The following is a 109,278-nucleotide window of genomic DNA, read 5'->3' on the forward strand; positions in this document are numbered from 1 at the left end:
GGCCGGTGAAGCCGTCGTTGCGGATCCCGTCGAGGACGGCCCGGCCCACGCCGCTGCCGTCGCGTCGCACTCCCACGACGGCGACGGAGCGAGGGCGCAAAAGTGGCGCCAGCGAGTGGGCCTCCGAGAGCCGCTCGCGCCGGTCTGCCGAGGCCACGGCCTCGGCGGTGGCCGCCGTGTCGAGCGTCATCATCACGGTCCCCGGCTCGCGCTGACGCTCGGCGGCGAAGCCGGTGTCGGCCAGCACCCGCAGCATCTGGACGTTCTCCGGAAGCACGTCCGCAGTGAAGCGCCGGATCCCTCGGTCCCGCGCGTGGGCGGCCAGGTGCTCCAGGAGCAGCGTGCCGGCCCCGAAGCCGTGCGCCGAGTCGGCGACGAGGAAGGAGATCTCGGCCGTGGCCGGCTCGGTCGGCTCAGCAGTGGCTACGCCGATGAGCTCATCGGCGACGAGCAGCAGCAGGACGATCGGGCGGTCGTCCTCGTGCGAGGACTCCGCCGTCATCAGGTGCTCCACGTAGTTGTGTCCAGCGGCGCGTCCCGCCGTGAAGAACCGGAACCGATAGCTGTCCTCGGACACGTGGTCGTGCAGGTCGAAGAGGGCATCGCGATCGCTGCTCATCAGCGGACGGACGGTGGCGACCCTGCCGTCGGAGAGCAGGACGTCCACGGCGCCGCGGACGGGTCGGCGCACGGCGGCGGACTGGTCGGTCATCAGTGCTTGCTCCTGGGGGACGTGTTCGTGGCCGGGCTGATGTCGGCCGTGCTGGTGTGGGTGGGGCTGATCTCGACGGGGCTGATCTCGACGGGGCTGATCTCGACGGGGCTGATCTCGACGGGGCTGATCTCAACGGGGCAGGCCGACTCGCGAAGGACACCGCGAGCCGTGCTCCCGAGGTGGACACCGGCGATCGTGTGCGTCGGGCGCTCGATCATCACCAGGTCGGCCCTGCTCGAGGCCTCCACCAGAGCGTCGGCCGCCTGGTCGTGACAGATCCGCAGCTCGGCGACCACCTGGGGATGGCGCTGCCGCCTCTGCTCGACCAACGGCTCGAGCTCGTCGAGTGTGTGGCGCCGCCACTGCTCCAGCCGCTCGGGCGAGTCCAGCAGGTCGTCGTACTCACCGGGCAGCCGCCAGGCATGGACGATCTCCAGGGTGGCGCCGCGCTCGGCTGCCACCGCGAACGCCCGGTCCAGCAGCGAGCTTCCCGGACCCGGCCCCTTCAGCCCGACCACGACACGGTCCCGGGTTGGGGCGCCGACCCAGTGAGACGGCACGCAGACCAGGGGCACCGGCGATCGCGCGGCCAGACCCAGCACCGTCGACCCGGCGCCCACCCGGCCACGCCGCGGATGCGGAGAGCTGCCGACCACGAGCAGTCGCGCGTGCTGGGCGGTGCGGCTCAGCTCCCCGACGGCCGAGCCGGGGATGACCTCCGCGTCGACGGGCTGCTCGGAGGTCGCCGCGGCAGCGTCGATGGCGTGCCTCAGTGCCTCGCGAGCCACCTCGTCGACGCGACCCTGACCGCCGGGGAGCAGAGCGCTGAGCAAGGGGTGATCAGGCGCGACGTGGACGATCCGGAGCGGAGCGCCCAGGCGCGTGGCCTCGGCGGCGGCATGACGGACGGCGGGAAGGCAGTCCGGGGAGCCATCCACCCCGACCAGGACCGGCGCGACCACGACACCCCCCAGTCGAGGGAGGTCCTGCTCTGGCATGGTCGTTCCTCTCGGGCTGGCGGCCGGGGTCTGGGGTCCGGGGTCTGGGCCCCCAGCCCAACAGGTCGATCGGCACGTGGCAAGGACCGTTGGGCCTCGCATCGGGCGCCGGCCGTCCCGCTCAGGGACGCTGGAGCAGGAAGGGCGTACCGCCGGCGCGGCGCAGCCCTGCGACGTCGACGAACGTCATGGCGACGAGGGAGCCGGCCGCGTCACAGCGCACCTCGTCGCGCACCCACCGCCAGGGGCGCGGCCCGTCGGCGGCATACGAGATGACAATGGCGGGGCGCTCGTCCACGAGCGACGTCCCCATCCGAGCGGTCATGGGCAGCGTCTCGACCAGCTGCCCGGCCGCTCCGTTCGACCGGGGACGCACCAGGTTGACGCCGGCCAGTGCCGCGCCGACGCCGGCTCCGTCGTCGGGACGGAAGCGCTTGCCCCACCAGCGAGGCAGGCCCACCAGGCCGAGCCCCACCGGCGCCACCCGGCGCAACGGCGGCAGGAAGTCGGCGCGGAGGTCACCCACCAGGTCGTCGAGCCCTGGAGCGGCCAGGCCCCTCCAGCTCCTGCGCAGCGCCAGCAGGCTGGCTGCCCGCTCACCGTCGGGTCGTGCATCGGTCGTCATGCACGTCACAGTAGAGCCGTTCCGAGCGCTGCTGCCTTCGCGCCACGCACTAGCCTGGAGCGGTGTCCGCCATCCAACGTCCCTTCCGCGTCGGCTTCGTCACCGGCGCAACCCCCGACAAGTGGGCCGGCACCTGGCGTCGCCGGCGGCGCGACGGTCTCGAGCTCGTGCCGGTCGAGCAGGGGGCGCAGGAGGACGGCGTGCGCGACGGCAGCCTCGACATGTGTCTGGTCCGGCTGCCTGTCGACCGCGACGGGCTGCACCTGATCCCGCTCTACCGCGAGCAGCCCGTCGTCGTCGTGGGCAAGGAGCACGTCGTCAGCGCCTTCGACGAGGTCGCCCTCGCCGACCTCGCCGACGAGCAGCTCGTCCAGCCCCCCGACGAGGTCGAGGGATGGAGCGAGGTGGCGCGGGCACAGCGACTGGACTGGCCGCCCATGAGCATCAAGGACGCGATCGAGGTCGTGGCCAGCGGCACCGGCATCGTGGTCGTGCCGATGTCCGTGGCCCGCCTGCACCAGCGCAAGGACGTCGTCCACGTGCCCGTCAGCGGCGTCCCCGAGACGCAGATCGGGCTCGCCTGGCTGGTGGACAACGAGGACGACCGGGTCCAGGAGTTCATCGGCATCGTGCGCGGCCGCACGGAGCGCAGCTCACGCGGCTGAGCCCCAGCCGCCTGCTCAGCCCAGCAGCTGCTCGAGCCGCTCACCCAGCACCCGGGCACTGGCGTCGACGAGGGACGGCCAGTCGAGTGCCCCCGCGTCGGCGTTGTCCGAGACGTGCTTGATCATCCGCACCGGCACGCCGACCTGGCGGCAGGCCCACGCCACGGCGTACCCCTCCATGTCGACGAGGTCGGCGATCGCGCCCAGCCGGGCCCGCACGGCCGGATCGCTCACGAACACGTCGCCGGTGGCCAGCACCGTGGCGTCACCGCCGATGCTCAGCCGGTCGTGTGGCTCGTGGCCGAGGGCGCGGATCGCGTCCGCGGCGATGTCGTGGTTGAGGACCGTCCCAGGCTCGAAGAGGCCGCCCAGGCCGTCGCGCAGCGCGCCCGCCGTGCCCAGGTTGACCACCAGGTCGACCGCGCCTGCCCGGGCGAGCAGCGCTTGGGTGGTCGCCACCGCCGCCTGGGTCTTCCCGATCCCGGTCACCACGAGGGCCACGCCGTCGGGCACGTGGGCGGCCTCCTCCTGCGTCGCCGCCACCACCAGGATCCGGTCCGCTCGCATCGTCAGCACGGGATCACGCTAGTGCGCCGAGGAGACCCCTCGGCCGACTGGGTGCTCAGAGCGCGCGGCCGAACATCTGGGCCGTGGCCCGGGCCGTGGGGGTCCCGGCGTCGAGGTCCGCGCCGTGAGCGAGCAGGGTGCTGACCACGTCGTCCTCGCCCTTGAAGACCGCTCCGGCCAGCGGCGACTGCCCACGGTCGTTGAGCCGGTTGACGTCCGCGCCGCGCTGCGCCAGTCCGGCGACGATGCTCGGGTGCCCGTTGTAGGCGGCCAGCATCAGCAGGGTGTTGCCGGACGGGTCGGCCAGGTCGACCGGCACGCCGGCGTCGACATAGGCCATCACGCGATCGGCCTGGCCTTCGCGCACCCAGTCGAACAGCTGGTGCGCGAGCGCGATCATCTCCTCGGTGGGCTCGCCTTCCGGGTCCCCCGTCGGGCCTGTGGTCTTGGCGACAGTGTTCTCGTCGGCCGTGGTCTCGTCTGTCGTGATGTCCTCAGCCATGCCCCGAGTCTGGCAGGGCGACGCGCATCGCTGCCCCCTAGGCTGGTCTGATGACCTTCGTCGAGCCCGGCGACCCCCGGGACCTGACCGCGGCCGTCCGGGCCGGCTTCCTCGAGCGGCACGGACGTGAGGCCGAGGTGGTCGCTCGGGCCCCAGGCCGCGTCAACGTGATCGGTGAGCACACCGACTACAACGCCGGCCTCTGCCTGCCGCTGGCCCTGGCCCACGCGACGTACGCCGCGGTGGCGCGCCGCACCGACGACCGGGTGCGGATCACCAGCGCCCAGGCAGAGGCGCCGTGGGAGGGCACTCTCGACACGTGCGGCCCCGGCGATGTCGCGGGTTGGGCGACCTATGTGGCAGGCGTGCTGTGGGCGCTGCGCGAGGACGGCGTGGCCGTCCCGGGGGTGGACGTGCACGTGGAGAGCACGGTGCCGGTCGGCGCCGGTCTCTCGAGCTCGGCCGCCCTGGAGTGCTCGGTGGCCGTCGCGGTGGTCGATCTGCTGGGGCTGCCGCTCGACAGGGGGATGCGCGACCGGCTCATCCGGGCCTGCACACGCGCGGAGTCGGAGGTCGCGGGTGCCCCCACGGGCGGCCTGGACCAGACCGTGTCACTGCTGGCTCGCGAGGGTGACGCGCTGCTGCTCGACTTCGAGGACGGCTCGACCCGCGACGTACCGCTGCTGCTCGACGACGCGGACCTCGCGCTGCTCGTCATCGACACCGGTGTCTCCCACGCGCTCGTCGACGGCGGATACGCCGCCCGCCGCAGTGACTGCGAGGAGGCCGCCCGGCGGCTCGGCGTCGCCACCCTGCGCAGCGCCTTCGAATCCGACCTCGACAGACTCGACGACGACCGGCTCGTGCGGCGCGTCCGGCATGTGATCACTGAGAACGCCCGGGTCGAGGCCTGCGTCGCTGCCCTGGAGCGGCACGACTGGCCGGCCGTGGGGCAAGCCCTGATGGCCTCGCACGTCTCCCTGCGTGACGACTTCGAGGTCTCCTGCCCGGAGCTCGACGTCGCCGTGGACACCGCTGTGCAGGCGGGGGCCCTGGGGGCGCGGATGACCGGCGGCGGCTTCGGGGGCTCCGCCGTGGCTCTGGTCCCCCAGGAGCGTCTGGCGGCAGCGGTCCGCGCTGTCGACACAGCCTTCGTGGCCCACGGCTGGGCCCGCCCCACCCATCTGCGGGCGATCCCGAGCAGCAGCGCCGCGCCTCGATGACCACACCCGACCACCAGGCCCGATGACTAGGTCGAGCTGACGCCGATCCGTCCTTCGCGGAAGGCCTCGACGAAGAGGGCGTGGTCGGTACGGACCTGGGCGGAGTAGGCGATGCCGAAGTCGACCACCCAGTCGGTGAACTCCCGGCGGCGACGGTCGACCGAGGCGGCGATCGCGTCCTCGACCTGGAAGTCGACGAGGTCCTGCTCGCTGTCCTCGTCGGAGGCGCAGTGGATCTTCGCGGTGGCGCGACCCAGCAGGTCCACGACGGCGGCCATGTCCCCCGGCTCGGTGATCGTCGTCCAGTCGAGGTCGAGCTCGTAGGGCGAGACCTCCGACACGACGTACCCCGTCCCGGCCAGGCGGGTGTAGCCCAAGAGGGGGTCGGTGTGGACCTGCAGCGCACGCTGGCTCACGACCGTGCGGTGCGCCTCGTGCTCGAAGTAGCGGTCGACGGCGGCCGTGTCGACGAAGCGGCTGACCGCCGGCACGTTGGCCTGCTTCATGGACAGCACCACGTCGTTGTCGAGGGCCTGGCTGTAGCCCTCGACCAGCAGGTTGTACGCCGGCAGCCCGGCGCTGCCGATCCCGAACCCGCTCTTGCCCACCACGTCGCGCAGCTCGTAGAACAGGGCGCGGTCGAAGCGCTTCGAGGCCGGGATGGTCTCCAGGTAGTCCTCGAACGCGCGGCGGACCGCCTCGTGCTCCGACGTCGGGAGCCGCCGTACCGTCGCGTCCTCCTGGAACGTCCGGCTGCCCTCGTGAAGCTCGGTCGTGGCGTCGAGGAAGTCCACGCGGCGCCGCAGCCGGGCCCGTCGCAACGCGTCCAGCACGGGCCCGTCGGTGTTGTCGAGGTGCAGGGCGAAGTCCTCGTCGTCCTCGGCGGCGCGGTAGTGGTCGACCTGGGCCAGGTAGGCGCGCACGAAGCGGGCGACCAGGGAGCGGATGTCGGTGTCCGGCAGCGCCTTCTGCCAGCCCACCAGCGCGAGCGACGCCGCGAAGCGCTGCAGGTCCCAGGTGAACCGGCCGATGTAGGCCTCGTCGAAGTCGTTGACGTCGAAGACCAACCGGCCGTCGGAGTTGAGGTAGGTCCCGAAGTTCTCGACATGCAGGTCGCCGTGGATCCAGATCCGCCCGCTGCGCTCGTCGGCGTAGGGATCGCCGGCCCACTTCCTGGCTCCCCCATGGCCGGTCACGTCCGCGTAGAACAGGCAGGCGGTCCCCCGCAGGAACGCATGGGGATCACGGGACATGGTCCGGAACTTCCCCCGGAAAGCCACCGGGTCGGCCTTCATCAGCGGTGCGAAGGCGTCGGTGATGACCTCGACGATCAGCTCGGTGCGCGCGGCGGTGCGGGTCATCTGGTCAGTCCTCTGTCTGCGACGCGGAGCCTGATCAGCTCTGCGCCTGGTGGTTGACGGTCGTCCTGCGGGTCGCCCCGGGGGGCCGCAGGCCATGGCTGCGAAGCTCGGCGGCGGCGAGGGCATCCAGCGCACGCGGGTCCCTGCGCCGCCAGGCATCGGCCGGATCGGGACCGAGGCTGGTGATCTCCCGCAACGGAAGTCGGGCCAGAGCCCGCAACGCCAGGAGGTCTCGGTCGTAGTGGACCGCCAGCAACCGGGACATGGCGCTGGCCTCACGGACGAAGCGCACCCGCCCCGGCAGATGGAACGGCACTGCCGCCATGACCGGGATCGCCACGACCGCCACCCCCAGCCAGATGCTGAGGTCCTCGACCGCCTCGACCTCCTGGCGCCCGGCCTCGGACAGCTTCGTGGAGGCGCCCGCAGCCTTCTCGAAGGTCTCCTCGATCCGGTCACCCACCAGGGGCACGCCGTCCAGCAGGCCGCCAGCGTCGCCGAGTCCGTCGGCGAGGCTGGCTCCTGCCGACTCGGCGTCGCGCCCCGGTCCGGCCAGGGCGAGCGTCTTGTCGTGGACGGCCACCCCGAACCACACCCAGCCCACGATCCAGAGGACGAACAGCAGGTCGGCCACGACCTGTCGGGTACGGCGGGCCCCCGTGTCGGCGTACAGCTTCATGGCGCCATCCGACCATCCCTGACCAAGTCCGTCGAGCGACGCCGGCTGGGTAGCGGTACTCAGGGCACTCGGGTAGGTGCACGGATCTGTCGTGGTCCGGGGCAGGACACGCTGGTGCACATGGACAACAACAAGCCCCCCGCCAAGAACACCAACGCCTTCTTCGCACAGGCCGCCATCGCCTTCGGTGCTGCCCTGCTGACCATGATCGTCGCCATTCTCTACCTGCCGGTCGACCCGTGGATCCGCTCCTTCCTCGGCCTCGGGACCCTGTTCCTCACGACCTCGTGCTTCACGCTCGCCAAGTGCGTGCGCGACTCGCAGGAGAACCAGTACGTCGTGGCGCGGCTCGACCAGGCGCGGGTCGACCGCATCCTGGCCGAGCACGATCCCTTCCGGGCCGTCTCCTGACCCGACTCGCACCTTTGGATGTGTAACTGCGTGTGACACACCCGACGTCCGCTGCGTGATTGGTGGAACCTGTTCTCGGGAACCGGACCGCTGAACGGCCGATATCGGGCCGTGCTTGAATCACAGCAAGGCACAGACCTACCGAAGGGATGTCACGTGGCGCGCAAGAACCCGCTCGGCAAGATCAAGGACGCAGCGTTCGGCACGATCAAGGATCCGGTGGGTGCGGCCGAGAAGGCCGTCGGCCAGGCGCGCGACACCGCAGCCTTCGGCGTGTCCGTCGCCGGCCAGGTCACCCGCACGGCGGCGAGCATCGCCGCTGACACCGTGACCCACCTGGCTCCCGGCCGCAAGCCCAAGCCCACTTCGGGAACGCCCAGCTCTGCGCCCCGACCCGCGTCGGGTGCAGCAGCCCCCGGGGCGCCCGCGGCCAAGTCGGCGCCGGTTCCCTCGGAGCCGCCGCGTCCGCACGGTGATGCGGTGGCGCCGACGGCCCCGGCCAGGAAGGCCCCGGCCCCGAAGAAGGCGCCCGCCAAGAAGGCTTCGGCTCCCAAGGCTTCGGCTGCCAAGGCTCCGGCCGCCAAGGCTCCGGCCGCCAAGAAGGCGCCCGCCAAGCGTCCGACGGTCACCAAGCCCCCCACCGAGCCCGACCTCGCCACCCCGCTGGCGAAGAAGGCCGCCAAGAAGCAGGCCACGAAGAAGTCGGCTGCTCCCTCCCCGGAGGTCGACGTCACCCCCGCCGACATCGCCAAGGTCGTGGAGCAGAAGCCCGCCGCCGAGAAGGCTGCCGCGACCAAGGCGGCTGCTCCCGCCAAGAAGGCTGCCAAGAAGCCCTCCGCTCCCGGGGCCAAGCTCCCGACCAAGAAGACCAGCGCAGCAGACGAGGCTGAGGCCAACGGGGTTCCGGCCAAGAAGACGGCAGCCAAGACGGCGGCGAAGAAGCAGGCTCCCGCCAAGAAGGCCGTCCGGCCGGTCCCGGACCCCGCGGTCCCCGCCGGCGGGGGCGAGATGCTCGAGGACATGGTCCCGGCCGAGGCCAAGAGCGTCACGACCCCGGTCGGCACGACGGGTGCGGACGTCGCGACCAACCCGAGCACGACCGACACGAGCCTCCAGCAGCCGGGCACCGAGCCGCTGGTGGACCCGAGCACGACCAAGGCGGTCCGCAGCGAGCAGGAGACGCTCTCCCGGGCGGCTGACCCGGACAAGGGCTGATTCAAGCAGCAGCACGACACAAGGGGGCGGCCACGCGAGATGCGTGGCCGCCCCCTTCGTCACTCTCGGTCCATGGCCCCGAGACGGACCGGGGGCCGGGCGGGGCCCCCGACCGGTATCAGCGGAGCTGGGCGCTGGTGAGGCCCAGGATCCGGCGAGCCACGATCAGCTGCTGGATCTGCTGGGTGCCCTCGAAGATGTCGAGGATCTTGGAGTCGCGCGACCACTTCTCCAGCAGTTCGTTCTCGCTGAAGCCGAGCGAGCCGCACAGCTCGACGCAGCCGAGGGTGATGTCGGAGCCGACCCGTCCGGCCTTGGCCTTGGCCATCGACGCCTCGAGCGAGTTCGGCTTGCGGTTGTCGGCCATCCACGCCGCCTGCAGCGTGAGCAGGTGTGCGGCCTCCCAGTCGGCCTCCATCTGCAGGAACCGAGCCGCGGCGGCCGACTGCACGAGAGCCGGTCGGTCGTAGTCGATGACCACACCGGCCTGCTCCAGCAGCTCTCGGGTCAGGTCCAGCGACGCCCGGGCGCAGCCGACCGCCATCGCCGCCACCAGGGGGCGGGTGTTGTCGAAGGTCGCCATCGCGCCGGCGAAGCCCTGCTTGGGGTCGATCTCCGGGCTGCCCAGGAGGTTCTCGGCCGGCACGCGACAGTCGTCGAAGATGATCGTCGCGGTGTCGGAGGAGCGGATCCCGAGCTTGTGCTCGAGGCGCTCGACGCGCATCCCCGGGGTGTCCTTGGGGACGACGAACGACTTGATCGCTGCTCGCCCCAGGTCCCGGTCCAGCGTCGCCCACACGACGACGGCGTCGCAGCGCCCACCGGCGGTCACGAAGATCTTCTCGCCGTTGATGACGTACTCGTCGCCGTCGAGCACGGCGGTGGTCTTGATGTTCGCCGAGTCCGATCCGGTCCCCGGCTCGGTGATCGCCATCCCCGCCCACACGTCGGCGAAGCGCGCGGCCTGCTCGTCGTTGGCGACGGAGGCGATGGCGGAGTTGCCCAGACCCTGGCGCGGCATGGAGAGCAGCAGACCCACGTCGCCCCAGCACATCTCCTGCACGGAGAGCACGGAGGCGAGGTTGGCGCCGTTCTTCACACCGGCGTCGGCGCCGGGCGACTCGTCGCGGCGTACGCCGGCAGCGCCCGCGCCCTCCGACGCACCGGACTCCGACAGCCCGTCGATCATCGCGGCGAGCATGTCGAGCTCCTTGGGATAGGCGTGCTCGGCCTGGTCGTACTTGCGCGAGATCGGGCGCAGCATGTTCATCGCGACCTGGTGGGCCTGGCCCACCAGCGGGCGGAACTTCTTGGGGTTCTCGAGACTGATCATGGTGTGGTCCCGGTCCTCAGACCAGGACACCTCCTTCCGCGAGGCCGATCGCACGCAGGTCGCGGTACCACCGCTCCACCGGGTGCTCCTTGACGAAGCCGTGGCCCCCGAGCAGCTGGACGCCGTCGAGGCCGATCTGCATGCCCTTGTCGGCACACAGGTTGCGGGCGAGAGCGACCTCGCGGGTGAAGTCCTTGCCCTGCGCGGCGCGCGAGGCGGCCTTCCAGGTGAGCAGGCGCATGGACTGCAGCTCGATCGCGATGTTGGCGACCATGAAGGCCACCGACTGCCGGTGGCTGATCGGCTCGCCGAAGGCCTCGCGCTCGTTGACGTACGGCGTGACGTAGTCGAGCACCGCCTGCCCGGTCCCGACCGCCAGCGCACACCAGGCGAGGCGCGAGAGCCGCACGCACTCCGCATACGTCGTGCCGTCCGCCGCGCCGAGCACGGCGTCAGCGGGCACGCGCACCCCGTCCAGGGTCACCCGGGCCAGCGACGCGGCCCGGAGCCCCATGGAGGGGTCGGCCTCGACGAGCAGCCCTGCTGCGGAGGACTCGACCAGGAAGAGCACCGGTCGGCCGTCGAGCTGCGCGCCGACGACCAGGAGCTCGGCGTCGGCGCCGCGCGGCACCATCGACTTCACGCCGTCGAGGACGTAGCCGTCACCGTCGCGGCGAGCCTTCGTGGTCGGGGACATCGCGTCGAAGAGCACGCTCGGCTCCGCCAGCGCGAGCGCCGCGGCGGGCACGTCGTCGCCGGTGAAGGCCGGCAGGTAGGTCTGCTGCTGGGCGTCGCTCCCCCACAGGCTGAGCGCGGTGGCCACGGCGCCCGGGGCGAGGGTGGCCACGGCCAGGCCCATGTCGCCGCGGGCCAGCGCCTCGGCGACCAGCGTCCCGGCCATCGCCGAGCGGGCCTCGGAGATGCCGCCCAGCGACTCCGGGACGCCGAGGATCGGCAGCCCGATCTCCAGGCTGGCCTTGAGCACGGACTCGGGCGCGGTGCACGCCTCGTCGGCCTCCGCCGCGAACGGCCGGACGACCTCGGCCGCGAACTCCCCCACCACGTCGACGAGCATCTGCTCGTCCTCGGTGGGCGTGAGGTCGAACACCCCCGGCCGGGGCGCAGCAGGGACCCGGACACCGTCGGCCCCCTTGCGGCCCTTGGTGGTGAACGTGCGGTTTGCTGCCCCGACCGTCTTGAAGCCGCCGCGGGTCGCGGTGAAGACGGCCTGCTCGGTCTGACGACGCAGGCCGAGACGGTCGATGAGGTCGCTCTGGGCGACCACGTTGAGCGCGGCGACGGCGTAGCCGATGGGATCGCGCTTCTCGCGGGACGCCAGGCCGTGCCTGCCGCCCGGCCTGAGGCTGTTGGTGAGGGACATGAGGAGACTGTAACTCCCAGTTACACTCTGCGCCACAGAAACGACGGTGGCTTCGCTCACGGGGCACAGTTCACCTAGGATCAGGCACCATGCCCCCCGAGCACGAGCCGTCCGTCCTGAGCCCTCACGGCCCCCTCCCCGACGGCGGCACGGTGCGCCCGATGACCCGCTGGGGCACCCCGGTGATGCACCGCCCGCAGGCCCGCGTCACGTCGTACGACGAGGAGCTGCGCACGCTCGTGGCGGACATGGTCGCCACGATGTACGCCGCCGACGGCGTGGGCCTGGCCGCCTGCCAGATCGGGGTGGACCTGGCGGTGTTCGTCTTCGACTGCCCCGACGACGACGGTCAGCGCACCGTCGGCGTGGTGTGCAACCCCGAGGTGACGCTGCCCGAGGGCAAGGACCGCCAGCTCGACGAGGACCTCGAGGGGTGTCTGTCCTACCCGGGCGCGTTCGTGACCTGCGCTCGACCCGACTTCGCCACCGTCACCGGGACCGGGGTCGACGGGCAGCCGGTGACCTTCTCCGGCTCCGGGTTGCTCGCCCGCTGCCTGCAGCACGAGACCGACCACACTCTCGGCACGGTCTTCGGCGACCGGCTGGCCACCAAGCAGCGCAAGAAGCTGGCCAAGCAGCACGACAAGTCCGTCGACGACTACCCGGAGAACTGGCCCGCATGAGCGCCCCCGCTCGCCGACGACGCGGCCCCTCGGGACCCGCGCAGCAGGTGCGCATCGTCCAGCTCCCCCTCGCCGCCCATCAGGCCCTCGCCGCGGGTGACCTGGCCGCCGCCCAAGAGAGCTCTCCCGTCGCCCTCACCGACTGGCTCGCCGGACCGGAGTGCGTGAGCGTGTGGCGCATCCGTGCCGCCCAGCTGCCTCAGCACCCCGAGGACGCGGACTGGGTCACCGGTGCGCTGGTGGACGCGGAGACGGACCAGGTCGTCGGTCGCGCCGGCTTCCACGCCGCCCCCGACCCGGCGGGCATGGTCGAGGTCGGCTATGGGGTCGACCCCGCCTTCCGCCGTCGGGGCTTCGCCCGCGCGGCGCTCGCGTCGCTGATCGAGCGGGCCCGTCGCGACCCCGCCGTACGACGCGTGCGGGCGTCGGTCTCCCCCGACAACGACGCCTCGTTGGCGCTGATCCGCGAGTTCGGGTTCTTCCCGATCGGGGAGCAGTGGGACGACGAGGACGGGCTCGAGCTGATCCTCGAGATCGACGTGGCCGGCGACGGGTCCTAGACAGCGTCATCGGCTCGCATGCGGCCGATGAACACGATGATCATCGTCGCGACCACCACGCCGTTCAGCAGGTGCCAGCCGAAGTGGCGTCGGTCCACGACATGCGATCACGTCGCGATCGGGGAGCCCTCCGACGCCTCGAGCCTCCCGACCGCCTCGTCGAAGGCGCGGCCCGCCGCCCGCCATGGACCTGAGGGTCCGCCGTCCTCCGCCAGCCCGAGCAGGTGCGGGGTGAGGTCGGCGCTGAACCCCTCGCTGGCCTCCCGCGGCAGCAGGGACGGCAGGTTGTCGATGGCGATCACCTCGAGCGGTGGGATCCCGTGCGCCGTGCTGCCACTGTGCAGTCGCCGGACCGGCGCCTGCCAGGTGGTGATCTCGGCGTTCACCGGGAGCATGTTGGTGGGGCCGGTGACGTCGCAGGTCACGTCGGCGAGGACCCTCAGCCGCCGCTCGTGCCCCAGGTCCGCCTGCTCCACGAACGGAGTCGTCGGGGTGTGCGTGACGACGCAGTTCACCAATAGGTCATGGCCGAGGAGCGCCTGCTTGTGCAGGTCTCGCGTCTCCTGACGGTCCCACGCCGTGGTCGGCACGCCGGCGGTCCTCAGAGCCTGCTGCGCTCCTCGGCCCGACCTCCCCCGCGCCCCGGTGACCAGCGCCAGCAGCTGGTCGGCGCCTGCCTTCCCGGCCTGCTCCAGGTCCGCGTCGAGCTCGTGCTTGGCCATCGGGGCGAGCGGTGCGCTCAGCCTGCCGGCCAGGTGCAGCACGCCCAGGGCGGCGCCCATGTAGCCGGCCCAGAAGCCGAACGCGACCACCCGCCTGCCGTCCGGGTCGGTGAGGTACTCGATGTCGAGGAGGCGGCCCCCGCCGCGGCGGAACCGCTCCAGGGTGCTCCGCGCGTCCTCCTGACCCTTGAACGCGTGCGCGAAGTAGATGTGCCGGTGGCGCAACGAGGTGGGCTCCTCGGGAAGCTCCTTGATCCCGACGACGTAGGCGTCGTCCGGCGCGTCCGTCCAGCTGCCGGCGTCCACGACGGACGCCCCGGCCGCGGCGTACTCCTCCGTGGCGAAGGCACGCTGGGACGAGTCCTCCACGGTCACCTCGAACCCGGCCTTCCGCAGGCGCGGGACATCGGCGGGCACGACCGGCGCACGCCGCTCGGTGGCGCGCGACTCGGCGCGGATCCAGACATGGACAGGCAGCATGCGGCAAGGATGCCACCCACGCGCCGAGCCGCGCGCGGGGGCCGGCGCGCGCCGCACACCGCATGTAACGCGGGGTTATCCGACCTACCACAGCGAAATGGCGCTGGGGTGGTCCGGATAACCCCGCGTTACATGGGGGATCCTCAGACGGTCACGACGATCTTGCCGCGCGTGTGGCCCTCCTCGGAGAGCCGGTGGGCGTCGGCCAGCCGCTCCAGGGGGAACGTCTCGGCGACATCGACCCGCAGCGACCCGGCGTCCACCAGGTCGCGCAGGGCGTCGAGGTGCGCGATCTCCGGACGCACGAACACATATCGCCCGCCCAGCCGCAGCACCGTCTCCCCGTCCACGACCGAGGCGATCCGGGTGGTGTCCTTGACCTGGCGCGGCGCGTCCTCGAGGGCGTCCCCTCCGATCAGGTCGACCACGGCGTCCACGGGAGCGCTGAGCTGCTCGCTGATCGGTCCCTGGCCATAGTCGAGGACCTCGCTGACGCCCAGCTCGCGGAGGAAGTCGTGGTTGCGCGCACTGGCTGTGCCGACCACCTCTGCACCTCGGGCCAGTGCGATCTGGACGGCGAACTGACCGACGCCACCCGCCGCGGCATGCACCAGCACCCGCTCGCCGGAGCGCACCTGCAGCGCCTCGTCGACGCACTGCCACGCGGTCAGCCCTGTCAGCGGCACCGCCCCGGCCTCCTCGAACGACAGTCCGGCCGGCTTGCGGGCGACCGTGCGCTGTGGTGCGGGCACCAGCTCGGCCGCGGTGCCGAACTTCACGTCGTCGCGCCGGACGTAGCCCCAGACCTCGTCGCCCACCTCGACACCGGTGACGACGGCAGGACCTACTGCCTCCACCACACCGGCGACGTCCCAGCCGGTGATGATCGGGAGGTGGTGGGGATAGGCGCCCTGCAGGTAGCCGGCGCGGATCTTCCAGTCGACGGGGTTCACGCTCGTCGCCCGAGTGCGCACCAGGACGGTGTCGGGTCCGACGGGCGGGTCGTCGACCTCCCGGACCTCCAGCACGGATGCGTCCCCGAACTGCTCATAGACCACTGCTCGCACGTCAGCCTCCGTTCACGGGGTCGGCACGGTGCCGGCCCCCTCGCGCCGTACCCGCGAGTCGGGCGTGTCACGCGTGATGGCGCGCCCCGCGGTCATCACCGCGCCTGCCGCGAAGACCAGCGCCAGCACGAACGGCACGGCGTACGCCGCGGTGGCGCGGTCGTCGACGAGCGTGGCGAAGAGCGCACCGGCCGCGGCGAGCGCGACCGCGATCGCGACGTACTCCATGATCTGGCCGGCAGAGGAGTTCGTGCCCTGCTCGGGTCCTTGGGAGTAGCGCAGCAGCAGGACCGACAGCCGCGGGTAGGACAGCCCCATGCCGGCACCGGCGAGGGTCCAGGTGACGATCGCCAGCGCAGGGTGCAGGTCGAGGACGACCACGACCAGGGCCGCCAGGACACCCGCCCCGATCAGGGCCGGACCGAGCCGCAGCACGAGTGCCTCCCGGGCGCCGTTCCCGAGGCGGGACTGCAGCCACGAGGCGCCCGACCAGGTGAGCGCCCCAGTGGTGAGCACCAGTCCCGCGACGCTGGGCGCCAGGTCGTAGCGCTCGGTGAGCACCAGCGGCAGGTAGACCTCGGCCGTGAAGTAGCTGGCCCCCAGCAGCCCGCGCATCGCCACGACCGCGGGCAGCCCGCGCGCCACCTGGAGGGTCCCCGAGGGCACCAGTCGGCGCAGCGCCAGCGGCAGCGCCACCACGGTGACGGCCACCGTGGTCACGACCAGCTGCCAGGAGTGGGTGGCTCCCTCGCCCGAGCCGACGTGCAGCACCAGAACTGCGGCACCCGCGACGACACCGGCGCCGATGCGCCGACCGCTCCAGGGGGCGGCGGCGCCTGCTCCCTGCGCGAGCCGTGGGTCGGCCAGGCCGGCGCGCAGCAACAGCACGGTGGGCAGGATCAGGGCGCCGACGCCGAGGAAGACCCAGCGCCAGCCCAGGTGCTCGGTGACCAGGCCGGCAGCCAGGGGGCCGACCAGCGACGGCACCACCCACGCGGCGGCGAAGGCCGCGAAGACGCGCGGGTGCAGCTCGGCGGGGTAGATCCGGGCGACGACCACGTAGAGCGCCACCACCATGCCCGCCCCGAACCCCTGCACGACCCGCCCCACCACGAGCACACCCATGGTCTGGGCGATCCCCGCGATCACAAGTCCCACCGTGAACAGCACCACCGTGGCGAGCAGCGGCGTCCGCGGGCCGCTGCGGTCGCACCACGAGCCCACGACCACCATCGCGAGCACACCGGTCGCCATCGGGCCGGCGAACGCGAGCGCATAGAGCCGCAGCCCGTCCAGCTCGTCGCTGATCGTGGGCATCGCGGTGGTCACCGCGAGCGCCTCGAAGGCGTTGAGGACGATCAGCACCACCATCCCCACGGTCAGCGCGCGGTACGGCGGGGCGAGGGGGCCCGGTGGTCGAGGCGTTCGGGCAGCGGAGCGGGTCACGGGACGGAACCTAGGACCTCACCCGCGGTCCTGGTCAAGCAGGTATCGGTCAGGGTGCTCAGCGTCGTGCGGTGACGTAGCAGGCGACGGCCGTGGCGGCGGCCACGTTGAGGGAGTCGATGCCCTCGCGCATCGGGATGATCGCCCGTCGGTCGGCCGTCTGCTCCCACCGGGACGAGAGGCCGGGCCCCTCCGAGCCGAGCACCAGCGCCACCTTGTCGACGCCCTTCACGGCCTCCTCGATCTCGGTCGCGTCCTCGGCCAGGGTGAGCGCCACCGTCGTGAAGCCGTACGACGCGAGCCGCGGCAGCGCGTCGTACCAGTCGTCGAGGCGGGTCCAGGGCACGGTGAACACCGCGCCCATCGCCACCTTGATCGCGCGCCGGTAGAGCGGGTCCGCGCAGCGCGGGGACAGCAGGACGGCGTCGAAGCCCAGCGCCGCCCCGGACCGGATGATGGCGCCGACGTTGGTGTGGTCGACGATGTCCTCGAGCACCAGCACCGAGCGGGCTCCCTCGAGCACCTCGTCGAGGCTCGGCAGCGGCCGGCGCTCGAGGGAGGCCAGCGCGCCGCGGTGCACGTGGAAGCCGGTGACCTGCTCGGCCATCGCCTCGGACAGCACGTAGCACGGGGCGTCGGTGGTCGCGAGGACGTCGGCGAGCCCCTCGAGCCACCGCTCGGCCATCAGGAACGAGCGCGGTGCGAAGCCGCCCTCGACGGCACGGCGGACGACCTTCTCACCCTCGGCGAGGAAGAGTCCGTGCTCGGCCTCGAGGTGCTTGCGCAGCGAGACGTCGCGCAGGTCGCGATAGTCGGCCAGGCGTGGGTCCTCGGCGTCCGTGATGGTGACGAGCTCAGCCACGGGGCACGAGTCCCGGCTGGCGGTCGGGATAGCGCTGGGGGCGCGCGACGGCGACCACGTCGCCCACCACGATGATCGCGGGCGGTCGCACCCGCTGGGCGACGATGTCGTCGGCGAGCTCGGCCAGGGTGGAGAGCACCGTGCGCTCCTCGGGCATCGTGCCCTCCATGATCACCGCGACCGGGGTCTGCGGGTCCCGTCCGCCCTCGACGAGGGTGGCGGCGATGACCGGGGCGTTCTGCACGGCCATCAGCAGCACCAGGGTGCCGCGCATCCGGGCCACGGCCGACCAGTCGACGAGCGACTCGTCGTGACCAGGTGGGAGATGGCCCGAGATCACCGTGAACTCGTGGGTGACACCGCGGTGGGTGACCGGGATCCCCGCACGGGCGGGCACCGAGATCGCGGACGACAGCCCGGGGATCACGCTCACCGGCACGCCGGCGGCCTCGCAGGCGATGATCTCCTCATAGCCGCGACCGAACACGAAGTTGTCGCCGCCCTTGAAGCGCACGACCCGCTTGCCCGCCAGCGCCCGGTCGACGATGACCCGGTTGATCTCCTCCTGGGCTGCCGAGCGTCCGCGCGGCAGCTTGGCCACGTCGATCAGCTCCACCTCCGGGGAGAGCTCGTCGAGCAGCTCACGTGGGGCCAGCCGGTCGGCGACGACGACGTCGGCGGAGGCCAGTGCGTGACGGGCCGCCACGGTCACGAGCTCGGGGTCGCCCGGGCCGCCACCGACCAGCACGACTCCCGCCGTACGGTCCTGGGCGTCCCGCGCGGTGATCCGGCCGTCGCCGAGCGCGGCCATGATCTCGTCACGCACGCTCGAGGACCTGCGCGGCTCGCGGTTGCCCAGCACGGCGACGGTCATCCCGCCGTGGCGGCCGACCGCGGGCGTCCAGGCGGTGGCCGCGCGGGCGTCGTCGGCGCGAACACAGAAGATCCGCCGCTCCTCGGCCGACGCCGCCACCGCAGCATTGACGTCGGGAGCGTCGGTGGCGGCGATGACGTACCAGCTCTCGTCGAGGTCGGCGGCCTCGAAGCGGCGCTGGTGCCAGGTGATCTCCGGGCCGAGCCCCTCCAGGGCGGGGGTGACCTCGGGGGACACCAGCACGACGTCCGCACCCGCAGCGATCAGCGCGGGCACGCGGCGCTGGGCGACGTGGCCGCCGCCGACCACGACCACGCGGCGGCCGCTGAGCCGCAGTCCGGCCGGGTACGGCGGGTGGTCGTCGAGGTCGGGAGCCGGGTGGCGGGGCTCCATCATTCCTCCTTGCGGGCCACACCCGCGGAGTCGAAGGTCGCCATCTCGTCGAGGATCAGGGCGGCCGCGCGCACCAGCGGGAACGCCAGCACCGCACCGCTTCCCTCGCCGAGGCGCAGGTCCAGGTCGACCAGCGGCCGCAGCCCCAGGGCCGCCAGTGCCGCGGAGTGCCCTGACTCGAGCGAGCGATGGCCGGCGAAGCAGTAGGCCGTCACGTGGGGCGCCATCGCCTGTGCGACGAGGGCCGCCGAGCCGGCGATGATCCCGTCCAGGATCACCGGCACCCCGGCAGCGGCCCCCCCGAGCACGAAGCCGGCGAGCGCGGCGTGCTCGAGGCCGCCGACCTCCGCCAGCACGTCGAGGGGGTCGGCGCCGGGGCTCAGCCGCGCGACCGCCGCCTCCACCACACGGGTCTTGAGAGCGAGCGTGGCGTCGTCGATGCCGGTGCCACGGCCGGTGGCGGTGGCCGCGTCGACGCCGCCGAGCGCGGCGACCAGGCAGGCGGAGGGCGTCGTGTTGCCGATCCCCATGTCGCCGGTGATCAGCAGGTCGTGGCCGGCGTCGACGAGCCGCTGGGCGATCTCGATGCCCGTCTGCACCGCCTGCTCGGCCTCGGCGCGCGTCATCGCGGGTCCGACCGCCAGGTCGGCGGTCCCCGGCCGGACCTTGCGCACCAGCACGGTGTCGTCGGCGGTGACCTCACCGGCGACGCCGACGTCGACGACGACGACCTCGGCGCCGACGCTGCGGGCCAGCACGTTGACCGCCGCGCCACCGGCGCGGAAGTTCTCCACCATGCCGAGGGTGACCTCCTGCGGCCAGGGCGAGACCCCCTGGGCCAGGACGCCGTGGTCACCGGCGAAGACCGCCACCGCGGGCTTCGACGGGACCGGTGGCGGGCAGCAGCGGCTGATCCCGGCCAGCTTCACCGAGACGTCCTCCAGCACCCCGAGAGCACCCGCCGGCTTGGTCAGCTGCGCCTGGCGCTCCTGCGCCTGCGCGATGGCGGAGGCATAGGGTGGCTTGATCCGGGCGATCGACTGCGAGATGAGGTGGCTGGTCACCCGGACATTCTCCCCGAGAGCCCTCGGCACCTCGCCACCCGTCCACTAACGTCGCAGCATGAGCATCGAGCGTCCTGTCTCCCCGAACCCCTACGATCTGCTTCCTGCGACCGCGTCGTTCACGGTGACCAGCACAGACGTCACCGACGGCCAGCCGCTCAAGGACGACCAGGTGGCCGACAAGGGCAACACCTCGCCCCAGCTGAGCTGGGAGGGAGCTCCCGCCGGCACGCGGTCCTACGTGGTCACCTGCTTCGACCCCGACGCCCCCACGCCGAGCGGCTTCTGGCACTGGGTGCTCGTGGATCTCCCGGCCGACGTGACCTCCCTCGACACCGGCGCCGCGGCCGGTGAGCTCCCCGAGGGCGCCTTCCACGTGCGCAACGACGGCGGCGACGCGGGCTTCATGGGGGCCGCTCCCCCGCCCAACGACCAGCCGCACCGCTACTTCTTCGTCGTCCACGCGGTCGGCGAGCAGTCGCTCGGCGTCACCCCCGACGTCTCCCCCGCCGTGGTCTCCTTCAACCTGGCCTTCAAGACCCTGGGCCGCGCTATCCTGCACGGCACCTACCAGCACTGACTCCACCCCAGCCCAGCCCCACACCACCGCGACCCGTCACTCGCTCGACCAGACACGCCGTACTCATCCGCGCGAGTGACGGGTCGACACGCGCGTGCGCCGACTGGAAGCTTCCAGGCCGGGTTGCGGAGGGTCACCGCCGTATCGCCGGGCTAGGCCCCCTGACCTCGAGGCTCCCTCAGCCGACCCGTCACTGACTCCGGCCAGATCGGCGTGTCTGGTCGAGGCAGTGACGGGTCGCGGTCAGCGGCGGTTCAGGAGCTGCTCGAAGGGGACGACGTCGGCGAAGGCGTCCTGCTCTGACGTTTGGGGCCCGCGGGTGCGGACGCCCACGATCTGGTCAGCCAGCTCACCGGCGGCACGTCGGACGCGGCCGGCGAGGTGGCCCTCGTCGGTGCTGCCGAAGTCCTCGCTGGCCGCGAAGACGCCGGTGGGTACGACGACCGCGCCGAGGTAGGCGAACAGCGGACGCAGCGCGTGCTCCAGCACGAGCGAGTGGCGCGCGGTTCCCGCCGTGGCGCCCATGAGCACCGGCACCCCGCGCAGCAGCTCCGGCTCCAGGACGTCGAAGAACGTCTTGAAGAGCCCGCTGTAGGACGCGGAGAAGACCGGCGTGACCGCGATCAGCGCATCTGCGCGCCGTACCTGCTCGACAGCCTCGGCGAGCGCACCCGAGGGGAAGTGGGTCAACAGGTTGTCGGCGAGGGCGTGGGCCAGCTCGCGCAGCTCCACCACCTCGACCGTGACGTCGGTGCCGCGCTCGTCGAGGGCAGCCACGGTCGCATCGGTCAATTGGTCGGCCAGCAGACGCGTCGACGACGGGACGCTCAGACCCGCCGTGACGACGACGATGTGGCGGCTCATGCGCTCTGCTCCTGCGGCGAGCGGCCCGTGACGTCATCGGCAGCCGCGTGCACGGTGGCGTCGTGCGCGCCTCCCGCCCGAGCGACGAGGCTGGCGTGGGTCGGCGCCTCCGGTACGTGCGCCGGACGCAGCGCGGCGAACTCCTTGCGCAGGACGGGGACGACCTCCTCGCCGAGCAGGTCGAGCTGCTCGAGCACCGTCTTGAGCGGCAGTCCCGCGTGGTCCATCAAGAACAGCTGGCGCTGGTAGTCGCCGACGTAGCCGCGGAAGCCGAGCGTCTTCTCGATGACCTCCTGCGGCGACCCGACCGTGAGCGGAGTCTGCGAGGTGAAGTCCTCCAGCGAGGGGCCGTGTCCGTAGACCGGAGCGTTGTCGAAGTAGGGACGGAACTCGCGCACCGCGTCCTGGCTGTTCTTGCGCATGAAGACCTGACCGCCGAGTCCGACGATCGCCTGGTCGGCGCTGCCGTGACCGTAGTGCTCGAAGCGACGGCGGTAGAGGTCGACCATCTGCTTGGTATGCGCCGCCGGCCAGAAGATGTGGTTGGAGAAGAAGCCGTCGCCGTAGTACGCCGCCTGCTCGGCGATCTCGGGGGTGCGGATCGAGCCGTGCCACACGAAGGGGGGTACGCCGTCGAGCGGGCGGGGCGTGGAGGTGAAGCCCTGCAGCGGCGTGCGGAAGCGACCCTCCCAGTCCACGACGTCCTCGCGCCAGAGACGGTGCAGCAGCGCGTAGTTCTCCACCGCGAGCGCGACGCCCTGACGGATGTCCTTGCCGAACCACGGGTACACGGGGCCGGTGTTGCCACGGCCCATCATCAGGTCCATCCGGCCGTCGGCCAGGTGCTGCAGGGTTGCGTAGTCCTCGGCGATCCGGACGGGATCGGTCGTCGTGATCAACGTCGTCGACGTGGAGAGGATGATCCGCTCCGTCTGCGCCGCGATGTAAGCCAGCGTCGTGGTGGGCGCCGAGGGGATGAACGGCGGGTTGTGGTGCTGCCCGGTCGCGAAGACGTCGAGGCCGACCTCCTCCGCCTTCTTGGCGATGGCGACCGTCGCCTTGATCCGCTCATGCTCCGTCGGCGTGCGCCCCGTCGTGGGATCGGCCGTGACGTCACCGACCGTGAAGATGCCGAACTGCATCGCTGCTCACCGCTTCCAGTGGTTGAAATGCTAACTATCTGCCTCAACCCGCGGCTGTGTCGACCTATTCCTCAGCTGTCCGCGCTATGAGTCGCCTGGACTGGCCAGCACGACGACGTTGCTCAGGTAGCGCGTGCCATCCCAGTCCTTGCACGTCACGAGCACGAGACGCCCGGGAGACTCCTGGCTGAACAGTCGAGTCGCGCGCGTCGCGAGGGCGCCCTTGGAGAACGTCTGGACGGTGGTCACCCGATAGTCTATGCGGCCCGCAGCGGTCTGGACCTCTATCAGGTCTCCCTGGCGCAGCTCCTCGAGGTCGTTCAGCGCCCCGTCACCGCCATTCACCGTGTGTCCGGCGAGGACCACGCTCCCTCGAGCAGCTCCCGGCGGTACGCCACCGGCCCACCAGCCGAGCGTCCCTGGGTCGCTGGGTGGCGTCAGCGTCCCCTGCGGCGCCTCCACGCCGACCACCGGGGCCTCCACGCTCAGCTTGGGGATCGCGATCCGGCGCGGCTCCCCGCGACGGGGCCCGGCGAGGACAGGGGCCGGAGGCGCCGGAGTCGTGCCTGCGCCACCCTGGCCAGACTCGGCGGAGCGCCCGTCGGAGGCGGCAGGGTCCTGGGACACCCACGCTGCCCAGCCGCCTGCGACGAGCAGCAACCCCAGGGCAAGGGCTGCCACACGCAGGAGCGTGGAGGCTCTCAGGACCAGCTCGTCTCGCGACGCTGGAGGGCGAAGGCCACGACGACCACCCCCGACCCCAGCAACATCAGGACACCTGCCCAGACCAACCCCTCCCAAGTGGTCTCGGGCGAGGGGAAGAGGCGGTCGGTCTTCGCCGCCAGCGGGGGACCGCTGGACAGCACCACATCGCCATCGAGGCGCGGCACGGGGCCTGCCTCGTCGACGCTCTCACCGGTCCGAGACGTCACGGGACCCGGCTCGACCGCGAAGGGCGTGCCCAGAGGAGAGACCGGGCCTGTGGTGCCGGCGCCGGGGACGAACACCCCGGCCCCCTTCGAGGCTCCCCCGGATCCCTGACTCGATCCGCCTCCGCTGGCGCCTGCACCGTCGGTGCCGACGACGAGATCCTTGGCGGGCCGGCCCGCGTCGAGCCCGCCGGTCACCGGCGTGCCTCCCGGGCGCCCGCCGCCACTCCCGCTGTCGGGAGCGCCGCCACCACCAGGGGTATTGCCGCCTCCACTGCCGGGCGTACTGCCGCTTCCGCTCCCCGGAGTGCCATCGCCACCGCTACCGCCGCCAGGACTTGGCGCAGGCTTGCCGCCGCCGCCGGTGACCGGGCCGGGGCCTTGGACCGGCACCTGCACGCCGCCCCCACCTGGGCGACTCGGGCCGCTTGAGCCACCTGGAGTGCTCGGACCACTCGAGCCACCTGGAGCGCTCGGGACAGGCCCACCAGGGCCGGGACGACCCGAACCAGGACCGTGACCACCAGGTCCGCCTGACCCATGACCGCCTGACCCGTGGCCGCTGGAGCCATGGCCGCTCGACCCGGGACCACTACCGGGTCCACGCCCACCACGCCCACCGTCGTGACCGCCCGACCCGTGACCGCCCGCCCCGTACCCCCCGGACCCGTGTCCGCCCCGGCCCCCGTGTCCACGACCACGGGAACCGTGGCCCTCTCCATGCCCGGGACCGCCGTCGCGCGCGGAGGCGCTGCTCGCCGAACCCCGCTCGCCAGCACCCACTGCAGCAGCCATCGGCAGGCTGCTGACGCTCCAGAGCGCCAACGACATCGCGGCAGCCGCGGCCAGCACCCTGGGCCGGTTGGGCCTCACGAATCCGGCGTTCTCGAACATGTCGCGCCCCCTGTGTCTAGCCCGACGAGGATTCCCCATCGGAGTTTGCAGAACAGTGTTCACTTATCCGGTCCCCCGTGTCCACCGCCCACCCCGGGGCCGGTGGACACGAGACGGAAGACCTACGCCTGGTCTCCCCGGCGCCTGACCAGCGCCGCCAGAGCCAGCACTACTCCGAGGGCGACGACACCGAGCGGCAGCACGGAGCGCGTCCACGTCTGCTCGGACAGGCCCGCGTCCACGGCGGTGGGCACCGCGGCCGTGGCCCTCGCGCTCCCCAGCGCCTGGCCGCCGGACGCCTCGGCCGTGCTGGAGGAGGCGTCCGGTGCGGTCGCCTGCGCGCCGGCCACCTCCGTGCCTGCGGCCTGGCCGCCGCCGGTCATCCCAGCCGAGGTCGCTCCGCCCTCAGACGAGCCGACCCCCACAGCGCCGCCGTCGGACGCACCGCCCTCGGAGGTGCCCCCTTCAGCATCGCCCTCGACGCTGGGGGTCTCGGCGCTGGGGGTCTCGTCGACATCCGACGCGTAGGGACCGCACTCCTCCACCCAGAACACCTTGCTCTTGGTGTCGTTGCCGTTCGATCGGGGCGTGGAGACCGTCAGCTTCACGTGGTAGCCCTGCTTCGGGTGCGGCTCGCCATCGAAGGACAGCGCGTAGGTCTCGACACCGTCGAGGCCGCCGTTGCCCGCCCCGCCCGCGGGCGACCCACCAACGAAGACGGAGGTGTCGCCCGCAACGCTGAGCGAGACGTCACTGGTCGGGGCCTGCATGGCGAACGAGACGGTCGAGATGACGTCCGCACCCTCGTCGAAGCCGTACCACTCGACCTGGAAGCTGCACCCCGGGTGGGGCGAGTTGTTGGGAATGGAGTCGACCGCCCCATAAGGGGCGATCTTCACCGTGCCGTTGTTGCCGGGAGGCGAGCCCGCGTTGGGATTGCCCTTCCCCTTCACCGGGGACTCCTTCACCGGCGCCTTCCCCGACTGCCCCGCCGGGGCGCTCTGCTCCTGATCCTGCCCGCGGTCCCGCCCCTTGCCCTGGCCTCCGGCCGCCGAGTGCGCGGGCGGCGCGGCCGACTGCGAGCCCTGCCCCTTCTCCTCACCGGCATTCGCAGGGCGTCCCTTGCTGGACTCCCCCTGCGGCGCCTTCGTCTGACCGGGAGCCGACGCGGGCCGACCCTCACCTCGCCCCTTGCCTGGGTCGGCGAACGCGGGGGCGCTGAGGCCGCCCAGACCCAGGACCGCTGTGGTGGCGAGGGCCGTGGCGCGAGCGATGGTGCGTGCGGTCTGTTGGCGAGACATCTCGAAGACTCCTCTGATCTGCCAGGGTGGTGGGTCTCCTGGCGCCGGATGGGCGGTCCTGCGACGGCCCCGAGATGTCCGGTCGCGTGGATCTGGTGGAGTCAACGACCGTGTGAACACGGAGTTACAGGTGGATTCCGGGCGTGTCGTTCGTCACCGCCCAAGCAGGCCCTTATCTTGACCAATTCCAGAAAAGATGGTTGGGTTCACGACGTGCACCACCACCCCATCGCCTCGCCCGAGACGGTGCTGCGGGAGGCCGGGCTCCGCGTCACCAAGCCGCGGCTGGCTGTCATCAGCGCCCTCGCCGCGACCCCTCACTCCGGGGCCGACGCTGTCCTGACCGCCGTAAGACGCGAGGCCGAGGTCTCGACCCAGGCGGTCTACGACGTGCTCAACACGCTCACCGAGAAGGGTGTGCTGCGCAAGTTCCACCCGGCCGGCTCCGTGGCTCGCTACGAGCTGCGGACCGACGACAACCACCACCACCTGGTCTGCCGCTCCTGCGGCGCGGTCACGGACGTCGACTGCGCCACCGGCGCCGCCCCGTGCCTGGACCCCGAGCCGCTGGGCTCGCGCGGCTTCATCGTCGACGAGGCCGAGGTGACCTTCTGGGGGCTCTGCTCCTCCTGCCAGACCGCGGCGCGGTCCGGCAGCTGACGACTGACACGACATCGCCATCTCACCGGCAACAACAAGGAGACACCTATGAGTGACACCCGTCCGCACGGCGGATCGACGACGGCCTTCGGCGCCCCGGCTCCGAGCGACCGCAACTCCCTGACCGTCGGTACCAACGGCCCGCTGCTGCTGCACGACGTGCACTTCCTCGAGCAGATGGCGCACTTCAACCGGGAGAACGTCCCGGAGCGTCGCCCGCACGCCAAGGGCTCGGGCGCCTTCGGCGAGTTCGTGACGACCGAGGACATGTCCGCCTACACCAAGGCCGCGATGTTCCAGAAGGGTGTCAACACCGAGCTGCTGATCCGCTTCTCCACCGTCGCCGGTGAGCTCGGCTCCCCCGACACCTGGCGCGACGTCCGCGGCTTCGCCCTGAAGTTCTACACCTCCGAGGGCAACCACGACATCGTCGGCAACAACACCCCGGTGTTCTTCCTGCGCGACCCGATGAAGTTCCCCCACTTCATCCGCAGCCAGAAGCGGCTGCCCGACTCCGGCCTGCGCGACGCCGACATGCAGTGGGACTTCTGGACCCTCAACCCCGAGTCGGCCCACCAGGTCACCTACCTGATGGGTGAGCGCGGCCTGCCGCGCACCTGGCGCCACATGAACGGCTACGGCTCGCACACCTACATGTGGGTCAACGAGGCCGGCGAGAAGTTCTTCGTGAAGTACCACTTCCACACCGAGCAGGGCATGGAGTTCTTCAGCGACGAGGAGGCCCAGGAGATGGCCGGGGCGGACGCGGAGTACCACCGCCGCGACCTCTTCGACTCGATCGCCGAGGGCGACTACCCGAGCTGGACGCTGAGCGTCCAGATCATGCCCTACGCCGAGGCGGCCAACTACCGCTTCAACCCCTTCGACCTGACCAAGATCTGGCCCCACTCGGACTACCCCCTGGTCAAGGTCGGCCGGATGACGCTCAACCGCAACCCCGTGAACCACTTCGCCCAGATCGAGCAGGCGGCGTTCTCCCCCGGCAACATGGTCCCGGGCGTCGGCCTCTCCCCCGACAAGATGCTCCTGGGTCGCTCGTTCGCCTACAACGACGCACAGCGCAACCGCATCGGCACCAACTTCATGCAGTTGCCGGTCAACCGCCCCAAGACTGCCGTCAACACCTACCAGTTCGACGGCCAGATGGCCTTCGAGCACTCCGGTGCGGCCCCGGTCTACGCGCCGAACTCCTACGACCGCGGCTGGTCCGACGGCGGCGCGCAGCCCGAGGAGACCTGGGCCGTCGACGCCGAGCTGGTGCGCAGCGCCTACAGCCTGCACGCCGAGGACGACGACTTCGGTCAGGCCGGCACGCTGGTGCGTGAGGTCTTCAACGACGAGCAGCGCGAGCGCTTCGTCAGCACGGTGGCCGGCGCCGTCGGTGGCGTCCAGCGTCTCGACATCCGTCAGCGGGCCTTCGACTACTGGAAGAGCGTCGACACCGGGATCGGCAAGCGCATCGAGGAGAAGGTGCTCGCCGGCGACGGCGACGCCCACGCAGTGTCGGGCATGGGCGAGGACTGAGCCCTCCCGCACACCACCCGCTCTGATGGCGCAGACCACGAGGGGCATCCGGTACGCCGGGTGCCCCTCGTGGCGTGCCTGTCTGTTGAGGGTTCGGCACTGAGAGGATGGATCCGTGACCCGCAGCCATGATGACGTGCTCGGCGCGCCCTACACCGTCGAGACCCTGTCCCTGCGCCCCGACGACGAGGGCGAGGTGGTGGCCACCCTCGTGCACCGCCCGGCGGACCAGGGCACCCCCGCGCGCGGGGCAGTGCTGCACGTGCACGGGTTCGCGGACTACTTCTTCCACACCGAGTACGCCGAGTGGTGGACGGGGCGCGGCTACGACTTCTACGCCCTCGACCTGCGCAAGTACGGGCGGTCGCTGCGCCCCCACCAGACCCCCAACTACGTCGCCGACCTCGAGGAGTACTTCGAGGAGCTCGACATCGCCTGGGAGCACGTCACCGAGCGCGACGGGCACCACCGCGTGGTGCTCAGCGCACACAGCACCGGCGGCCTGACCCTCCCACTGTGGGCCGACTCCCGGCGGCCGGAGGCACAGGGGATGGTGCTGAACTCGCCGTGGCTCGACCTGCGCGGCTCGCTCTGGATGCGCACGGTGGGCACCCGACTCATCGACCAGGTGGGCCAGCGCAGGCCGCTGCGGGAGATTCCGCGCACGGTGAACGGCTTCTACGGCCGCAGCCTGCACCGCGATCACGAGGGCGAGTTCGACTACGAACTCGCTTGGAAGCCGATGGACTCCTGGCCCGTGTACGCCGGGTGGCTGCGGGCCATCCGGCGTGGACACGCCCGCGTGCACGCGGGACTCGAGGTCGGCTGCCCGGTGCTCGTGCTGTGCTCCGCGCGGACGGGCGCCCCCGTGGAGATGGGCGAGGAGGTGCACAGCACCGACATCGTTCTCGACGTCGGCCAGATCCGTCGCTGGGCGACCTCGCTCGGTCGACACGTGATGACCGTCGGCGTCGACGGTGCCCGCCACGACGTCGTGCTGTCCCGGCAGCCGGCCCGGGCCCACGCCTACGCCGAGATCGAGCGCTGGCACACGGCGTACGTCTCAGAACCGGGAGCGACCAACGCCTGACGGGAGCGGATGTGGCTAGGGTCACGCCCATGAATCCTGTGACCGGCCTCGCCCTGGGCCGCATCGCCGTCGGCGCCGTCTCGTTCCTCTCCCCCGACCAGGCCGCCCGGCTCTTCCGGCTGGACCCCACGACCAACCCCCAGCTTCCCTACATGAGCCGGATGTTCGGCTCCCGCGAGATCGCCCTGGGGGCGATCACCCTGATGGCCACCGGTGCGGCGCGCCGGCGGCTCGTGCAGCTCGGTGTCGCGGTGGACGGAGCCGACACGGTGGCTGCGCTGCTCGCGGCCCGCGGGGGCTACGTCAGCAAGGCGACCGGCGCGCTGTTGGCCCTTCCCGCCCTAGGCGCTGTCGCCGTCGGCGTGTCCGACCTCACCGACGCCGGCTGATCCTCCGTCTCGAAGCCGCTCCTGACAGGCACCTCGAGGTCTACGCTGAAATCCCGTCCCAGGAGCAGCGATGACCTACCAGCCCTTCCCGCAGGACCGTCCCGCACCATCCGCTGCCGGCGTGCCTGCCCCGCTGCTCGACCGGTTCGTGGCTCGCATCCTCGACGGTCTGGTCGTGGCCGTGCCCTACGTCGTCCTCACGATCGCGATCAACATCGCCGTCGAGAGCCGCTACGTCGAGGCAGCGCTGACCGGCATCGTGCTGGTGGTCCTGCAGCTCGGCTACTTCGGCTACCTGGAGTCCGCGCGCGGCCAGACCATCGGCAAGATGGTGCTCAAGCTGCGCACCGTCGGCCCGGGGGGCGCGAACCCGACCATGGAGCAGGCTCTGCTCCGCAACATCTTCTATGCGGCCGGTCTGCTCTCGATCGCGCCCTTCGTGGGCGGCTTCTTCGCGGGTCTCGTGCAACTGGTCGCGTGGATCACGATCGCGGTCGGCATCAACGCCGACGCAGCCCGTCGTCAGGGCTGGCACGACAAGGTCGCCGGCGGCACGCAGGTGCTGAAGTACGGCTGACTCTGGTCGTACGACGTGAGTCGAGGCCTCAGAGCAGGAACGACGCCAGGGCGACGACGCCCACGGTCACGATGAAGATCCGCAGCCCCGTCGCGGGCAGCCGGCGTCCCACGCTCGCGCCGATCTGACCGCCGATCACGGAGCCGACGCCGATCAGGGCCACGATGCGCCAGTCGACATCGGCGACGACGGCGAAGATCAGGCCCGAGACGCCGTTGACCACCGCGGCCAGGATGTTCTTCACGCCGTTGAGGCGCTGCAGGGTCTCGTTGATGCCGATCCCCATCACCGCCATCAGCAGCACGCCCTGGGCGGCGCCGAAGTAGCCGCCGTAGACGCCGGCGAGCAGGACCAGGGGCCAGACCCACCAGGCGCCGTTCTGCGGCAGACCGCCCACGTGCTCGTGGCGGCGCGCCACCCAGGCAGAGATCCGGGGCTGCAGGACGACCAGGACGCAGCCCAGGACGATCAGCACCGGCACGATCGCCGAGAAGGCGTCGTCGGGAAGCGCGAGGAGCAGCACCGCGCCCAGGATGCCGCCGATCAGCGAGGCACCGGCCAGGCGCAGGATGCGCTCGCGCTGCCCGGCGAGCTCGCGGCGGTAGCCCCAGGCTCCGGAGAGCGAACCCGGGACGAGGCCGATCGTGTTGGACACGTTGGCGGTGACCGGCGGGATGCCGAACGCGATGAGGGTCGGGAACGTCACGAGCGTCCCCGACCCCACCACGGTGTTGATGGTGCCGGCCGCGACCCCGGCGAGCAGGACCGCGGCCATCTCGATCATGCTCACGGGCTCGGCGGCACCTCGGCGTCGTCACCCTGACCAGCCGTGGCCGACCGGCGCGGCGAGGCCGCCACCTCGGCCTCGGCGATGGCCCGACGGACCTCGGCCTGGGCGTCCGAGACGGCCCGGTCCTCAGTGCCCGACTCCTTGCTCAGCGACGTGGCGTCGTCGCCCATCGGCACCCGCACCCGCGGTCCCTCGACCTCGTCGGGGATGCCCTGCAGGCTGTTCATGGTCGAGCCGAGCCCCTCGAGGGCCTTGCCGATCTCGCTCGGGACGATCCAGACCTTGTTGGCGTCGCCCTCGGCGATCTTCGGCATCATCTGGAGGTACTGGTAGGCCAGCAGCGACTGGTCGGGGCGGCCGTCGTGGATCGCCTGGAAGACCGTCTGGATGGCCTGGCCCTCACCCTGGGCGCGCAGGATCTGCGACTCCCGGTCGGCCTGGGCGCGCAGGATCTGCGACTCCCGGTCCCCCTCGGCGGAGAGGATGGCGGCCTGCTTCTGGCCTTCGGCCGTGAGGATCGCCGACTGGCGACCACCCTCGGCGGTGAGGATCTGCGCGCGCTTGTCACGGTCGGCGCGCATCTGCTTCTCCATCGAGTCCTTGATCGACGGCGGCGGGTCGATGCCCTTGAGCTCGACACGGTTGACCCGGATGCCCCACTTGCCGGTGGCCTCGTCGAGGACGCCGCGCAGCCGCGTGTTGATCTCGTCGCGGCTGGTCAACGTCTCCTCGAGGTCCATGCCGCCGACGATGTTGCGCAGCGTCGTCATCGTCAGCTGCTCGACGGCCTGGATGTAGTTGGCGATCTCGTAGGTCGCGCTCACCGGGTCGGTCACCTGGAAGTAGATGACGGTGTCGATGGACACCACCAGGTTGTCCTCGGTGATCACCGGCTGCGGCGGGAAGCTCACCACCTGCTCGCGCAGGTCGATCATGTAGCGCACGCGGTCGATGAACGGCACCACGATGTTGAGCCCTGCGGGCAGGGTCTCCTTGTACTTCCCGAACCGCTCGACGACTCCGGCACGCGCCTGCGGGATGATCCGCACGGTCTTGGCCAGCAGCACGACGATGAACACGCCCAGCAGCACGAGAAGCGCTAGGAAGATCGTCATGGTGACTCCTCTCAGCTCTCCAGGGTGGGGACGGGGTGGACGTAGGCGGTCGCGCCGCGGATCTGCAGGACCTCGACGGTCTCGCCGGGGGCGATGACGACCGACTCGTCGTAGGGAAGAGCCGACCAGATCTCGCCCCCGAGACGCACCCGACCGGCTTGCAGACCGGAGATCTCCTCGGTGACCTTGCCCTGGGTGCCGACGAGCTTGCCGTGACCCACGACCAGCTCAGGCCCGTGGTGCAGCCGCTTGGCGATCGAGGGCCGCACCAGCATCAGCATGGCAGCGGACGACAGGACGGCAGCCAGCGCCTGGACGGCCAACGGCAGGTCGAGCACGGCCGCGAGCATGCCCACGAGGGCACCTGCCGCGAGCATCGCCAGGACGAGGTCGAGACTCAGCATCTCGGCGACACCGAGGACGATGGCCAGCCCCAGCCAGGACTCCCACGCGTGCTCCTTGAGCCAGTCGAGCCAGTCCATGACCCAACCCTATCGGGCGGTCACTGAGCGCGATGCTCACTTCGGCGACGTGCCGACCAGCGGCCGTCCACGTGGGACAGGCTCAACGGCATCGCGAAGGTCTCGGAGAGGTTGCGCTCGGTCAGCGTATCGGGGATCGGACCTGCCGCGGCGACCCGCCCCTCACGCAGCATCAGCACGTGGGTGAAGCCCGGAGGGATCTCCTCGACGTGGTGGGAGACGAGCACCGTCGCCGGGGAGTCGGGGTCGACCGCCAGCGTCGAGAGGATCGAGACCAGGTCCTCACGACCCCCCAGATCCAGCCCGGCGGCGGGCTCATCCAGGAGCAGCAGCTCCGGGTCGGTCATCAGCGCCCGCGCGATCTGCACGCGCTTGCGCTCGCCCTCGCTCAGGGTGCCGAACGTCCGGTCGCGCAGGTACTGCACCCCGACCTCGGTGAGCAGCGCGTCCGCCCGATCGTGGTCGAGGTCGTCGTAGTCCTCACGCCAGCGCCCGAGCACGCCGTACGACGCGGAGACGACCACGTCCTGCACCAGCTCCGCCCGCGGAATGCGCTCGGCCAGAGCCGCGCTGGTCAGCCCGATCCGGGGCCGCAGGTCGAACACGTCGACGGTCCCGAGCACCTCGCCGAGGATGCCGACGACGCCGCCGGTCGGGTGCATCTGCGCCGATGCCACCTGCAGCAGTGTGGTCTTGCCGGCGCCGTTGGGTCCGAGGATCACCCAGCGCTCGTCCTCGTTGACGGTCCAGGACACCTGGTCCAGCAGGGTCGCCACGCCCCGTCGGACCGTGACGTCGGCGAACTCGAGGACAGCGGTCATGGGCTCACCCTATCCAGACGACTCCGAGCCCCGCGTAGGGTCATCGCCCGTGACTGCCTCGCTGCCCGATTCTGCCGTTCTGGCCTGGTGGGGGACGTCCTGGCTGCGCGGCCAGGTGGTGTCCGACCAGCTCCTCGACGCCGTGCTGGGAGAGGAGGACGCGACCCACCTGGTGCGGCCTCTGACGACCGACACCCTGTCGCCCGCAGAGCCGATCTCCCTGCTCGAAGCCCTGGCCCGGCTGAGGGCTGAAGGCCTGGACGGGCTGGGGCTGGCCCTGCCGGCAGAGGGCGACCCGGTCGGCCTCGGGGGCCCCGCGTCGTTCAATGCCGCCGCCCTCGAGGTGGGCGAGGCCGTCGTCGCGGGACACACGGGCCTGGTCCCGGAACGCGTCGGCCGGGCCGTGACCTGGGTCGCCCATCCGGCGGCCCGGCGCCAGCTGCCCGACGTCGGCGAGGCCGACCGGCAGCTGCGGGCGGGCATCATCTCCGCCGCCGACGCCCTCGCTGCGCTCGAGGTGGCACGTTGGCGCCCCGAGGTGGCCGACGAGCTGATGAACCTGCGTCGCGTCCCGGTGCCCGAGGCGCCGCCGGGCGTGCCGCGGCGCTGCATCGAGCTGGCCGGTCGCGCCCTGCTCGCGGCCGGGATCGTGGACCTCGCCCTGGAGGACGACGGCGCCGCCGTCACGGCGTACGAGATCGGTATGCGGCGCGATGCCCTGCGTCCTCTGGAGTACGCCGCGCGCCGGGCGCTGGTCGCGGCCTGTTCACCGGAGGTGTGGCCGCCGGGATGAGCACCGCCCCGCGATAGCCTCCTTCTGCCATGACAGAGGACTCCCCCACGACCCTGCTGATCACTCTCACCGGCACCGACCGGCCCGGAGTGACCTCCACCATCTTCGCCACCCTCGCGCACACGGGCGTCGATGTGCTCGACGTCGAGCAGATCGTGCTGCGCGGCCAGCTGGTCCTTGGAGTGCTGGTCACCGCACCCCGGGACTGGAAGAAGCTCGCCACCGCGGTCAAGGAGAGCGCTGCCACCCTCGACATGCACGTCGAGGTGGAGCGCGGGACTGGGGACAACCGGACCCGCAAGCAGGGTCGCTCCCACGTCACCGTCCTCGGAGCCCCGCTGCACGCCCACGCAATGGCTGCCGTCGCCGGTCGCATCGCCGACGTCGGAGGCAACATCGACCGGATCGTCCGCATGGCGCGCTATCCCGTCACCGCCATCGACCTGCACGTCTCCGGGGTCGACACGGCCAGCCTGCGCTCCGTGCTCGCACCCGAGGCCGCCCGCCAGCACGTGGACGTGGCCGTGCAGCCGGCCAGCCTGATCCGGCGCGGCATGCGCCTGATCGTGATGGACGTGGACTCGACGCTCGTGCAGGGCGAGGTGATCGAGATGCTGGCCGCACACGCCGGCTGCGAGGCGGAGGTCGCCCGGGTCACCGAGGCCGCCATGCGTGGCGAGCTGGACTTCGAGGAGTCGCTGCGCTCGCGCGTCGCCCTGCTGCGCGGTGTCGACGCCTCCGCCCTGGATCAGGTGTACGACGCGATCCAGCTCGCGCCCGGCGCCCGCACGATGGTGCGCACGCTGAGCCGCCTGGGCTACCGCTTCGCGATCGTCTCGGGGGGCTTCAGCCAGATCACGGATCGGCTCGCGAAGGATCTCGGGATCCACTTCTCGCGGGCCAACGAGCTGGAGATCGTCGACGGCAAGCTCACCGGCGGGATCGTGGGGCGAGTCGTCGACAGGGCGGGCAAGGCGGAGGCGCTGCGCGAGTTCGCCGCCAAGGTGGGTGTGCCGGAGTCCAGCGTGGTGGCGGTGGGCGACGGGGCCAACGACCTCGACATGCTCAACGCCGCCGGACTGGGCATCGCCTACAACGCGAAGCCGGCGGTGCGCGAGGCAGCCGACACCTCGGTCAACGTCCCCTACCTCGACGCGGTGATGTATCTGCTGGGGATCACCCGCGAGGAGATCGAGGCGGCGGACGCCGAGGCCGGCATCGTGACGCCCGCGCCGCCGCTCGTGGGCTGACTCGGCTCGAGTCTGAGTCCGCTCAGGGGCCGAAAGGAGTCGGCCTCAGCCTCGTCCGACGTGGAACGCCACCAGCCGTGCCGAGCCGAAGGCCAGATCGCCCCACTCCCCGTCGTACTCGAAGGTCGCGAGGGCGGCGGTGGGATAGCCGGCCGCCATCGCGGCGCCCGCCTGCTGGTCGCCCTCGCCGTCGTCGAGCAGCTGGGCGAGGTAGGCGATCGTGGGGTTGTGCCCCACGACGATCAGCGACCGGGCAGTGGCGGGCGCGAGCCGCACCAGATCGAGCGCGGTCTCGGGGCCGGCGGAGTAGAGGCCGCGATCGACGTCGGGGTCGATCGTCCAGCCGGTGCCGGCGACCAGCTCGGTCCAGGTCGAGCGGGTGCGCGTCGCGGCCGACACCAGCGCGTGGTCGGGCGCGAACCCCTGCTCGGTGAGCCAGGCGGCTGCCTGGGCTGCGTCTTTGCGACCCCCAGCGGTGAGATCACGGGCTGCGTCGGAGTCGGCGTGAGACTCTGCCTGGGCGTGGCGCATCAGGACGAGTCGGCGGTTCGCGGGCACCTGTCGATCCTCCCACCCTCCGGGGTCCGACGACAGGTCAGGTGGCTCAGGAGCCCATCGCGTGGAAGCCGCCGTCGACGTGGACGATCTCGCCGGTGGTGGCAGGGAAGAAGTCCGAGAGCAGGGCGCAGACGGCCTTGGCCGTCGGGGTCTGGTCCTTCTCGTCCCAGCCCAGGGGGGCCCGGTCGCTCCACATCGACTCGAGGTCCTCGAAGCCCGGGATCGCCTTGGCCGCCAGGGTCTTCAGTGGCCCGGCCGCCACCAGGTTGCAGCGGATGCCCTTCGGGCCCAGGTCCCGGGCGAGGTAGCGCGAGCACGACTCGAGACCCGCCTTGGCCACGCCCATCCAGTCGTAGGCCGGCCACGCCACCGTGGCGTCGAAGGTCAGGCCGACCACCGAGCCGCCCTCGCTCATCAGGGGCAGGCACGCGGTGGTGAGCGACTTGAGCGAGAACGCCGAGACCTGGAGCGCCTGGGCGACATCGGGCCAGGGGCCCTCGAGGAAGTTGCCGCCCAGCAGCGTCTCCGGGTTGCCGTAGGCGATGGAGTGCACGACCCCGTCGAGGCCGTCGACGTGCTCGCGCACCAGCTCGGGCAGCCTGGCGAGGTGCTCGTCATCGGTCACGTCGAGCTCGAGGACCGGGGGCGCGACGGGGAGCCGCTTGGCGATCCGCTTGGTGATCCCCAGCGCTCGCCCGAAGTTGGAGATCAGCACCGTGGCGCCCTGCTCCTGCGCCACCCGCGCAGTGGCGAACCCGATGGAGGAGTCCATCGTGACGCCGGCGACCAGGATCCGCTTGCCCTCGAGAATGCCCATGCGTGTTGCTCCCTCTGATTGCGTCCGGCCGGTTGGCGGCCGACTCGATATGGCCGTCTGCGTGAGGAGGGTCAGTGACCCATGCCGAGACCGCCGTCGACGGGGATCACGGCCCCCGTGACGTACGCCGCGGCGTCCGAGGCGAGGAAGGCGACGACCGACGCCACCTCGTCCGGGGTGGCGTAGCGACCGAGCGGCACCTGGGTCTTGATGGTGGCCTTCTGCTCGTCGGTGAGCGACTCGGTCATGTCGGTCTCGACGAAACCGGGCGCCACGACGTTGGTGGTGATCGAGCGGCTGCCCAGCTCACGGGCCATCGACCGCGCCATCCCCACCAGGCCGGCCTTGGACGCGGCGTAGTTGACCTGCCCGGCGGAGCCGAGCAGACCCACGACCGAGGAGATGAAGATGATCCGGCCGCGTCGCTGGCGCAGCATTCCCTTGGCAGCCCGCTTGGCGAGCCGGTAGGAGCCGGTCAGGTTGGTGTCGATCACCGAGGACCAGTCGTCCTCCGACATCCGCAGCAGCAGGGTGTCGGCGGTGATGCCGGCGTTGGCGACCAGCACCTCGACCGGGCCGTGCGCCTGCTCGACGGCGAGGAAGGCCGCCTCGACCGCGGCCGGGTCCGTCACGTCGCAGCGCACGTCGAGAGCGCCCTGAGGGGCGCCCCCGTTGCGCGTGGTGACGGCGACCTTGTCGCCCTGGGCCAGGAACGCCTCCGCGATGGCGCGGCCGATGCCGCGGTTGCCGCCGGTGACGAGGACTGATCTGCTCACGTCCAGCGACGCTAGCGATTACCGATGCGTAGCCCTAACTGCACCGGTGCAGTCACCGCCGGCCCAGCCACCTCATACTCAGTCGTCCTCGAGGCGGAACCCCAGCTTGATGCCGACCTGGAAGTGCTCGACCTCGCCGTCCTTGACCTGCCCGCGGACCTGGGTGACCTCGAACCAGTCGAGATGGCGCAGGGTCTGGGAGGCGCGCGAGATGCCGTTGCGGATCGCCTGGTCGATGCCGTCGGGCGAGGTGCCGACGATCTCGGTGACGCGGTAGGTGCGGTCGGACATGGGGACCTCCGTGTGGTTTCGCCCGGGCTTCTCCCGGACGGCTCGTTGATCGTAGCGACGTACGATGGTGCGCATGGCTGAGCGCGACCGGCGCCGGGACTCCGAACCCGTGCGCATCACCACCGCGGCGAGCAGCCGCGCCGAGGAGATCGCCGCGCGGCAGCGGCGCTACCTGTACTCGATGTCCCTGCGCTCGATCTGCTTCGTGGGCGCGGTGATCGCCGACGGCTGGCTGCGCTGGGTCCTCGTGGCCGGGGCGCTGGTGCTGCCCTACATCGCCGTGGTGATGGCCAACGTGGTTCCCCGGCGGCGCGACGACTTCGACCTGCAGGAGGCCGGTCCGGTCGCCCCTCAGATCGGCGCCGCCCACCGCACCGCCCCCCTGCCGCCGGGCGCCTGACGTCGTCGAGCCGCGCTCGGACCATCGTCGCGTCACCGCTCTGGTGATCGAACCGTTGGAATTGGCCCGAGCCCGTGCAAGAATCAACTTCGCGAGTTCGGTCTCCCCCGTCTGAACTCGCATCGTGATGCCGGACAGCTTCCCCCGTGGCTGTCCGGCATCGCCCATTTCGCGCCGGGTCTCCAGGGGCCTGGCCGGCGGTCTTCGGGCTGAGGTGCCTAGGCTGGGGGCATGTCAGAACCCTCGCCGCTCGCAGCAGGGGACGACGCCCCGCTGATCTGCTCTGCGAAGGGCTGCCAGGACGCCGCCGTGTGGGCGCTGCTGTGGAACAACCCCAAGCTGCACACCCCGGAGCGACGCAAGACCTGGCTGGCGTGCGAGGTGCACCGCACGACGCTCGGCGAGTTCCTCGACGCGCGCGGCTTCCTGCGCGACGTCGAGCCCGTCGCCGGCTGAGCCCCCCTCAGCCGCCGATGGCCGACATCGGCCGATCGGGCTGCAGGAACGTCGGGTCGTCGATGCCGTGGCCGGCGCGCTTGCCGGCCATCGCGGTCACCCAGCGTCGCGCGATCTCGTCGTCGCTCGCCCCGCCCCTCAGCGACGCGCGGAGATCGGACTCCTCGCGGGCGAAGAGGCAGTTGCGGACCTGGCCGTCGGCCGTCAGCCGGACCCGGTCGCAATCGCCGCAGAACGGGCGCGTGACGCTCGCGATCACACCGACCGTGCCCGGCCCGCCATCGACCGTGAACAGCTCCGCCGGAGCGCTGCCGCGCGGCTCGGCAGCCGGGGTGAGGACGAACTCGCGCTCGAGCATCGCGAAGATCTCGTCGGCCGTGATCATCCGCTCCCGGCTCCAGCCGTGCTGGGCGTCCAGCGGCATCTGCTCGATGAAGCGCAGCTCGTAGCCCTCGCTCAGCGCCCAGCGCAGCAGCTCGGGGGCCTGGTCATGGTTCATGCCGCGCAGGAGGACCGCGTTGATCTTGATCGGACCGAGGCCGGCGTCGCGGGCGGCGGCCAGGCCGGAGATCACGTCGTCGAGGCGGTCGCGGCGGGTGATCGCGGCGAAGGTCTCGGCTCGCACACTGTCGAGGCTCACGTTGACCCGGTCGAGACCCGCCGTGGCGAGCGCTCCCGCCGTACGGGCCAGGCCCAGGGCGTTGGTCGTCACCGACAGCTCCAGGTCGGGACCGACCTCCCGGCTGCGACGCACGATGTCGACGAGCCCACGGCGCACCAGCGGCTCACCGCCCGTGAAGCGGACCTCGCGGATCCCGAGCCGCTCCACGCCGATGCCGATCAGCCGCACGATCTCGTCGTCGGAGAGGACCGAGTCGTCCGGAAGCCAGTCGAGCCCCTCCGGTGGCATGCAGTAGGAGCAGCGCAGGTTGCAGCGATCGGTCAGGGAGACGCGCAGGTCCGTGGCCACTCGGCCGAAACGGTCCGCGAGCTCGTAGGTCGTGACGGGGTCACTGCTCATTGCGACAGTGTAGGCAGGGACCGGTCGCAAAGCCCTGATCGCGCGCGACCAATCCCCGCCGACTAACCTCTGAGGGTGGGTGCGATGCGGTTGTTCCTCAGCAGGCGGTGGGCGCTGTTCGCCGTCGCCGTCGCTCTTTTGTCGTACGGCGCGTGGTGGCTGGGCGGTTGGCAGTTCGACCGGCTCGAGGACCGCAAGGACCGCAACGCCGTGATCGAGCGCAACGAGAAGTCCGCTCCGCGTCCCGTCGAGGACGTGCTGGCCCCGGGCCGCGCGGTGGACGCCGAGGACGAGTGGACCCGAGTCACCGCAACCGGCGTCTATGACACCGACGACACCGTGATCGTCCGCTACCGCACGCGGGACGGGAAGTCCGGCATCAACGTCGTCGTGCCCCTCGTCACCGAGGACGGCACCGCTGTGCTTGTGGACCGCGGCTGGATGCCCACCGACAACCGCGGCATCGACGCGGCCGAGGTGCCGCAGCCGGCCGAGGGAGAGGTCACGATGACCGGCTGGGTCCGCGTCGACGCCACCGGCGACAGCGCCGAGGTCGCCAACCAGTCGACCCGCTCGATCTCCAGCGCCGAGATCGGCCCGGCCCTGGACCGTGAGGTCTACGGCGGCTTCGTGGAGCTGGTCTCCGAGGACCCGGCTCCCGCCGAGGCGCTGACGCCGACCGACCTGCCCGACCTCGACGACGGACCGCACTTCTTCTATGGGCTGCAGTGGTGGTTCTTCGGGGTGCTGGCCGTCTTCGGCTTCTGCTACCTGGGGTACGACGAGTGGCGCAAGGCCAAGCGCAAGAGTGACCCAGCGCCGGCCGACGACGGGGAGCCGGCCGGTGACCCCGTCGACCCCTCAGAGCGCCCGGAGCATGCCCCCGTCGACAGGTAGCATCACGCCGGTCAGGAACGAGGCCGCCGGCGAGAGCAGGAACGCCGCGGCTCGCCCGAGCTCGTCCGGCTCCCCGTAGCGTCCCAGCGGGATCGTCGCGATGGCGGCGGCGCGCGCGGCCTCCGGGTCCCCGGTCGAGTCGTCCAGCTCGGCCACCCGCTCCGTCGCGATCCGTCCCGGCATCAGCCCGTTGACGCGCACCCCGCGCGGCCCGAGCTCGTCGGCCAGCGTCTTGGCGACCATCGCCAGCCCCGGTCGCAGCCCGTTCGAGATCGCCATCTCCGCCAGTGGCGTGCGCACGCTGGAGGACAGCACCAGCGCCAGCGAGCCCCCGTCATCGAGTGCCAGCCCGATCTCACGGACCAGGCGCACCGCTCCCAGGAAGACCGAGTCGAAGGCCTGCGACCAGGCCTCGTCGCCGGTGGCGGCGACGCTCCCCTTCGGCGGACCCCCGACGCTGATCAGGGCACCGTCCAGACGGCCCCAGCGCTCGTGGGCGGCGGCGATCAGCCGGCCGGGCGTGGCGGGGTCGGCGTTGTCCGCGCTGACGGCGAGCGCCGACTCCCCCAGCGCCGTCGTGGCCTGCTCCAGCGAGTCCTGGCTCCGCCCGGAGAGCACGACCCGCGCCCCCTCGGCGACCAGACGGTCGGCGGTGGCCCGCCCGAGACCGCGGGCCCCACCGGTGACGACGTACACACGATCGCGCAGCTCGAGATCCATGCCGGCGAGCCTAGCCAGCGATGCCCGGGGGCGGGAGCGCTCAGCCGACCCTGTCGCCGTCGTGGGCGGCGAACTGGGTGCGATAGAGATCGGCGTAGAGACCACCCTGGGTGAGCAGCTCGGTGTGGGTGCCGGACTGGACGATCCGGCCGTCCTCCAGCACCAGGATCCGATCGGCGTTGCGCACGGTGGAGAGCCGGTGGGCGATCACCAGCGAGGTGCGACCCTCCAGCGCCGCGTCGAGGGCGCGCTGGACGGCGGCCTCCGACTCGCTGTCGAGGTGGGCGGTCGCCTCGTCGAGGACGACGATCGCGGGTGCCTTGAGCAGGAGACGGGCGATCGCCAGCCGCTGCCGCTCCCCGCCGGAGAGCCGGTAGCCGCGGTCCCCGACGACGGTGTCGAGTCCGTCGGGCAGGCTGCGCACGAGCGTCGCCACCTGGGCGGCCTCCAGGGCGCTCCAGATCTCGGTGTCGTCCGCGCCCGGCCGCGCATAGAGCAGGTTGGCGCGGATCGTGTCGTGGAACATGTGGGCGTCCTGGGTGACGTAGCCGACCGCGTCCTCCAGCGACTGCAGCGCCACGTCGCGCACGTCCTGGCCACCGACGCGGACGGCGCCCTCGCTCACGTCGTACAGGCGGGCCACGAGGTGGGTGACAGTGGTCTTGCCGGCGCCGGAGGGACCGACCAGGGCGATCATCTGGCCGGGCTCGGCGTGGAAGCTCACGTCGTGCAGCACGGGCCCGCTGTCACGCGTCTCGCGCCTGGCCACGCCCTCGAGCGACTCGATCCCGACCTCGTCGGCGCCGGGGTAGGCGAAGCTCACGTGGTCGAACTCCAGACGGGAGGCTCCGGCCGGGAGCGTGCTCGCGTCCTCCTTCTCCCGCACGAGCGAGGGCAGGTCGAGCACCTCGAAGACGCGGTCGAAGCTGACCAGGGCCGTCATCACGTCGATGCGCACGTTGGACAGGCCCTGCAGCGGGCCGAGCAGCCGCAGCAGGAGCGTCGCCAGAGCGCCGAGCGTGCCGATGGTCAGCTGGTCGCGCACGGCGAGGTGGCCGCCCACGCCGTACACGAGCGCGGTGGCGACGGCCGGCACCATCATCATGGTGGCGACGAAGACCCGGGTGATCAGCGAGATGCGGATCCCGAGGTCGCGGACCCGACCGGCCTTCTGCGCGAAGAGGGCGTCCTCGTCGGCGCGACGGCCGAAGAGCTTGAGCAGCATCGCCCCGCCGACGTTGAACCGCTCGGTCATTACGTTGCCGAGGTCGGCGTTGCCGTCCATCTGCTGCCGGGTCAGCCCGGCCAGCCGGTTGCCGACCCAGCGGGAGGTGAGGAAGAGGATCGGGAAGGTCGCCAGGCACAGCAGGGTGACCTTCCAGCTGAGCACGAACATCGCGATGCCGACCACGACGACCGAGATCGAGTTGGACACCGTGCTCGACAGCGTCGAGGTGAAGGCACGCTGGGCGCCGATCACGTCGTTGTTGAGGCGGGAGACCAGGGCCCCGGTCTGGGTGCGGGTGAAGAAGGCCAGGGACTGACGCTGGACGTGGGCGAAGACCTGGGTGCGGAGGTCGAAGATCAGCCCCTCCCCGATCCGCGCCGACAGCAGGCCGGCCAGCACCGTCAGCACGGCGCCGACCAGCGCGGTGCCCAGCATCGCCAGTGCCAGCAGCGTGATCAGGGTCGGGTCGTTGCCCAGGATCCCGTCGTCGATGATCCGCTGCACCAGCAGCGGGGTCACCACCACGAGGCTGGAGTCGACCACCGTGAGGGTCAGGAACATGACGATCAGGCGCCGATGCGGCTTGGCGAACTCCAGGATCCGGCGCACCGTGCCGCGCTCGACCTTGGTCTTCGCGATGCTGCGGTCGGTGCGCAGGTTGCGGAAGGCCGGACCCATTCCCATGCCGGACATGGCGCCTCCTCCGGGCCCCATTCAGGCCTGCTTCGTCATGATGTTCTCGTCTTCTCCGGGTCGGCGCCTGCGCTGCTGATCAGGCCTGCATCATCAGTGCTGCATCATCTGGGCCACCTCGCGGAACCGGCGTCCCTGCGCCTCCCGCTCGAGGCGGCGCTGGTCGTCCAGGCTCCGGTCGGCCGCTCCCTGCAAGAGCGCCTTCGTCTCCCGCACCGCACCCACCATCGGGGCGGTCAGGGCGGCGACGAGGTCGGCGACCGTGCCGTCCAGCTCGGCGGCGGGGACGACGGCCGTCGCCAGCCCGATCGCTCCGGCCTCGGCGGCCCCCACCATCCGCGCGGTCGCACAGATCTCCAGCGCTCGCGAATAGCCAACGCTCTCGACGAGCGGCTTTGTTCCCGTCAGGTCCGGCACCAGGCCGAGCGCGGACTCCTTCATGCACAGCTGGGCGTCGTCGGCGAGCACCCGCAGGTCGCACGACAGCGCCAGCTGGAAGCCGGCCCCGATCGCATAGCCCTGCACTGCCGCGATCGAGACGAAGCTCGGGTCGCGCAGGAACGTGAAGCCGCGCTGGTAGTCGTCGATGGTCGCGGAGATCTGCTCGTCGGGGAGGGCCAGAAGCGAGGCGACCGTCTCCTCGCCGTCCCCGCCGCGGGGGTCGAGCATCTTGCGGTCGAGCCCGGCGGAGAAGCTGTGTCCCTCGCCCCGCACGACCACGACGCGTACGTCGTCGGGCAGGGACTCGCCCACCGCGGCCATCGCGCGCCACATCGTCGGCGTCTGGGCGTTGCGCGCCTCGGGCCGGTTGAGCGTGAGCGTGGCCAGGGGCCCGGCGACGTCGAGGCGGAGTCCGGCTGCGGCGAGCTGTTCGGGAGTCATGGGCGCAGTCTAGGAAGGCTGCGCCCCCGGCCGCAGGTCAGGCTGGCCTCACGACAGCCTGGAGCCTGGCCTACGCCAGGCTCACCAGGTCGGCGTACTCGTCGCTCCACAGGTCCTCGTCGCCGTCGGGCAGGATCAGCACCCGGTCCGGCTCCAGCGCGAAGACGGCCCCCTCGTCGTGGGTGACGAGGATGATCGCGCCCTCATAGCTGCGGATGGCGTTGAGCACCTCCTCGCGCGACGCAGGGTCGAGGTTGTTCGTGGGCTCGTCGAGCAGCAGCACGTTGGCGCTGGAGACGACCAGGATGGCCAGGGCCAGCCGGGTCTTCTCCCCGCCCGACAGCACGCCGGCCGGCTTCTGGGCGTCGTCGCCCGAGAAGAGGAAGGAGCCGAGCACCGAGCGCGCCTCCGCGTCGGCGAGCTGGGGCGCGGCGGTGCGGAGGTTCTCCAGCACCGTGCGGTTCACGTCGAGGGTCTCGTGCTCCTGGGCGTAGTAGCCCAGCTTGGCGCCGTGGCCGGGGACGACCTTGCCGGTGTCGGGCTGGTCGACGCCGGCGAGGATCCGCAGCATCGTGGTCTTCCCGGCACCGTTGAGGCCCAGGATGACCACGCGCGAGCCCTTGTCGATGGCGAGGTCGACGTCGGTGAAGACCTCGAGCGAGCCGTAGGACTTCGACAGCTCGGTGCCCATCAGCGGGGTCTTGCCGCAGGGGGCGGGCTTGGGGAACTTGATCTTGGCCACCCGGTCGGCCTGACGCTCGCCCTCGAGGCCGGACATCATCTTCTCGGCGCGCTTGAGCATCGACTGCGCGGCCGTGGCCTTGGTGGCCTTGGCGCGCATCTTGTTGGCCTGGTCCATCAGCGTGCTGGCCTTGCGCTCGGTGTTGAGCCGCTCGCGCTTGCGGCGCCGCTCGTCGGTCTCGCGCTGGGTGAGGTAGTTCTTCCACCCCATGTTGTAGACGTCGATCTCCGCGCGGTTGGCGTCCAGGTGGTAGACCTTGTTGACCGTCGCCTCGAGCAGGCTGTTGTCGTGACTGATCACGATCAGCCCGCCCTTGTGGGTGCGCAGGAACTCCCGCAGCCAGACGATCGAGTCGGCGTCGAGGTGGTTGGTGGGCTCGTCGAGCAGCAGCGTCTCGGCGCCGGAGAACAGGATCCGGGCCAGCTCGACGCGGCGGCGCTGACCACCCGACAGCGTCTTCAGGGGCTGACCGAGCAGCCGGTCCTCGATGCCCAGGCTCTTCGCGATCTGGGCGGCCTCGGACTCCGCGGCGTACCCGCCGCCGGCGTGCAGGTCCGCCTCGGCGCGGGTGTAGCGACGCATCGCCTTGTCGCGGACCTTCAGGTCGTCGCTGCCCATCTGCTCCTCGGCCTGGCGCAGACGACGTACGGCGTCGTCGAGGCCGCGCGCCGAGAGGATCCGGTCGCGGGCGAGCACCTCGGGGTCGCCGATGCGCGGGTCCTGGGGCAGGTAGCCGATCTCACCGGTGCGCAGCACCTGTCCCGAGGCGGGCAGGGCGTCGCCGGCCAGGATCTTGGTGAGGGTGGTCTTGCCGGCGCCGTTGCGCCCGACCAGTCCGACCTTGTCGCCGGCCGCGACCCGGAAGCTGACGTTCTCCATCAGGAGCCGCGCACCGGCGCGGATCTCGAGTTGCTGAGCCGTGATCATGGAAGCTTTCTGCAGGCTGGGAAGGGATGCGGGGCAGCCGGAGACCGGATCAGCCCGCGCGCATCATCGGGCCTACTCTACGTGCTGGCCGGGGTCCTCCCCGCATCCGAGGCACGCCCCCGTGATGCCACCAGTCACGCCGTCGTCAGGCTTGGAGTCGCACCGGCTGGGGAACTCTCCCCCTCATCCCCTCCTCGAAGGAGCAGCAGATGCGCTTCAACCCCAAGGCCCGACTCGACACCGGCCGCGTGTCCAACCGCGGCGGCGGTGGCCGGGCCGGCGGCGGCTTCCAGCGCGGGGGCGGGCTGCCCCTCCCCGGGGGTGCGGCCGGGGGCGGCATCGGTGGGGCGGTCGTGCTGGTGATCGTGTTCGTGATCTTCCAGCTCGTGGGCGGTGGCGGGGGCGGTGGCGGCGGCCTCGGCTCGGCGTTCGACACCAGCCGGGTGGCCCAGAGCGACACCGAGCGCTACGAGAAGTGCGAGACCGGCGAGGACGGCAACGCGAGTGTGGACTGCGCGCGGATCGCGGTCGAGAACTCGCTCTACGACTTCTGGTCCGACACCCTCCCGACCCAGTCCGACACGACGTTCCAGCCGGCGTCGATGAGCACGTTCTCCGGCTCGGTCAGCACCGGGTGCGGCAACGCCGGGTCCGACGTGGGCCCGTTCTACTGCCCGCCCGACCAGGGCATCTACCTCGACACGACGTTCTTCGACACCGTCCTCGAGCGCCAGCTCGGCGGCCCTGACGGCGGCTTCGTCGAGGCCTACGTCCTGGCGCACGAGTATGGCCACCACGTGCAGAACCTGATGGGCACGATGGGCAGGGTCAAGACGCAGCAGGGCCCGCGCAGCGACGCCGTACGCCTAGAGCTGCAGGCCGACTGCTACGCCGGCATGTGGACCGCTGCGGCGACCTCCACGCAGGACGCCAGCGGGACCCAGCTGATCTCCGAGCTCACCGACGAGGACGTGCGCCTGGCCATCGAGGCCGCCGCGGCCGTCGGGGACGACCGCATCCAGGAGAAGACCCAGGGACAGACCAACGAGGAGTCCTGGACCCACGGCTCCGCCGCCTCGCGGATGAAGTGGTTCCGCACCGGGCTGGAGCGCGGAGACCTGGAGAGCTGCGACACCTGGGCGGTCGCGACCCCCTGACGGACGACGAGGTGCCTAGAGCAGGGCCTCGATCTGGCTCGCCTGGCGCTGCAGTGCCCGGAGGTACGGCGCGACGCTGGGGTGGCGGAACTTCCCGGCCAGTGCGCCCTCCCCGTCGGCCACCCGGGCGAGCGCCCAGTCCGCGCGGGTGAGGACGGTGAACACCGACACCGCACGGGCGCCGAGCAGGGCCTGCTCCCGCGTGGCCAGCCCGCTCGGCAGTCCGTCGACGTAGGCGGTGAGCAGCGGCTCCAGCTCCTCGCGCGCCGAGAGCGCGAAGTAGCCCAGGTCCGCGCCTACCGGCCCCCGTCCCAGGGCCGACCAGTCGATCGCGACCACGTCGTCGCCCTGGCGGCCGCGCAGGTTGGCCGGGACGGGGTCGCCGTGCTGCGCCACCTGGGGCAGGTCGTCGAGCCGGGCCAGGAGCACCTCCCGCCGGGTCCACAGATGGTGGGCGACGTCGGCCACGGTGGTCCGCGCCAGCGTCGTCCAGCCGCCGCGCCGCTCCACCGGCCGCAGTCGGCTGCGCAGCTGCCCCTGGGCCAGCCAGGGCCGCTCCCCCAGCGCCGCACCGGCGAACCGTCCCAGGGCACGCGCCGTGAACAGGCCGGTGTTGTCGGCCAGGTCGACCAGGTCGTGGACGATCGTGACGCCCTCCGCGTCCTCGTCGACCCGAAGCACGACGGGGCTGCGCAGACCGGGTGTGTGCTCGATGCCGCGGTCCAGCGCTGCGTCGGCCGCGCGGCGCCAGTAGGCAGGGTGCCGCGGATCCGAGACCTCCGCAGAATCGTCCGGGCCCGGAGCTCGCAGCCGCTTGGCGACAAGCTGACGCCCGGCCTCCTCGAACGCCCAGACCCCCTGTGTCGACGCCGAGGCGCCCGCCGGGAGCGGACGCCAACCGGGCTCGGGCTGCCACATGGGCACATCCTGACAGAGCAGGAGCGGCAATCAGCGCAGGTCACGCCTGGCGAAGCCGACCTGTCCGACTGCGCTGAGCGCCGCAGCGATCCCCAGGAGCGACAGGAAGGGCAGCCACGCGAAGCTCTCGGCCGGCACGAGCGCCAGATGCTCGAACGGCGACACGTGCTGCAGCCAGCTCGGCATCCGGAGGATCTCGCCGAACATCATCACCACGAACGCATACAGCAGACCCAGCCAAGCTACGACCGAGAGCCGAGGCGCCAGACCGTGGATCGCGCGGGCCAGGCCCGACAGCACCAGCACCGGTGCGAGATAGCCGGTCAGCGGCAGCACGAAGTCCCCGAGGGCGTCGGTCTCCCCGGTCACCAGGGCATAGCCCACGCCCATGCCGGCGCCTCCCGCCACCAGCACCACCAGGGTGCCGCCGATCGTCACGAGCACGTGCCCCAAGAGCCACGACCAGCGCGGGAGGGCTGTTGCGAGCAGCGAGTCCACCCGACCGGCGTCCTCCTCGCCGTGCGGGCGGAGCGCGGAGGAGATCGTGAAGCCGCACGTCATCAGCGCGACCATCAAGATCATCGTCGCGTAGAACGCATCCGTGATCGAGCCCCCGCCCTGCAGGAACAGCTCCCGCGCGGCCTCGGACTCCCCCACCAGGTCCTCGACGTCCCTGCCCAGCGTCCCGTAGGCGACGCCGGTCACCGCGATCCCGAGCACCCAGCCCAGGACCGTGCCGCGCTGCAGTCGCCAGGCCAGCCCCGGGCCGCTGGCCAACCCTCCGGCCGCACGTGCCGGCCCCGGGCGGGCGGCGAGGACCCCCGACCCGAAGTCGCGGCGCACGAACACGGCGTACGCCGCGGCGACGGACGCCATCGCGGCGCCGAGGAGCAGCAGCGCCGGCCACCAGCGCACGCCGGAGAAGGGGTGCATCGCCTGATACCAGCCGATCGGCGACAGCCAGCTGAGCGCCGGGTTGCCCAGATCGCCGACGGCCCGCAGCCCGTAGGCCAGGCCGATGACGGCCCCGGTCAGGCCGTACATGCCGCGCGTGGTGGTGGTCAGCTGGGCGGCGACCAGCGCCACCCCGGTGAAGACGGCGCCGGACAGGGCCGCGCCCACCCCGAGGGCGAGGGAGTCCTCCACTGCGAGGTGCAGGGGCGCGACGACCAGGCTCACCGCGATGAGGGCTCCGAGCAGCACGTTGGCGACCAGAGCCGTCAGCAGCGCCGCGGTGGTCGTGGCGAAGCGTCCGACGGCGGCGGCGCGCAGCACCTCGTCGCGGCCGCTCTCCTCCTCGGCGCGGGTGTGGCGCGCCACCAGGAACATGCTCATCAGTCCGGCGACGATGGCGCCGAACGCGGCCGACTGCCAGGTCACCTGACCGCCCACGGTGTTCAGGGCCCGGGCCGGCCCCGCCATCGCGATGAAGCCGGCGTTGCCCTCCATGCTGGCGGCCGCCTGGTCGAACTCCGCCTGGCTGGCGTAGAGCCCCTCCACGCTGATCCCCTGGCTCCAGTAGAGCAGCATCCCGCCCAGGCTCCACCACACGAGCATCCAGCGGTCGCGCCGCAGGAAGGCGCGCAGGAAGACCCAGGTGCCGGTCACTGCTCGTCGCCGTAGTGGCGCAGGAACAGCTCCTCGAGGGTCGGAGGCTGGCTCGTCAGCGAGCGGATCCCCGCCCGCTGCAGCACCGCGATGGCGCCGCCCAACTCAGCGGTGTCGACCTCGAAGGCCACCCGCGGACCGTCGATCTCGACGTCGTGGACCCCGGGGAGGGACTCCAGCCCCTCGGGGCGGGTGGCCACGTCGGCCGCGATGGCCGTGCGGGTCAGGTGCCGCAGCTCGGCGAGCGTCCCCGTCTCGACGCAGTGACCCGACCGGATGATGCTGACCCGATCGCACAGCCGCTCCACCTCGGCCAGGATGTGGCTCGACAGCAGCACGGTGTTGCCCCGGTCGCGGAAGTCGTCGACGTAGTCCTGGAAGACCGACTCCATGATCGGGTCGAGGCCGGAGGTGGGCTCGTCGAGGAGCAGCAGCTCCACGTCCGAGGCCAGTGCCGCCACCAGGGCGACCTTCTGCCGGTTGCCCTTGGAATAGCTGCGGCACCGCTTGGTCGGATCCAGCTCCAGCCGCTCGACCAGCTCCGCTCGCCGCGACTCGTTGAGCCCGCCGCGCAGACGGCCGAGCAGGTCGATCACCTCCCCGCCGGTGAGACCTGGCCAGAGGTTGACGTCGCCGGGCACGTAGGCGAGACGCCGGTGCAGGGCCGCGGCCTCGTGCCAGGGGTCGCCACCCAGCAGGCGAACCTCCCCCGCGTCCTTGCGGAGCAGTCCGAGGAGCACCCGGATCGTGGTGGACTTGCCGGCGCCGTTGGGGCCTAGGAAGCCGTGGATCTCGCCCGGGGTGACGGTGAGGTCCAGATCGTCGAGGGCGCGGACCGGGCCGAAGGTCTTCACCAGTCCCCGGATCTCGATGATCGGCGCGTGGGTGCTCACGCTTGCGATGCTAGGCCCGTCCGGCCCTGCATGTCGCCGTCATAGGCGATTGGTCACCTCGACCCGCAGCGCGCAGGCATCCTTCACCGCGGCCTCGAGGACACCTCGTCGCGGATCGGGGACGGCGAGCCAGGGGGCGACGACCGCGAGCCGGGCCAGACGCGGGTCGTCCAGCACCTCGCGGACCGCCGCATGGTCACCGCCTGTCACCACCGTGCGCACGGCGCCCAGGATCCGCGCCGCGTGGTCGGCGGCGGCCTCATAGGCCTGCCGGGCCTGGTTGTCACGCCGTCGGGCGAAGCGCTGCTGGCTCTGCCCGCCGGCCTTGGTCCGCCCCTGGACGTGGCGCTGTCCGACCTTGGACTCGACGATCGTGCTCTCCTCGAGCCGCGCGACCGCGAACCCGCCCTTGCGGACGAGCAGGATCCCCCATTCCGCGGGGAAACGCACGGCCGCCGCCACGCCGGCGGCCTCCGGCTCCCCGTCGTACGACGCGTCGAAGGGCAGCCGCGCCACGAAGGTCGACCCGTCGTCGGCGAGCCCGGTCAGCGCGCCGTCGACCAGCGCGAGCGTCGTCGTACCGTGGCGCTGCTCGAAGTTCGCCACCCACCGCACGACCCGCTCGGCGGGGACGAACACGTCGGTGGCCATCCCCCGAAACTAGCGGGGCGGCCGTAGCCTGGGGGCACTGCCCCTTCTCGAGAGGACCCGACCATGAACATCGCGATCCTTCTGGCCCTGATGGCGGTGGTGTTCCTGATCGTCGGCGGTCTGGTCCTGGGGCTCTTCATCGGGGTCTTCCGCCGGATCCGCAGGGGGGACCTGGTGGCCCGCAGCCCCCAGTCCGACTGGCGGCACGACCCGTCCCACAGCGCGACCTCGGACCGGATGGGCAACAGCTCCGACTACACCTGACCCGTCCCGAAATCCGCGCGACCCGTCAGAAAATGCAGGCGACCCGGCAGAAGATCACGGCGAGCCGACAACTTCTGCCGGGTCATGCGGATCTTCTGCCGGGTCACGGCGATCGTGCGACGGGTCAGCGTGAGTTTCTGACGGGTCAGACGTTGAAGCCGAGGGCGCGCAGCTGCTCGCGGCCGTCGGGGGTGATCTTGTCGGGGCCCCACGGCGGCATCCACACCCAGTTGATGGCGACGTCGTTGACCAGGCCCTCCAGCGCGGAGTTGGTCTGGTCCATGATGACGTCGGTCAGCGGGCAGGCGGCCGAGGTCAGGGTCATGTCGATGACGGCGTTGCTGCCCTCGTCGACGTGCACGCCGTAGACCAGGCCGAGGTCGACGACGTTGATCCCGAGCTCGGGGTCGACGACGTCCTTCATCGCCTCGGTCACGTCCTCGATGCTGGGCGCCGAGGACGACGCGGCCGCGTCGACGACCGGCAGGTCCCCGTGGTCCACCGTCTGGGCGCCAGCCTGGGCGGGCGCCTCGGTGGCGGGAATGGTCTCGTTGCTCTGGCTCACTTGCTCTCCTCGGTCTCGGCCGCCCCGTGGAGGGCGGCTGCGGTGGCGTCCTTCCAGGCCATCCAGCCCAGCAGCGCGCACTTGACGCGCGCCGGGAACTTCGCGACACCCGCGAAGGCGATGCCGTCCTCCAGCACGTCCTCGTCGGGCTCGACGGTGCCCTTGCCCTGCATCAGCGTGAGGAAGTCCTCGTGCACGGCCATCGCGTCCTCGACGCGCTTGCCGATCACCAGGTCCGCCATCACCGACGCCGAGGCCTGCGAGATCGAGCACCCCTGCGCGTCGTACGACACGTCGGAGACGACGTCGCCGTCCAGGTGCACGCGCAGCGTCACCTCGTCCCCGCAGGTGGGGTTGACGTGGTGCACCTCGGCCTCGAACGGGTCACGCAGACCCGCGTGGTGGGGGTTCTTGTAGTGGTCCAGGATGATCTCCTGGTAGAGCGCATCCAGCTCAGCGGTCATCGTGGCCCCTCCTAACCCTGGGTCAACTTGAAGTAGGAGCGGGTGTATTCCAGGCCCTCGACGAGCGCGTCGATCTCGCCCGGCGTCGTGTAGAGGTACGACGACGCGCGCGACGACGACTGCACGCCGAACCGCTTGTGGGCCGGCTTGGCGCAGTGGTGCCCGGCGCGGATCGCGATGCCCCGGCTGTCGAGCACCTGCGCCACGTCGTGCGGGTGCACCCCGTCGATCTCGAAGGAGATCGCTCCCCCGCGCGACTCGGCGTCCAGCGGCCCCAGCACCTTCAGGCCCGGGATCGTCGCGAGCCCCTCGAGGGCGTAGGCCGTGATCGCCCGCTCGTGGCGGTGGATGTTGTCCAGCCCGATGTGGTCGAGGTAGTCCAGCGCCGCGCCCAGGCCCACGGCCTCGACGATCGGCGGCGTCCCGGCCTCGAACTTGTGGGGGATCCCCGCGTAGGTCGAGCGCTCCATGGTGACGGTCTCGATCATCTCGCCGCCCCCGAGGAACGGCGGCAGCTGCTCGAGGACCTCGCGTCGGCCCCAGAGCACGCCGATGCCGGTCGGCCCGACGACCTTGTGGCCGGTGAAGGCCAGCAGGTCGGCACCGCTGGCGACGACGTCGATCGGCAGCTGCGGCGCGGCCTGCGAGGCGTCGACGACGACGATCGCGCCGACCTCGTGCGCGCGCCGAGCGATCTCCGCGACGGGGTTGATCGTGCCGAGCATGTTGGAGACCCAGGTCAGCGAGACGACCTTGGTCCGCTCGTTGATCAGCTCGTCGACGTTCGACAGGTCCAGCCGGCCGTCGTCGGTGAGCCCGAACCAGCGCAGGCTGGCGCCCGTGCGCTGGGTGAGCATCTGCCACGGCACGATGTTGGAGTGGTGCTCCATCTCGGTGATGACGACCTCGTCGCCTTCGCCGATCTCGAGCGGCCCGCGGGCCCACGCCAGGGTGTTGGCCACCAGGTTGAGCGCCTCCGAGGCGTTCTTGGTGAAGATCACCTCGTCGCGCGAGGGCGCCTTGATGAACGCCGCGACCCGATCCCGGGCGTTCTCGAAGGCCTCGGACGACTCGGCACCCAGCTGGTGCATGGCGCGCGCGACGTTCGCGTTGTGCCGCTCCAGGTGGTCGACCATCGTGTCGATCACGATCTGCGGCTTCTGCGAGGTGTTCGCGCTGTCGAGGTAGACCAGCGGACGGTCCCCGGCGAGCGTCCTCGAGAGGATGGGGAAGTCGGCGCGGATCAGGTCGAGGCCGTCGAGCAGGCCGTCCACCTGGCCCGTCCGCCCCACGGTCGCCGGGGAGGTCATCAGGCGCCGGCCCCGGCCTTGACGTACTTGTCGTAGCCCTCTGCCTCGAGCTGGTCGGCCAGCTCGGGGCCGCCCTGCTCGGCGATCCGGCCGTTGACGAACACGTGGACGTAGTCGGGCGTGATGTAGCGCAGGATCCGCGTGTAGTGCGTGATCAGCAGGACGCCCTTGTCGCCGTTCGCCGAGAAGCGGTTGACGCCGTCGGCGACGACCTTGAGCGCGTCGATGTCCAGACCGGAGTCGGTCTCGTCGAGGACCGCGACCTTGGGGGCGAGCAGCTCGAGCTGGGCGATCTCGTGACGCTTCTTCTCACCACCGGAGAAGCCCTCGTTGACCGAGCGCTGTCCGAAGGTGGGGTCGAGGTCGAGCGCGGCCAGGGTCGCGTTGACGTCCTTGACCCAGGTGCGCAGCTTGGGAGCCTCGCCGTCGATGGCGGTCTTCGCGGTGCGCAGGAAGTTCGACACCGAGACGCCGGGGACCTCGACGGGGTACTGCATCGCGAGGAAGAGGCCGGCGCGGGCGCGCTCGTCGACGGTCATCGCGAGGACGTCGTCGCCGTCGAGGGTGACGGTCCCGGAGGTGATCGTGTACTTCGGGTGGCCGGCGATGGAGTAGGCCAGGGTGCTCTTGCCGGAGCCGTTGGGCCCCATGATCGCGTGGGTCTCGCCGTCCTTGATGGTCAGCGTGACGCCCTTGAGGATCTCCTTGGCGCCGTCCTCGGTCTCGACCGAGACGTGCAGGTCGTTGATCTCCAGGGTGCTCATCGTGGTTTCTCTCTCTTCTGTGTTGAAGTCTGGTGGCCGGGCTCAGCCCGGGGTGACGCCGTTCAGGGTCGTGGCGACGTCGACATAGACGTCCTCGCCGCGCAGCTCGACCTGGAAGGTCGCGACCGGGTCGACCGCAGGCGGGCCGGTCGGCTTGCCGCTGCGCAGGTCGAAGCGCGAGCCGTGCAGCCAGCACTCGATCTGGCAGTCGGCGACCTCGCCCTCGGCGAGCGCGACCGCGGCATGCGTGCACAGGTTGTGGACGGCGTAGAAGTCGTCGCCGTCACGGGCGACCGCGACGTCGACGCCGTCCAGCACCACGGCGAAGCCCTCGTCGTGAGGGACCTCGCCGGCCGCACACGCGCGCTGGAGCGCCATCAGAGGCCCTTGAGCACGTTCTTGGCGAGCTCGATCTCGACGGTCTGGGTGAGCTTCTCCTCGAGCTCCGCCACATCGATGCGGCGGATCAGGTCGTTGAAGAAGCCGTGCACGACCAGGCGGCGTGCCTCGGCCTCCTCGATGCCGCGCGAGCGCAGGTAGAACAGCTGCTCGTCGTCGAAGCGGCCGACCGCCGAGGCGTGCCCCGCACCCTCGATCTCACCGGTCTCGATCTCGAGGTTGGGCACCGAGTCGGCCTGGCAGCCGTCGGTGAGCACGAGGTTGCGGTTCTCCTCGTAGGTCTCGATCCCCTCGGCCTCCTTGCGGATCAGCACGTTGCCGATCCAGACCGCGTGCGCACCGTCGCCCTGCAGCGCGCCCTTGTAGATCACGTTGGAGCGTGTCTTGGGCTCGTTGTGGTCGACGAAGAGCCGGTGCTCGATGTGCTGACCCTCGTCGGCGAAGTACATGCCGAGCATCTCGACCGAGCCGCCGGGACCGTCGTACGTCGCGGTGGCGTCGTGGCGGACCACGCTGCCGCCGAAGGAGACCGAGACGTGGCGCAGGGTCGCGTCACGTCCGACCTTCGCGTGCTGGGTGGAGAGGTGGACGGCGTCGTCGGCCCAGTCCTGCAGCGAGACGACCGTGAGCTCGGCGCCGTCCTCGACCACGATCTCGACGTTGTCGGCGAGGATCGCGGTGCCCTCGAAGCGCAGCACCACCGTGGCGCGGGAGAACTTCTCCCCCACGATCACGGTGTGACCGGCGCCGGCCACGTCGCTGCCGGTGCCGGTCAGCGTGATGATGGTGGCGTCCTCGACCACGGCCTCGGTCGGGATCCGGACGACGGTCGCCCCCGTGGCCGCCTCCCAGGCCCGGGCCGAGACGCGGTCGCGCGGGATGAGTCCCGAGAGGCCGCGGGCGGCGTCGTCGGCGCCCACCTGCTGGACGCTCACCCCGTCGGCAGCCTGGACGGCGGTCGTGCACGAGCCCTCCTCGAAGGGGGCGGAGTCGTGCAGCCCGTGGAGGCGCTTGAGCGGGGTGAACCGCCAGACCTCCTCGCGGCCGGTGGGGACCTCGTGGTCCCCGACCGCGAAGGATCCTTCGGGGTGGAGGTGGCTGGAGACCTTGTTCATCTCCAGGGCGCCCGCGACGGGCGTGTCAGTCACAGTCACTAAACGTCAGCTTTCTCGGTTCGGGATCGGGGGCTCCAGCAGCGCCGCGCGCGGCACTGGCGGATCAGCCGACGGCGCCTTCCATCTGCAGCTCGATGAGCCGGTTGAGCTCGAGGGCGTACTCCATGGGGAGCTCCTTGGCGATGGGCTCGACGAAGCCGCGCACGATCATCGCCATCGCCTCGTCCTGCTCCATGCCGCGCGACATCAGGTAGAAGAGCTGGTCGTCGGAGACCTTCGAGACCGAGGCCTCGTGGCCCATCGAGACGTCGTCCTCGCGGATGTCGACGTAGGGGTAGGTGTCCGAGCGGCTGATCTGGTCGACCAGCAGCGCGTCGCAGAGCACGTTGGACTTGGAGCCGTAGGCGCCCTCGTTGATCTGGATCAGTCCGCGGTACGACGTGCGGCCGCCGCCGCGCGCCACCGACTTCGACAGGATCGAGCTCGAGGTGTGGGGAGCCGCGTGCACCATCTTGGCGCCGGCGTCCTGGTGCTGGCCCTCGCCGGCGAACGCGATGGAGAGCGTCTCGCCCTTGGCGTGCTCGCCCATCAGGTAGATGGCGGGGTACTTCATCGTGACCTTGGAGCCGATGTTGCCGTCGACCCACTCCATGGTGGCGCCGGCCTCGCACGTGGCGCGCTTGGTCACCAGGTTGTAGACGTTGTTCGACCAGTTCTGGATGGTCGTGTAGCGGCAGCGGCCGCCCTTCTTCACGATGATCTCGACGACCGCGGAGTGCAGCGAGTCCGAGGAGTAGATCGGCGCGGTGCAGCCCTCGACGTAGTGCACGTAGGCGTCCTCGTCGACGATGATCAGCGTCCGCTCGAACTGGCCCATGTTCTCGGTGTTGATCCGGAAGTAGGCCTGCAGCGGGATGTCCACGTGGACGCCCTTGGGGACGTAGATGAACGAGCCGCCCGACCAGGTCGAGGTGTTGAGCGCGGAGAACTTGTTGTCGCCGACGGGGATGACGGTGCCGAAGTACTCCTTGAAGAGCTCCTCGTGCTCGCGCAGCGCGGTGTCGGTGTCGACGAAGATGACGCCCTGCTCCTCGAGGTCCTCACGGATCGAGTGGTAGACGACCTCCGACTCGTACTGCGCCGCGACGCCGGAGACCAGGCGCTGCTTCTCGGCCTCGGGGATGCCGAGCTTGTCGTAGGTGTTCTTGATGTCCTCGGGGAGGTCGTCCCACGTGGCCGCCTGCTTCTCGCTGGAGCGCACGAAGTACTTGATGTTGTCGAAGTCGATGTCGCCGAGCTCGGCGCCCCACTGCGGCATCGGCTTGCGGTGGAAGAGCTTGAGGCCCTTGAGGCGCTGGTCCAGCATCCACTGGGGCTCGCTCTTCTTGGCGGAGATGTCGCGCACGACCTCTTCGCTCAGGCCCCGCTTCGCGATGGAGCCGGCATCGTCACGGTCGGCCCAGCCGAACTCGTAGCGGCCGATGCCCTGGAGTCCGGGGTTGAGCTCTTCGATCGTCGTCATGCTGACGCTCCGTCCTTCTTGTCGATGTCTGGAATGCAGGTGGTGCACACGCCGTCGCCGTGCGCGATGGTCGCGAGGCGCTGGACGTGACGGCCGAGGACCTGGCTGATCGCCGTGGTCTCGGCCTCGCACAGCTGGGGGAACTCGTGGGCGACGTGGGAGACCGGGCAGTGCTGCTGGCACAGCTGGTCGCCGATCGGCAGCTGCCGCACCCCCGCGGCGTACCCGTTGTCGGTCAGGACCGTGGCCAGCACCTGGGCCGCGGAGAGGTCCGGGTGCCGCTCCGCCACACCGGCGTAGTCGCGCTCGATGAAGGCCACCCGCCGCTTGGCGAACTCCATGACCGCTGCGTCGCCCTGGGTCTCGGCGAGGAACCGCAGCGCCTGGACGGCGAGGTCGTCGTACTGCTGGTCGAAGGAGTCGCGGCCCGCCTGCGTGAGGCGGAACACCTTGGCGGGGCGGCCCCGACCACGCGTCCCACTGACCCGCTGCTCGCCGGACTCGACCGTCCCCTCGGCCACCAGGTGGTCGAGGTGACGGCGTACGGCGGCAGGCGTGAGCTGCAGTCGCTCGGCCAGGTCGACGGCAGTGGAGGGCCCGTTCTCGAGGATCGACCGACCCACGCGCACACGCGTCGACGCGTCCCCAGGAGGGGCAGCGAGGGAGGTCCGGGAGAATTCCACAACGCAAGTGTGACGTTAATACCCACGGGCATTCAAGTAAGGCTCCCCTAAGCAGGGCGTGCGAGCCGGCGGACACGCGGTGACCAGGTTTGCGGCGACCGGATTTTGGTCACTCTTAGACAGAACTGTTTCACTTGTACAGCCACCACCCCCGACATCCCCGTTTGGAGACGTCCTCGTGCGGTTGAGAGCAATTCTCCACTCACGCATCGTGCTTTGTCTGGGCATCGCCCTCAGCCTCATCGTCCCCGCCCTCACCCTGCCCCGCCTCCCGGCGGTCACCCTGTGGCCGCTGCTCCTGGGGCTGCTGCCCTGGATCGTGGGCAAGTACCTCCTCTGCCCGCTGCGCTGGCACGCCCTCACCGACGCGGGGCTCAGCCGGCGCTGGCACCTGCGTGCCTACGCCGAGTCGGAGCTCCTGGGCCTGCTGACGCCCGGGCATGTCGGTGCCGACGTGTGGCGTCTGCACCGGCTCACCAAGACGGGCCTCGGCCGCGGTGACGCCGTGATGAGCGTCGGGCTCGACCGCTTCGTCGGCGCCATCGGGCTGGCCGTCTTCGTCGCCTTCGCCGGCACGGCACTCCCGGTGAAGATGCTGCTCGGGGCGCTCGCCGTCGGGGCGTCGGCCATCGTGGCTGTGCTGGTGATCCGTCGGGTCCGCCCCCAGTGGCTCCCGACTCGTCCGCTCCCACGACCGCGCCAGCTCGCCCACGGTCTGCTGCTCTCCGCCGCCTACCAGCTCACGATCGCGGGACTCCTGCTGGGCAGTGTGGCCGCGACCGGCCACACGCTGTCCCCGCTGGCCGTCCTCGGGGCGTTCGGCGCCAGCCAGATCGCCGGCGCGGTGCCCGGCCCCAATGGAGCGAGCCCCCGCGACGGAGCCCTCGTCGTGGCCCTGGTCGCGCTCGGCATCCCCTGGACCGCAGCCGCCGCTGCGGTGACGCTCAAGGCGGCCCTGGCCTGGGCTCCGGCGCTCATCCTCGGCGGTGTCAGCCTGGTGCTCACCCGCCGGGCACTCAAGCGAGCGGCGCACACCGCGCCCGCAGCGCTCGCCGCCTGAGGCGGCTCTCCCACCGCGCCGTGTCCCTTCACGGCAAAGCTCTGCATCAGTGACGAAATCCCCGCGACAGCCCGTCCTCGGGCGAGGATCATGGGGCGTGGACGTCGACACCGGAGGCGGAAGCGGGTTCATGGACATGTCGTGGGGACGAGAGGTCACCCACGGCCGCCCGGCCTGGGTCCTCGGGCAGACCCTTGCCGTCGTCGCGTGCATCTTCACCTACTTCGGGGTCCGTGGCGTGACCGAGGGCTCACACGCGGTGGCCGTCGAGAACGCCCAGGAGATCGTCGCCCTGGAGCGCCGGCTGGGGATCCACGTCGAGGCGCAGCTGCAGGAGCCGTTCACCACCTGGCACCAGCTCGAGACGCTCGCCAACTGGGTCTACATCTGGGGGCACTGGCCGGTGATCGTGGCGACCATGGTCTGGCTGGTCTGGCACCATCGTCCGGTCTTCGAGCGTCTGCGCGATGCGATGCTGATCTCCGGCCTCGTCGGGATGGTGATCTTCGCCCTCTATCCGGTGGCCCCGCCGCGCCTCGCCGGTCTTGGGATGGTCGACACCATCACGTCCAGCTCCCAGTCCTACCGGGTGCTGCAGCCGCCCGCCTTCGTCAACCAGTACGCCGCGATGCCGAGCCTGCACACCGGCTGGGACCTGCTGGTAGGAATGGCGATCGTGAGCGCCGCGACCACCACCGTGCTGAAGGTGGTGGGCTGGTTGATGCCGATCATGATGGCGATCGCCGTCGTGGTGACCGGCAACCACTACCTCCTCGACGCGGTCGCCGGGATAGCGCTCGTGCTCCTCGCCCACGGAGCGGCGCTCGCGCTCGAGCGCCGTCGCCAGCAGGGGGGCACTGCCGTCGGGGCCACCACCGGAGGCGGGACGAGATGATCCCTCTCGCCATCGCCCACCGCGCCGGCAACTCCCTCCCGGGACTGCACGAGGCCAATGCCCTCGGCGTCGACATCATCGAGTGCGACGTCCATGACTACCGGGGCCGCCTCGAGGTTCGCCACCTCAAGACCGCGGGTCCGCTGCCGTTCCTGTGGGACCGCTGGGAGCTGGCCTCGGCATCCGACCCCCGGCTCGGTCTCGACGAGCTGCTGGAGGCCGACCGGCACGGGACCCTCTTCATGCTGGACCTCAAGGGCCGTCGCGCCTCGGCGGGACAGGCCGTGGCCCGGCTGCTGCACGAGCGCGGCCACCACCGCCCCGTCGTGGTCTGCGGCCGCTGGTGGCCGTCGGTGGACGCGCTGGCCGACCTTCCCTATGTGCGGCCCGTCCTCTCGGCGCGCACCCGGGCCGAGCTCGCCCGGCTCTTCGCCCGTCTCGAGTCGAGCGCCGGCGCGCCGTACGGCGTCTCCGTGCACAGCTCGCTGCTCACCACCGAGGTCGTCGCGCGCTTCCACGAGCACGTCGAGGTGGTCATGACCTGGCCCATCAACGACGTCGGCCGCCTCGACGCCATGCTCGCGATGGGTGTCACCGGCATCATCAGCGACGAGGCACACGTGCTGACCGAGCTGCTGTCGCGCCGGGCCTGAGGGCGTCGCGACAGGGCGGCGCCGCGCCCGGCTCGGACCCGGTCGCGCGCGCTCTCTAGACTGGCCTGCGTGCTAGCCCCCGACGATGGACCCGAGGCCGCCGTCGTCATCGACCGGCTCGAGATGCGCTACGGCGCGAAGGTCGCCGTCGACGGGCTCTCGCTCACCGTCCCGCGTGGGTCGATCACGGCGGTGCTCGGCCCGAACGGGGCGGGCAAGACCACGACCCTCGAGACCTGCGAGGGCTTCCGTGCGCCTCAGGGCGGCTCGGTCCGCGTGCTCGGCCTCGACCCGGTGCGCCAGCGCAAGGAGCTGCTCCCCCGGATCGGCGTGATGCTGCAGTCCGGAGGCGCCTGGTCCGGCGCCCGGGCCGACGAGATGCTGCGCCACGTGGCAGCGCTGCACGCCCACCCCCTTCCCGTCGAGATGCTCGTCGAGCGGCTCGGCCTCGACGAGTGCGGCCGCACGCCCTACCGCCGGCTCTCGGGCGGGCAGCAGCAGCGTCTGAGCCTGGCGATGGCGGTCGTCGGCCGCCCCGAGCTGCTCTTCGTCGACGAGCCGACCGCGGGCATGGATCCCGCCGCCCGGCGCACGACGTGGGAGCTGCTGCGCGAGATGCAGAGCGACGGCGTCACGATCGTGCTGACGACCCACTACATGGACGAGGCCGAGCGCCTCGCCGACCTGGTGCACGTGATCGACCACGGCCGCGCGGTCGTCTCCGGGAGCCCCTTCGAGCTGACCCGGACCCGCGGCTCGGCCACCATCCGGCTGGTCCTCACCGAGCCCTTCCCCGCGGGTGCTCCCGAGTCCCTCGCCTCGGCGCTGGGGCCGCACACGGAGGTCACCGCCGTCAACGAGCACAGCCTGCTGATCACCGGGCCCGCCGATGCCTCGACGCTGGCGACCGTCTCGGCGTGGTGCGAGCGGCACGACGTGGTCCCCGAGTCCCTGACGCTCGGCCAGCGCACGCTCGAGGATGTCTTCCTGCAGCTCACCGGGCGCGAGCTCGGCACCGAGAAGGCGGCCAGTCGATGAGCGTCACCCCCACCGGCACCTTCACCCCCGCCCCGGGCTCCGCGCCGTACCTCCAGCAGGTGCGTGCCCAGGCCGGCATGGAGGCCCGACTCCTGATGCGCAACGGGGAGCAGATCCTGCTCGCCGTCGTGGTCCCGGTCCTGGTGCTCGTCGGCGGTGTGCTGGCCGCACGGCGGCTCGACCTGTCCTTCTCCCACCCCGGCGTCGACGTGCTCACACCGGGCGTCCTGGCGCTTGCCGTCATGTCGACGGCGTTCACCTCCCTGGCCATCGCGACCGGCTTCGAGCGTCGCTACGGCCTGCTGAAGCGACTCGGCGCCTCTCCTCTGCCCCGCAGCGGGCTGCTGCTCGGCAAGGTCGGCGCTCTGCTGGGCGTCCAGGTGCTCCAGGGCATCGTGCTCTGCAGCGTGGCGCTCGCGCTCGGCTGGAGTCCTCGCGGCGGCGTGTCGGGCGCCGCGCTGGCGCTGCTCAGCGTCGCCCTCGGGACCGCTGCCTTCGCGGGACTCGCGCTCGCCCTCGCCGGCAGCCTGCGCGCGGAGGCCACCCTGGCCGCCGCCAACCTCGTCTACCTGCTGCTGATGGCAGGCGGGGCCGTGGTGCTCCCGCGCTCGTCGTACGGCCCGGTCGGTGGTCTCCTGCAATTCCTGCCCTCCGCCGCGCTCGGCGACGCCATGCGGGCGGCCCTGCTCGACGGCACCAGCGCGGCGCTCCCTCTCCTCATCCTCCTGGGCTGGGCCGTCGTCGGCACCGCCCTCGCATCACGCTTCTTCAAGTGGGAGTGACCCCCGTGAACACCGCTGCCAACACCACCGACACCCTCGAGCGCACCTCGTCGACCGGCAGCCGGTGGCTGAGTCCGATCGCGATCGCCAACCTCGTCGCCAACATCGCGATCGTCGTGACCGGCGGCGCCGTGCGGCTCACCGCGTCGGGCCTCGGCTGCTCGGAGTGGCCGCGCTGCACCGAGGAGTCCTACGTCGCGCACTCCGAGCTCGGCATCCACGGCGCCATCGAGTTCGGCAACCGGATGCTGACCTGGGTGCTCGTCGCGATCGCGGTGTCGTGCTTCGTCCTCATGTGGCGTGCCGGGCTGCGCCGCGCCACCCGCCTCTCGCTCATCGTGATGCTGGGCATCCCCCTCCAGGCGGTCATCGGCGGCATCACCGTGCTCACCGAGCTGAACCCCTGGATCGTTGCGCTGCACCTGCTCGCCTCGATGGCGATCATCGGCGTCTGCGTGCTGCTGCTCGACGAGCTGCGCCACCCGGTGGAGGCTGGGTCCTCGCTGTGGCGGGTCGGCGCGGGCACCGGTGGCGCCGTACGGCGACTCGCCTGGGCGGTCTTCGTGGTGATGTGGGTGGTGCTCTACCTCGGCACGGTCGTGACCGGCAGCGGGCCGCACGCCGGTGACCTGGACGCCCGGCGCAACGGGCTGGACCCGCGCACGATGAGCCACCTGCACGCCTGGGTGGTCTACCTGCTGATCGCCCTCACCGTTGCCCTGGGGTGGCTGGCCCGCCGCCAGGCGCGTCAGGCCTTGGTGGCCGCCGCTGCCGTGCTGCTGACCCTCGAGCTGGCCCAGGGCGTGCTCGGCTTCGTGCAGTACTTCACCGACCTCCCCGAGATCCTGGTCGGCCTGCACATGCTCGGCGCCGCGGTGCTCTCCGCGACGGTGACCTGGGTGCTCGTCCGCGCCCACCGCGCCTGACCGACGCGGCGCCAACGCACCCCACACAACGCCCGAGTCGGCGCAAGCGCACGCCGTACGACGGTCGAGTCGGGGCAAGCGCACAGGGAAGGACGTGAAGTAGCGCCGACTCGGCGGTGAATCTGCGCCGACTCGGCGGTGAATCTGCGCCGACTCGGCGGTGAATCTGCGCCGACTCGGCGGTGAAGTAGCGCCGACTCGACCGTGAAGTAGCGCCGACTCGGCGGGTGGGGGGTGCGGGATGCGGGTCTGCACCCCCGTGACCAGGCCCGCTTCCCTGCACCGCCCGACCTGTCAGACGCGCTGGGACGCGGATCGGTTGCCAGCACCACGAGATTTCTTCGACGCCTCCCGGCGAGGCACGCGAGGGGCCCGGCCGGGGGCGCCGGTCAGCGCGTGAGCAGCGGGTCGAGCGCGACGGCGACGAACAGCAGCGAGAGGTACAGGTTCGAGCTGTGGAAGAGCCGCATCGGCCGGATGTCGCTGAGGTTGTCGCTGGCGCGGGTACGCCGCCACATAGCGTGCGCCTCGAACAGGAAGTAGGCACCCAGTGCGACGGCGGCCACGGGGTAGACCCAGCCGGTGTCGGCGACCGGCCACAGCAGCAGCGACGTCGCGACCAGCACCCAGCTGTAGATCACGATCTGGCGGCCCACCACGTGGGCGGGCGCGACCACCGGCAGCATCGGGACGTCGACGTTCGCGTAGTCCTCGCGGTAGCGCAGCGCCAGCGCCCAGGTGTGGGGCGGGGTCCAGAAGAAGACGACGAGGAAGAGCACCACCGGCGTCCAGGCCAGCTCGTTGGTCACGGCCGTCCAGCCGATCAGGGCCGGGAAGCAGCCCGCGAGACCGCCCCAGACGATGTTCTGGGTGGTCCGGCGCTTGAGGATCATCGTGTAGACGAGCACATAGAAGGCGTTCGCCCCCAGCGACAGCATCGCCGACAGCTCGTTGACCCCGAACCACAGGATCACCGTCGAGATCACACCGAGGGCGAGTCCGAACACCAGCGCGGAGCGGGTCGAGACCATGTGCCGTGGCAGCGCACGCCGGCGGGTCCGGCGCATCTGCTCGTCGATGTCGCGGTCGTAGACGCAGTTGAGCGCCGAGGCCGAGCCCGCCGACAGGGCGCCACCGATGACGGTGGCGACCACGAGGCCGAGGTCGGGCACGCCCCGGGCTGCGAAGAACATCACCGGCACGGTCGTCAGCAGCAGCAGCTCGATGACGCGCGGCTTGGTCAGTCCGACGTAGGCGGCGACGACATCACGGAAGGTCGCCTGCCCGTCGGGGCGCTCGGGGGCGTTGCCCCGGTCGAGACCCTCGAGGCCCACCTCGGGATCGGCGTCGTCCCCGGTGAGGTCCCCTACGGAGTGCTCCTGGGGGTCAGGAGCAGCAGAGGCCGAGCGGCCGACGTACGTCACAGAGATCCTCGCGGGGGTTGGGCTGGTGCGGAGTCGAGTCTATCGCCCGGGGTGAGTACGCTCAGAGGCGGCTGCACTCCCCTGGAAACACCGATCGAGAGGAACCCCGTGAGCGACACCGCGCGTCTGGACTGGAGCGAGATTGACCAGAGGGCGGTGGACACGGCGCGTGTCCTGGCCATGGACGCGGTCCAGAAGGTCGGCAACGGCCACCCGGGGACCGCGATGAGCCTGGCCCCGGTCGCTCATCTGCTCTTCCAGAAGGTGATGCGCCACAACCCGGCTGACCCCGACTGGGCCGGCCGCGACCGCTTCGTGCTCTCGCTGGGCCACAGCTCGATCACCCTCTACACCCAGCTCTTCCTCGGTGGCTTCGGACTCGAGATCGAGGACATCCAGGCGCTGCGCACGTGGGGCAGCAAGACGCCCGGCCACCCCGAGTTCGGCCACACCGCGGGCGTCGAGACCACCACCGGCCCGCTGGGCCAGGGCGTCGCCAACGCCATCGGCATGGCGATGGCCGCCCGCCGCGAGCGCGGCCTCCTCGACCCCCAGGCCCCGGCCGGCGAGTCGCCGTTCGACCACCGCGTCTACGCGCTCTGCAGCGACGGCGACCTGCAGGAGGGCGTGAGCGGCGAGGCCTCCTCGATCGCCGGCACCCAGCAGCTCGGCAACCTCACCCTGATCTACGACGCCAACCGGATCTCCATCGAGGGCGACACCGACGTGGCGTTCACCGAGGACGTCGCCAAGCGCTACGAGGCCTACGGCTGGCACGTGCAGACCGTCGACTGGACCCACGACGGCACCGGCTACACCGAGGACGTCCCCGCCCTGTACGACGCGATCCGCGCCGCCGAGGCCGAGACCGACCGCCCCAGCTTCATCGTGCTGCGCACCGTGATCGCCTGGCCCGCCCCCAACGCCCAGGGCACCGGCGCCTCGCACGGGTCCGCCCTCGGCGACGAGGAGATCGCGGCCACCAAGGAGATCCTGGGCTTCGACCCCGCCCAGAAGTTCGAGGTCCCGGCCGACGTCCTCGTCCACACCCGCTCGCTGGTCGAGCGCGGCAAGCTGGCCCAGCAGGAGTGGACGTCCTCCTTCGAGAAGTGGAAGGCCTCCGCCGACCTCGCCCTCTGGGAGCGACTGCAGACCCGCGCGCTGCCCGAGGGCCTGGCCGCGGCGCTGCCGACCTTCGACGCCGACCCGAAGGGCGTCGCCACCCGCAAGGCCTCCGGCGCGGTCATCAACGCGATGGCCGAGATGATGCCCGAGCTGTGGGGTGGCTCGGCCGACCTGGCCGAGTCCAACAACACCACGATCAAGGGTGCTCCGTCGTTCATCCCGGCCGACCGCAGCACCGACCAGTGGGACGGTGACCCGCTCGCCGGTCGCGTGCTGCACTTCGGCATCCGCGAGCACGCCATGGGCGCGATCATGAACGGCATCGCCCTGCACGGCGGCACCCGCGTCTTCGGCGGCACGTTCCTCACGTTCTCCGACTACATGCGCGGCTCGGTGCGCCTCGCGGCGCTGATGGGCCTGCCGGTCACCTACGTGTGGACCCACGACTCCATCGGCCTCGGCGAGGACGGCCCCACCCACCAGCCGATCGAGCACCTGGCCGCCCTGCGCGCGATCCCGGGCCTCGACGTCGTGCGCCCGGCCGACGCCAACGAGACGGCCGCCGCCTGGGCCGCGATCATGACCAACACCGACCGTCCGGCCGGTCTGTGCCTCACCCGCCAGAACGTCCCGGTCTTCCCGCGTGGCGAGGACGGCTTCAGCGACACCTCGCAGGTCCACCGCGGCGGCTACGTGCTCCTCGACACCGACGGCGGCCTGCCCGACGTCGTACTCGTCGGCACCGGCTCCGAGGTCCAGCTCGCGGTCGAAGCGCGCTCGATCCTCGCCGAGCAGGGCATCCGCGCGCGCGTCGTCTCGATGCCGTGCCTGGAGTGGTTCGAGGCTCAGGAGCAGTCCTACCGCGACACGGTGATCCCGCCGTCGGTGAAGGCCCGCGTCTCCGTGGAGGCCGGCATCAAGATGGGCTGGCGCGACGTCGTCGGCGACGCCGGCCGGATGGTCTCGATCGAGCAGTACGGCGCCAGCGCCGACTACGCCCGGATCTACACCGAGTACGGCGTGACCGCCCAGGCCGTCGCCGACGCCGCCCGGGACAGCATCGCCGCCGTGCCCGCCTGAGCTGATCGGCCTGAGAGAACCACCTGACCTGCTGATTGCCCGACCGACGATTGCCTGAAGGGGCGGCCCACGGGGAACCGTGGCACCACGAGCTCGCCCCACATCTGGGAGGAAGCACCTTGACTGACCGTCTGAAGTCCCTGTCCGACGCCGGAGTCTCGATCTGGCTCGACGACCTGTCGCGCGAGCGCATCGAGTCCGGCAACCTGGCCGACCTGGTGCGCGAGTCGTCGGTCGTCGGGGTGACCACCAACCCGACGATCTTCGCCTCGGCGCTGGCCAACGGCGAGCGCTACGACGCCCAGGTCAGGTCCCTGGTCGCCGAGGGCGCCGACGCGGACCGCGCGATCTTCGAGCTGACCACCGAGGACGTCCGCAACGCCTGCGACATCCTCGCGCCGGTCTATGCCAAGGCGCCGAACGACGGCCGGGTCTCGATCGAGGTCGAGCCGGGTCTGGCCCGCGACACCGCCGGCACCATCAAGGCCGCCCACGCGCTGTGGGCAGCGGTCGACCGCCCCAATGCGATGATCAAGATCCCCGCCACGGTCGAGGGCCTGCCGGCCATCACCAGCGCCATCGCGGACGGGATCAGCGTGAACGTGACGCTCATCTTCAGCCTCGAGCGCTACCGCCACGTGATGGACGCCTACCTCACCGGTCTGGAGCAGGCCCGGGACAAGGGCATCGACCTCGCGAGCATCTCGTCGGTCGCGTCGTTCTTCATCTCGCGCGTGGACAGTGAGGTGGACAAGCGTCTCGACGCCATCGGGACCGACACGGCCACGGTGCTCAAGGGCAAGGCCGCGCTGGCCAACGCCTGGCTGGCCTACGCCACCTATGCCGAGGTCTTCACCTCGCCGCGCTTCCAGGCGCTGCTCGACCGGGGCGCACGGCCGCAACGTCCGCTGTGGGCCTCCACCGGCGTCAAGGACCCGTCCTACCGCGACGACCTCTACGTCAGCGAGCTCGTGGTCTCCGACACCGTCAACACGATGCCGGAGAAGACCATGCAGGCCTTCGCCGAGCACGGTGAGCTGTCCGGCGACACCGTCACCGGCAAGGCCGGGCAGGCCGAGCAGGTCTTCGCGGCCCTGGCCGAGGTCGGGGTCGACTTCGACGACGTGCTGCTGGTGCTCGAGCGCGAGGGGCTCGAGAAGTTCGACGCCTCCTGGGCCGAGCTCGTCGAGACCGTCGGCGGGCAGCTCGACAAGGCCCGCGGGACGCAGACCGAGGCCGGCGCATGAGCGGGGCCGCCTGGACCATCGTGAACAGCGACGGGGCCGGTGCGGCCCCCTCCTCCACTCTCCGGACCACCTGCCCCGACCCCGCGTCGTACGACGAGGTGCTGGGGCGGCTGGTGAGCGACCGCGTGGCTTCGCGCCTCGCGGCCCAGGACCCCACCCTGTGGGGTCCAGAAGCTGAGGCCGAGGCCGGCAAGCGGCTGGCCTGGGTCGACCTGCCCACCGCGTCGCGACCGCTCGTCGCCGAGGTCACCGCGCTGCGCGACGAGTTGCGCGCCCAGGGCCTGACCCGCGTCGTGCTGTGCGGGATGGGCGGATCCTCGCTGGCACCCGAGGTGATCTGCGGCGCTGCCGGCGTCGAGCTCGTCGTGCTCGACTCCTCCGACCCCGACTTCGTGCGCACCGCGCTCGAGGACCGCCTCACCGAGACCGTGGTCGTGGTGTCCAGCAAGTCCGGCGGCACCGTGGAGACCGACAGCCAGCGCCGCGCCTTCGAGAAGGCCTTCACCGACGCCGGCATCGACGCGGCCCAGCGGATCGTCGTCGTCACCGACCCCGGCTCGCCGCTCTCCGAGGCGGCGACGGAGGCCGGCTATCGGGTCTTCCTCGCCGACCCGTCGGTGGGCGGCCGCTTCTCGGCGCTCACCGCCTTCGGCCTGGTGCCGTGCGGCCTGGCCGGTGCCGACATCGCCGCCCTCCTCGACGAGGCCGCCGCGGTGCGGCCCGCCCTCGAGGCCGACTCCCCCGACAACCTGTCCCTGCGCCTCGGCGGGCTGCTCGGCGCAGCGAACCTCGCCGGCGTCGACAAGCTCGTGCTCACCAACGCCGGTGCCGACTTCTCGGGGCTCGGCGACTGGATCGAGCAGCTGGTGGCGGAGTCGACCGGCAAGGACGGGCTCGGCATCCTGCCCGTGGTCGTGGAGGACGCGCACGCCCCCGACTTCCAGCCCAGCCGCCCCGACGAGGTGCTCTGCTCGTTCGGCCCCGGTGACGTCTTCGAGGGCGTCGCCCCGGCCTCCGGCTTCGCGGCCTCGGTGGACGCCCCGCTCGGCGCGCAGCTGCTGCTCTGGGAGCACGCCACCGCCGTCGCGGGACAGGTGATGGGGATCAACCCCTTCGACCAGCCCGACGTCGAGAGCGCCAAGTCCGCCGCGCGGGAGATGCTCGGCGGCGGTGCCTCCGCCCCGACGCCGCTCTTCGTCGACGGGCCGGTCACCGTCTACGCCTCCGAGGGCTGGCTGCCGGCCGGGACCAGCACGGTCATGGACGCCGTCACCGCGCTGCTCGGCGAGCTCGACGACCAGCACGGCTACGTGTCCGTCCAGGCCTATCTCGACCGGCACCGCGACGCGGCACTGGCCGCCGTACGCGCCCCGCTCGCCGAGCGCACCGAGCGCCCGGTGACCTTCGGATGGGGCCCGCGGTTCCTGCACTCGACGGGGCAGTACCACAAGGGAGGTCCGGCCACCGGCGTCTACCTGCAGGTGACCGGGCAGCCCGAGGCCGACCTCGCGGTGCCGGACCGGCCGTTCACCTTCCACGAGTTCCTCACCGCGCAGGCGGTGGGTGACGGTCAGGTGCTCGCGGCCAAGGGGCGGCCGGTGCTCCGGCTGCACGTCGAGAATCCGTCCGGGCTGGCCTCGGTGCGTGCGGCGCTGGCGTGAGGGGGTTGGTGTGACGGCATACACCAACCCGTTGCGGTCCCCCGATGACCGCCGCCTGCCGCGCATCGCCGGTCCCTGCAGCCTGGTGCTGTTCGGGGTGACCGGGGACCTGGCCCGCAAGAAGCTGATGCCGGCCGTCTACGACCTCGCCAACCGGGGGCTGCTGCCGCCGGGCTTCTCGCTCGTCGGCTACGCGCGGCGGGACTGGGCGGACCAAGACTTCGCTCAGATCGTGCACGACGCGGTGCGCGACAACGCACGGACGCCGTTCCGCGAGGAGACCTGGCAGCAGGTGGCCGAGGGGATCCGGTTCGTGCAGGGCGACTTCTCCGACGACGGCGCCTTCGACGAGCTGCGTCGTACCCTCGACGCGCTCGACGAGGAGCGCGGCACCGGTGGCAACCACGCGTTCTACCTCTCGATCCCCCCGCGCTTCTTCGGCGACGTGATCGGTCAGCTCAAGGAGCACGGCCTGGCCGAGGACAACGGGGACGCATGGCGTCGGGTGGTCGTGGAGAAGCCCTTCGGGCACGACCTCGCTTCGGCGCGCGAGCTCAACGCCATGGTCGAGGAGGTCTTTCCCGCCGAGTCGGTCTTCCGCATCGACCACTACCTCGGCAAGGAGACGGTCCAGAACATCCTGGCGATGCGCTTCGCCAACACGCTCTTCGAGCCGCTGTGGAGTGCGCACTTCGTGGACCACGTGCAGATCACGATGGCCGAGGACATCGGCATCGGCGGGCGCGCGGGCTACTACGACGGCATCGGCGCCGCCCGCGACGTGATCCAGAACCACCTGCTCCAGCTGATGGCGCTGATCGCGATGGAGGAGCCGCCGAGCTTCGACGCACAGGCGCTGCGGATCGAGAAGCAGAAGGTGCTCTCGTCGATCACGGTGCCCAAGCGTCTCGACCTGGCGACCGCCCGCGGTCAGTACACGGCAGGCTGGTCGGGCGGGCACCAGGTGCCGGGCTACATCAACGAGGACGACATCCCGGACTCCTCGACCACGGAGACCTACGCCGCCATCACGCTGGAGGTCGAGAACCGGCGCTGGGCCGGGGTTCCGTTCTACCTGCGGGCCGGCAAGCGGCTGGGTCGCCGGGTGACCGAGGTGGCGGTGGTCTTCAAGCGAGCGCCACACCTGCCCTTCCACGACACCGCCACCGAGGACCTGGGCAGCAACGCCCTGGTCATCCGCGTGCAGCCCGACGAGGGCGTGACGATCCGGTTCGGCGCGAAGGTGCCCGGCACCCAGCTCGAGATCCGTGACGTGAGCATGGACTTCGCCTACGGGGAGGCCTTCACCGAGGCCAGCCCGGAGGCCTACGAGCGGCTCATCCTCGACGTCCTGCTCGGCGACCCGCCCCTGTTCCCCCAGCACCAGGAGGTCGAGCTCTCCTGGCAGATCCTCGACCCGATCGTGGACTACTGGGCGCGCAGCGGGAAGCCGGACACCTACCCCGCAGGGACGTGGGGCCCGCCTTCCGCGGACACCATGCTGGCCCGCGACGGACGCACCTGGAGGCGACCATGATCGAGCTCGAGGACACCAGCGCCGCGGGCATCGCGGCGGAGCTGGTCCAGGCCCGCAAGCGTGCCGGGTCGCCGGCGATGGGGATGGTGATGACGCTCGTCGTCGTCGCCGACGAGGACGGCGTCGAGGCAGCCATGGAGGCCGCCCGCGAGGCCACCCACGAGCACCCGGCCCGCGTGCTCGTCGTGATCCTCGGAGACGGTCGTCGACGGTCCCGGGTCGACGCCCGGGTCGGCAACGGCGGCGGCTGGACCGGGGAGGTAGCGTTGATCCGCCTCAGCGGCGAGGTCATCAAGCACGCGGAGTCGGTCGTCCTCCCGCTGCTGCTGCCCGACTCCCCCGTGGTCGTCTGGTGGTCGTGCCAGGCGCCGTTGGAGCCGGGCGAGGACCCGATCGGGCGACTGGGCCAGCGACGGATCACCGACGTCACCTGCGGCCCCTCCAGCGCCGAGGCGCTGCTCACCCGGTGCCGCGCCTACTCCCCCGGCTCCACCGACCTGACGTGGACGCGGATCACCCCCTGGCGCGCGCTGCTCGCCGGGACGCTGGACCAGCACCACGAGAAGGTGCGGGCCGTCGAGGTGACGGCCGCGCGTGACGACCCCAGCGCCGATCTGCTCGCCGGCTGGCTGGCGGACCGACTCCGCGTCGAGGTGACCCGTCACGTCTCGCAGGAGCGGGGCATCCGCGAGGTCGTCATGGAGACCCGCAGCGGCCCCGTGCGGATCACCCGACGCGACGAGCACGTGGCCACCCTCAGCACTCCCGGTCAGCCGGACCGGACGGCCGCTCTGCGCACGCGTGGGCTGGCCGAGCTGCTCGCCGAGGAGCTGCGGCGCCTCGACGAGGACGATGTGTATGCCGCGACCGTGCGGCACCTGGCCGCCTCGACGAGGAGCTGACATGGCTGAACTCTCCCCCGCTGACCCCGCCGAGCCGCAGGTCGTGGTGCTGCCCGACCCGGCCATGCTCGCCGGGGAGGTCGCCTCCGCGCTGCTCGCCCGGCTCGAGGCTGCCCAGGACGAGGGCCGCGTGCCGCACGTCGTCCTGACCGGTGGCTCGATCGCCGACGAGATCCACCGCGAGATCGCCCGCCGCGCGACCGACTCCCACGTCGACTGGTCGCGCGTCGAGCTCTGGTGGGGTGACGAGCGGTTCGTGGCCCCCGGCACGGCCGACCGCAACGAGGCGCAGGCCGCCGAGGCGCTGCTCGACCAGCTCCCCCTCGACCCCGCCCGCGTGCACCGGATGCCGTCGACCGCCGACGTGCCCGACGTCGACGCCGGAGCCGCGTCGTACGCCGAGGAGCTGGCTTCGCTCGACGGCCCCTTCGACGTGGTGATGCTGGGCCTCGGCCCCGACGGGCACATCGCGTCGCTCTTCCCCGGTCACCCGGGGCTGGAGGCCACCGGGGCGGCCGTCGGCGTGCGGGAGTCGCCCAAGCCACCGCCGCTGCGCGTCTCGATGACGTTCGAGACCCTCAACCGAGCGCGGGCCGTGTGGTTCGTGGTCGACGGCGAGGGCAAGGCCGACGCCACGGCCCAGGCACTCGCCGGCGGCGACCACCGCGAGATCCCGGCGCGCGGCGTACAGGGCCAGGAGGAGACCACCTGGTTCCTCACCGAGTCCGCCGCCAGCCGCCTCTAGCCAGTAGGCGCAAGCGCACACCCCAAGACCGCCGAGTCGGCGCAAGCGCACACCTCAGGGGCGTTGAGTCGGCGCGAGCACGCGTCGTACGACGGAGCTGGCCCGGTTCGTTGTCCACAGGCCAGGCGATCGGCACTTGGCAGCTGAGCGTGCCAGCGGGACATTGACGCAATGTCTCTCGCCACGTGGCTCGGCCAGCCTCTCCTCGACGAGTCGTTTCCGCTGCCCTTGGACACGCCCTTCAGCACGAGCATGGCACTGCAGCAGGGGATCACTCGGGCGACCCTGAGCAAGCTGGTGGAGTCGAGGCTCTTGCACAGGCCGGTGCGCGGCACCTACCTGGCCGCCCAAGCCGGAGACTCGGTGGCGCTGCGTGCCGCGGCGTTGGCGTTGATCGCGCCGGAGGATGCCGTGATCTGCGGCCGCCACGCAGGGTGGCTCCACGGCGCGGAGATGCTGCTCGCGCCCAATGAGCACCTCGGGCTCCAGACCATCTGCATGTTCCGGCCCTCCGGGCACGGGCGGTTGAGGTCGAAGCTCGCCGACAGCGGCGAGCGCAACCTCGCGCGCGAGGACGTCATGGAGCTCCACGGCCTGCGCGTGACGACGCCAGTGCGCACCGCGCTCGACCTCGGGCGGCTCGAGCACCGGGACCGCGCGCTCGCCGGCCTGGACGCCATGGCACGTCTGGGTGGCTTCTCGGTGGAGACCTTGGTCCGGGAGGTGGAGCGATTCCGGGGCATGCGTGGCGTCGTGCAGCTGCGTGAGCTCGTCCTGATCGTCGACCCGCTGGCGGAGTCTCCGGGAGAGTCGGTGACGCGACTGAGGTGGATCGACGCCGGGCTGCCGACGCCGCGCCTCCAGATCGAGGTCCTGCGCAACGGCGTGGTCATCGCCCGTCTGGACATCGGCAACGAACCCCTTCGCCTCGCGGTCGAGTACGCCGGGGAGGAGTGGCACTCCACGCCGCTGCAGCGGTCGCACGACCAGGCCCGGCGCGCTGAGCTTGATCGCGACTTCGGCTGGGAGATCGTCCCTGTGCGGGCGGCGAACGTGTTCGGTCGGCACCGCGACTGTGAGGAACTGATGCTGCAGGGGGTACGACGAGCGCGGGAACGACTGGCTCGTCGGGCAGCGTGAGGCGCGTTGGCGCCGACTCACGCCGTACCGGATGTGCGTTAGCGCCGACTCACGCCGTACCGGGTGTGCATTAGCGCCGACTCACGCCGTACCCGGTGTGCACTCCTGCCGACTCACGCCCTGTCGGGCGCGCAGCAGCGCCGACTCGCGCTGGGGCGGGTCGGCGCTGGCTCGATCAGAAGATGATGTCGCCCGACTTCCGGCGGCTGCGCAGGAGCTGGACGGCCTCGTCGAGGATGTCGCGGGCCTCCTGGTCGGAGCGACGCTCCTTCACATAGGCCAGGTGCGTCTTGTAAGGCTCGGTCTTCGGGGCGGGCGGCGGGTTGTCGCAGTCCAGGCTGGCCGGCAGGCCGCACTTGGGGCAGTCCCACGACTCCGGCACCTGCGCCTCGATCGAGAAGGTCATCACCGAGCGGTGGTCGTTGGAGCAGAAGTAGGTCACCGCCTGGCGAGGGGCTGCCTCGCCGCGCTCAGCCTCGCCGAGCGGGCCGGCGCCGACCCGGCTCCCTCGAATCGCATTTCCTCCACCAGCCACGCCAAAGCCCCTTTCTCAGACGCCGCCGTAGGCCTTGAGCAGGCCCAGCGCGACGATGCATGCGAACCAGATGACGCCGATGCCGACCGTCAGACGGTCGAGGTTGCGCTCAGCAACCGATGAGCCACCCAACGAGCTCGAGACGCCGCCGCCGAACATGTCGGACAGACCGCCTCCGCGCCCCTTGTGGAGCAGCACGAGGAGGATGAGCAGCAGGCTCGTGATGACGAGCAGAACGGTGAAGAGGAGTGTCACGGTCGGTTAGCCTACGTCACGCTCGGCGCGTCAGATGACAGGCAGGTCGTAGAAACGGCAGATGCCGGCGAACTCCTCCGCCTGGAGGCTCGCGCCACCGACCAGAGCACCGTCCACGTCCTCCTTGGTCATGATGCCGGAGACGTTGGAGGACTTCACGGAGCCGCCGTAGAGGATCCGCACCTTGTCGGCCGCGTCGTCGCCGTGCAGCTCGCGGACCTTGCCGCGAATAGCTGCGCAGACCTCCTGCGCGTCCTCGGGGGTCGCGACCTCGCCGGTCCCGATGGCCCACACGGGCTCGTAGGCCACGACCAGGTCGGCGACCTGCTTGGCGGTGAAGCCGGCCAGGGACCCCTCGACCTGCGCCAGCGTGAACGGCACGTGCTCGCCGGCCTGACGGACCGGGAGGCCCTCGCCGACGCAGACGATGGGCGTCATGCCCGCGGCCAGCGCCTTGTGCGCCTTCGCGTTGACGACCGCGTCGCCCTCGGCGTGGTATTCACGGCGCTCGGAGTGACCCACGACGACATAGCTGCAGCCGAGCTTGGCGAGCATGTCCGCGGAGATCTCACCGGTGTAGGCGCCGGAGTCGTGCTCAGAGACGTCCTGGGCGGCGTACTTGATGGACAGCTTGTCGCCGTCGACCAGCGTCTGCACCGAGCGCAGGTCGGTGAAGGGAGGGACCACGACGACCTCCGCCTGCGCGAAGTCGTGCTTCTTGTCGGAGAGCGTCCAGGCGAGCTTCTGGACCAGGACCACTGCTTCCTGGTGGTTGAGATTCATCTTCCAGTTGCCCGCCATCAGGGGCGTGCGTGCGTTCTTGGCCATCGTGATCCTTCGGCTGCGAGTGGGTCGCCGGTCACGGCGACGGGGGGGACGGAGTGGGCCACGAGGGCCCGTGCCACGCGTCCCGGGAGCAGATCCCGGGACGCGTGGGTCGTGCGGACGAGCTCAGCTCTCCAGGACGGAGATGCCGGGCAGCTCCTTGCCCTCGAGGTATTCGAGGCTGGCGCCGCCACCGGTGGAGATGTGACCGAAGGCGTCGTCGGCGAAGCCGAGCTTGCGCACGGCTGCCGCGGAGTCTCCGCCGCCGACGACCGAGAGGCCGTCGACCTTGGTGAGCGCCTCGGCCACCGCACGGGTGCCGGCGGCGAACTCGTCGACCTCGAACACGCCCATCGGGCCGTTCCAGAAGACCGTCTTGGCGTCTGCCAGCGCTGCCGCGAAGGCAGCCCCGGACTCCGGACCGATGTCGAGGCCCAGCGTGTCCGCGGGGATGTTCGACGCCGGTACGACGATCGGGTCGGGGGTGGTCTCGCCCGTCGGGAACGAGTGGTCCACGACGATGTCGGTGGGCAGCACGATCTCGACACCCGACTCGCGGGCGCGGTCGAGGTAGAGCCGGCAGGTCGCCAGCTGGTCCTCCTCGAGCAGGCTCTGCCCGACCTCGTGGCCCTGGGCCTTGAGGAAGGTGAAGACCATGCCTCCGCCGATCAGCAGCTTGTCGGCCTTCTCCAGCAGGTGGTCGATGACCCCCAGCTTGTCGGAGACCTTCGAGCCACCGAGCACCACGACGTAGGGACGCTCCGGGTCGACGGTGAGACGACGGAGCACACCGATCTCGGTAGCGACCAGGTTGCCCATCGCGTGGGGCAGCCGCTGCGCCACGTCGTACACGGAGGCCTGCTTGCGGTGCACCACTCCGAACCCGTCGGAGACGAACGCATCGGCGAGAGCGACCAGCTGGTCGGCGAACGCACCGCGCTCCCCCTCGTCCTTGCTCGTCTCGCCCGGGTTGAAGCGGACGTTCTCCAGCACGGCGACGTCACCGTCGCCGAGCGCCGCGACGGTCTCGCGGGCGCTGTCCCCGACGGTGTCCGTCGCGAAGGCGACATCCTTGCCGAGCAGCTCGCCGAGCCGTACGGCCACGGGCTGGAGGGAGTACGCCGGGTCCGGCGCACCCTTGGGCCGGCCCAGGTGGGCGACCACCACCACCCGGGCACCGGCGTCAACCAGTGTCCGGATGGTGGGGACGCTTGCCCGGATCCGACCGTCGTCGGTGATGGTCGTCCCCTTGAGGGGCACGTTCAGGTCCGAGCGGACCAGGACGCGCTTGCCCCTCAGCTCACCGAGGGCGGCCAGGCCTGCGCTGGTGTCAGGCACGATCAGAGGGTCTCGCCCATGTAGCCGATCAGGTCCACGAGGCGGTTGGAGTAGCCCCACTCGTTGTCGTACCAGCCGACGACCTTGACCTGGTTGCCGATGACCTTGGTCAGCGGCGCGTCGAAGATGCACGACGCCGGGTCGGTGACGATGTCCGAGGACACGATCGGGTCGGTGGAGTACTTCAGGAAGCCCTTGAGCGGACCCTCCGCGGCGGCCTTGATGATCGCGTTGACCTCCTCCACGGTGGTCTCGCGGCCGGCCTCGAACGTGAGGTCGGTGGCGGAGCCCGTCGGGACCGGAACGCGCAGGGCGTAGCCGTCGAGGCGACCCTTGAGGTCGGGCATGACCAGGGCGATGGCCTTGGCGGCACCGGTGGACGTGGGCACGACGTTGAGCGCGGCGGCGCGCGCACGACGGGGGTCCTTGTGGATGTTGTCCAGCAGGTTCTGGTCGGCGGTGTAGGCGTGGACCGTCGTCATCAGGCCCTTGACGATGCCGAGCTCGTCGTGCAGCGGCTTGGCCATGGGGGCCAGGCAGTTGGTGGTGCACGACGCGTTGGAGATGACGTGGTGCTTCGTCGTGTCGTAGTCGGTGTGGTTGACACCCATGACCACGGTGATGTCCTCGTTCTTGGCGGGGGCCGAGATGATGACCTTCTTGGCGCCTGCGTCGATGTGGGCCTTGGCCTTGGTGGCGTCGGTGAAGAAGCCGGTCGACTCGATGACGACGTCGACGTTCAGCTCACCCCACTTGAGGTTGGCGGGGTCGCGCTCGGCGAACGCCGCGATCTCCTGGTCGCCGACGATGATCGAGTTCTCCGTGGAGGAGACCTCGGCGTCGAGGCGGCCCAGGATCGAGTCGAACTTCAGCAGGTGGGCGAGAGACGCGTTGTCGGTGAGGTCGTTCACCCCAACGATCTCGATGTCGGCGCCGGATGCGCGAACTGCCCGGAAGAAGTTGCGACCGATCCGGCCGAACCCGTTGATACCTACACGAACCGTCACTTCAAGGACTCCTCTGTGCGTTCTTCGAGTGTGACCGAGCACTCAGAGAGCACCCGGATTGTGGGCCACTCGAAACCCTACCCCGCCCGGAGGACCGGCCGCCGTCAGGAACGCGCTTGGGGTCGTTCGACCGAGCAAGACGTGCCAGACGTCCCGCGGAGGTGGGTCAGACGTCCTCAGACGTCCTCGGCCAGCATGTCCGGGGTCAGCGACGACTCGGTGTCGGGGATGCCGAGCTCCTCGGCCCGCTTGTCGGCCATCGCCAGCAGGCGGCGGATGCGGCCCGCGATGGCGTCCTTGGTGAGCACCGGCTCGTGGAGCTGGCCGAGCTCCTCGAGGGAGGCCTGCTTGTGTTCGAGGCGCAGGTGGCCGGCCATCCGCAGGTGGTCGGGGACCTCGTCGCCCAGGATCTCCATGGCGCGCTCGACCCGCGCTCCGGCGGCGACGGCGGCACGCGCGGACCGGCGCAGGTTGGCGTCGTCGAAGTTGGCCAGCCGGTTGGCCGTGGCCCGGACCTCGCGCCGCATCCGACGCTCCTCCCAGGCCATCAGGGACTCGTGGGCGCCCAGGCGGGTGAGCAGCGCGCCGATGGCGTCACCGTCGCGGATCACGACGCGGTCGACGCCACGCACCTCGCGCGCCTTGGCCTGGATCCCGACCCGACGGGCGACGCCGACGAGAGCGAGGGCGGCCTCAGGCCCGGGGCAGGTGACCTCCAGGGCGGAGGAGCGCCCCGGCTCGGTGAGCGACCCGTGCGCGAGGAAGGCCCCACGCCAGGCGGCGACGGCGTCGCAGCCGCCTCCGGACACGACCTGCGGCGGCAGGCCCCGCACCGGCCGGCCGCGCGCGTCGAGCAGGCCGGTCTGACGGGCCAGGGCCTCGCCGTCCTTGATCACCCGGACGATGTAGCGGGTCCCCTTGCGGATGCCGTTGCCCTGCACGACGGCCACGTCGGACTGGTGCCCGAAGACCTCGGCGATGTCCTTGCGCAGGCGGCGGGCGGCCGCGCCGGTGTCGAGCTCGGCCTCCACCACGATCCGTCCGCTGACGATGTGCAGTCCCCCGGCGAAACGCAGCATCGAGGCGACCTCCGCCTTGCGGCAGCAGGTCTTCGTGACCGGGGTGCTCGACAGCTCCGCCTTCACCTGTGCTGTCATCGCCATGCCGCAGATCCTCCCATGTCCGTCAATTCCATCCGTGCCCGGTCGAGCCCGTCGCGGGCTCCCTCCCCCGGTCCTCGCCGCCCCGGATGCTCACCCCATGATGCGGGCGTACGCCGCCGCGAGCCGAGCCGGATCGTGACGCGGCGTCCCGTCGCCGAGGGCGACGTCGTCGATGACCAGTGTCCCCCCGCTCGAGGTCACCACCTGCTCGAGCGTGATCGGGTCCGGTACGGCGGCGCGATCGGCGAGCACCGTGTGGATGCGCAGCTCCGGGGCGTGCTCGAAGAGAGCGGCCAGATGGTCCTCCGGTGCATAGCCGAGCGTCTCCCCCTGCTGTCCCTCGAGGTTGAGCACCACCAGCAGCCGCGCCTCGGTCGCCACCAGGGCATCACGCAGCGACGGGACCAGCAGGTGCGGGATCACCGACGTGTACCAGGAGCCGGGGCCGAGCACGACCCAGTCCGCCCCCAGGATCGCCTCGACCGCCTCCGGGCAGGCCGTCGGGTCGGGCGGGTCGAGCTGGATCCCGACGATCCTCCCCTCGGTGGTGGCCACCTCGATCTGGCCCCGCACGCGCGTGACCCCGGCGGCCGGCTCCGGGCCGCGGACGTCGGCGGTGATGTCGAGGGGCGAGGTGGACATCGGCAGCACCCGGCCCTGGGCGCCGAGCAGCTTCGCGACCAGCGCCAGTGCCTGCACGTGGTCGCCGAGCAGCTCCCACAGACCGACGATCAGGAGGTTGCCGACGGTGTGCCCGCGCATCTCACCCTCGCCGGCGAAGCGGTGCTGCAGCACCCGGGACCAGGTCTGCCCCCAGTCGTCGTCACCGCAGAGGGCGGCGAGCGCCATCCGCAGGTCACCGGGCGGGAGCACGCCGAACTCGCCGCGCAGTCGTCCCGAGGATCCGCCGTTGTCGGCCACGGTGACGACGGCGGTCAGGTCGTCGACGACGCGACGCAGCGACGACAGCGAGGCATACAGGCCGTGCCCGCCCCCGAGTGCCACGACCGAGGTGCCGCTCGGGGGCGGCGCGTCGAGCGTCACTCGCGTCCGAGGTCGCGGTGGGTGGCGCGGGCGTCGACCCCCGCCTCGGCCAGGCGAGCGGCGATCTCCTCGGACATCGCCACACTGCGGTGTTTGCCGCCCGTGCAGCCGATCGCGATCCGCATGAACCGCTTGCCCTCGGTGAGGTAGCCGGCGGCGACGGTGTGCAGCAGCGGCACGAACTGGTCCAGGAACTCCTGCGCTCCGTCGCGGCTCTTGACGTAGTCGGCGACCTCGGTGTCGCGGCCCGAGCGGGGCCGCAGCTCGGGCACCCAGTGGGGGTTGGGCAGGAAGCGCATGTCGGCGACGAAGTCGGCGTCGACCGGGATGCCGTACTTGAAGCCGAAGCTGATCACGTTGACCTTGAGCCGGGTCGCGTCGGGAGTGCCGAACGCCTCGGCCACCCGGTCGGTGAGCTGGTGCACGTTGAGGTTGCTGGTGTCGATGATCAGGTCGGCGCTGCCGCGCAGGTCGGCGAGGACGACGCGTTCGCGCTGCAGTCCGTCGAGCAGCCGACCACCCGCCTGCAGCGGATGCGGACGCCGAGCGGCCTCCTGCCGGCGGACGAGCACCTCGTCGGTCGCCTCCAGGAACAACAGCGTCGTACGGCGACCGGTGGCACCGCGCGCCAGGATCGACTGCAGGGCCCCGAAGAACGAGCCTGAGCGCACGTCGACCACGACGGCGATCGGCTGGGCGCTGCCGCGGCTCTCGTCGACCAGCTCCACGATCCCCTTGAGCAGGCTGGGGGGCAGGTTGTCGACGACGAAGAAGCCGAGGTCCTCGAGCTCCTTGGCCGCGGTGCTGCGCCCGGCGCCGGTCATGCCGGTGACGATGACCAGCTCTCCGGCGGTGTCGGAGGCCCGGCGGGCCTGGGCGGCGGCGGGCTCGTGCGTGGGCTGCATGATGTGTCAGTCCTCCTCGATCTCGCCGGTGGCGGTGTTGATGCGCACAGTCTGGCCGCTCGGCGCCGGCTCCGTGACCGCTTCCTTGATCGCGCTCGCCGTACGCGGGCCGATGCCGGGGACCAGGGCGATCTCCTCGACGGTCGCGACCTTGAGCTTCTTCAGCGATCCGAAGTGCTTGAGCAGCGTCTTGCGGCGGACCTCCCCCAGTCCGGGGACGTCGTCGAGCGCGCTCTCGACCATCGTCTTGGACCGGCGGCCGCGGTGGTGGTTGATCGCGAACCGGTGCGCCTCGTCCCGGATCCGCTGGAGCAGGTAGAGCCCCTCGCTGGAGCGCGGCAGGATCACCGGGTCCTCCTCCTTCGGGAGCCAGACCTCCTCCAGGCGCTTGGCGAGCCCGCACACCGGGATGTCGTCGATGCCGAGCTCCTCGAGGGCCCGCTGGGCGGCCGCGACCTGGGGCGGGCCGCCGTCCACCACGACGAGGCCCGGGGCGTAGGCGAACTTGCGGGGCCGTCCGGTCTCCGGGTCGACGAGCATCGGTCCCTGGTCGGCCGCCACCTCGCCTCCGGCGCCGGCGACGACGTCGCCGGTCTTGGCCTGGTCGTCGAGCAGGCGACGGAACCGTCGGGTGATCACCTCGTGCATCGACGCGACGTCGTTCTGCCCCTCGACCCCGCGGATCACGAAGCGGCGGTACTCCCCCTTGCGGGCGAGACCGTCCTCGAAGACCACCATCGAGGCCACCACCTCGGTGCCCTGCAGGTTGGAGACGTCGTAGCACTCGATGCGCAGCGGCACCTCCTCCAGCTCCAGCGCCTGCTGGATCTCCTCCAGCGCCCGGTTGCGGGTGGTCAGGTCGCTGGCGCGCTTGGTGCGGTGCAGGTTGAGCGCCTGCTGGGCGTTGCGGCCGACCGTCTCCTGCAGCGACTTCTTGTCGCCGCGCTGCGGCACCCGGATCGCGACCCGGCTCCCCCGCAGCTCGCTGAGGAGCTGCTCCATCGTCTCCAGGTCGGGCGGCAGCGCCGGGACCAGGACCTCGCGGGGAATGTTCTCCGCGGAGTCGCCGGCATAGAGCTGGAGCAGGAAGTTCTCCACCAGCTCGGGGGTCTCGCCCTCCTCCACCCGGTCTGCGACCCAGCCGCGTTGACCGCGGATCCGGCCGCCGCGCACGTAGAAGATCTGCACCGCCACCTCGAGCGGGTCCTGCGCGAACGCGATGACGTCGGCGTCGGTGCCGTCGCCGAGGACGACGGCCTGCTTCTCCAGCGCGCGGTTGAGCGCCCCCAGGTCGTCGCGCAGGCGCGCGGCCCTCTCGAAGTCGAGCGCCTCGGAGGCGGCGTACATCTCCTTCTCGACGCGGCGGACGAACGCGGTGGTCTGCCCGCCCATGAAGTCGCAGAAGTCGTCGACGATGCGCCGGTGCTCGTCCGGGCTGACGTTGCCCACGCAGGGGGCCGCGCACTTGTCGATGTAGCCGAGCAGGCACGGTCGCCCGATCTGCGCCGAGCGCTTGAAGACACCGGTCGAGCACGAGCGCATCGGGAAGACCCGCAGCAGCAGGTCGACGGTCTCGCGGATCGCCCACGCGTGGCTGTAGGGGCCGAAGTAGCGGGTCCCCTTCTTCTTGGCGCCGCGACCGACCATCACCCGCGGGAACTCCTCGCCGGTGGTCACCGCCAGCCAGGGATAGGACTTGTCGTCGCGGTACTTCACGTTGAAGCGCGGGTCGTACTCCTTGATCCAGGAGTACTCCAGCTGCAGCGCCTCGACCTCGGTGTTCACGACCGTCCACTCGACGCTCGCCGCCGTGGTGACCATCGTGGCGGTGCGCGGGTGCAGTCCCCCGATGTCCTGGAAGTACGACGAGAGCCGGGCGCGCAGGTTCTTGGCCTTGCCGACGTAGATGACGCGGCCGCGGGAGTCACGGAACCGGTAGACCCCCGGCTGGGTCGGGATCGACCCGGGCTCCGGACGGTAGGAGAGCGGTCCTCGGGAGCGTTGGGCGGGTCGAGCTGGCGTCACCCGGCAACCCTACGTGGCGGCTCCGACAGCGCCGGGTCAGGCCAGCAGGATCTGGTCGCCCTCGACCGTGATCTCGACCGCCTCGAGTCCCGACGTGGCGGGCCCCTGGGTGACGTCGCCGCTCGCCGCGTCGTACTGGCTGCCGTGGTGGGAGCAGGTGATGGTGCCGTCGGCGACGTCCGTGACGAGCTGGCCCTGGTGGGGGCAGACGGCCGAGTAGGCCTTGAACTCCCCCTCGGTGGGCTGGGTGAGCACGAGCTTGGCGCCGGTGAGGATCAGACCGCCCTCGACGGGCACCTCGCTCGTGGTGGCCAGGGCGTCGCCGGGCGTCGCGGTGTCGCCCGAGCCGCCCTCGGAGCCGCCCGTCGTCGACTCGCCGTCGTCACCGCCGGCGCAGCCGGCCAGCGCGGCGGCCACGGCGAGCGCCCCGAGTCCATGGAAGACGATCCTGCGGGTGGGCTGGAACTGCTCGGCCATGGTCTTCTCCTCGCCTGGGCGGACGTCGGGAACAGACTAGCCAGGCTCACCTGGCCTTCGGGGCCACCGTCTTGCGCGCTGCTGCCTTCCGTGGGGCCGCTGTCTTCTTCGCCGCTGTCTTCTTCGCCACGATCTTCTGGGCCGGGGCCGCAGCCGCAGCCGCCTTCTTGGCGGCTGCCTTCTCCGCGCGCTCGAGTGCGGCGGCGCGCTTGGCGGCGGCCTTGGTCACCTTCAACACCGGAACGGGTGCGTCCACGGCCTCCGAGGCGGTCGCGTGGCGGCCCTCGAGCAGCGGTGCCAGGTACCGCCCGGTGTGGCTGTCCGGGTGGGCGGCGACCTGCTCGGGCGTGCCCTCCGCCACGACGAGGCCGCCGCGCGAGCCGCCCTCGGGGCCCATGTCGACCAGCCAGTCGGCGGTCTTGATGACGTCGAGGTTGTGCTCGATGACCAGCACCGTGTTGCCCTGGTCGACGAGGCGACCCAGCACCAGCAGCAGCTTGCGGATGTCCTCGAAGTGCAGACCCGTGGTCGGCTCGTCGAGCACATAGACGGTGCGACCGGTGGAGCGCTTCTGCAGCTCGGCGGCCAGCTTCACGCGCTGGGCCTCGCCGCCCGACAGCGTGGTCGCCGGCTGCCCGAGCCGGACGTAGCCCAGCCCCACCTCGACCAGCGTCTTGAGGTGGCGCGCGATCGCCGGGACGGCGCCGAAGAAGTCGACGGCCTCCTCGATCGGCATGTCGAGGACCTCCGCGATGGTCTTGCCCTTGTAGTGCACCTCGAGCGTCTCGCGGTTGTAGCGCGCCCCGTGGCAGACCTCGCAGGGGACGTAGACGTCCGGCAGGAAGTTCATCTCGATCTTGATCGTGCCGTCGCCGTGGCAGGCCTCGCAGCGTCCGCCCTTGACGTTGAACGAGAAGCGCCCCTGCAGGTAGCCGCGCATCTTGGCCTCGGGGGTCGAGGCGAACAGCTTGCGGACGTGGTCGAAGACGCCGGTGTACGTCGCGGGGTTGGACCGCGGCGTGCGTCCGATCGGCGACTGGTCGACGTGGATGACCTTGTCGATGTGCTCGGTGCCGGTGATCTTGCGGTGCCGCCCGGGGATGGTGCGTGCGTTGTAGATCTGCTTGGCCAGCGAGGTGTAGAGGATGTCGTTGACCAGCGTCGACTTGCCGGAGCCGGAGACGCCGGTGACGGCCACGAACATCCCGAGCGGGAACGACACGTCGACGTCGCGCAGGTTGTTCTCCCGCGCCCCGTGGACCGTGAGCTCGCGGCCCTTGGTCTTCGGGCGGCGGATCTCGGGTACGGCGATCTCGCGGCGCCCGGAGAGGTACTGCCCCGTGAGCGAGTCGGGGTGCTCGTAGAGACCCTTCACCGTGCCGGCGTGGACGACCTGTCCGCCGTGCTCACCGGCGCCCGGACCGATGTCGACGACGTAGTCGGCCGCGCGGATGGTGTCCTCGTCGTGCTCGACGACGATCAGCGTGTTGCCGAGGTCCTTGAGCCGCACCAGGGTCTCGATGAGCCGCTGGTTGTCGCGCTGGTGCAGACCGATGGAGGGCTCGTCGAGGACGTAGAGGACGCCGACCAGGCCGGCACCGATCTGGGTCGCGAGCCGGATCCGCTGCGCCTCGCCGCCCGACAGCGAGCCCGAGGGCCGGTCCAGCGAGAGGTAGTCGAGCCCGACGTCGAGCAGGAAGTTGAGCCGCTCCTGGATCTCCTTGAGCACGCGCTCGCCGATCTGGCGCTCGCGCTCGCTCAGTTCCAGGTCGAGCAGGAAAACCGAGGTCTCGTTGATCGGCATCCGGCAGACCTCGGCGATGTTCTTGCCGCCGAGGGTCACCGCCATCGAGACCGGGCGCAGTCGGCTGCCCTCACACGCCGGGCAGGGCACCTCACGCATGAAGCCCTCGAAGCGGTCCCGGCTGGTGTCGGACTCCGCCTCGCTGTGGCGACGCTCGATGTAGCTGCGCACGCCCTCGAACTCGGTGTAGTAGGAGCGCTCGCGGCCGTAGCGGTTGCGGTGGCGGACGTGGACCTTGGTGGCGTGGCCGTCGAGGATGGCCTTCTGCGCCTTCGGCGTCAGCCCCTCCCACGGCGTGTTCAGGTCGAAGCCGAGCTCGTCGCCCAGGGCGCCCAGGATGCGCAGGAAGTAGTCGGCGACGTGGGCGCCGCTCCAGGGCTGGATCGCGCCCGAGCCGAGGGTGGCCGACGGGTCCGGCACGACGAGCTCGGGGTCGACCTCCATCCGGGTGCCGATCCCGTGGCACGCCGTACACGCGCCGAACGGGGAGTTGAACGAGAACGAGCGGGGCTCGAGATCGTCGGTCTCGATGGCGTGGTCGTTGGGGCACGACATCTTCTCGGAGAACTTCATCTCCCGGACCGGGTCCTTGGCGTCCAGGTCGACGAAGTCGAAGACGACCAGGCCGCTGGCCAGGCCGAGCGCGGTCTCGACCGAGTCGGTGAGCCGGCGCTTGGAGGACTCCTTGACCGCGAGGCGGTCCACGACGACCTCGATCGTGTGCTTCTTCTGCTTGTCCAGCTTGGGCGGGTCGTCGAGCTGGTGGGTCTCGCCGTTCACGCGGGCGCGGGAGAAGCCCTGGGTCTGCAGCTGCTTGAAGAGCTCGACGTACTCGCCCTTGCGTCCGCGGATGACCGGGGCGAGGACCTGGAAACGGCGTCCCTCCTCGAGGGCGAGGATCCGGTCCACGATCTGCTGCGGGGTCTGCCGCTCGATGGGCGCACCGCAGGTCGGGCAGTGCGGGCGGCCGGCGCGGGCGTAGAGCAGTCGCAGGTAGTCGTAGACCTCGGTGATCGTGCCGACCGTGGAGCGGGGGTTCTTCGAGGTGGACTTCTGGTCGATCGAGACCGCGGGCGAGAGGCCCTCGATGAAGTCGACGTCGGGCTTGTCCATCTGGCCGAGGAACTGGCGGGCGTAGGCCGAGAGCGACTCGACGTAGCGCCGCTGCCCCTCGGCGAAGATCGTGTCGAACGCGAGGCTGGACTTGCCGGACCCCGACAGGCCGGTGAAGACGATGAGCGAGTCCCGGGGGAGCTCGAGGGAGACGTCCTTGAGGTTGTGCTCCCGGGCACCCCGGATGAGGATCTGGTCGGCCACAGTTTTCCTAATGTCGGGGTCTCTGGGACAGCGAAGCGGTTCGAACAAGTGTTCGCCAAGGCCTGCGTGCGCGCAACCCGCCACGCGGCCCATCAGCAGAACGATCCTACGAGGCTCCCCATGCCCCGGACCCGGGTGTTGAATGTCACCATGCCCCGTCACGAGCTCGCCGCCTGCCAGGACTCCACGCGTCGGCTGATCCGCACCGTGGACGCCCTGACCGATGAGCAGCTGCGCGCACCGTCGGTACTGCCCGGCTGGTCCCGCGCCCATGTCGTCGCCCACCTGGCCCTGAACGCCGAGGGACTGGCCGGCGCTCTCCAGGGTCTCTCCCGCGGTGTCGACACCCCGATCTACTCCTCCGCCCGTCAGCGCGACGTCGACATCGAGGAGCTCGCTCGGGCCGAGGGGGCGACGCTGCGCACGCGTCTGCTGGAGGGCTGCTCGCTCTTCCATGAGGCTGCCGAGCAGGTCCCGGAGCACGCCTGGCGGATCGAGGTCCCCCGAGTCCCGGGCGGCCCGTGGATGCCGGGTACGGCGGTCGTCCCCGGCCGCCGCCGGGAGGTCGAGATCCACCACGCCGACCTCGGGGCCGACTACGGCCCGGCCGCGTGGCCCGAGGACTTCATGCTGGGCCTGCTCGACGAGCTCGCGCGCGACCACGGCGAGTCCGGCCCGTTCCGGATCGAGGCGACCGACCTGGGCCGCAGCTGGCAGGTCGGGGAGGGCGAGGGTCCCTTCATCTCCGGTGGGGCACCCGAGCTCGCCTGGTGGCTGACCGGGCGCGCCGACCCGGTCGCCGCGGCCAAGGCACTCTCGTCGAGCGCCGGTGTCCTGCCTAGGATCGGCGCATGGCGACGTACACCGGCGACGTGACCCCCGGGGGCTCCCCCGACACCCGAGACCTGAGCGGCCTGAGCATCACCAAGCTCGCGGTCGACGAGAAGATGTCGAACAACTGCTACCTGCTGCGCTGCGCGGCCACGGGCGAGCAGGTGCTCATCGACGCGGCCGCGGAGCCCGAGCGCCTGCTCGAGCTGGTCGGCGATGCGGGCCTCACCGCGGTCGTGACGACCCATCAGCACTGGGACCACCACCGTGCGCTGGCCGACGTCGTGGCGGCGACCGGGGCGGCGGTCGTGGCAGGCACGCCCGACGCGGATGCCATCACCGAGCAGACCGCAGTCGAGGTGACGCGGCGCGTCGAGCACGGCGACACCGTGACCGTCGGCGACCAGACGCTGCGGGTGCTCGCGATCGCCGGCCACACCCCCGGCTCGATCGCGCTCGTGTACGACGACCCGCAGGGCCACCCGCACCTGTTCACCGGCGACTCGCTCTTCCCCGGCGGCGTCGGGAACACGTTCGGCGACAAGGACGCGTTCGCCCAGCTCGTCGACGAGGTGGAGACCAAGATCTTCGGCACGCTGCCCGACGAGACCTGGTTCTACCCCGGCCACGGCAACGACTCCACCCTCGGCGCCGAGCGGCCGTCACTCCCGGAGTGGCGCACCCGAGGCTGGTGACCCGGCGCCAAGTCACGCTCACCCGGCGCTAGATCTCGGCGACCCGGCAGAAGATCTCGCTGACCCGGCGGAAGATATTCACAGGTGGATATCTTCCGACGGGTCAGCCGCATTTCGAGCCGGGTCAGCGAGATTTGGGGACGGGTCAGCGGGGGGCGGGTGAGGGCTCTGTTGCCCCGTCGGTCATGGGGGTGCCGCCGCCCACCGAGTCGCTGAGCTCCTTCGGTCCGAGGACGCGATAAGGGTGCTCGGAGCTGGCGGCGCGGCGGCGCAGGGCCAGCTCGGGCAGGTCGCCGCGGGAGGCGACCACGAGGAGGTTGCCGAAGCGACGCGCGCGCAGGGTCGCGGGCTCCGCGCTCAGCAGCAGGTGAGGGAACGACACGCGCAGGCCGGCGACCACGCGACGGGTCCAGGCGAACGGCGCGCGGTCGGCGAGGTTGAGCAGGAACAGCCCGTCGTCGGCCAGGACCCGGGCGACCTCCGCGAAGCACTCCACCGTGACCAGCTCGCCGGGGACCTGCGCCCCGGCGTAGGCGTCCAGCGCGACGAGGTCGGCCGACGCGTCTCGAAGCGAGGGGAGGCCGGTCCGCCCGTCGACGGGGCGCACCTTGATCCCGCTGCGCCGAGGCAGGGGCAGCTGCTCCCGCACCAGCGCGGTCAGCTCCTCGGCGGGCTCGAGCACGATCTGTCCCGACCGGGGGCGGGTGGCGGCGACGTAGCGCGGCAGCGTGAGCCCGGCCCCGCCGACGTGCACGACCGATGCCGGCTCCCCCGCCGGGAGGTGCGCGTCGACGACGTCGGCCATCCGCCGTACGTAGTCGAAGACCACCCGGGTCGGGTCCGCCAGGTCGACGTGGGACTGGTCCGTGCCACCCACGCGTACGACGAACGCCGACGGACCGTCCTGCACGATCTCCACGTCAGCCACGCCCCGAGGCTACGGACGACGCCCGCCCACACCCGAATCGGCCCCACGCTGAATCGGCCCCACTCCCGAATCGCTCAGCGCGGCGTCAGCAGCTCCGCCGGCAGCCACTCCTCGACCACCGCCCACTCCCCCGGCCGCAGCATCGCCGCATAGAGCACCCGCCCCTCCCAGCCGACGGCCGCCTGGCGCCACTCGACGAGCAGCCCGGGACGCTTCACCCCGTGCCGGTCGATCGCATCGGCGACCCAGCAGTGCTTGGCCGGCCCCTCGTCCGCGGGAGGAGCCTCGGGCGCCGCCACTGCTGTCCCCAGGCGCACACGCTCCGCCATGGGGATCCCCCCGCCACGCTTGTTCATTCCACCGGCCACCACTCCATGGTGGCATTTATTCGAACACATGTCCTAGGGGGCCCATCGGGGCCGGCCACGGAACCGCCGAGGCTCTGAGGACGTCGGATCCCCATGCCCACGCTGGACTCGAACCGATCTACGGCCGCAGGCGACCGAACTCGCACCTTCGGCGGTGGAGGCCCGCTCCTCGGTCTGGTGACCGCAGCCCTCGTCCTTTCCGGATGCGGGCCGACCCCCCAGGCTGCGACCAGCCCGGAGGTGCGGACGAGCGAGCTCGCCGACGCCGGCGGGCGACCCTGCCCCCAACGGTTGCCGATCGGTGAGGACCCGTCCGGTCACGGCTTCGGCACCCAGGAAGTGGCCGATCGGCTCCCGGCCCTCCTCGAGGCGCAAGAAGCATGGGTCTGCCGCTACGACACGTTCGATATCGACATGACCCCCAGCGGCGGTGCCGCGTACGGATGGAGACGCGCCGGGCAGCCGGACCCCGTCGCCGACGCTGACCTCCCCGACCTCCAGGCGGCTCTGGACGCCCTCGCGATCGCGGATCGCAGCGGCGGATGCAACGACGACCTCGGCCCGCGCTGGATGATCGCGTACAGCCACGACGGCGACCTGACCGGAGTGGTCGTCGACGACTACGGCTGCCGCGACGTCCGCCTCACGGACGGCCCGCACACGACGCCACCCGGTGCGGACGACCAGGACGGGACGGTCGGCGGCGTCCTCGACGGCGGCCCGGCGATCCTCGAGGCCCTCGGCGTAGGCCGCTCGAGCTGAGGGAGCCCCCTCGAGCCGATCGACACTGTGCGGTCCGTCCACCCACCCCTAGGCTGGCGCCATGAAGCTCTTCCGACGGCGGGCCGCGGCGACCTCGAAGGCAGAGGCCCTGGCAGCGGCCCGCGAGGCCACCGCGCGAGCGCGCCGGGAGAAGAGGAAGCTCGAGCGCTACCGGGCGAAGAAGCAGGCCAACCCCGCTGACCGGATGACCACCAACCAGCGCATCGGAAGCGGCGGGACCTAGGACGAGCGGGAGTCTCCGTCGGCCAGGTCACCAGCCCTCAGTGGTAGGTGACCTTCACCGTGTCCGTCACCGGAACCGACTGGCACGCCAACCGGATCCCGTCGGCGAGATCCTCGGCGTCCAGGACCTCGTTGTGCAGCATCTTGACCTCGCCCTCCAGGACGCGGCAGGCGCAAGCCGAGCAGTTGCCCTCCCGGCACGAGTAGGGCGCCTGCACCCCCTTCGACTCCAGGTGCTCCAGCAGCGTGACCGACGGGGACCAGTCGTCGAAGGCGTAGTCGACGCCGTCGAGCTCGACCTCGACCTTCACCGGGGCCTGCGGCGCCTCGGCCAGCACGTCCGCGGCAGCGTCGTCCTCGTCCGTCTCGGCGGCCTGGATCTCGTGCTCGGCCTCCTGGATGTCCTCGAGGTCGCCGAACGGGTTGCCGCCGAGCGAGACGAACTTCTCCTGGTGGCGGCGCTCGCGGGGGAACTCCAGCTCCTTGAGCGCGCTCACCGCAGCCTTCATGAACGGCGCCGGCCCGCAGGCGAAGGCGTCGTACGACGGGAAGTGCGCGGCGAACGTCTTCAGCTGCGCCTGCGAGGGCAGCCCCTGCACGTTCTCGAGCCAGTGCACGACCACGAGCCGGTCGGGGTGCGCCGCCGAGAGCTCGCGGAAGGCGTCCTTGAAGATGATGGAGGACTCGTCGCGGTTGGCGTAGAACACCACGATCTGCCCGCTCCCCTGCGCCAGGGCGGTCCGCACGATCGAGATGATCGGCGTGACCCCGCTGCCTCCCGCGAAGAGCAGCAGGTCGGCATCGAGGTTCTTCGGCGTGAAGATGCCGCTGGGCGGCAGCACCCGCAAGGTGTCTCCCTGGCGGAGGTTGTCGCAGATCCAGTTGGAGGCGTAGCCGTCCACGGTCCGCTTCACGGTGATCGTCAGCGAGTCGTCGCCGACGCCGGGGCTGCTCGACAGCGAGTAGCAGCGTGCGGCGACGCCGGTCTGGTCGCTGGGGACCGCGACGGTGAGGAATTGGCCGGGGGTGTAGGCGAAGTGCTCGCGCCCCTCGTCGGGGAGCCCCAGCACGATCGAGTGCGCGTCGGCGGTCTCCTCGACCACCTCCAGCACCGGCAGGGTGAAGGACTCAGTATCCATCTTCGGCTCCGATCGGGATCTCCCCGTCACGTGCAGCGGTCTCGATGCTCGCGGTCAGCCGGGAGCAGGCCGCGTGCACGCGGCGCCCACCGGGCGCCGAGGACATCTTCGCGAACTCCTGGCATTGCGTGAGCGCCTGTTCCGACCACTGGATGGAAGTGTGGTGGTCACTGTTCTTCTTCACGCCGACGCGCGCCAGGCAGTCGAGGCACGCGACCTCCACCAGTCGGGCGCGGGTGTAGAGACGCTGGTCCTCCAGGGTCTCCTCGCGCGTCGGGACGAACGACGCCATCAGGTCCCCGTCATCACGCCGCGCGGCGCGTCGGAGTCCTCGGGCCCGCCGGCGTCTCCACCGGAGGCTTCATCCTCCGCCGCCTTCTTGGCGAGGTTCGCCTCCACCTCGGCGCGCCAGAACTCGTTGGCCTTGGTGGTGTCGACCTCGAACTCGAAGCGCTCGGTCATCTCGGGCGTCACGTCGGCGCGGTCGACGTAGAACTGCTCATACCAGCGCCGCAGCTGATAGACCGGCCCGTCCTCCTCGCACAACAGCGGGTTCTGCACCGGGGCCTTGTTGAGCCAGATGTGCACGTCCTGCATGAAGCCGTCGCCGAACATGTCGGAGTACTTCTTGGCGATGTACTGGGCGGTCTTCTCGTCGAGCCCCTCCGGCTTGCGCACGCACAGGCCGTACTGCAGCTTGAAGGAGTTGTCCGAGGTCGGGATGTGGCAGTTGACCAGCACGACCTCGGTCTCGAAGCCCTTGTAGTCGACGTTGAGCCAGTTGATCATGTACGACGGCCCGTAATAGGTCGCCTCCGACTTCAGCACCAGGCTCTCGTCGCCGTACCCCGCGCCGGCCATGTCCGGGCGCCCGGTCGACTCCATGAACTGCGAGGCCATGTGGCCCTCGAAGACGTTGCGGAAGTTCGTCGGGAACGCGAAGTGGATGTAGAAGAAGTGCGCCATGTCCACGACGTTGTCGACGATCTCGCGGCAGTGCGCGTTGGGCACGTCGAGGACGTTCCACGTCCAGTCGGTCCAAGCGTCGGTGCCGACGCCCTCGAGCTCGGGCGGAAGGATGTCCATGTCGGCCGGGCCGTGCTCGGCGTCGTGCCAGACCAGCAGCTGCCCGTTGCGGACGACGGTCGGGTAGGCCTGCGTGCGCGCGCGCAGCGGGACCCGGCGGGCGTAGGGGATCGCCTTGCACTTGCCGTCGCCGCCCCAGCGCCAGTCGTGGAAGGGGCACGCGATCTCGTCGCCCTTGACCGACCCCTGAGTCAGATCCCCGCCCATGTGGCGGCAGTAGCCGTCGAGGACGTGCACCTCGCCGGCGGTGTCGCTCCACGCCACGAGCTTGCCGCCGAACGCCTCGACCGCGTGCGGCTCGCCGTCCGCGAAGTCCTTGACCAGGCCCAGGCAGTGCCAGCCGCGGGCGAAGCGCTCGGGCGGGGTGCCGTGGTCGAGAAGGCGGGTGTCGCTCATGGCGGTTCCTCCGAGGTGTCGTGCGAACGAACGGTGGACCAAAACAAGAACAGGTTATAGTTTGCCGGGTGCGGGCGCCACCTCGGCCCCCCCCACCCCTCGGGGTGCTCTGGTCCTCTGGGAGAGCCCATGCACGTGGCACTGACCGCCGAGCAGCAGGCGCTGCGCGAGGAGCTGCGCGACTACTTCGCCACCCTCGTCACCCCTGAGCGCCGGGCCGCGCTCGCCGCCGCGTCGGGCGAGTTCGGCGACGGCGACGTCTACAAGGAGGTCATCCGCCAGCTCGGGCAGGACGGCTGGCTCGGCATCGGCTGGCCCGAGGAGTACGGCGGGCAGAACCGGTCGATGATCGAGCAGCTGATCTTCACCGACGTGGCGGCGGTGGCCGGCGTGCCGATCCCCTACCTGACGCTGAACACGGTCGGCCCGACGATCATGCGCTACGGCACCGACGCACAGAAGGACTACTTCCTCCCCCGCATCCTGGCCGGCGAGCTGCACTTCTCGATCGGCTACTCCGAGCCCGGCTCGGGTACCGACCTTGCCTCGCTCAAGACCCGCGCGGTGCTGGACGGCTCGCCCGAGGACGGCGAGTGGGTGATCAACGGACAGAAGATGTGGACCTCGCTGATCCAGTACGCCGACTGGCTATGGATGGCGTGTCGCACCGACCCGGACCTGCCCCGCCACAAGGGGCTGTCGATGATCCTCGTCCCGGCCGACGCGCCGGGGTTCTCCTACACGCCCGTCCACACCGTCGCCGGCGTCGGCACCAGCGCGACGTACTTCGAGGACGTCCGGGTGCCGGCCGGCAACCTGGTCGGCGAGCTCAACGGCGGCTGGTCGCTGATGACCAACCAGCTCAACCACGAGAGGGTCGCGCTCACCTCGTCGGCGCCGCTGGTGCACTCGCTCGACCTGGTCCGCCGTTGGGCGCAGGAGACCAAGAACCCCGACGGCCAGCGGGTCATCGACTCCGAGTGGGTGCAGATCCTGCTCGGTCGCGCGCACGCCCGGGTCGAGATGCTCACGCTGCTCAACTGGCGCCTGGCCGCGGTCGTCGACGACCTCTCCCCCGCCGACGCCTCGGCCACCAAGGTCTACGGCTCCGAGCTCGCGACCGAGGTCTACCGCGCGCTGATGGAGGTGGTCGGGCCGGCCGCCGCGCTGACCGGCGACTCGGCGGGCGCCGTGCTCGCGGGGCGCCTGGAGCGCTACCACCGCTCGTCGCTGGTGATGACCTTCGGTGGCGGCACCAACGAGATCCAGCGCGACATCATCGGCTACGTCGGACTCGGCCTGCCGGCCGCGAAGCGATGATCTCGACTCGCTCGCTGCGCTCGCGGCTCGATCAACGAGGGCCGGTGCGGCTGCGCTCGCGGCTCGATCAACGAGGGCCGGCGCCGCTGCGCTCGCGGCTCGATCAACGAAAGCAAGGATGACCATGGACTTCACATTCACCGCCGAGCAGGACGAGGCGGCCGCGCTGGCCGCGGAGATCCTCAGCGATCGAGCCACGCCGGAGCGGATGCGCGAGGTCGAGCAGGCGGGCGACCGCTTCGACCGCGAGCTGTGGACCGAGCTCGGCTCCGCGGGCCTGCTCTCCCTCCCCCTGCCGGCGGAGCACGGCGGCGCCGGCCTCGGGCTGATCGAGCTGTGCCGCGTGCTGGTCGAGGCCGGCCGCACCGTCGCCCCGGTCCCGCTGGCCTTCCACGGCCCCGCCGCACGTCTGCTCGCCGAGCACGGCTCCTCCGCACAGCAGGCGCAGTGGCTGCCGGGCGCTGCCTCAGGGTCGCTGGTGCTGAGCGCCGCGGTGTCTGAGGAGCACGCCTTCTCCCCCGAGCGGCCGACGCTCACCGCCACCCCCTCCGGTGACGGCCACATCCTGAGCGGTGTCAAGGTCGTCGTCCCCGCCGGGACGTACGCCGACGCGCTGCTGGTCCCCGCCCTGACCCCCGACGGCGTCGGCGTGTTCGTCGTACTGCCTGGTGACGACGGGGTACGCCTCACCGCGGGTCGGCTCTCCGACGGGGATGTCGTGGCCCGCCTCGACCTCGACGAGGTCTCCCTGACGCAGGACCGGCTGGTCGGCGCCGCCGACGGCTCGGTCGACGAGCGGCTGCGTCAGCTGATGACGCTCGCCGCGTGCGCCCACCAGCTGGGCGTCACCGAGGGCGCCTCCAAGCTGACGGCCGCCTATGCCCGCACCCGCGAGCAGTTCGGCCGTCCGATCGGGTCCTTCCAGGCCGTCTCGCAGCGGCTGGCCGACGGCTACATCGACGTGCTCGGCCAGCAGCTCACGCTCTGGCAGGCCGCCTGGCGGCTCGACGAGGGACTGCCTGCGACGACCGAGCTGGCGACCGCGAAGCTGTGGGCCGCCGACGCGGGGCACCGGATCGCGCACACCACCGTGCACGTGCACGGCGGGGTGGGGATCGACCTGGACGGCGAGGCGCACCGCTACTTCACGGCCGCCAAGCGCTTCGAGTTCGCCTTCGGCGGGACCACCGAGCAGGCCCTCACGATCGGGCGCGCGCTCGCGGCCGAGCCGGTCTGATCCACCGTCCCACTCAGTGTGACGCAGCCCACATCAGGGCCTGCGATTCGTGATACCCCTGACCCAGGATCGTGCGCCCCTGCGCACCCGGACCCCGGAGGATCGAATGGCTGAGGAGACCGTGCAGCAGATGCTGCGCACGCGACTCGACGACGACACCCCTGCCGTGCTCTTCGACGACAGGTCGTGGACGTGGCGCGAGCACCTCGCCGAGGCCTCGACGCTCGCCACCGCGCTGATCCGCACCGCCGCCCCTGACCGGCCGCTGCACGTCGGTGTGCTCCTGGACAACACCCCCGACATGGCGCGCGCGCTGGCGGCCGCGGGCCTCGGCGGCTTCGTGCTGTGCGGCATCAACACCACCCGTCGCGGCGAGGGCCTGGCGGCCGACGTACGGCGCGCGGAGTGCCAGGTGCTCATCACCGACGCCGAGCACCTGCCGCTGCTCGACGGCCTCGACCTGGGCGACGTGCGCGTCTTCGACACCTCGTCGGCGGCGTACGACGAGCTGCTCGCGGCCGGCGAGGGCGAGCTGGTCCCGCACCGCGAGACCGGCGCTTTCGACACCTTCATGCTGATCTTCACCTCGGGGACCTCCGGGGACCCGAAAGCGGTGCAGGTCAGCAACTTCATGGTGCTGATCGCGGGCATGACGCTGAAGGACAAGTACTCCCTCACGCCCGACGACGTCTGCTACCTGTCGATGCCGCTGTTCCACTCCAACGCGATCCTCGCCGGGTGGACGGTCTCGATCTGCACGGGCGCGGCGATGGCGCTGGCACGGTTCAGCGCCTCGCACTTCCTCGACGACATCCGCCGCTACGGCGCGACGTACATGAACTACGTCGGCAAGCCGCTGGCCTACGTGCTGGCCACGCCGGAGCAGCCCGACGACGCCGACAACTCGCTGCGCCACGCCTTCGGCAACGAGGCCAGCGACCGCGACATCGAGGACTTCGGCCGGCGCTTCGGCTGCGACGTGTGGGACGGCTTCGGCTCGACCGAGGCCGCGATCATCATCCTGCGCGTCGACGGCACGCCGCAGGGCTCCGTGGGCCAGCCCTACGAGGGCGTCGCGGTCTACAACTCCGCCACCGTCGAGGAGTGCCCGCGGGCGGTCTTCGACGAGCACGGCGCGCTCGCCAACGCCGACGAGGCGGTCGGCGAGCTCGTCAACACCCAGGGCGCAGGCTGGTTCACCGGCTACTACAACGACGAGCGCGCCAACGCGGAGCGGCTGCGGCACGGGATGTACTGGAGCGGGGACCTCGCCTACCGCGACGCCGACGGCTTCGTCTATCTGGCCGGGCGCACCGCGGACTGGATGCGCGTCGACGGGGAGAACCTCGCCGCGGCCCCCATCGAGCGGATCCTGATGCGGCTCACCAAGATCAACCGGGTCGCGGTCTATGCCGTGCCCGACGAGCGGGTCGGCGACCAGGTGATGGCCGCCCTCGTCCTCAACGACGGCGAGAGGCTCGAGCCGGCCGAGCTGGAGGCCTTCCTGGCCGAGCAGGCCGACCTCTCCCCCAAGGCCTGGCCGCGCTACGTCCGGATCGCCGATGAGCTGCCGAGCACGGCGACCAACAAGATCCTCAAGCGCGAGCTGGTGATCCAGGGGACGACGACCGAGGACCCGCTGTGGGTGCGCGAGGAGCGGGGCACGGCGTACGGCGAGGTCGCGCGGGTCTGAGGCGCAGCACGACGTCCACCATCGGTCACATGCACGGCCTGCGAACGCCCGCAGAGGCAGTTCGGGCCGGGAGGCTTGTCGTGGAGACGGATATTGGGGACCATCGCCATGTGACTCAAACGCTGGGCGAAGGGTTCGCTCAAGCCGTCGCGGCGAAGGATCAGGTCCGCCTCCGCGAGCTGCTTCACCCTGACGTCGACTTCAGGGGGATGACCCCCCGTCGCGTGTGGGACGCCCCGGGCGTCGAGGGCGTGCTCCACGCAGTCGAGCAGTGGTTCGAGGACGGCGACGAGATCGTGGACGTGTTGACCATCGAGGTGGACTCGTTCGCCGACCGCGCACGAGTGGGCTACCGATTCCATGTCCACAACGCCGACGGCGAGCATCTCGTCGAGCAGCAGGCCTATCTCTCCGAACTGGACGGCCGGATCGGATGGCTTCGCATCATGTGCTCTGGATATCGCCCCATCCAGCCACCCTTGGAGGCCTGACCCCACGGTAGGGCCGTCCGTGGCCGCGGCTGCCAGAGTTCCGACTGCCACGGCCCCCTGGTGTGGTGGAAGTCGTCCTCGCTAGCCATCTGCAAGGCAGAGTGGCGGGCATGCCTCTCCTGACCCGCGATGACCCCTCCGACCCGGATGCGGTCGACGCCCACCTCAGGAACCCCCTTCCGACCAACCATCTCCAGGCCGATCTGGAAGCCATGCAGGCGACCGGGACAGAGTGGCGCGACGTGGTCGAGACGCTCCCCCAGATCGTCTGGATCACCCGGCCCGACGGCTACCACGTCTACTTCAACCGGCAGTGGATGGACTTCACGGGTCTGTCGCTCGAGGAGAGCCTGGGCGACGGGTGGAACCCGCCGTTCCACCCCGACGACCGCGCTCCTGCCCACCGGCTCTGGAAGGAGGCCACGCGAACAGGTGAGCCGTACGAGGTCGAGTACCGGCTGCGGCGACACGACGGCGAGTACCACTGGATGCTGGGTCGCGCCCTGCCGCTGCGCGACACGAACGGTGAGATCGTGAAGTGGTTCGGGACCTGCACCGACATCAGCGAGTTGAAGGCGGCACTGAAGAGTGCTGCCGAGCTGCGCGAGAAGCTGGAACGCCGAGCCGCTGAGCTCGAGGCCGCCGAGGCGGAGGCCAGGGAGGCCACGCGTGCGAAGTCGGAGTTCCTGGCAACGATGAGTCATGAGATCCGGACGCCGATGAACGGCGTGATCGGCTTGGCCCGTCTGCTCGGCGAGACTGATCTGGTCGGACCCCAGGTGCACTACGTCGACGGTCTGCAGAAGGCCGGCACCGCGTTGCTCTCGGTCATCAACGACACCCTCGACTTCTCCAAGCTCGAGGCGGGCAAGGTGGTCCTTGAAGTCGTCGACGTCGATCCTCGTCTGCTGCTCGAGAGGACCGCCAGCCTGGTGGCGGTGCCTGCTGCGCACAAGGACGTCGAGCTGATCGTCTACTGCGGGCCCGAGGTGCCGTCCCTCCTGAGGGGCGACGAGGCCCGGCTGGGGCAGATCCTGCTCAACCTGGCCTCCAATGCAGTGAAGTTCACCGACCAGGGCGAGGTCGTACTCAGATCCCACCTGGTCCCCACCACGGGCGCCGACCACGTCCGCGTGCGGTTCGAGGTCGCCGACTCCGGGATGGGCATCTCCGAGGACGCCCAGCGGACCCTGTTCGACTCCTTCACCCAGGCTGACGCCTCCACGACACGGAGGTTCGGGGGATCGGGCCTCGGCCTGGCCATCGCCCGTGGGCTGTGCGAGGCCATGGGCGGGTCCGTGGGCCTGGCCAGCGCGGAGGGGGAGGGCAGCACGTTCTGGTTCGAGGTGCCCCTCGGGGTGGCCGAGCCCGTCCTGCCTCGAACGCCGGACCCCGAGCTGTTGCGGCACCAGCGAGTCCTCATCGTGGAGAAGAACGAGCGCAGCCGACACTTCCTCGAGTTGCAGCTCGAGGACTGGGGCATGAGGCCCGAGAGCGTCGAGCACGTCGGCGACGTCATGGCACTGTTGCGCGCAGCCGTAGCCGAGGACGACCCTCACCGGTTCGCTCTCCTCGACTCCGGGTGGGCCGGAAGCGAGGGGTGGCACCTGGCGGAAGAGATCGCCGCGGACCCGAGCATGTCAGAGACTCACGTGCTGATGCTGTCGGGAACCCTGGACCTCGGCCCCACGACACCCGGTGACCTCGGGCCGCGGGCGCTGCTCTGCAGACCGATCCTCGGCTCAGAGCTTCTGCACCGGTTGTCCTCCCTCGTCGCTGCGCCCTCGCCTCGGGCGACCCCACCGGGGTCGGCACCCCCTGCACCGGCGAAGTCGGGTCGGGTGCTCGTGGTCGAGGACGACGAGATCAACCAGATGATCGCCGAGGGCCTGCTCGGCAAACTCGGCTACGAGGTCGACGTCGCCGACAACGGACTGGAAGCCCTGAGAGCGGTAGCGGGCCGCCCCTATGCGGCCGTCCTCATGGACTGCCACATGCCCGTCATGGACGGCTACACCGCGACAGCGGCAATCCGAGCCACCGAGTCGGAAGGCGACCGCCTCCCCATCATCGCCATGACCGCAGCGGTGACGGTCGAGGAGAGGGAGCGCTGTCAGGCGGCAGGCATGGATGGCTACCTCTCGAAGCCGGTCGACTTCGACGTGCTGCGCGAGACGCTGGAACTGCATGCCCGCCCGGGCGCACCCGCCCACGGTTGAACGACGCGACTGGCCGCGCGACGTACAGATGCTCAGCGAGCAGTTCGCCCGCGGGGCACTCCGGGATCTGGACGACGTCCGGGCACGGTTCGGCCACCGGCTGACCACGCCGTGGTGGTACAAGGTCGTCGCCGCCCTGATCGTGGCTGCTCTCTTCGCTGGCACGGGCATGCCGTACGACAGCCTCCTCCTCGGCTCCTCCGTCATCGGCGCCTTCCTGGTGGTGTTCGCTGCGGTGGCGGGGCCGGTGCTCTTGCGGGCGCTCCTCAAGCGCAGCACCGGTGCCTCCTTCACGTACCTCCACGAGGAGTGGACCGATCGGCGTCTTTCCCGTGGGGAGTTCCCGTCCGGGAGCAGAGCCTCGGCGTGAGCAACGCTCCCAGGTTCGACGAAGTCATCCATGCCCGGAACCGCTTGCACATCTGTGCACTACTCGCAGAGGTGGACTCCGTCGACTTCACCACCGTGCAGGAGACGCTCGGTGTCAGCGACTATGTCCTCAGCAAGCACCTCAAGGTCCTCGCCGACGCCGGCTATGTCCGGACCCACAAGGAGAAGCAGCGAGGCCGGGCACGGTCCTGGCTGAGCCTCACCGACTCCGGGCGGACGGCACTCCACGCGCACCTCGCCGAGCTGCGCCGGATCACTGGCCTCGAAGACTGAGGCATCGCGAGCCCCCTCATTCGCAAGCCGAGTGCACCCTCAGCCGATGAGCGAACGGGAAGAAGCACACGGCCGAGGGCAACTCGGTCGCGGTCCAGCGCGTCTCAACGACATTCAGCCGAGCGGGGGACGGAGGCGGTGTGAGACTTGCAGGCGGTATCAGAGTCGGAGTCGGCGCCATCATCGCAGTCGTCTGCGCGGCCGGTTGTCACCTCGGACTGGCCCTCGCCGCGAACGAGGAGTCAGAGGAGCAGGACGCCCTGGGCGCTCCGGGCGCTCCGGGCCCTCCGGGCAATCTCGCCGTTGTCGACTCTGCTGGCCGCACCGAGTCGCTCGTCCTCGTCGTGGGTGGGCTCTACCCGACCGAGGGGGCAGCCGAGTCGGCCGCGCGCGCCTCCAACCAAGGCGAGCTGCAGGGGTACTACGTCGTCCCCACCGATCAGTTCGGCCTAACGGCCACCTATGCCGAGACCCATCCAGCCGAGCTCAAGCGGGTTCCTGATCTCGGATCCGCGGGACAGCAGAACCTGGTCACAGAGGACTGTGAACGCTGCTTGAGAAAGACCGCGCAGATGCTCACCTCCCGGGGAGCCCTTCCAGTCGGACAGTGGATGGCGGTCACTGCGTTCCGCACGCTCGAGGGCGCTGAGGCCTACATCTCTTTCCTCCGGCATTCGCAGCAGAGCCTCCCGCCGCTCATCGTGCAAGCAGTGCGGGTCTCAGGCTCGACCGACATCGGGCTGGGGCAGGAAGCCGACCCTGACGGCAGCGGTCCGCTTCTCGACGAGCTTCCCGACCAGGACGAACGGCAGCAGTGAGCGCTACCCGGCGTGCTCAAGGAAGATCGGCGAGTGGCTCGACGACATGACCGACGACGCCACCAGGCTCTTCCACGAGAGGGACCCGGCCACGCCCACACGTGGACTTCCGCAGTCTCCCGTTGACAGAATCGAGGCATGCCCAGAGCGCCGCGCATCGAGCCCTCCGGTGACGTGGTCGCCCGGGTCGCGTCCGTCGCCCTGACCCTGCCGGACGCCTACGAGGAAGATGCCTGGACCGGTGTGCGGTGGCGGGTCCGGACCAAGACCTTCGCCCACGTCCTGGTCGCCCAGGAGGGCTACACGTCGGCCTATCGCGACATGACCGGGGTGACCGAACCCACCACGGTGCTGACGTTCCGGGCAACCGGCGACGAGCTGATGGCGCTCGCCAACGCTGGGCCGCCGTTCTACCAGCCGCCATGGTCGCCCACCGTCGTCGGGATGGTGCTGGACGACGACACCGACTGGGACGAGGTCGCCGAGCTGGTGACCGAGAGCTACCGGTTCTGTGCCCCCCGGAAGCTGTGGGCCCAGGTGGGACGATGACGTCGCACGCTCACCCCTGACGTCGCGGCGGGCCAGGGGTTTGCCATACTACGAACGTGTCAGTCTCCTCAGAGGCTGGCTCCGCGGACGTGGTGTAGTTGCAGCACGCTTCCCTTCCAGGGAAGGAGTCGAGGTTCAAATCCTCGCGTCCGCTCCACATTCGCCGCGGTCCGCTAGGCCCGCGAGCTGAGGCGTGAGTTGCGGTAGCCGAACACGGCGTACACAACCACCCCGAGCCCCATCCACACCAGGAAGCGCACCCAGGTGCCCCCGGTCAGGTTGAGCATCAGATAGAAGCACAGCAGCACCGAGGCGGTCGCCACGGCATAGACCGCCGGCGTGCGGAACGACCGGGGCAGATCAGGGCGGCTGCGGCGCAGGACCACGACGCCCACGCTGACCACGATGAACGCGAAGAGCGTGCCGATGCTGACCAGGTTGACCAGTGTGGCGAGGTCGACCAGGCCGCCGATGAGCGCCACCGCGAGACCGGTGATCAGCGTGATCACGTGCGGCGTGCCGAACCGCGGGTGCACCTTGGCCAGTCCCCGCGGCAACAGCCCGTCGCGCGCCATCGCAAACGCGACCCGGCTCTGGCCGAGCATCAGGATCATCACCACCACGATCAGGCCGATGCAGGCGCCGATGGCGATGAGCCGTCCCATGAAGTCCAGGCCCACCGACTCGAAGGCGGTCGCCAGCGGCGCGGAGTCGCCGGCCTCGATGTCGCGGTAGTCGCGCATCCCGGTGATGACGAGGCTGACGGCCATGTAGAGCACGGTCACGATCGCGAGGGACCCGAGGATCCCTCGGGGGATGTCGCGCTGAGGGTTCCTGGTCTCCTCGGCGGTGGTGGCGACGACGTCGAAGCCCAGGAAGGCGAAGAACACGATGGAGGCCCCGGCGATCACCCCGGCGAGTCCGTAGACGGCCGGGTCGACGCCCAGCACCCAGCTGATCAGCGTGACGTCCATGAAGCTGCCGCTCGCCTCGGGAGCGGGCTCGGACGGCGGGATGAACGGCGTGTAGTTGTCGGTCGAGATGTGCCCGACCCCGAAGACGATGACGGCGGCGATGACCAGCAACTTGACCGCGACGATCACCTGGTTGATCCGGCTCGACAGCTTGATGCCCCCGATCAGGATGGTCATCACGAGCAGTGAGATCACCACCGCGGGGAGGTCGATCACGCCCTTCGACGCGGAACCCAAAGACGTGGGCACCGCGAGGAACGTCCCGTCGAAGACCTCTTGGTAGTAGCCCGAGAAGCTCGTGCTCAGCGCCGCCGCGCCGATGGTGAACTCCAGCACCAGGTCCCACCCGATGATCCACGCGATCAGCTCGCCGAAGGAGGCATAGCTGAACGTGTAGGCGCTGCCGGCGACCGGCAGCGTGGAGGCGAACTCCGCATAGCACAGGGCCGCCAGGGCGCAGGTCAGGCCAGCGATCGCGAACGAGAGCGTGATCGCCGGGCCGGAGTTGGTCTTCGCCACGGTCCCCGTCACGACGAAGATCCCGGCGCCGATGATCACGCCAACGCCGAAGATCAGCAGGTCCAGGACGCCGAGGTCCTTCTTCAACTGGTGTCCGGGCTCGTCGGTCTCGGCGATGGACTGCTCGACCGACTTCGTCCGAAAGAGATCCATGCGGAAGACGGTAGGTCAGGACGGGAGCAGCATGTCCGACGACCGCGATGTGACTCCTCTCTCGCGAATTGCGAGAGAGGATGTAACGCGATGAGCGGTTCACGGCAGGTAATGAAGGTACGCCCGCCCGCGCGGGGCCCCTCCACGAGGAGCACTCTCAGCGTCGGCTTTCCCTTCGACCACATACGGATCTCGGGCTTGACGGTAATGGATGGTCGCAATGGCCAGCGAGTATTGGATCCGGATCTTCCTTCTGGGCGACTTCTTCGTGCTGCGCCGTGATGGCGCAACGGTTTCAGATCACGAGTGGCGAACCCACAAGAACCGGGACCTGCTCAGGATCCTGGCGCTTCGCAGCGGACAGCCGACGCCGTCAACAGGCCTGACCGACAAGCTCTGGGCAGACGTCCCTCAGGATCGGGCGCGGGCAAGTCTCGGCACTGCTCTTAGTCACCTACGTGGGATCCTCGGTCCACAATGCATCCAGCGGCAAGGTGACCACGTCACTCTCAGCTCTGCATGGGTCGACGTGGTGGCTTTCGAGGCAGAAGCCAGACAGGTTCACCACGCCTGTCAGGTGGGCGACTTCAACTCGGCACTTGCGCTGGCTCAATCAGCCTCGCACCTGTACCGCGGCACTTTCCATGCTCATCACGACGACAGTGAGTGGGCGATGTCGGCGCGTGCCGCGCTCGTGAGGAGAAGACATGACCTCTCAGTCGACGCAGCTGAGGCAGCCCTGGCTCTAGGCCTGTGGAGCGACTCGCTCGACCACGCCCGCCAAGCCGTGCATCTTGATCCATGCACGGACCGCGCTCAACGGGTGTTGATGCGCGCGCATGCGAGCGCGGGCGAGATCGCATCGGCACTGCGCGCCTTCGACATCTATCGATGCCACCTTGCCCACGAGCACAACGCAACCCCATCCGCAGAGACTCTGGAGCTGCACCTGAGACTTCTACGCGGCGACGCCCATACCGAGCGCTGATCGCTGCCACTCGGGGTTGGGTCCGACTGAGACGTGACGTCGACCTTCCCCGAGCCGACGCTTCTCGGTGACCGGCGTCGACGAGTGCACGCCGCGGCCCCCAGCAAGCAGACCCCGGCGATCGCGGTGAACGCACCGGAGATCGCCTCCCACCACGGACGCGTGTCGTAGGGGCCGATTGCATAGAGGACGGCCACCAGTGGGGTCGACAGGACCAGCGACACCGCGGCCGCCAGCGTCCACCCGCGGGCAGCCGCGGCGAACCGCGCCAGCAGGACCGGCGTCATCAGGGCCCATACCAGTCCGGCAGCCTCGGCCCCGAACGGCTGTACGACGCTGCCGGCGAGCCCGGAGCGGAGGATCGAGGCGCCCATCACCCCCAGCGCCAGCACCACACCCGTCGACGCCACGACGGAGGCCACACCCGGGCGCCGGCCGGCGAGGGCCCACGGCAGCACGACGAAGGCCACTGCCAGGACCAGCAACGAGGCTCCGGCCAGCTGCGCCGCATCGCCCACCGGCTCCCACGGAGCACTGGGCGGCAGGAAGTCGTAGCGGTCGTCCTGCCGGGTGTCGCACAGTCCGCCCTCGGACTGGCCCCACGCGCAGGCACCGGCCCAGCGCTGCCACGACGCGGCGTACATCAGCCCTCCGGACACGCCCAGCAGCGCGCCCGCCGCAGCCCTGAGCGTTCGCAGCATCCTGGTCTCCCCCGCTCTCACGATCCCAGTCGTGCGGCCCAGTGTGCGACCCGCCGATGGTTCTGGGAAGGGCCACTGCCTGGCGATGAACCCGATGCGGCACCCTGTTCACATGACCATGCAGGACCCCTCGCCCGACCACGACCGCGCAGCAGATCTCGGCGAGCGCCTCGCCACCTGGCTGGAGGGGCTGCATCTCGGGCCCCACCTGGCCGAGGCGGGCCTGCCGACCTTCGAGCGGGACGCGGCTGGTCGGGCGCAGTGGACCGACCCCAACACGTTGGAGCCGCTGAGCCTCGTTCAGCTCGAGCAGCTGGATGCGCTGCTGCACCGCGACGGGTCCGAGCCCCAGCACGCCGTACCAGTCGCGCTGCTGCAGCTGGCCCGTCAGGCCCGGTTGCGCGAGGAACTGCTCGCCACTGCGTGGTTCACCTACGACACGCTGGCCGAGGCTCGGGGCGAGACGGTCGACGCCCTGCGCTTCGCCGTCACCAAGGCCGCCAACGCGCACCAACTGCTGGTGGTGCCTGCTGACGAGCGCGCGCTGGTGCCCGCCTTCCAACTCGATGCGGACCTCGACCCGCGCGACGACCTTGCTCCAGTCCTCCAGCCGCTGCTGGCGGCGGGGATCGACCCGTGGCGTGCCTGGGCCTGGCTGACCCAGCCGGCCGGGCTGATGGCCGGGCTGGTGCCGGAGCAGGCCGCCGCCGACCCCGAGACGGCCACCATGGCGCGGCGCGCCGGGTTGGCGCTGGCGAAGAAGATCAGCGACAACGCCTGAGCTGGACGGTTGGGCCGCGCGACTCAAGCGGTTGCGGCCACGGGGCGAAGGGGCAGCTCGACTGCCACAGAGGTTCCCTGCCCGGGAGCACTGGACAGGCTGACCTGGCCACCGTGGGCATGGATGATCTCCTGCGCGATGGACAACCCGACACCGAGTCCCTGGATCGCCCGGTCGCGTGCCGCCGTCGTGCGATAGAAGCGTTCGAACGCCCGGTCCTGCTCCGCGCGTGACATGCCGATGCCGGTGTCGACGATGAGCAGGACGAACGATTCTCCCGATTGCTCGAGGACGACCTCGATCTCACCGCCGCCGAGGGTGTACTTGATGGCGTTCGACACCAGGTGGTCGACCACCTGCTCCCAGGCGGCCGGGTCCAGGTGTGCCCTCACACCGGGCTGCACCCGCGTTGCCAGGGTGATGCCGGCCGACGAGGCGACGCTGCGATGTTTGGCCACGGCCTCCCGCAGCAGCGTCGAGACGTCCACCTGCTGGGTGTGGACCCCGGGTCCGTCCGCGCCCGAGGCCTGCAGCAGCTGGGAGACTCGCGAGAGCAGGACGGCCGCATTGCGCTGGGCGATCTCGAGCATCCTCGCGACCCGCTGGTCCTGGGGGTCGAGCTCCTCGGCGATCAACTCCTGGTAGCCCATGATCGAGGTCAACGGGGTGCGTAGCTCGTGAGTGACCGTCTTGAGGAACTCGTCGCGCACCCGGACGGCCTCCACGATGTCCGTGACGTCCCACCCCACCACCACGGCGCCAAGCCGATCGCCGTTGCGGCGATAGATCTGTCGGGCCGAGAGCATGACCGCGACCTGGTCCTCCGGAGGCCCGACCCAGTGGGTCTGCGGTGCCACCTCCTCGCCGCAGCGGGCCCGAGTGATCACACGCTCGCTCGCAGGCACTGGCGTGACCCGGTCCTCCAGGTAGACGTGGTTCCACAGGCCTTCCCAGGAGTCGGTCAGCCGGACCCCCACGCGCGCTGCCAACTCGTGGGCACTGGAGTTTTCCAGGATCACGTCGCCGTCATGGTCATAGCCGACGATGGCCGCACCCACCGAGTCGAGGACGGCCTGGACGAGCAGGAGCCGATCGTGGGCGAGCTCGAGCGTGCTCTCGAGCAGCGTCGACTGATCCTGCACGGTCTGCCCCCTGCGCCGCAGTCGATCCGCCACGAGCTGGGCGCCGAGGAACAGCCCCAGGGCCACCAGCGGAACCACCACGAACTGTGCCCAGGCAGCACCCGAGGACGGCGGCGATGCCTCACCCAGGTAGCCCACGCCGAGGAGCGCCGTGACCGAGAGAACGGCCGACACCGTGCCGACCCTGCCGAACTCGAAGACCAGCCAGAGGACCGGGCCGACGCCGACCAGCACCACCGAGGGCACCACTGAGACCGCCTGGACTCCGATCAGCCCCACCGCCAGCAGAGAGAGCAGGGGCATGAGGATGTGCCACCGGTGCGCGATGTCAGCCCACGGGACGACGCCGGCGGCGACCGACACAAGCGACATCAGGGTCAGCCCGACGACGGTCCATGCCGTGGGGGATACCGCCGAGCCTCCGAGCATGAGGCCGATGGCGACGATCACGGTCAGCAACAGCGTGGGCAGCTGCCACATCAGCTGGGTTCGCATGGGTGGATCCAGCTGCCGCCGCGCGTTCCTCTGGTTAGCCACTTCACCCTCATGCCAAGTCGACGAGCGCGACGTTGCCGGGTCCTCGTCCGCTCGGTGGTGGGCACGCTACGGGGCCTGTCCCGTTCCGACGCGCCGGCGCGGGCCCGAGCAGCACGCACTGCGCGAATCGCACAGGACCGTGCGCGAACCGGATAGCGCACCGCGTGGTCGGTCTAGGGTGTGGCAATGGGACGAGGGGTAGGGGGTCCAGTCGAGCAGGTCTCGACGTGGCGCACCACCGACCCTGCGGCGGCCGAGGATGCCGTGGCCCACGCCTACCAGATCTCCAACCGCCTCATGCTCCCCGCCTCGAGCGGCGACCGGTTCCACATGGAGCTGACGGAGGTGCGACTGGCCTCGTCGACGGTCGGGCTCCTGTCCTTCGATGCGGGGGCCCGGGTGGTCACCGGCGCCACCAGCGGCTTTCATGTGAACCTGACCCTCCAAGGACAGGCCGCGGGTGCGGGCAACGGCGCCGAGCCCACGACGGCGCTCGCCGGCGAAGGGCTCGCCTATGAGCCCGGCGCGGTCACCGACGCGCACTGGTCCTGCGGGTCCCGGGTCATGACGCTGCTGCTCTCCCCGCAGATCGTCGAGCGTGAGCTGGAGTCACTCCTCGGGCACAGTCTGCGTGCGCCGCTGCGTCCCGAGCCCAAGGTCGAGGCTGGCGGTCTGGCGCAGGCGCTCACCCCGGCCGTCCACCTGGTGCTGCTGCAGTTGGACCGTCCGAGCCCGGCGAGCGTGCTGACCACGGTGCAGCGCCACGTGGAGGCGCTCATCGTGGACGGCTTCCTGCTCGCCCATCGACACAACTACAGCGACGAGCTCGACCGGCCCGGGCGGGCGGCACCCCGGACCCCGATCGAGGCCGCGGCACAGCTGCTGGAGGAGCGCCCGGAGCACCCGTGGACGTCGATCACCCTCGCGGGCGAGGTCCATCTGAGCGTCCGAGCCCTGCAGGACGGCTTCAAGCGCCACTACGACCGCCCCCCGATGGCCTACCTGCGGCATCTGCGACTTCGCCGGGTCAACGCAGTGCTGGTTGCCGCGTGGCCCGGCGAGAAGACGGTCCAGGAGGTGGCTCTGCGCCACGGGATCCTGCACCTCGGGCGCTTCTCGCAGACCTACCGTCAGGAGTTCGGCGAGAGCCCATCGGCGACGTTGGCCCGACCGGCCTCCTGACCCGCCCGTTCCCCCTCAGGCCCTGGCGCTGGCATCGCGCAGCGAGGCGAGCCGGGTGGCCGTCGCCTCGAACTCGCTGACCAGATCGGCCATCACGTCGGCGACGGGGCGCACCTCGTTCATCCGCCCGACGATCTGACCGATCGGCATCGAGATGACGTCGGGGTTGCCCGACGCGCTGATC

General features: G+C 70.9%; 113 protein-coding genes, 1 tRNA gene and 2 pseudogenes (2 of these 116 cut by a window edge). 50 read left to right on the forward strand and 66 right to left on the reverse strand.

The window, feature by feature from the left end; translation table 11 throughout:
- Positions 1-712 carry the beginning of a bifunctional acetate--CoA ligase family protein/GNAT family N-acetyltransferase gene (locus ACYU7L_RS01645; RefSeq protein WP_460793442.1) on the reverse strand. It extends 2,045 nt beyond the left edge of the window, so 712 of the gene's 2,757 nt are visible here — the first part of the coding sequence; the start codon lies at positions 710-712; its stop codon lies beyond the left edge, outside the window.
- Between the two features lie 56 nt (positions 713-768).
- On the opposite strand from ACYU7L_RS01645, the pseudogene ACYU7L_RS01650 reads away from it, so the two are divergent.
- A pseudogene (locus tag ACYU7L_RS01650) lies at positions 769-816 on the forward strand (hypothetical protein); the annotation flags it as partial.
- Positions 817-858: 42 nt separating this feature from the next.
- Here ACYU7L_RS01650 and ACYU7L_RS01655 read toward each other — a convergent pair.
- Positions 859-1,815, reverse strand: a pseudogene (locus tag ACYU7L_RS01655) (universal stress protein); the annotation flags it as partial.
- 19 nt (positions 1,816-1,834) lie between these two features.
- Positions 1,835-2,338 (reverse strand): hypothetical protein, encoded by a 504-nt coding sequence (locus tag ACYU7L_RS01660; protein ID WP_460793443.1) that lies wholly within the window; start codon positions 2,336-2,338, stop codon positions 1,835-1,837.
- 62 nt (positions 2,339-2,400) lie between these two features.
- Here ACYU7L_RS01660 and ACYU7L_RS01665 point away from each other — a divergent pair, with 62 nt between their 5' ends.
- The gene (locus ACYU7L_RS01665) at positions 2,401-3,003 is read left to right on the forward strand and encodes a LysR substrate-binding domain-containing protein (RefSeq protein ID WP_460793444.1); all 603 of its coding nucleotides are present in this window, start codon (positions 2,401-2,403) and stop codon (positions 3,001-3,003) included.
- A 15-nt stretch (positions 3,004-3,018) separates the two neighbouring features.
- Here ACYU7L_RS01665 and ACYU7L_RS01670 read toward each other — a convergent pair whose 3' ends face one another.
- Together ACYU7L_RS01670 and ACYU7L_RS01675 are read right to left on the reverse strand one after the other, a co-directional pair.
- Complete coding sequence (locus tag ACYU7L_RS01670; protein WP_460793632.1) at positions 3,019-3,570, reverse strand: nucleosidase; 552 nt, start codon at positions 3,568-3,570, stop codon at positions 3,019-3,021.
- A gap of 55 nt (positions 3,571-3,625) precedes the next feature.
- Positions 3,626-4,072, reverse strand: coding sequence for an ankyrin repeat domain-containing protein (locus ACYU7L_RS01675; RefSeq protein ID WP_460793445.1), 447 nt, complete (start codon positions 4,070-4,072; stop codon positions 3,626-3,628).
- A 50-nt stretch (positions 4,073-4,122) separates the two neighbouring features.
- On the opposite strand from ACYU7L_RS01675, the gene galK reads away from it, so the two are divergent.
- Positions 4,123-5,295 (forward strand): galactokinase, encoded by a 1,173-nt coding sequence (gene galK / locus ACYU7L_RS01680; RefSeq protein WP_460793446.1) that lies wholly within the window; start codon positions 4,123-4,125, stop codon positions 5,293-5,295.
- Positions 5,296-5,321: 26 nt separating this feature from the next.
- Here the strand turns inward: galK and ACYU7L_RS01685 are convergent, their stop codons facing one another.
- Together ACYU7L_RS01685 and ACYU7L_RS01690 are read right to left on the reverse strand one after the other, a co-directional pair.
- On the reverse strand, positions 5,322-6,656 hold the full coding sequence (locus ACYU7L_RS01685) for a DUF2252 domain-containing protein (RefSeq protein WP_460793447.1): 1,335 nt from the start codon (positions 6,654-6,656) through the stop codon (positions 5,322-5,324).
- Positions 6,657-6,690: 34 nt separating this feature from the next.
- Positions 6,691-7,335 carry a hypothetical protein gene (locus tag ACYU7L_RS01690; protein ID WP_460793448.1) on the reverse strand — a complete coding sequence of 215 codons (645 nt, stop codon included), beginning with the start codon at positions 7,333-7,335 and terminating at the stop codon, positions 6,691-6,693.
- A 120-nt stretch (positions 7,336-7,455) separates the two neighbouring features.
- Here ACYU7L_RS01690 and ACYU7L_RS01695 point away from each other — a divergent pair, with 120 nt between their 5' ends.
- Positions 7,456-7,746, forward strand: coding sequence for a YiaA/YiaB family inner membrane protein (locus ACYU7L_RS01695; RefSeq protein WP_460793449.1), 291 nt, complete (start codon positions 7,456-7,458; stop codon positions 7,744-7,746).
- A 156-nt stretch (positions 7,747-7,902) separates the two neighbouring features.
- Complete coding sequence (locus tag ACYU7L_RS01700; protein WP_460793450.1) at positions 7,903-8,961, forward strand: hypothetical protein; 1,059 nt, start codon at positions 7,903-7,905, stop codon at positions 8,959-8,961.
- 118 nt (positions 8,962-9,079) lie between these two features.
- On the opposite strand, the gene ACYU7L_RS01705 is transcribed toward ACYU7L_RS01700, so the two are convergent.
- Together ACYU7L_RS01705 and ACYU7L_RS01710 are read right to left on the reverse strand one after the other, a co-directional pair.
- Positions 9,080-10,294, reverse strand: a complete 1,215-nt coding sequence (locus ACYU7L_RS01705) for an acyl-CoA dehydrogenase family protein (protein WP_460793451.1) — start codon at positions 10,292-10,294, stop codon at positions 9,080-9,082.
- Positions 10,295-10,310: 16 nt separating this feature from the next.
- On the reverse strand, positions 10,311-11,675 hold the full coding sequence (locus tag ACYU7L_RS01710; protein ID WP_460793452.1) for an acyl-CoA dehydrogenase family protein: 1,365 nt from the start codon (positions 11,673-11,675) through the stop codon (positions 10,311-10,313).
- An 89-nt stretch (positions 11,676-11,764) separates the two neighbouring features.
- On the opposite strand from ACYU7L_RS01710, the gene def reads away from it, so the two are divergent.
- Together def and ACYU7L_RS01720 are read left to right on the forward strand one after the other, a co-directional pair.
- Positions 11,765-12,358, forward strand: coding sequence for a peptide deformylase (def, locus tag ACYU7L_RS01715; RefSeq protein WP_460793453.1), 594 nt, complete (start codon positions 11,765-11,767; stop codon positions 12,356-12,358).
- Positions 12,355-12,918: a GNAT family N-acetyltransferase gene (locus ACYU7L_RS01720; protein WP_460793454.1), complete on the forward strand. Its 564-nt coding sequence runs from the start codon at positions 12,355-12,357 to the stop codon at positions 12,916-12,918. The genes def and ACYU7L_RS01720 overlap by 4 nt, the downstream gene beginning before the upstream one ends.
- 107 nt (positions 12,919-13,025) lie before the next feature.
- Here the strand turns inward: ACYU7L_RS01720 and ACYU7L_RS01725 are convergent, their stop codons facing one another.
- The 6 genes from ACYU7L_RS01725 to cobT all read right to left on the reverse strand — a co-directional run bounded on the left by ACYU7L_RS01725 (position 13,026) and on the right by cobT (position 19,826).
- Positions 13,026-14,120, reverse strand: a complete 1,095-nt coding sequence (locus tag ACYU7L_RS01725; protein ID WP_460793455.1) for a saccharopine dehydrogenase — start codon at positions 14,118-14,120, stop codon at positions 13,026-13,028.
- 143 nt (positions 14,121-14,263) lie between these two features.
- Complete coding sequence (locus tag ACYU7L_RS01730; protein ID WP_460793456.1) at positions 14,264-15,187, reverse strand: NADP-dependent oxidoreductase; 924 nt, start codon at positions 15,185-15,187, stop codon at positions 14,264-14,266.
- A 12-nt stretch (positions 15,188-15,199) separates the two neighbouring features.
- Positions 15,200-16,633 (reverse strand): MFS transporter, encoded by a 1,434-nt coding sequence (locus ACYU7L_RS01735; RefSeq protein WP_460793457.1) that lies wholly within the window; start codon positions 16,631-16,633, stop codon positions 15,200-15,202.
- A 58-nt stretch (positions 16,634-16,691) separates the two neighbouring features.
- Complete coding sequence (locus ACYU7L_RS01740; protein ID WP_460793458.1) at positions 16,692-17,495, reverse strand: TrmH family RNA methyltransferase; 804 nt, start codon at positions 17,493-17,495, stop codon at positions 16,692-16,694.
- Positions 17,488-18,762: a uroporphyrinogen-III C-methyltransferase gene (gene cobA / locus ACYU7L_RS01745; protein WP_460793459.1), complete on the reverse strand. Its 1,275-nt coding sequence runs from the start codon at positions 18,760-18,762 to the stop codon at positions 17,488-17,490. The genes ACYU7L_RS01740 and cobA overlap by 8 nt, the downstream gene beginning before the upstream one ends.
- Positions 18,762-19,826 carry a nicotinate-nucleotide--dimethylbenzimidazole phosphoribosyltransferase gene (gene cobT / locus ACYU7L_RS01750; protein WP_460793460.1) on the reverse strand — a complete coding sequence of 355 codons (1,065 nt, stop codon included), beginning with the start codon at positions 19,824-19,826 and terminating at the stop codon, positions 18,762-18,764. Before cobT ends, cobA begins: the two co-directional genes overlap by 1 nt.
- 58 nt (positions 19,827-19,884) lie before the next feature.
- On the opposite strand from cobT, the gene ACYU7L_RS01755 reads away from it, so the two are divergent.
- Positions 19,885-20,406, forward strand: a complete 522-nt coding sequence (locus ACYU7L_RS01755) for a YbhB/YbcL family Raf kinase inhibitor-like protein (RefSeq protein WP_460793461.1) — start codon at positions 19,885-19,887, stop codon at positions 20,404-20,406.
- Between the two features lie 243 nt (positions 20,407-20,649).
- On the opposite strand, the gene ACYU7L_RS01760 is transcribed toward ACYU7L_RS01755, so the two are convergent.
- The 5 genes from ACYU7L_RS01760 to ACYU7L_RS01780 form a co-directional block, all read right to left on the reverse strand.
- Positions 20,650-21,270, reverse strand: coding sequence for an FMN reductase (locus ACYU7L_RS01760; protein ID WP_460793462.1), 621 nt, complete (start codon positions 21,268-21,270; stop codon positions 20,650-20,652).
- Positions 21,267-22,412 (reverse strand): LLM class flavin-dependent oxidoreductase, encoded by a 1,146-nt coding sequence (locus tag ACYU7L_RS01765; protein WP_460793463.1) that lies wholly within the window; start codon positions 22,410-22,412, stop codon positions 21,267-21,269. The genes ACYU7L_RS01760 and ACYU7L_RS01765 overlap by 4 nt, the downstream gene beginning before the upstream one ends.
- Positions 22,413-22,496: 84 nt before the next feature.
- Complete coding sequence (locus ACYU7L_RS01770; protein WP_460793464.1) at positions 22,497-23,093, reverse strand: class F sortase; 597 nt, start codon at positions 23,091-23,093, stop codon at positions 22,497-22,499.
- A 20-nt stretch (positions 23,094-23,113) separates the two neighbouring features.
- On the reverse strand, positions 23,114-23,539 hold the full coding sequence (locus tag ACYU7L_RS01775; protein ID WP_460793465.1) for a hypothetical protein: 426 nt from the start codon (positions 23,537-23,539) through the stop codon (positions 23,114-23,116).
- A gap of 818 nt (positions 23,540-24,357) precedes the next feature.
- Positions 24,358-25,536: a hypothetical protein gene (locus tag ACYU7L_RS01780; protein ID WP_460793466.1), complete on the reverse strand. Its 1,179-nt coding sequence runs from the start codon at positions 25,534-25,536 to the stop codon at positions 24,358-24,360.
- Positions 25,537-25,749: 213 nt separating this feature from the next.
- Between ACYU7L_RS01780 and ACYU7L_RS01785 the strand changes: the two genes are divergently transcribed.
- The 5 genes from ACYU7L_RS01785 (at position 25,750) to ACYU7L_RS01805 (ending at position 29,797) form a co-directional block, all read left to right on the forward strand.
- Positions 25,750-26,196 carry a Fur family transcriptional regulator gene (locus ACYU7L_RS01785; RefSeq protein WP_460793467.1) on the forward strand — a complete coding sequence of 149 codons (447 nt, stop codon included), beginning with the start codon at positions 25,750-25,752 and terminating at the stop codon, positions 26,194-26,196.
- Between the two features lie 48 nt (positions 26,197-26,244).
- A complete protein-coding gene (locus tag ACYU7L_RS01790; RefSeq protein ID WP_460793468.1) occupies positions 26,245-27,741 on the forward strand; it encodes a catalase in 1,497 nt (498 codons plus the stop codon).
- 115 nt (positions 27,742-27,856) lie between these two features.
- On the forward strand, positions 27,857-28,831 hold the full coding sequence (locus ACYU7L_RS01795; RefSeq protein WP_460793469.1) for an alpha/beta hydrolase: 975 nt from the start codon (positions 27,857-27,859) through the stop codon (positions 28,829-28,831).
- 29 nt (positions 28,832-28,860) lie between these two features.
- Positions 28,861-29,220, forward strand: coding sequence for a DUF4267 domain-containing protein (locus ACYU7L_RS01800; protein ID WP_460793470.1), 360 nt, complete (start codon positions 28,861-28,863; stop codon positions 29,218-29,220).
- A 70-nt stretch (positions 29,221-29,290) separates the two neighbouring features.
- Entirely contained in the window at positions 29,291-29,797 is a 507-nt protein-coding gene (locus ACYU7L_RS01805; protein WP_460793471.1) for an RDD family protein, read from the forward strand.
- A 28-nt stretch (positions 29,798-29,825) separates the two neighbouring features.
- Here the strand turns inward: ACYU7L_RS01805 and ACYU7L_RS01810 are convergent, their stop codons facing one another.
- Genes ACYU7L_RS01810 through ACYU7L_RS01825 form a run of 4 tightly spaced genes read right to left on the reverse strand, consistent with a single transcriptional unit; the run spans position 29,826 to position 33,005 of the window.
- The gene (locus tag ACYU7L_RS01810; RefSeq protein ID WP_460793633.1) at positions 29,826-30,581 is read right to left on the reverse strand and encodes a sulfite exporter TauE/SafE family protein; all 756 of its coding nucleotides are present in this window, start codon (positions 30,579-30,581) and stop codon (positions 29,826-29,828) included.
- A 2-nt stretch (positions 30,582-30,583) separates the two neighbouring features.
- A complete protein-coding gene (locus tag ACYU7L_RS01815; protein ID WP_460793472.1) occupies positions 30,584-31,702 on the reverse strand; it encodes an SPFH domain-containing protein in 1,119 nt (372 codons plus the stop codon).
- Positions 31,703-31,713: 11 nt separating this feature from the next.
- Positions 31,714-32,184: an NfeD family protein gene (locus ACYU7L_RS01820; protein WP_460793473.1), complete on the reverse strand. Its 471-nt coding sequence runs from the start codon at positions 32,182-32,184 to the stop codon at positions 31,714-31,716.
- A gap of 20 nt (positions 32,185-32,204) precedes the next feature.
- Positions 32,205-33,005, reverse strand: a complete 801-nt coding sequence (locus ACYU7L_RS01825; protein WP_460793474.1) for an ABC transporter ATP-binding protein — start codon at positions 33,003-33,005, stop codon at positions 32,205-32,207.
- A 49-nt stretch (positions 33,006-33,054) separates the two neighbouring features.
- Between ACYU7L_RS01825 and ACYU7L_RS01830 the strand changes: the two genes are divergently transcribed.
- Together ACYU7L_RS01830 and serB are read left to right on the forward strand one after the other, a co-directional pair.
- Entirely contained in the window at positions 33,055-33,798 is a 744-nt protein-coding gene (locus ACYU7L_RS01830; protein WP_460793475.1) for a hypothetical protein, read from the forward strand.
- A gap of 29 nt (positions 33,799-33,827) precedes the next feature.
- On the forward strand, positions 33,828-35,048 hold the full coding sequence (gene serB, locus ACYU7L_RS01835) for a phosphoserine phosphatase SerB (RefSeq protein WP_460793476.1): 1,221 nt from the start codon (positions 33,828-33,830) through the stop codon (positions 35,046-35,048).
- Positions 35,049-35,093: 45 nt separating this feature from the next.
- Here serB and ACYU7L_RS01840 read toward each other — a convergent pair whose 3' ends face one another.
- From ACYU7L_RS01840 to ACYU7L_RS01855, 4 genes are all read right to left on the reverse strand, one after another.
- Positions 35,094-35,606 (reverse strand): SixA phosphatase family protein, encoded by a 513-nt coding sequence (locus ACYU7L_RS01840; protein WP_460793477.1) that lies wholly within the window; start codon positions 35,604-35,606, stop codon positions 35,094-35,096.
- A gap of 46 nt (positions 35,607-35,652) precedes the next feature.
- Positions 35,653-36,423 carry an enoyl-ACP reductase FabI gene (gene fabI / locus ACYU7L_RS01845; protein WP_460793478.1) on the reverse strand — a complete coding sequence of 257 codons (771 nt, stop codon included), beginning with the start codon at positions 36,421-36,423 and terminating at the stop codon, positions 35,653-35,655.
- 71 nt (positions 36,424-36,494) lie between these two features.
- A complete protein-coding gene (gene fabG, locus ACYU7L_RS01850; RefSeq protein ID WP_460793479.1) occupies positions 36,495-37,199 on the reverse strand; it encodes a 3-oxoacyl-[acyl-carrier-protein] reductase in 705 nt (234 codons plus the stop codon).
- Between the two features lie 78 nt (positions 37,200-37,277).
- Positions 37,278-37,490: a dodecin gene (locus ACYU7L_RS01855; RefSeq protein ID WP_460793480.1), complete on the reverse strand. Its 213-nt coding sequence runs from the start codon at positions 37,488-37,490 to the stop codon at positions 37,278-37,280.
- A gap of 73 nt (positions 37,491-37,563) precedes the next feature.
- Between ACYU7L_RS01855 and ACYU7L_RS01860 the strand changes: the two genes are divergently transcribed.
- Together ACYU7L_RS01860 and ACYU7L_RS01865 are read left to right on the forward strand one after the other, a co-directional pair.
- Positions 37,564-37,890, forward strand: a complete 327-nt coding sequence (locus tag ACYU7L_RS01860; protein WP_460793481.1) for a DUF3099 domain-containing protein — start codon at positions 37,564-37,566, stop codon at positions 37,888-37,890.
- A 231-nt stretch (positions 37,891-38,121) separates the two neighbouring features.
- A complete protein-coding gene (locus tag ACYU7L_RS01865; RefSeq protein ID WP_460793482.1) occupies positions 38,122-38,346 on the forward strand; it encodes an acetone carboxylase in 225 nt (74 codons plus the stop codon).
- A gap of 7 nt (positions 38,347-38,353) precedes the next feature.
- Here ACYU7L_RS01865 and moaA read toward each other — a convergent pair whose 3' ends face one another.
- Positions 38,354-39,367 (reverse strand): GTP 3',8-cyclase MoaA, encoded by a 1,014-nt coding sequence (moaA, locus tag ACYU7L_RS01870; protein WP_460793483.1) that lies wholly within the window; start codon positions 39,365-39,367, stop codon positions 38,354-38,356.
- Positions 39,368-39,451: 84 nt separating this feature from the next.
- On the opposite strand from moaA, the gene ACYU7L_RS01875 reads away from it, so the two are divergent.
- Positions 39,452-40,264, forward strand: coding sequence for an SURF1 family cytochrome oxidase biogenesis protein (locus ACYU7L_RS01875; RefSeq protein ID WP_460793484.1), 813 nt, complete (start codon positions 39,452-39,454; stop codon positions 40,262-40,264).
- On the opposite strand, the gene ACYU7L_RS01880 is transcribed toward ACYU7L_RS01875, so the two are convergent.
- From ACYU7L_RS01880 to abc-f, 4 genes are all read right to left on the reverse strand, one after another.
- Entirely contained in the window at positions 40,229-40,984 is a 756-nt protein-coding gene (locus ACYU7L_RS01880) for an SDR family oxidoreductase (RefSeq protein WP_460793485.1), read from the reverse strand. The two genes, ACYU7L_RS01875 and ACYU7L_RS01880, sit on opposite strands and share 36 nt — an antisense overlap.
- 40 nt (positions 40,985-41,024) lie before the next feature.
- Positions 41,025-42,905: an ABC transporter ATP-binding protein gene (locus ACYU7L_RS01885; protein WP_460793486.1), complete on the reverse strand. Its 1,881-nt coding sequence runs from the start codon at positions 42,903-42,905 to the stop codon at positions 41,025-41,027.
- Between the two features lie 93 nt (positions 42,906-42,998).
- Positions 42,999-43,787, reverse strand: coding sequence for an enoyl-CoA hydratase/isomerase family protein (locus ACYU7L_RS01890; protein ID WP_460793487.1), 789 nt, complete (start codon positions 43,785-43,787; stop codon positions 42,999-43,001).
- A 70-nt stretch (positions 43,788-43,857) separates the two neighbouring features.
- Positions 43,858-45,456 carry a ribosomal protection-like ABC-F family protein gene (gene abc-f, locus ACYU7L_RS01895; RefSeq protein ID WP_460793488.1) on the reverse strand — a complete coding sequence of 533 codons (1,599 nt, stop codon included), beginning with the start codon at positions 45,454-45,456 and terminating at the stop codon, positions 43,858-43,860.
- A 209-nt stretch (positions 45,457-45,665) separates the two neighbouring features.
- On the opposite strand from abc-f, the gene ypfJ reads away from it, so the two are divergent.
- On the forward strand, positions 45,666-46,613 hold the full coding sequence (gene ypfJ / locus ACYU7L_RS01900) for a KPN_02809 family neutral zinc metallopeptidase (RefSeq protein ID WP_460793489.1): 948 nt from the start codon (positions 45,666-45,668) through the stop codon (positions 46,611-46,613).
- A 15-nt stretch (positions 46,614-46,628) separates the two neighbouring features.
- On the opposite strand, the gene ACYU7L_RS01905 is transcribed toward ypfJ, so the two are convergent.
- From ACYU7L_RS01905 to ACYU7L_RS01920, 4 genes are read right to left on the reverse strand one after another with little or no spacing between them, the layout of a single operon-like run.
- Positions 46,629-47,531 carry a phosphotransferase family protein gene (locus ACYU7L_RS01905; RefSeq protein ID WP_460793490.1) on the reverse strand — a complete coding sequence of 301 codons (903 nt, stop codon included), beginning with the start codon at positions 47,529-47,531 and terminating at the stop codon, positions 46,629-46,631.
- A gap of 30 nt (positions 47,532-47,561) precedes the next feature.
- Positions 47,562-49,139 carry an ABC transporter permease gene (locus ACYU7L_RS01910; protein WP_460793491.1) on the reverse strand — a complete coding sequence of 526 codons (1,578 nt, stop codon included), beginning with the start codon at positions 49,137-49,139 and terminating at the stop codon, positions 47,562-47,564.
- The gene (locus ACYU7L_RS01915) at positions 49,136-50,032 is read right to left on the reverse strand and encodes an ABC transporter ATP-binding protein (protein WP_460793492.1); all 897 of its coding nucleotides are present in this window, start codon (positions 50,030-50,032) and stop codon (positions 49,136-49,138) included. The genes ACYU7L_RS01910 and ACYU7L_RS01915 overlap by 4 nt, the downstream gene beginning before the upstream one ends.
- A 39-nt stretch (positions 50,033-50,071) precedes the next feature.
- The gene (locus ACYU7L_RS01920) at positions 50,072-50,683 is read right to left on the reverse strand and encodes an acVLRF1 family peptidyl-tRNA hydrolase (protein WP_460793493.1); all 612 of its coding nucleotides are present in this window, start codon (positions 50,681-50,683) and stop codon (positions 50,072-50,074) included.
- A gap of 63 nt (positions 50,684-50,746) precedes the next feature.
- Between ACYU7L_RS01920 and ACYU7L_RS01925 the strand changes: the two genes are divergently transcribed.
- The gene (locus ACYU7L_RS01925; RefSeq protein ID WP_460793494.1) at positions 50,747-50,947 is read left to right on the forward strand and encodes a hypothetical protein; all 201 of its coding nucleotides are present in this window, start codon (positions 50,747-50,749) and stop codon (positions 50,945-50,947) included.
- A gap of 145 nt (positions 50,948-51,092) precedes the next feature.
- On the opposite strand, the gene ACYU7L_RS01930 is transcribed toward ACYU7L_RS01925, so the two are convergent.
- From ACYU7L_RS01930 to ACYU7L_RS01965, 8 genes are all read right to left on the reverse strand, one after another.
- Positions 51,093-51,449 carry a metal-sulfur cluster assembly factor gene (locus tag ACYU7L_RS01930; RefSeq protein WP_460793634.1) on the reverse strand — a complete coding sequence of 119 codons (357 nt, stop codon included), beginning with the start codon at positions 51,447-51,449 and terminating at the stop codon, positions 51,093-51,095.
- 59 nt (positions 51,450-51,508) lie between these two features.
- Positions 51,509-51,976 (reverse strand): Fe-S cluster assembly sulfur transfer protein SufU, encoded by a 468-nt coding sequence (gene sufU / locus ACYU7L_RS01935; protein ID WP_460793495.1) that lies wholly within the window; start codon positions 51,974-51,976, stop codon positions 51,509-51,511.
- A gap of 11 nt (positions 51,977-51,987) precedes the next feature.
- The gene (locus ACYU7L_RS01940) at positions 51,988-53,286 is read right to left on the reverse strand and encodes a cysteine desulfurase (protein ID WP_460793496.1); all 1,299 of its coding nucleotides are present in this window, start codon (positions 53,284-53,286) and stop codon (positions 51,988-51,990) included.
- The gene (sufC, locus tag ACYU7L_RS01945) at positions 53,286-54,050 is read right to left on the reverse strand and encodes a Fe-S cluster assembly ATPase SufC (RefSeq protein WP_460793497.1); all 765 of its coding nucleotides are present in this window, start codon (positions 54,048-54,050) and stop codon (positions 53,286-53,288) included. Before sufC ends, ACYU7L_RS01940 begins: the two co-directional genes overlap by 1 nt.
- A 42-nt stretch (positions 54,051-54,092) precedes the next feature.
- The gene (locus ACYU7L_RS01950) at positions 54,093-54,428 is read right to left on the reverse strand and encodes a non-heme iron oxygenase ferredoxin subunit (protein WP_460793498.1); all 336 of its coding nucleotides are present in this window, start codon (positions 54,426-54,428) and stop codon (positions 54,093-54,095) included.
- Positions 54,428-55,597: a Fe-S cluster assembly protein SufD gene (gene sufD, locus ACYU7L_RS01955; RefSeq protein WP_460793499.1), complete on the reverse strand. Its 1,170-nt coding sequence runs from the start codon at positions 55,595-55,597 to the stop codon at positions 54,428-54,430. The genes ACYU7L_RS01950 and sufD overlap by 1 nt, the downstream gene beginning before the upstream one ends.
- A gap of 70 nt (positions 55,598-55,667) precedes the next feature.
- A complete protein-coding gene (sufB, locus tag ACYU7L_RS01960) occupies positions 55,668-57,086 on the reverse strand; it encodes a Fe-S cluster assembly protein SufB (protein ID WP_460793500.1) in 1,419 nt (472 codons plus the stop codon).
- On the reverse strand, positions 57,083-57,769 hold the full coding sequence (locus ACYU7L_RS01965; RefSeq protein WP_460793501.1) for a helix-turn-helix transcriptional regulator: 687 nt from the start codon (positions 57,767-57,769) through the stop codon (positions 57,083-57,085). Before ACYU7L_RS01965 ends, sufB begins: the two co-directional genes overlap by 4 nt.
- Positions 57,770-57,980: 211 nt before the next feature.
- On the opposite strand from ACYU7L_RS01965, the gene ACYU7L_RS01970 reads away from it, so the two are divergent.
- The 6 genes from ACYU7L_RS01970 to ACYU7L_RS01995 all read left to right on the forward strand — a co-directional run bounded on the left by ACYU7L_RS01970 (position 57,981) and on the right by ACYU7L_RS01995 (position 63,123).
- Complete coding sequence (locus tag ACYU7L_RS01970; RefSeq protein WP_460793502.1) at positions 57,981-58,829, forward strand: lysylphosphatidylglycerol synthase domain-containing protein; 849 nt, start codon at positions 57,981-57,983, stop codon at positions 58,827-58,829.
- 97 nt (positions 58,830-58,926) lie between these two features.
- On the forward strand, positions 58,927-59,724 hold the full coding sequence (locus tag ACYU7L_RS01975) for a phosphatase PAP2 family protein (RefSeq protein WP_460793503.1): 798 nt from the start codon (positions 58,927-58,929) through the stop codon (positions 59,722-59,724).
- Positions 59,721-60,377 carry a glycerophosphodiester phosphodiesterase gene (locus tag ACYU7L_RS01980; protein ID WP_460793504.1) on the forward strand — a complete coding sequence of 219 codons (657 nt, stop codon included), beginning with the start codon at positions 59,721-59,723 and terminating at the stop codon, positions 60,375-60,377. The genes ACYU7L_RS01975 and ACYU7L_RS01980 overlap by 4 nt, the downstream gene beginning before the upstream one ends.
- Positions 60,378-60,446: 69 nt before the next feature.
- Positions 60,447-61,415 (forward strand): ABC transporter ATP-binding protein, encoded by a 969-nt coding sequence (locus ACYU7L_RS01985; RefSeq protein WP_460793505.1) that lies wholly within the window; start codon positions 60,447-60,449, stop codon positions 61,413-61,415.
- Positions 61,412-62,197 (forward strand): ABC transporter permease, encoded by a 786-nt coding sequence (locus ACYU7L_RS01990; protein ID WP_460793506.1) that lies wholly within the window; start codon positions 61,412-61,414, stop codon positions 62,195-62,197. The genes ACYU7L_RS01985 and ACYU7L_RS01990 overlap by 4 nt, the downstream gene beginning before the upstream one ends.
- Positions 62,198-62,202: 5 nt before the next feature.
- Positions 62,203-63,123, forward strand: a complete 921-nt coding sequence (locus tag ACYU7L_RS01995; protein WP_460793507.1) for a COX15/CtaA family protein — start codon at positions 62,203-62,205, stop codon at positions 63,121-63,123.
- A 389-nt stretch (positions 63,124-63,512) separates the two neighbouring features.
- Here the strand turns inward: ACYU7L_RS01995 and ACYU7L_RS02000 are convergent, their stop codons facing one another.
- Positions 63,513-64,547, reverse strand: a complete 1,035-nt coding sequence (locus tag ACYU7L_RS02000; RefSeq protein ID WP_460793508.1) for a heme o synthase — start codon at positions 64,545-64,547, stop codon at positions 63,513-63,515.
- Positions 64,548-64,727: 180 nt separating this feature from the next.
- On the opposite strand from ACYU7L_RS02000, the gene tkt reads away from it, so the two are divergent.
- From tkt to ACYU7L_RS02035, 7 genes are all read left to right on the forward strand, one after another.
- Complete coding sequence (gene tkt / locus ACYU7L_RS02005; RefSeq protein WP_460793635.1) at positions 64,728-66,752, forward strand: transketolase; 2,025 nt, start codon at positions 64,728-64,730, stop codon at positions 66,750-66,752.
- A 119-nt stretch (positions 66,753-66,871) separates the two neighbouring features.
- The gene (gene tal, locus ACYU7L_RS02010) at positions 66,872-67,999 is read left to right on the forward strand and encodes a transaldolase (protein ID WP_460793509.1); all 1,128 of its coding nucleotides are present in this window, start codon (positions 66,872-66,874) and stop codon (positions 67,997-67,999) included.
- Positions 67,996-69,660, forward strand: a complete 1,665-nt coding sequence (locus ACYU7L_RS02015; protein ID WP_460793510.1) for a glucose-6-phosphate isomerase — start codon at positions 67,996-67,998, stop codon at positions 69,658-69,660. Before tal ends, ACYU7L_RS02015 begins: the two co-directional genes overlap by 4 nt.
- 10 nt (positions 69,661-69,670) lie before the next feature.
- Positions 69,671-71,197, forward strand: coding sequence for a glucose-6-phosphate dehydrogenase (zwf, locus tag ACYU7L_RS02020; RefSeq protein ID WP_460793511.1), 1,527 nt, complete (start codon positions 69,671-69,673; stop codon positions 71,195-71,197).
- On the forward strand, positions 71,194-72,099 hold the full coding sequence (locus ACYU7L_RS02025; RefSeq protein WP_460793512.1) for a glucose-6-phosphate dehydrogenase assembly protein OpcA: 906 nt from the start codon (positions 71,194-71,196) through the stop codon (positions 72,097-72,099). Before zwf ends, ACYU7L_RS02025 begins: the two co-directional genes overlap by 4 nt.
- A 1-nt stretch (position 72,100) precedes the next feature.
- On the forward strand, positions 72,101-72,844 hold the full coding sequence (gene pgl, locus ACYU7L_RS02030; RefSeq protein WP_460793513.1) for a 6-phosphogluconolactonase: 744 nt from the start codon (positions 72,101-72,103) through the stop codon (positions 72,842-72,844).
- A 171-nt stretch (positions 72,845-73,015) separates the two neighbouring features.
- Positions 73,016-73,984 carry a type IV toxin-antitoxin system AbiEi family antitoxin domain-containing protein gene (locus tag ACYU7L_RS02035; protein WP_460793514.1) on the forward strand — a complete coding sequence of 323 codons (969 nt, stop codon included), beginning with the start codon at positions 73,016-73,018 and terminating at the stop codon, positions 73,982-73,984.
- Positions 73,985-74,159: 175 nt separating this feature from the next.
- Here the strand turns inward: ACYU7L_RS02035 and ACYU7L_RS02040 are convergent, their stop codons facing one another.
- From ACYU7L_RS02040 to uvrA, 11 genes are all read right to left on the reverse strand, one after another.
- A complete protein-coding gene (locus ACYU7L_RS02040; RefSeq protein ID WP_460793515.1) occupies positions 74,160-74,519 on the reverse strand; it encodes an RNA polymerase-binding protein RbpA in 360 nt (119 codons plus the stop codon).
- Positions 74,520-74,534: 15 nt separating this feature from the next.
- Positions 74,535-74,774, reverse strand: a complete 240-nt coding sequence (gene secG / locus ACYU7L_RS02045) for a preprotein translocase subunit SecG (protein WP_460793516.1) — start codon at positions 74,772-74,774, stop codon at positions 74,535-74,537.
- Between the two features lie 30 nt (positions 74,775-74,804).
- Positions 74,805-75,602, reverse strand: a complete 798-nt coding sequence (gene tpiA, locus ACYU7L_RS02050; protein WP_460793517.1) for a triose-phosphate isomerase — start codon at positions 75,600-75,602, stop codon at positions 74,805-74,807.
- 123 nt (positions 75,603-75,725) lie between these two features.
- On the reverse strand, positions 75,726-76,937 hold the full coding sequence (locus ACYU7L_RS02055) for a phosphoglycerate kinase (protein WP_460793518.1): 1,212 nt from the start codon (positions 76,935-76,937) through the stop codon (positions 75,726-75,728).
- Positions 76,938-76,939: 2 nt separating this feature from the next.
- Complete coding sequence (gene gap / locus ACYU7L_RS02060) at positions 76,940-77,944, reverse strand: type I glyceraldehyde-3-phosphate dehydrogenase (protein ID WP_460793519.1); 1,005 nt, start codon at positions 77,942-77,944, stop codon at positions 76,940-76,942.
- Positions 77,945-78,120: 176 nt separating this feature from the next.
- The gene (whiA, locus tag ACYU7L_RS02065; RefSeq protein WP_460793520.1) at positions 78,121-79,107 is read right to left on the reverse strand and encodes a DNA-binding protein WhiA; all 987 of its coding nucleotides are present in this window, start codon (positions 79,105-79,107) and stop codon (positions 78,121-78,123) included.
- 90 nt (positions 79,108-79,197) lie between these two features.
- Entirely contained in the window at positions 79,198-80,151 is a 954-nt protein-coding gene (locus ACYU7L_RS02070) for a gluconeogenesis factor YvcK family protein (protein ID WP_460793521.1), read from the reverse strand.
- Complete coding sequence (gene rapZ / locus ACYU7L_RS02075) at positions 80,148-81,056, reverse strand: RNase adapter RapZ (protein WP_460793522.1); 909 nt, start codon at positions 81,054-81,056, stop codon at positions 80,148-80,150. The genes ACYU7L_RS02070 and rapZ overlap by 4 nt, the downstream gene beginning before the upstream one ends.
- Positions 81,057-81,062: 6 nt before the next feature.
- Entirely contained in the window at positions 81,063-83,081 is a 2,019-nt protein-coding gene (uvrC, locus tag ACYU7L_RS02080) for an excinuclease ABC subunit UvrC (RefSeq protein WP_460793523.1), read from the reverse strand.
- 36 nt (positions 83,082-83,117) lie between these two features.
- The gene (locus ACYU7L_RS02085) at positions 83,118-83,558 is read right to left on the reverse strand and encodes a Rieske (2Fe-2S) protein (RefSeq protein ID WP_460793524.1); all 441 of its coding nucleotides are present in this window, start codon (positions 83,556-83,558) and stop codon (positions 83,118-83,120) included.
- Positions 83,559-83,604: 46 nt separating this feature from the next.
- A complete protein-coding gene (uvrA, locus tag ACYU7L_RS02090; protein WP_460793525.1) occupies positions 83,605-86,679 on the reverse strand; it encodes an excinuclease ABC subunit UvrA in 3,075 nt (1,024 codons plus the stop codon).
- Positions 86,680-86,829: 150 nt separating this feature from the next.
- On the opposite strand from uvrA, the gene ACYU7L_RS02095 reads away from it, so the two are divergent.
- Positions 86,830-87,555 carry a maleylpyruvate isomerase family mycothiol-dependent enzyme gene (locus ACYU7L_RS02095; RefSeq protein ID WP_460793526.1) on the forward strand — a complete coding sequence of 242 codons (726 nt, stop codon included), beginning with the start codon at positions 86,830-86,832 and terminating at the stop codon, positions 87,553-87,555.
- The gene (locus ACYU7L_RS02100) at positions 87,531-88,205 is read left to right on the forward strand and encodes an MBL fold metallo-hydrolase (RefSeq protein ID WP_460793527.1); all 675 of its coding nucleotides are present in this window, start codon (positions 87,531-87,533) and stop codon (positions 88,203-88,205) included. Before ACYU7L_RS02095 ends, ACYU7L_RS02100 begins: the two co-directional genes overlap by 25 nt.
- Before the next feature lie 145 nt (positions 88,206-88,350).
- On the opposite strand, the gene ACYU7L_RS02105 is transcribed toward ACYU7L_RS02100, so the two are convergent.
- On the reverse strand, positions 88,351-89,133 hold the full coding sequence (locus ACYU7L_RS02105) for a spermidine synthase (protein WP_460793528.1): 783 nt from the start codon (positions 89,131-89,133) through the stop codon (positions 88,351-88,353).
- A gap of 74 nt (positions 89,134-89,207) precedes the next feature.
- On the reverse strand, positions 89,208-89,462 hold the full coding sequence (locus tag ACYU7L_RS02110; RefSeq protein WP_460793529.1) for a hypothetical protein: 255 nt from the start codon (positions 89,460-89,462) through the stop codon (positions 89,208-89,210).
- Positions 89,463-89,678: 216 nt separating this feature from the next.
- Between ACYU7L_RS02110 and ACYU7L_RS02115 the strand changes: the two genes are divergently transcribed.
- Entirely contained in the window at positions 89,679-90,263 is a 585-nt protein-coding gene (locus ACYU7L_RS02115; protein ID WP_460793530.1) for a hypothetical protein, read from the forward strand.
- 61 nt (positions 90,264-90,324) lie between these two features.
- Positions 90,325-90,507 (forward strand): hypothetical protein, encoded by a 183-nt coding sequence (locus ACYU7L_RS02120; protein ID WP_460793531.1) that lies wholly within the window; start codon positions 90,325-90,327, stop codon positions 90,505-90,507.
- 37 nt (positions 90,508-90,544) lie between these two features.
- Here ACYU7L_RS02120 and ACYU7L_RS02125 read toward each other — a convergent pair whose 3' ends face one another.
- The 3 genes from ACYU7L_RS02125 to ACYU7L_RS02135 are packed head-to-tail and all read right to left on the reverse strand — an operon-like array spanning position 90,545 to position 93,127.
- The gene (locus tag ACYU7L_RS02125) at positions 90,545-91,645 is read right to left on the reverse strand and encodes a 2Fe-2S iron-sulfur cluster-binding protein (RefSeq protein ID WP_460793532.1); all 1,101 of its coding nucleotides are present in this window, start codon (positions 91,643-91,645) and stop codon (positions 90,545-90,547) included.
- The gene (locus ACYU7L_RS02130; protein ID WP_460793533.1) at positions 91,635-91,937 is read right to left on the reverse strand and encodes a hypothetical protein; all 303 of its coding nucleotides are present in this window, start codon (positions 91,935-91,937) and stop codon (positions 91,635-91,637) included. Before ACYU7L_RS02130 ends, ACYU7L_RS02125 begins: the two co-directional genes overlap by 11 nt.
- On the reverse strand, positions 91,937-93,127 hold the full coding sequence (locus ACYU7L_RS02135) for a Rieske 2Fe-2S domain-containing protein (protein ID WP_460793534.1): 1,191 nt from the start codon (positions 93,125-93,127) through the stop codon (positions 91,937-91,939). Before ACYU7L_RS02135 ends, ACYU7L_RS02130 begins: the two co-directional genes overlap by 1 nt.
- 129 nt (positions 93,128-93,256) lie before the next feature.
- Here ACYU7L_RS02135 and ACYU7L_RS02140 point away from each other — a divergent pair, with 129 nt between their 5' ends.
- From ACYU7L_RS02140 to ACYU7L_RS02185, 10 genes are all read left to right on the forward strand, one after another.
- The gene (locus ACYU7L_RS02140; RefSeq protein WP_460793535.1) at positions 93,257-94,447 is read left to right on the forward strand and encodes an acyl-CoA dehydrogenase family protein; all 1,191 of its coding nucleotides are present in this window, start codon (positions 93,257-93,259) and stop codon (positions 94,445-94,447) included.
- A gap of 124 nt (positions 94,448-94,571) precedes the next feature.
- The gene (locus ACYU7L_RS02145; protein ID WP_460793536.1) at positions 94,572-95,684 is read left to right on the forward strand and encodes an acyl-CoA dehydrogenase family protein; all 1,113 of its coding nucleotides are present in this window, start codon (positions 94,572-94,574) and stop codon (positions 95,682-95,684) included.
- 106 nt (positions 95,685-95,790) lie between these two features.
- A complete protein-coding gene (gene fadD1, locus ACYU7L_RS02150; protein WP_460793537.1) occupies positions 95,791-97,377 on the forward strand; it encodes a fatty-acid--CoA ligase FadD1 in 1,587 nt (528 codons plus the stop codon).
- Between the two features lie 29 nt (positions 97,378-97,406).
- Entirely contained in the window at positions 97,407-97,868 is a 462-nt protein-coding gene (locus ACYU7L_RS02155) for a hypothetical protein (RefSeq protein ID WP_460793538.1), read from the forward strand.
- A gap of 110 nt (positions 97,869-97,978) precedes the next feature.
- Positions 97,979-100,087: a PAS domain-containing hybrid sensor histidine kinase/response regulator gene (locus ACYU7L_RS02160; protein ID WP_460793539.1), complete on the forward strand. Its 2,109-nt coding sequence runs from the start codon at positions 97,979-97,981 to the stop codon at positions 100,085-100,087.
- A complete protein-coding gene (locus ACYU7L_RS02165) occupies positions 100,056-100,457 on the forward strand; it encodes a hypothetical protein (protein WP_460793540.1) in 402 nt (133 codons plus the stop codon). The genes ACYU7L_RS02160 and ACYU7L_RS02165 overlap by 32 nt, the downstream gene beginning before the upstream one ends.
- On the forward strand, positions 100,454-100,750 hold the full coding sequence (locus ACYU7L_RS02170) for a transcriptional regulator (RefSeq protein ID WP_460793541.1): 297 nt from the start codon (positions 100,454-100,456) through the stop codon (positions 100,748-100,750). Before ACYU7L_RS02165 ends, ACYU7L_RS02170 begins: the two co-directional genes overlap by 4 nt.
- Before the next feature lie 140 nt (positions 100,751-100,890).
- Positions 100,891-101,568 (forward strand): hypothetical protein, encoded by a 678-nt coding sequence (locus tag ACYU7L_RS02175; protein WP_460793542.1) that lies wholly within the window; start codon positions 100,891-100,893, stop codon positions 101,566-101,568.
- A 138-nt stretch (positions 101,569-101,706) separates the two neighbouring features.
- Complete coding sequence (locus ACYU7L_RS02180; RefSeq protein ID WP_460793543.1) at positions 101,707-102,117, forward strand: MmcQ/YjbR family DNA-binding protein; 411 nt, start codon at positions 101,707-101,709, stop codon at positions 102,115-102,117.
- An 83-nt stretch (positions 102,118-102,200) separates the two neighbouring features.
- A tRNA-Gly gene (locus tag ACYU7L_RS02185) sits at positions 102,201-102,274 on the forward strand.
- A gap of 16 nt (positions 102,275-102,290) precedes the next feature.
- On the opposite strand, the gene ACYU7L_RS02190 is transcribed toward ACYU7L_RS02185, so the two are convergent.
- Entirely contained in the window at positions 102,291-103,763 is a 1,473-nt protein-coding gene (locus ACYU7L_RS02190; RefSeq protein WP_460793544.1) for an amino acid permease, read from the reverse strand.
- A 220-nt stretch (positions 103,764-103,983) separates the two neighbouring features.
- Here ACYU7L_RS02190 and ACYU7L_RS02195 point away from each other — a divergent pair, with 220 nt between their 5' ends.
- The gene (locus ACYU7L_RS02195) at positions 103,984-104,751 is read left to right on the forward strand and encodes an AfsR/SARP family transcriptional regulator (RefSeq protein WP_460793545.1); all 768 of its coding nucleotides are present in this window, start codon (positions 103,984-103,986) and stop codon (positions 104,749-104,751) included.
- Here the strand turns inward: ACYU7L_RS02195 and ACYU7L_RS02200 are convergent.
- Positions 104,649-105,452, reverse strand: coding sequence for a hypothetical protein (locus ACYU7L_RS02200; RefSeq protein ID WP_460793546.1), 804 nt, complete (start codon positions 105,450-105,452; stop codon positions 104,649-104,651). The two genes, ACYU7L_RS02195 and ACYU7L_RS02200, sit on opposite strands and share 103 nt — an antisense overlap.
- Positions 105,453-105,564: 112 nt before the next feature.
- Here ACYU7L_RS02200 and ACYU7L_RS02205 point away from each other — a divergent pair, with 112 nt between their 5' ends.
- A complete protein-coding gene (locus tag ACYU7L_RS02205; protein WP_460793547.1) occupies positions 105,565-106,233 on the forward strand; it encodes a hypothetical protein in 669 nt (222 codons plus the stop codon).
- Between the two features lie 23 nt (positions 106,234-106,256).
- Here the strand turns inward: ACYU7L_RS02205 and ACYU7L_RS02210 are convergent, their stop codons facing one another.
- A complete protein-coding gene (locus ACYU7L_RS02210) occupies positions 106,257-107,870 on the reverse strand; it encodes a sensor histidine kinase (RefSeq protein ID WP_460793548.1) in 1,614 nt (537 codons plus the stop codon).
- A 228-nt stretch (positions 107,871-108,098) separates the two neighbouring features.
- Here ACYU7L_RS02210 and ACYU7L_RS02215 point away from each other — a divergent pair, with 228 nt between their 5' ends.
- Entirely contained in the window at positions 108,099-109,094 is a 996-nt protein-coding gene (locus ACYU7L_RS02215; protein ID WP_460793549.1) for an AraC family transcriptional regulator, read from the forward strand.
- 15 nt (positions 109,095-109,109) lie between these two features.
- On the opposite strand, the gene ACYU7L_RS02220 is transcribed toward ACYU7L_RS02215, so the two are convergent.
- A protein-coding gene (locus tag ACYU7L_RS02220; RefSeq protein ID WP_460793550.1) for an NAD(P)H-dependent flavin oxidoreductase crosses the window boundary here: on the reverse strand, positions 109,110-109,278 show its final stretch. Its footprint extends 950 nt past the window's final position; only the last 169 of its 1,119 coding nucleotides appear in the window; the start codon falls outside the window, past its right edge; it ends in the stop codon at positions 109,110-109,112.

The sequence above is a fragment of the Nocardioides pacificus genome (genome assembly GCF_054775955.1).

What these genes read in the sequence shown, in the direction of transcription:
- ACYU7L_RS01660 (WP_460793443.1), bottom strand. Translation starts at nt 2,338, where the DNA reads ATGACGACCGATGCACGACCCGACGGTGAGCGGGCAGCCAGCCTGCTG.
- ACYU7L_RS01670 (WP_460793632.1), bottom strand. Translation starts at nt 3,570, where the DNA reads ATGCGAGCGGACCGGATCCTGGTGGTGGCGGCGACGCAGGAGGAGGCC.
- ACYU7L_RS01675 (WP_460793445.1), bottom strand. Translation starts at nt 4,072, where the DNA reads ATGGCTGAGGACATCACGACAGACGAGACCACGGCCGACGAGAACACT.
- galK (WP_460793446.1), top strand. Translation starts at nt 4,123, where the DNA reads ATGACCTTCGTCGAGCCCGGCGACCCCCGGGACCTGACCGCGGCCGTC.
- ACYU7L_RS01685 (WP_460793447.1), bottom strand. Translation starts at nt 6,656, where the DNA reads ATGACCCGCACCGCCGCGCGCACCGAGCTGATCGTCGAGGTCATCACC.
- ACYU7L_RS01690 (WP_460793448.1), bottom strand. Translation starts at nt 7,335, where the DNA reads ATGAAGCTGTACGCCGACACGGGGGCCCGCCGTACCCGACAGGTCGTG.
- ACYU7L_RS01695 (WP_460793449.1), top strand. Translation starts at nt 7,456, where the DNA reads ATGGACAACAACAAGCCCCCCGCCAAGAACACCAACGCCTTCTTCGCA.
- ACYU7L_RS01705 (WP_460793451.1), bottom strand. Translation starts at nt 10,294, where the DNA reads ATGATCAGTCTCGAGAACCCCAAGAAGTTCCGCCCGCTGGTGGGCCAG.
- ACYU7L_RS01710 (WP_460793452.1), bottom strand. Translation starts at nt 11,675, where the DNA reads ATGTCCCTCACCAACAGCCTCAGGCCGGGCGGCAGGCACGGCCTGGCG.
- def (WP_460793453.1), top strand. Translation starts at nt 11,765, where the DNA reads ATGCCCCCCGAGCACGAGCCGTCCGTCCTGAGCCCTCACGGCCCCCTC.
- ACYU7L_RS01720 (WP_460793454.1), top strand. Translation starts at nt 12,355, where the DNA reads ATGAGCGCCCCCGCTCGCCGACGACGCGGCCCCTCGGGACCCGCGCAG.
- ACYU7L_RS01725 (WP_460793455.1), bottom strand. Translation starts at nt 14,120, where the DNA reads ATGCTGCCTGTCCATGTCTGGATCCGCGCCGAGTCGCGCGCCACCGAG.
- cobA (WP_460793459.1), bottom strand. Translation starts at nt 18,762, where the DNA reads ATGGAGCCCCGCCACCCGGCTCCCGACCTCGACGACCACCCGCCGTAC.
- ACYU7L_RS01755 (WP_460793461.1), top strand. Translation starts at nt 19,885, where the DNA reads ATGAGCATCGAGCGTCCTGTCTCCCCGAACCCCTACGATCTGCTTCCT.
- ACYU7L_RS01760 (WP_460793462.1), bottom strand. Translation starts at nt 21,270, where the DNA reads ATGAGCCGCCACATCGTCGTCGTCACGGCGGGTCTGAGCGTCCCGTCG.
- ACYU7L_RS01765 (WP_460793463.1), bottom strand. Translation starts at nt 22,412, where the DNA reads ATGCAGTTCGGCATCTTCACGGTCGGTGACGTCACGGCCGATCCCACG.
- ACYU7L_RS01780 (WP_460793466.1), bottom strand. Translation starts at nt 25,536, where the DNA reads ATGTCTCGCCAACAGACCGCACGCACCATCGCTCGCGCCACGGCCCTC.
- ACYU7L_RS01790 (WP_460793468.1), top strand. Translation starts at nt 26,245, where the DNA reads ATGAGTGACACCCGTCCGCACGGCGGATCGACGACGGCCTTCGGCGCC.
- ACYU7L_RS01800 (WP_460793470.1), top strand. Translation starts at nt 28,861, where the DNA reads ATGAATCCTGTGACCGGCCTCGCCCTGGGCCGCATCGCCGTCGGCGCC.
- ACYU7L_RS01805 (WP_460793471.1), top strand. Translation starts at nt 29,291, where the DNA reads ATGACCTACCAGCCCTTCCCGCAGGACCGTCCCGCACCATCCGCTGCC.
- ACYU7L_RS01810 (WP_460793633.1), bottom strand. Translation starts at nt 30,581, where the DNA reads ATGATCGAGATGGCCGCGGTCCTGCTCGCCGGGGTCGCGGCCGGCACC.
- ACYU7L_RS01815 (WP_460793472.1), bottom strand. Translation starts at nt 31,702, where the DNA reads ATGACGATCTTCCTAGCGCTTCTCGTGCTGCTGGGCGTGTTCATCGTC.
- ACYU7L_RS01820 (WP_460793473.1), bottom strand. Translation starts at nt 32,184, where the DNA reads ATGGACTGGCTCGACTGGCTCAAGGAGCACGCGTGGGAGTCCTGGCTG.
- ACYU7L_RS01825 (WP_460793474.1), bottom strand. Translation starts at nt 33,005, where the DNA reads ATGACCGCTGTCCTCGAGTTCGCCGACGTCACGGTCCGACGGGGCGTG.
- serB (WP_460793476.1), top strand. Translation starts at nt 33,828, where the DNA reads ATGACAGAGGACTCCCCCACGACCCTGCTGATCACTCTCACCGGCACC.
- fabI (WP_460793478.1), bottom strand. Translation starts at nt 36,423, where the DNA reads ATGGGCATTCTCGAGGGCAAGCGGATCCTGGTCGCCGGCGTCACGATG.
- ACYU7L_RS01855 (WP_460793480.1), bottom strand. Translation starts at nt 37,490, where the DNA reads ATGTCCGACCGCACCTACCGCGTCACCGAGATCGTCGGCACCTCGCCC.
- ACYU7L_RS01860 (WP_460793481.1), top strand. Translation starts at nt 37,564, where the DNA reads ATGGCTGAGCGCGACCGGCGCCGGGACTCCGAACCCGTGCGCATCACC.
- ACYU7L_RS01865 (WP_460793482.1), top strand. Translation starts at nt 38,122, where the DNA reads ATGTCAGAACCCTCGCCGCTCGCAGCAGGGGACGACGCCCCGCTGATC.
- moaA (WP_460793483.1), bottom strand. Translation starts at nt 39,367, where the DNA reads ATGAGCAGTGACCCCGTCACGACCTACGAGCTCGCGGACCGTTTCGGC.
- ACYU7L_RS01875 (WP_460793484.1), top strand. Translation starts at nt 39,452, where the DNA reads ATGCGGTTGTTCCTCAGCAGGCGGTGGGCGCTGTTCGCCGTCGCCGTC.
- ACYU7L_RS01880 (WP_460793485.1), bottom strand. Translation starts at nt 40,984, where the DNA reads ATGGATCTCGAGCTGCGCGATCGTGTGTACGTCGTCACCGGTGGGGCC.
- ACYU7L_RS01885 (WP_460793486.1), bottom strand. Translation starts at nt 42,905, where the DNA reads ATGTCCGGCATGGGAATGGGTCCGGCCTTCCGCAACCTGCGCACCGAC.
- ACYU7L_RS01890 (WP_460793487.1), bottom strand. Translation starts at nt 43,787, where the DNA reads ATGACTCCCGAACAGCTCGCCGCAGCCGGACTCCGCCTCGACGTCGCC.
- abc-f (WP_460793488.1), bottom strand. Translation starts at nt 45,456, where the DNA reads ATGATCACGGCTCAGCAACTCGAGATCCGCGCCGGTGCGCGGCTCCTG.
- ypfJ (WP_460793489.1), top strand. Translation starts at nt 45,666, where the DNA reads ATGCGCTTCAACCCCAAGGCCCGACTCGACACCGGCCGCGTGTCCAAC.
- ACYU7L_RS01905 (WP_460793490.1), bottom strand. Translation starts at nt 47,531, where the DNA reads ATGTGGCAGCCCGAGCCCGGTTGGCGTCCGCTCCCGGCGGGCGCCTCG.
- ACYU7L_RS01920 (WP_460793493.1), bottom strand. Translation starts at nt 50,683, where the DNA reads ATGGCCACCGACGTGTTCGTCCCCGCCGAGCGGGTCGTGCGGTGGGTG.
- ACYU7L_RS01925 (WP_460793494.1), top strand. Translation starts at nt 50,747, where the DNA reads ATGAACATCGCGATCCTTCTGGCCCTGATGGCGGTGGTGTTCCTGATC.
- sufU (WP_460793495.1), bottom strand. Translation starts at nt 51,976, where the DNA reads ATGACCGCTGAGCTGGATGCGCTCTACCAGGAGATCATCCTGGACCAC.
- ACYU7L_RS01940 (WP_460793496.1), bottom strand. Translation starts at nt 53,286, where the DNA reads ATGACCTCCCCGGCGACCGTGGGGCGGACGGGCCAGGTGGACGGCCTG.
- sufC (WP_460793497.1), bottom strand. Translation starts at nt 54,050, where the DNA reads ATGAGCACCCTGGAGATCAACGACCTGCACGTCTCGGTCGAGACCGAG.
- ACYU7L_RS01950 (WP_460793498.1), bottom strand. Translation starts at nt 54,428, where the DNA reads ATGGCGCTCCAGCGCGCGTGTGCGGCCGGCGAGGTCCCTCACGACGAG.
- sufB (WP_460793500.1), bottom strand. Translation starts at nt 57,086, where the DNA reads ATGACGACGATCGAAGAGCTCAACCCCGGACTCCAGGGCATCGGCCGC.
- ACYU7L_RS01980 (WP_460793504.1), top strand. Translation starts at nt 59,721, where the DNA reads ATGATCCCTCTCGCCATCGCCCACCGCGCCGGCAACTCCCTCCCGGGA.
- ACYU7L_RS01990 (WP_460793506.1), top strand. Translation starts at nt 61,412, where the DNA reads ATGAGCGTCACCCCCACCGGCACCTTCACCCCCGCCCCGGGCTCCGCG.
- tkt (WP_460793635.1), top strand. Translation starts at nt 64,728, where the DNA reads ATGGACGCGGTCCAGAAGGTCGGCAACGGCCACCCGGGGACCGCGATG.
- ACYU7L_RS02015 (WP_460793510.1), top strand. Translation starts at nt 67,996, where the DNA reads ATGAGCGGGGCCGCCTGGACCATCGTGAACAGCGACGGGGCCGGTGCG.
- ACYU7L_RS02025 (WP_460793512.1), top strand. Translation starts at nt 71,194, where the DNA reads ATGATCGAGCTCGAGGACACCAGCGCCGCGGGCATCGCGGCGGAGCTG.
- pgl (WP_460793513.1), top strand. Translation starts at nt 72,101, where the DNA reads ATGGCTGAACTCTCCCCCGCTGACCCCGCCGAGCCGCAGGTCGTGGTG.
- ACYU7L_RS02035 (WP_460793514.1), top strand. Translation starts at nt 73,016, where the DNA reads ATGTCTCTCGCCACGTGGCTCGGCCAGCCTCTCCTCGACGAGTCGTTT.
- tpiA (WP_460793517.1), bottom strand. Translation starts at nt 75,602, where the DNA reads ATGGCCAAGAACGCACGCACGCCCCTGATGGCGGGCAACTGGAAGATG.
- whiA (WP_460793520.1), bottom strand. Translation starts at nt 79,107, where the DNA reads ATGGCGATGACAGCACAGGTGAAGGCGGAGCTGTCGAGCACCCCGGTC.
- rapZ (WP_460793522.1), bottom strand. Translation starts at nt 81,056, where the DNA reads ATGCAGCCCACGCACGAGCCCGCCGCCGCCCAGGCCCGCCGGGCCTCC.
- ACYU7L_RS02085 (WP_460793524.1), bottom strand. Translation starts at nt 83,558, where the DNA reads ATGGCCGAGCAGTTCCAGCCCACCCGCAGGATCGTCTTCCATGGACTC.
- ACYU7L_RS02095 (WP_460793526.1), top strand. Translation starts at nt 86,830, where the DNA reads ATGCCCCGTCACGAGCTCGCCGCCTGCCAGGACTCCACGCGTCGGCTG.
- ACYU7L_RS02100 (WP_460793527.1), top strand. Translation starts at nt 87,531, where the DNA reads ATGGCGACGTACACCGGCGACGTGACCCCCGGGGGCTCCCCCGACACC.
- ACYU7L_RS02110 (WP_460793529.1), bottom strand. Translation starts at nt 89,462, where the DNA reads ATGGCGGAGCGTGTGCGCCTGGGGACAGCAGTGGCGGCGCCCGAGGCT.
- ACYU7L_RS02120 (WP_460793531.1), top strand. Translation starts at nt 90,325, where the DNA reads ATGAAGCTCTTCCGACGGCGGGCCGCGGCGACCTCGAAGGCAGAGGCC.
- ACYU7L_RS02125 (WP_460793532.1), bottom strand. Translation starts at nt 91,645, where the DNA reads ATGGATACTGAGTCCTTCACCCTGCCGGTGCTGGAGGTGGTCGAGGAG.
- ACYU7L_RS02130 (WP_460793533.1), bottom strand. Translation starts at nt 91,937, where the DNA reads ATGGCGTCGTTCGTCCCGACGCGCGAGGAGACCCTGGAGGACCAGCGT.
- ACYU7L_RS02135 (WP_460793534.1), bottom strand. Translation starts at nt 93,127, where the DNA reads ATGAGCGACACCCGCCTTCTCGACCACGGCACCCCGCCCGAGCGCTTC.
- ACYU7L_RS02140 (WP_460793535.1), top strand. Translation starts at nt 93,257, where the DNA reads ATGCACGTGGCACTGACCGCCGAGCAGCAGGCGCTGCGCGAGGAGCTG.
- ACYU7L_RS02145 (WP_460793536.1), top strand. Translation starts at nt 94,572, where the DNA reads ATGGACTTCACATTCACCGCCGAGCAGGACGAGGCGGCCGCGCTGGCC.
- fadD1 (WP_460793537.1), top strand. Translation starts at nt 95,791, where the DNA reads ATGGCTGAGGAGACCGTGCAGCAGATGCTGCGCACGCGACTCGACGAC.
- ACYU7L_RS02155 (WP_460793538.1), top strand. Translation starts at nt 97,407, where the DNA reads ATGCACGGCCTGCGAACGCCCGCAGAGGCAGTTCGGGCCGGGAGGCTT.
- ACYU7L_RS02160 (WP_460793539.1), top strand. Translation starts at nt 97,979, where the DNA reads ATGCCTCTCCTGACCCGCGATGACCCCTCCGACCCGGATGCGGTCGAC.
- ACYU7L_RS02165 (WP_460793540.1), top strand. Translation starts at nt 100,056, where the DNA reads ATGCCCGCCCGGGCGCACCCGCCCACGGTTGAACGACGCGACTGGCCG.
- ACYU7L_RS02180 (WP_460793543.1), top strand. Translation starts at nt 101,707, where the DNA reads ATGCCCAGAGCGCCGCGCATCGAGCCCTCCGGTGACGTGGTCGCCCGG.
- ACYU7L_RS02190 (WP_460793544.1), bottom strand. Translation starts at nt 103,763, where the DNA reads ATGGATCTCTTTCGGACGAAGTCGGTCGAGCAGTCCATCGCCGAGACC.
- ACYU7L_RS02195 (WP_460793545.1), top strand. Translation starts at nt 103,984, where the DNA reads ATGGCCAGCGAGTATTGGATCCGGATCTTCCTTCTGGGCGACTTCTTC.
- ACYU7L_RS02200 (WP_460793546.1), bottom strand. Translation starts at nt 105,452, where the DNA reads ATGCTGCGAACGCTCAGGGCTGCGGCGGGCGCGCTGCTGGGCGTGTCC.
- ACYU7L_RS02205 (WP_460793547.1), top strand. Translation starts at nt 105,565, where the DNA reads ATGACCATGCAGGACCCCTCGCCCGACCACGACCGCGCAGCAGATCTC.
- ACYU7L_RS02210 (WP_460793548.1), bottom strand. Translation starts at nt 107,870, where the DNA reads ATGCGAACCCAGCTGATGTGGCAGCTGCCCACGCTGTTGCTGACCGTG.
- ACYU7L_RS02215 (WP_460793549.1), top strand. Translation starts at nt 108,099, where the DNA reads ATGGGACGAGGGGTAGGGGGTCCAGTCGAGCAGGTCTCGACGTGGCGC.